The sequence below is a fragment of the Pseudomonas sp. FP2300 genome, assembly GCF_030687595.1.
GTDB classification, from domain to species: Bacteria; Pseudomonadota; Gammaproteobacteria; order Pseudomonadales; family Pseudomonadaceae; genus Aquipseudomonas; species Aquipseudomonas bijieensis.
In genome coordinates this window covers 3,159,580-3,274,922 of record NZ_CP117440.1, presented here as the reverse complement: position 1 = coordinate 3,274,922, position 115,343 = coordinate 3,159,580, and the positions used below count along the sequence as shown (strand labels likewise).

At 62.3% G+C, this 115,343-nt stretch carries 100 protein-coding genes and 3 pseudogenes (2 of these 103 only partly in view); 47 read left to right on the top strand and 56 right to left on the bottom strand.

The window, feature by feature from the left end; all coding sequences use genetic code 11:
• Window positions 1-937 carry the beginning of a TonB-dependent siderophore receptor gene (locus tag PSH86_RS14625; protein ID WP_176687945.1) on the bottom strand. It extends 1,178 nt beyond the left edge of the window, so only the first 937 of its 2,115 coding nucleotides appear in the window; the start codon lies at window positions 935-937; its stop codon lies off the left edge, out of view.
• Between the two features lie 210 nt (window positions 938-1,147).
• On the opposite strand from PSH86_RS14625, the gene PSH86_RS14620 reads away from it, so the two are divergent.
• Window positions 1,148-2,944, top strand: a complete 1,797-nt coding sequence (locus tag PSH86_RS14620) for a methyl-accepting chemotaxis protein (protein ID WP_305490308.1) — start codon at window positions 1,148-1,150, stop codon at window positions 2,942-2,944.
• A gap of 194 nt (window positions 2,945-3,138) precedes the next feature.
• Here PSH86_RS14620 and PSH86_RS14615 read toward each other — a convergent pair whose 3' ends face one another.
• Together PSH86_RS14615 and PSH86_RS14610 are read right to left on the bottom strand one after the other, a co-directional pair.
• Window positions 3,139-3,336: a YbdD/YjiX family protein gene (locus PSH86_RS14615; protein WP_003201656.1), complete on the bottom strand. Its 198-nt coding sequence runs from the start codon at window positions 3,334-3,336 to the stop codon at window positions 3,139-3,141.
• Window positions 3,337-3,349: 13 nt separating this feature from the next.
• Window positions 3,350-5,410 carry a carbon starvation CstA family protein gene (locus PSH86_RS14610; RefSeq protein WP_305490307.1) on the bottom strand — a complete coding sequence of 687 codons (2,061 nt, stop codon included), beginning with the start codon at window positions 5,408-5,410 and terminating at the stop codon, window positions 3,350-3,352.
• Window positions 5,411-5,724: 314 nt separating this feature from the next.
• Between PSH86_RS14610 and PSH86_RS14605 the strand changes: the two genes are divergently transcribed.
• Both PSH86_RS14605 and PSH86_RS14600 read left to right on the top strand, forming a co-directional pair.
• Window positions 5,725-7,086 carry a cache domain-containing protein gene (locus tag PSH86_RS14605; RefSeq protein ID WP_116832320.1) on the top strand — a complete coding sequence of 454 codons (1,362 nt, stop codon included), beginning with the start codon at window positions 5,725-5,727 and terminating at the stop codon, window positions 7,084-7,086.
• Between the two features lie 31 nt (window positions 7,087-7,117).
• On the top strand, window positions 7,118-7,750 hold the full coding sequence (locus PSH86_RS14600; RefSeq protein WP_109756583.1) for a response regulator transcription factor: 633 nt from the start codon (window positions 7,118-7,120) through the stop codon (window positions 7,748-7,750).
• A 114-nt stretch (window positions 7,751-7,864) separates the two neighbouring features.
• Here the strand turns inward: PSH86_RS14600 and PSH86_RS14595 are convergent, their stop codons facing one another.
• The gene (locus tag PSH86_RS14595; protein ID WP_305490306.1) at window positions 7,865-8,734 is read right to left on the bottom strand and encodes an SDR family oxidoreductase; all 870 of its coding nucleotides are present in this window, start codon (window positions 8,732-8,734) and stop codon (window positions 7,865-7,867) included.
• A 56-nt stretch (window positions 8,735-8,790) separates the two neighbouring features.
• Window positions 8,791-10,020, bottom strand: coding sequence for an arabinose transporter (locus PSH86_RS14590; RefSeq protein ID WP_305490305.1), 1,230 nt, complete (start codon window positions 10,018-10,020; stop codon window positions 8,791-8,793).
• A 141-nt stretch (window positions 10,021-10,161) separates the two neighbouring features.
• Between PSH86_RS14590 and PSH86_RS14585 the strand changes: the two genes are divergently transcribed.
• On the top strand, window positions 10,162-10,800 hold the full coding sequence (locus PSH86_RS14585; protein ID WP_109756586.1) for a TetR family transcriptional regulator: 639 nt from the start codon (window positions 10,162-10,164) through the stop codon (window positions 10,798-10,800).
• A 108-nt stretch (window positions 10,801-10,908) separates the two neighbouring features.
• Entirely contained in the window at window positions 10,909-11,700 is a 792-nt protein-coding gene (locus tag PSH86_RS14580) for a transporter substrate-binding domain-containing protein (protein ID WP_305490304.1), read from the top strand.
• Between the two features lie 159 nt (window positions 11,701-11,859).
• Here PSH86_RS14580 and PSH86_RS14575 read toward each other — a convergent pair whose 3' ends face one another.
• The 3 genes from PSH86_RS14575 to PSH86_RS14565 are packed head-to-tail and all read right to left on the bottom strand — an operon-like array spanning window position 11,860 to window position 14,768.
• On the bottom strand, window positions 11,860-12,879 hold the full coding sequence (locus tag PSH86_RS14575; protein ID WP_305490303.1) for a TRAP transporter substrate-binding protein: 1,020 nt from the start codon (window positions 12,877-12,879) through the stop codon (window positions 11,860-11,862).
• Window positions 12,880-12,930: 51 nt separating this feature from the next.
• Entirely contained in the window at window positions 12,931-14,211 is a 1,281-nt protein-coding gene (locus tag PSH86_RS14570) for a TRAP transporter large permease subunit (protein ID WP_109756589.1), read from the bottom strand.
• Window positions 14,208-14,768, bottom strand: a complete 561-nt coding sequence (locus tag PSH86_RS14565) for a TRAP transporter small permease (protein ID WP_163853806.1) — start codon at window positions 14,766-14,768, stop codon at window positions 14,208-14,210. Before PSH86_RS14565 ends, PSH86_RS14570 begins: the two co-directional genes overlap by 4 nt.
• Before the next feature lie 933 nt (window positions 14,769-15,701).
• Here PSH86_RS14565 and wecB point away from each other — a divergent pair.
• The 6 genes from wecB to PSH86_RS14535 all read left to right on the top strand — a co-directional run bounded on the left by wecB (window position 15,702) and on the right by PSH86_RS14535 (window position 24,719).
• On the top strand, window positions 15,702-16,928 hold the full coding sequence (wecB, locus tag PSH86_RS14560) for a non-hydrolyzing UDP-N-acetylglucosamine 2-epimerase (protein ID WP_109756616.1): 1,227 nt from the start codon (window positions 15,702-15,704) through the stop codon (window positions 16,926-16,928).
• 38 nt (window positions 16,929-16,966) lie between these two features.
• Window positions 16,967-19,180, top strand: coding sequence for a hypothetical protein (locus PSH86_RS14555; protein ID WP_305490302.1), 2,214 nt, complete (start codon window positions 16,967-16,969; stop codon window positions 19,178-19,180).
• Between the two features lie 12 nt (window positions 19,181-19,192).
• Window positions 19,193-21,307: a glycosyl transferase family protein gene (locus tag PSH86_RS14550; RefSeq protein ID WP_116832313.1), complete on the top strand. Its 2,115-nt coding sequence runs from the start codon at window positions 19,193-19,195 to the stop codon at window positions 21,305-21,307.
• Entirely contained in the window at window positions 21,304-23,307 is a 2,004-nt protein-coding gene (locus PSH86_RS14545; protein WP_305490301.1) for a bacteriophage N4 adsorption protein A, read from the top strand. Before PSH86_RS14550 ends, PSH86_RS14545 begins: the two co-directional genes overlap by 4 nt.
• Before the next feature lie 87 nt (window positions 23,308-23,394).
• Window positions 23,395-24,270: a hypothetical protein gene (locus PSH86_RS14540; RefSeq protein WP_116832311.1), complete on the top strand. Its 876-nt coding sequence runs from the start codon at window positions 23,395-23,397 to the stop codon at window positions 24,268-24,270.
• 200 nt (window positions 24,271-24,470) lie between these two features.
• The gene (locus PSH86_RS14535; protein WP_109756595.1) at window positions 24,471-24,719 is read left to right on the top strand and encodes a phage infection protein; all 249 of its coding nucleotides are present in this window, start codon (window positions 24,471-24,473) and stop codon (window positions 24,717-24,719) included.
• A gap of 52 nt (window positions 24,720-24,771) precedes the next feature.
• Here PSH86_RS14535 and hpaR (PSH86_RS14530) read toward each other — a convergent pair whose 3' ends face one another.
• Together hpaR (PSH86_RS14530) and hpaA are read right to left on the bottom strand one after the other, a co-directional pair.
• Window positions 24,772-25,194 (bottom strand): homoprotocatechuate degradation operon regulator HpaR, encoded by a 423-nt coding sequence (gene hpaR / locus PSH86_RS14530; RefSeq protein WP_116832310.1) that lies wholly within the window; start codon window positions 25,192-25,194, stop codon window positions 24,772-24,774.
• Window positions 25,195-25,407: 213 nt separating this feature from the next.
• Window positions 25,408-26,313, bottom strand: coding sequence for a 4-hydroxyphenylacetate catabolism regulatory protein HpaA (hpaA, locus tag PSH86_RS14525; RefSeq protein WP_109756598.1), 906 nt, complete (start codon window positions 26,311-26,313; stop codon window positions 25,408-25,410).
• A gap of 186 nt (window positions 26,314-26,499) precedes the next feature.
• On the opposite strand from hpaA, the gene PSH86_RS14520 reads away from it, so the two are divergent.
• From PSH86_RS14520 to hpaI, 8 genes are all read left to right on the top strand, one after another.
• Entirely contained in the window at window positions 26,500-27,177 is a 678-nt protein-coding gene (locus PSH86_RS14520; RefSeq protein WP_109756599.1) for a fumarylacetoacetate hydrolase family protein, read from the top strand.
• The gene (locus PSH86_RS14515) at window positions 27,174-27,944 is read left to right on the top strand and encodes a fumarylacetoacetate hydrolase family protein (protein WP_109756600.1); all 771 of its coding nucleotides are present in this window, start codon (window positions 27,174-27,176) and stop codon (window positions 27,942-27,944) included. The genes PSH86_RS14520 and PSH86_RS14515 overlap by 4 nt, the downstream gene beginning before the upstream one ends.
• Before the next feature lie 5 nt (window positions 27,945-27,949).
• Entirely contained in the window at window positions 27,950-29,410 is a 1,461-nt protein-coding gene (hpaE, locus tag PSH86_RS14510) for a 5-carboxymethyl-2-hydroxymuconate semialdehyde dehydrogenase (protein WP_109756601.1), read from the top strand.
• Between the two features lie 225 nt (window positions 29,411-29,635).
• Window positions 29,636-30,493, top strand: coding sequence for a 3,4-dihydroxyphenylacetate 2,3-dioxygenase (hpaD, locus tag PSH86_RS14505; RefSeq protein ID WP_109756602.1), 858 nt, complete (start codon window positions 29,636-29,638; stop codon window positions 30,491-30,493).
• A 45-nt stretch (window positions 30,494-30,538) separates the two neighbouring features.
• Window positions 30,539-30,931, top strand: a complete 393-nt coding sequence (locus PSH86_RS14500) for a 5-carboxymethyl-2-hydroxymuconate Delta-isomerase (protein ID WP_046065466.1) — start codon at window positions 30,539-30,541, stop codon at window positions 30,929-30,931.
• A gap of 48 nt (window positions 30,932-30,979) precedes the next feature.
• A complete protein-coding gene (locus PSH86_RS14495; protein ID WP_116832308.1) occupies window positions 30,980-32,284 on the top strand; it encodes an MFS transporter in 1,305 nt (434 codons plus the stop codon).
• Window positions 32,285-32,296: 12 nt separating this feature from the next.
• Window positions 32,297-33,100, top strand: a complete 804-nt coding sequence (gene hpaH, locus PSH86_RS14490; RefSeq protein ID WP_116832307.1) for a 2-oxo-hept-4-ene-1,7-dioate hydratase — start codon at window positions 32,297-32,299, stop codon at window positions 33,098-33,100.
• Between the two features lie 14 nt (window positions 33,101-33,114).
• Window positions 33,115-33,912 (top strand): 4-hydroxy-2-oxoheptanedioate aldolase, encoded by a 798-nt coding sequence (hpaI, locus tag PSH86_RS14485; protein WP_116832306.1) that lies wholly within the window; start codon window positions 33,115-33,117, stop codon window positions 33,910-33,912.
• Between the two features lie 171 nt (window positions 33,913-34,083).
• Here hpaI and hpaR (PSH86_RS14480) read toward each other — a convergent pair whose 3' ends face one another.
• The 3 genes from hpaR (PSH86_RS14480) to PSH86_RS14470 all read right to left on the bottom strand — a co-directional run bounded on the left by hpaR (PSH86_RS14480) (window position 34,084) and on the right by PSH86_RS14470 (window position 36,808).
• Entirely contained in the window at window positions 34,084-34,506 is a 423-nt protein-coding gene (gene hpaR, locus PSH86_RS14480; protein ID WP_116832305.1) for a homoprotocatechuate degradation operon regulator HpaR, read from the bottom strand.
• Window positions 34,507-34,638: 132 nt separating this feature from the next.
• Window positions 34,639-35,580 (bottom strand): p-hydroxyphenylacetate 3-hydroxylase reductase component, encoded by a 942-nt coding sequence (locus tag PSH86_RS14475; RefSeq protein ID WP_109756607.1) that lies wholly within the window; start codon window positions 35,578-35,580, stop codon window positions 34,639-34,641.
• Window positions 35,581-35,638: 58 nt separating this feature from the next.
• On the bottom strand, window positions 35,639-36,808 hold the full coding sequence (locus tag PSH86_RS14470; protein WP_109756608.1) for a p-hydroxyphenylacetate 3-hydroxylase oxygenase component: 1,170 nt from the start codon (window positions 36,806-36,808) through the stop codon (window positions 35,639-35,641).
• Between the two features lie 312 nt (window positions 36,809-37,120).
• Between PSH86_RS14470 and PSH86_RS14465 the strand changes: the two genes are divergently transcribed.
• The 6 genes from PSH86_RS14465 (at window position 37,121) to PSH86_RS14440 (ending at window position 42,062) form a co-directional block, all read left to right on the top strand.
• Window positions 37,121-38,419, top strand: a complete 1,299-nt coding sequence (locus PSH86_RS14465) for an FAD-binding oxidoreductase (RefSeq protein WP_305490300.1) — start codon at window positions 37,121-37,123, stop codon at window positions 38,417-38,419.
• A gap of 107 nt (window positions 38,420-38,526) precedes the next feature.
• Window positions 38,527-38,892, top strand: coding sequence for a cupin domain-containing protein (locus tag PSH86_RS14460; RefSeq protein WP_109756611.1), 366 nt, complete (start codon window positions 38,527-38,529; stop codon window positions 38,890-38,892).
• Between the two features lie 51 nt (window positions 38,893-38,943).
• Window positions 38,944-39,603, top strand: coding sequence for a helix-turn-helix transcriptional regulator (locus PSH86_RS14455; protein ID WP_109756612.1), 660 nt, complete (start codon window positions 38,944-38,946; stop codon window positions 39,601-39,603).
• Window positions 39,604-39,681: 78 nt separating this feature from the next.
• Window positions 39,682-40,503 carry a molybdenum cofactor biosynthesis F family protein gene (locus PSH86_RS14450; RefSeq protein ID WP_305490299.1) on the top strand — a complete coding sequence of 274 codons (822 nt, stop codon included), beginning with the start codon at window positions 39,682-39,684 and terminating at the stop codon, window positions 40,501-40,503.
• On the top strand, window positions 40,496-41,296 hold the full coding sequence (locus PSH86_RS14445) for an SDR family NAD(P)-dependent oxidoreductase (protein ID WP_109756614.1): 801 nt from the start codon (window positions 40,496-40,498) through the stop codon (window positions 41,294-41,296). Before PSH86_RS14450 ends, PSH86_RS14445 begins: the two co-directional genes overlap by 8 nt.
• Window positions 41,289-42,062, top strand: coding sequence for an SDR family oxidoreductase (locus tag PSH86_RS14440; RefSeq protein ID WP_176687959.1), 774 nt, complete (start codon window positions 41,289-41,291; stop codon window positions 42,060-42,062). Before PSH86_RS14445 ends, PSH86_RS14440 begins: the two co-directional genes overlap by 8 nt.
• A gap of 134 nt (window positions 42,063-42,196) precedes the next feature.
• Here PSH86_RS14440 and feaR read toward each other — a convergent pair whose 3' ends face one another.
• The 3 genes from feaR to PSH86_RS14425 all read right to left on the bottom strand — a co-directional run bounded on the left by feaR (window position 42,197) and on the right by PSH86_RS14425 (window position 45,346).
• Window positions 42,197-43,159, bottom strand: coding sequence for a transcriptional regulator FeaR (gene feaR, locus PSH86_RS14435; RefSeq protein ID WP_163853821.1), 963 nt, complete (start codon window positions 43,157-43,159; stop codon window positions 42,197-42,199).
• Window positions 43,160-43,281: 122 nt separating this feature from the next.
• Entirely contained in the window at window positions 43,282-43,902 is a 621-nt protein-coding gene (locus PSH86_RS14430) for a DUF3156 family protein (protein ID WP_162893824.1), read from the bottom strand.
• A complete protein-coding gene (locus PSH86_RS14425; RefSeq protein ID WP_116832298.1) occupies window positions 43,847-45,346 on the bottom strand; it encodes an APC family permease in 1,500 nt (499 codons plus the stop codon). Before PSH86_RS14425 ends, PSH86_RS14430 begins: the two co-directional genes overlap by 56 nt.
• Before the next feature lie 291 nt (window positions 45,347-45,637).
• Here PSH86_RS14425 and PSH86_RS14420 point away from each other — a divergent pair, with 291 nt between their 5' ends.
• Entirely contained in the window at window positions 45,638-46,966 is a 1,329-nt protein-coding gene (locus PSH86_RS14420) for an alginate export family protein (protein WP_109756219.1), read from the top strand.
• A 42-nt stretch (window positions 46,967-47,008) separates the two neighbouring features.
• On the opposite strand, the pseudogene PSH86_RS30585 reads toward PSH86_RS14420, so the two are convergent.
• Together PSH86_RS30585 and PSH86_RS30580 are read right to left on the bottom strand one after the other, a co-directional pair.
• Window positions 47,009-47,209 (bottom strand): annotated as a pseudogene (locus PSH86_RS30585) (methyl-accepting chemotaxis protein); the annotation flags it as partial.
• Window positions 47,210-47,314: 105 nt separating this feature from the next.
• Window positions 47,315-47,557 (bottom strand): annotated as a pseudogene (locus PSH86_RS30580) (PAS domain-containing protein); the annotation flags it as partial.
• 628 nt (window positions 47,558-48,185) lie between these two features.
• Between PSH86_RS30580 and PSH86_RS14410 the strand changes: the two are divergent.
• Window positions 48,186-49,673, top strand: a complete 1,488-nt coding sequence (locus PSH86_RS14410; protein ID WP_305490298.1) for an aldehyde dehydrogenase family protein — start codon at window positions 48,186-48,188, stop codon at window positions 49,671-49,673.
• Between the two features lie 147 nt (window positions 49,674-49,820).
• On the opposite strand, the gene PSH86_RS14405 is transcribed toward PSH86_RS14410, so the two are convergent.
• The 5 genes from PSH86_RS14405 to PSH86_RS14385 form a co-directional block, all read right to left on the bottom strand.
• Window positions 49,821-51,278, bottom strand: coding sequence for an amidase (locus tag PSH86_RS14405; protein WP_305490297.1), 1,458 nt, complete (start codon window positions 51,276-51,278; stop codon window positions 49,821-49,823).
• Window positions 51,279-51,295: 17 nt separating this feature from the next.
• Window positions 51,296-52,552: an MFS transporter gene (locus tag PSH86_RS14400; RefSeq protein ID WP_116832293.1), complete on the bottom strand. Its 1,257-nt coding sequence runs from the start codon at window positions 52,550-52,552 to the stop codon at window positions 51,296-51,298.
• A gap of 12 nt (window positions 52,553-52,564) precedes the next feature.
• Window positions 52,565-53,497 (bottom strand): transporter, encoded by a 933-nt coding sequence (locus tag PSH86_RS14395; protein ID WP_116832292.1) that lies wholly within the window; start codon window positions 53,495-53,497, stop codon window positions 52,565-52,567.
• 69 nt (window positions 53,498-53,566) lie between these two features.
• Window positions 53,567-54,559, bottom strand: coding sequence for a helix-turn-helix domain-containing protein (locus PSH86_RS14390; RefSeq protein WP_109756096.1), 993 nt, complete (start codon window positions 54,557-54,559; stop codon window positions 53,567-53,569).
• 111 nt (window positions 54,560-54,670) lie between these two features.
• On the bottom strand, window positions 54,671-55,678 hold the full coding sequence (locus tag PSH86_RS14385; protein WP_109756097.1) for an ABC transporter substrate-binding protein: 1,008 nt from the start codon (window positions 55,676-55,678) through the stop codon (window positions 54,671-54,673).
• Between the two features lie 250 nt (window positions 55,679-55,928).
• Between PSH86_RS14385 and PSH86_RS14380 the strand changes: the two are divergent.
• Window positions 55,929-56,507 (top strand): annotated as a pseudogene (locus PSH86_RS14380) (AraC family transcriptional regulator); the annotation flags it as partial.
• A gap of 241 nt (window positions 56,508-56,748) precedes the next feature.
• Here PSH86_RS14380 and PSH86_RS14375 read toward each other — a convergent pair.
• Entirely contained in the window at window positions 56,749-57,366 is a 618-nt protein-coding gene (locus PSH86_RS14375; RefSeq protein WP_109756098.1) for a hypothetical protein, read from the bottom strand.
• A 448-nt stretch (window positions 57,367-57,814) separates the two neighbouring features.
• Here PSH86_RS14375 and PSH86_RS14370 point away from each other — a divergent pair, with 448 nt between their 5' ends.
• Window positions 57,815-58,726: a LysR substrate-binding domain-containing protein gene (locus PSH86_RS14370; RefSeq protein WP_003201562.1), complete on the top strand. Its 912-nt coding sequence runs from the start codon at window positions 57,815-57,817 to the stop codon at window positions 58,724-58,726.
• A gap of 186 nt (window positions 58,727-58,912) precedes the next feature.
• On the opposite strand, the gene PSH86_RS14365 is transcribed toward PSH86_RS14370, so the two are convergent.
• The 6 genes from PSH86_RS14365 to PSH86_RS14340 all read right to left on the bottom strand — a co-directional run bounded on the left by PSH86_RS14365 (window position 58,913) and on the right by PSH86_RS14340 (window position 64,917).
• Window positions 58,913-59,893: an ABC transporter substrate-binding protein gene (locus tag PSH86_RS14365; RefSeq protein WP_233459564.1), complete on the bottom strand. Its 981-nt coding sequence runs from the start codon at window positions 59,891-59,893 to the stop codon at window positions 58,913-58,915.
• A gap of 238 nt (window positions 59,894-60,131) precedes the next feature.
• Complete coding sequence (gene argE, locus PSH86_RS14360) at window positions 60,132-61,301, bottom strand: acetylornithine deacetylase (protein WP_249016427.1); 1,170 nt, start codon at window positions 61,299-61,301, stop codon at window positions 60,132-60,134.
• Complete coding sequence (locus PSH86_RS14355; RefSeq protein ID WP_305490296.1) at window positions 61,294-61,968, bottom strand: DUF1028 domain-containing protein; 675 nt, start codon at window positions 61,966-61,968, stop codon at window positions 61,294-61,296. Before PSH86_RS14355 ends, argE begins: the two co-directional genes overlap by 8 nt.
• A gap of 11 nt (window positions 61,969-61,979) precedes the next feature.
• Window positions 61,980-62,390 (bottom strand): RidA family protein, encoded by a 411-nt coding sequence (locus tag PSH86_RS14350; RefSeq protein WP_003201555.1) that lies wholly within the window; start codon window positions 62,388-62,390, stop codon window positions 61,980-61,982.
• Window positions 62,390-63,715, bottom strand: a complete 1,326-nt coding sequence (locus PSH86_RS14345) for an NAD(P)/FAD-dependent oxidoreductase (RefSeq protein WP_305490295.1) — start codon at window positions 63,713-63,715, stop codon at window positions 62,390-62,392. Before PSH86_RS14345 ends, PSH86_RS14350 begins: the two co-directional genes overlap by 1 nt.
• A gap of 287 nt (window positions 63,716-64,002) precedes the next feature.
• Window positions 64,003-64,917, bottom strand: a complete 915-nt coding sequence (locus PSH86_RS14340; protein WP_109756103.1) for a LysR family transcriptional regulator — start codon at window positions 64,915-64,917, stop codon at window positions 64,003-64,005.
• 122 nt (window positions 64,918-65,039) lie between these two features.
• On the opposite strand from PSH86_RS14340, the gene PSH86_RS14335 reads away from it, so the two are divergent.
• Both PSH86_RS14335 and PSH86_RS14330 read left to right on the top strand, forming a co-directional pair.
• A complete protein-coding gene (locus PSH86_RS14335) occupies window positions 65,040-65,879 on the top strand; it encodes a pirin family protein (protein ID WP_163853837.1) in 840 nt (279 codons plus the stop codon).
• A gap of 50 nt (window positions 65,880-65,929) precedes the next feature.
• Window positions 65,930-67,006, top strand: a complete 1,077-nt coding sequence (locus tag PSH86_RS14330; protein WP_305490294.1) for an alkene reductase — start codon at window positions 65,930-65,932, stop codon at window positions 67,004-67,006.
• A gap of 237 nt (window positions 67,007-67,243) precedes the next feature.
• Here PSH86_RS14330 and PSH86_RS14325 read toward each other — a convergent pair whose 3' ends face one another.
• Window positions 67,244-68,299: a LacI family DNA-binding transcriptional regulator gene (locus PSH86_RS14325; protein ID WP_176687969.1), complete on the bottom strand. Its 1,056-nt coding sequence runs from the start codon at window positions 68,297-68,299 to the stop codon at window positions 67,244-67,246.
• 127 nt (window positions 68,300-68,426) lie between these two features.
• Between PSH86_RS14325 and PSH86_RS14320 the strand changes: the two genes are divergently transcribed.
• From PSH86_RS14320 to PSH86_RS14310, 3 genes are all read left to right on the top strand, one after another.
• A complete protein-coding gene (locus tag PSH86_RS14320) occupies window positions 68,427-69,350 on the top strand; it encodes a TIM barrel protein (protein ID WP_163853841.1) in 924 nt (307 codons plus the stop codon).
• A 20-nt stretch (window positions 69,351-69,370) separates the two neighbouring features.
• Window positions 69,371-70,540 carry a Gfo/Idh/MocA family protein gene (locus tag PSH86_RS14315; RefSeq protein WP_305490293.1) on the top strand — a complete coding sequence of 390 codons (1,170 nt, stop codon included), beginning with the start codon at window positions 69,371-69,373 and terminating at the stop codon, window positions 70,538-70,540.
• 177 nt (window positions 70,541-70,717) lie between these two features.
• Complete coding sequence (locus PSH86_RS14310) at window positions 70,718-71,620, top strand: sugar phosphate isomerase/epimerase family protein (RefSeq protein WP_116832281.1); 903 nt, start codon at window positions 70,718-70,720, stop codon at window positions 71,618-71,620.
• Between the two features lie 6 nt (window positions 71,621-71,626).
• On the opposite strand, the gene PSH86_RS14305 is transcribed toward PSH86_RS14310, so the two are convergent.
• Window positions 71,627-72,085 carry a metallophosphoesterase family protein gene (locus PSH86_RS14305; RefSeq protein WP_109756110.1) on the bottom strand — a complete coding sequence of 153 codons (459 nt, stop codon included), beginning with the start codon at window positions 72,083-72,085 and terminating at the stop codon, window positions 71,627-71,629.
• A gap of 127 nt (window positions 72,086-72,212) precedes the next feature.
• On the opposite strand from PSH86_RS14305, the gene PSH86_RS14300 reads away from it, so the two are divergent.
• The 3 genes from PSH86_RS14300 (at window position 72,213) to PSH86_RS14290 (ending at window position 77,979) form a co-directional block, all read left to right on the top strand.
• Complete coding sequence (locus PSH86_RS14300; RefSeq protein WP_109756111.1) at window positions 72,213-73,781, top strand: sensor domain-containing diguanylate cyclase; 1,569 nt, start codon at window positions 72,213-72,215, stop codon at window positions 73,779-73,781.
• Window positions 73,782-73,899: 118 nt separating this feature from the next.
• Window positions 73,900-75,900: a U32 family peptidase gene (locus PSH86_RS14295; protein ID WP_305490292.1), complete on the top strand. Its 2,001-nt coding sequence runs from the start codon at window positions 73,900-73,902 to the stop codon at window positions 75,898-75,900.
• A 339-nt stretch (window positions 75,901-76,239) separates the two neighbouring features.
• Window positions 76,240-77,979 (top strand): dipeptidase, encoded by a 1,740-nt coding sequence (locus tag PSH86_RS14290; RefSeq protein WP_305490291.1) that lies wholly within the window; start codon window positions 76,240-76,242, stop codon window positions 77,977-77,979.
• Between the two features lie 145 nt (window positions 77,980-78,124).
• Here the strand turns inward: PSH86_RS14290 and PSH86_RS14285 are convergent, their stop codons facing one another.
• Window positions 78,125-78,352 (bottom strand): DUF3079 domain-containing protein, encoded by a 228-nt coding sequence (locus PSH86_RS14285; protein ID WP_028237016.1) that lies wholly within the window; start codon window positions 78,350-78,352, stop codon window positions 78,125-78,127.
• Between the two features lie 203 nt (window positions 78,353-78,555).
• Between PSH86_RS14285 and PSH86_RS14280 the strand changes: the two genes are divergently transcribed.
• The 4 genes from PSH86_RS14280 to PSH86_RS14265 are packed head-to-tail and all read left to right on the top strand — an operon-like array spanning window position 78,556 to window position 81,683.
• The gene (locus tag PSH86_RS14280) at window positions 78,556-79,086 is read left to right on the top strand and encodes an iron transporter (RefSeq protein WP_163853848.1); all 531 of its coding nucleotides are present in this window, start codon (window positions 78,556-78,558) and stop codon (window positions 79,084-79,086) included.
• Between the two features lie 2 nt (window positions 79,087-79,088).
• Window positions 79,089-79,451 (top strand): cupredoxin domain-containing protein, encoded by a 363-nt coding sequence (locus PSH86_RS14275; protein ID WP_163853850.1) that lies wholly within the window; start codon window positions 79,089-79,091, stop codon window positions 79,449-79,451.
• A gap of 22 nt (window positions 79,452-79,473) precedes the next feature.
• Entirely contained in the window at window positions 79,474-80,328 is an 855-nt protein-coding gene (locus PSH86_RS14270) for an FTR1 family protein (protein WP_163853852.1), read from the top strand.
• Window positions 80,316-81,683 carry a 4Fe-4S binding protein gene (locus PSH86_RS14265; protein WP_163853854.1) on the top strand — a complete coding sequence of 456 codons (1,368 nt, stop codon included), beginning with the start codon at window positions 80,316-80,318 and terminating at the stop codon, window positions 81,681-81,683. Before PSH86_RS14270 ends, PSH86_RS14265 begins: the two co-directional genes overlap by 13 nt.
• Before the next feature lie 165 nt (window positions 81,684-81,848).
• Here the strand turns inward: PSH86_RS14265 and PSH86_RS14260 are convergent, their stop codons facing one another.
• The 12 genes from PSH86_RS14260 to PSH86_RS14205 all read right to left on the bottom strand — a co-directional run bounded on the left by PSH86_RS14260 (window position 81,849) and on the right by PSH86_RS14205 (window position 98,317).
• Window positions 81,849-83,468, bottom strand: a complete 1,620-nt coding sequence (locus tag PSH86_RS14260) for a methyl-accepting chemotaxis protein (protein ID WP_305490290.1) — start codon at window positions 83,466-83,468, stop codon at window positions 81,849-81,851.
• A gap of 114 nt (window positions 83,469-83,582) precedes the next feature.
• Window positions 83,583-84,278 (bottom strand): anaerobic ribonucleoside-triphosphate reductase activating protein, encoded by a 696-nt coding sequence (locus tag PSH86_RS14255; RefSeq protein ID WP_232199924.1) that lies wholly within the window; start codon window positions 84,276-84,278, stop codon window positions 83,583-83,585.
• Complete coding sequence (gene nrdD / locus PSH86_RS14250; protein WP_109756121.1) at window positions 84,275-84,436, bottom strand: anaerobic ribonucleoside-triphosphate reductase; 162 nt, start codon at window positions 84,434-84,436, stop codon at window positions 84,275-84,277. Before nrdD ends, PSH86_RS14255 begins: the two co-directional genes overlap by 4 nt.
• 31 nt (window positions 84,437-84,467) lie before the next feature.
• The gene (locus PSH86_RS14245) at window positions 84,468-86,483 is read right to left on the bottom strand and encodes a ribonucleoside triphosphate reductase (protein WP_109756122.1); all 2,016 of its coding nucleotides are present in this window, start codon (window positions 86,481-86,483) and stop codon (window positions 84,468-84,470) included.
• 351 nt (window positions 86,484-86,834) lie between these two features.
• On the bottom strand, window positions 86,835-87,827 hold the full coding sequence (gene moaA / locus PSH86_RS14240) for a GTP 3',8-cyclase MoaA (RefSeq protein WP_163853860.1): 993 nt from the start codon (window positions 87,825-87,827) through the stop codon (window positions 86,835-86,837).
• 25 nt (window positions 87,828-87,852) lie between these two features.
• Window positions 87,853-88,821, bottom strand: a complete 969-nt coding sequence (locus PSH86_RS14235; protein ID WP_305490289.1) for a peptidylprolyl isomerase — start codon at window positions 88,819-88,821, stop codon at window positions 87,853-87,855.
• Between the two features lie 10 nt (window positions 88,822-88,831).
• Entirely contained in the window at window positions 88,832-89,512 is a 681-nt protein-coding gene (gene narI / locus PSH86_RS14230) for a respiratory nitrate reductase subunit gamma (protein WP_163853865.1), read from the bottom strand.
• Entirely contained in the window at window positions 89,505-90,260 is a 756-nt protein-coding gene (gene narJ, locus PSH86_RS14225) for a nitrate reductase molybdenum cofactor assembly chaperone (RefSeq protein WP_109756126.1), read from the bottom strand. The genes narI and narJ overlap by 8 nt, the downstream gene beginning before the upstream one ends.
• Window positions 90,261-90,262: 2 nt before the next feature.
• Entirely contained in the window at window positions 90,263-91,801 is a 1,539-nt protein-coding gene (narH, locus tag PSH86_RS14220; protein ID WP_116832270.1) for a nitrate reductase subunit beta, read from the bottom strand.
• Window position 91,802: 1 nt separating this feature from the next.
• A complete protein-coding gene (locus tag PSH86_RS14215; RefSeq protein ID WP_305490288.1) occupies window positions 91,803-95,576 on the bottom strand; it encodes a nitrate reductase subunit alpha in 3,774 nt (1,257 codons plus the stop codon).
• A gap of 64 nt (window positions 95,577-95,640) precedes the next feature.
• Window positions 95,641-97,038, bottom strand: coding sequence for a NarK family nitrate/nitrite MFS transporter (locus PSH86_RS14210; RefSeq protein WP_109756128.1), 1,398 nt, complete (start codon window positions 97,036-97,038; stop codon window positions 95,641-95,643).
• Complete coding sequence (locus PSH86_RS14205) at window positions 97,016-98,317, bottom strand: nitrate/nitrite transporter (RefSeq protein WP_370873810.1); 1,302 nt, start codon at window positions 98,315-98,317, stop codon at window positions 97,016-97,018. Before PSH86_RS14205 ends, PSH86_RS14210 begins: the two co-directional genes overlap by 23 nt.
• Window positions 98,318-98,626: 309 nt before the next feature.
• Between PSH86_RS14205 and PSH86_RS14200 the strand changes: the two genes are divergently transcribed.
• From PSH86_RS14200 to PSH86_RS14190, 3 genes are all read left to right on the top strand, one after another.
• Window positions 98,627-100,426: a HAMP domain-containing protein gene (locus PSH86_RS14200; protein ID WP_163853869.1), complete on the top strand. Its 1,800-nt coding sequence runs from the start codon at window positions 98,627-98,629 to the stop codon at window positions 100,424-100,426.
• Window positions 100,423-101,070: a two-component system response regulator NarL gene (narL, locus tag PSH86_RS14195; protein WP_109756131.1), complete on the top strand. Its 648-nt coding sequence runs from the start codon at window positions 100,423-100,425 to the stop codon at window positions 101,068-101,070. Before PSH86_RS14200 ends, narL begins: the two co-directional genes overlap by 4 nt.
• 263 nt (window positions 101,071-101,333) lie before the next feature.
• Complete coding sequence (locus PSH86_RS14190; RefSeq protein WP_109756132.1) at window positions 101,334-102,011, top strand: Crp/Fnr family transcriptional regulator; 678 nt, start codon at window positions 101,334-101,336, stop codon at window positions 102,009-102,011.
• 152 nt (window positions 102,012-102,163) lie between these two features.
• On the opposite strand, the gene PSH86_RS14185 is transcribed toward PSH86_RS14190, so the two are convergent.
• The 7 genes from PSH86_RS14185 to norR all read right to left on the bottom strand — a co-directional run bounded on the left by PSH86_RS14185 (window position 102,164) and on the right by norR (window position 108,880).
• Window positions 102,164-102,634 carry an SCP2 domain-containing protein gene (locus PSH86_RS14185; RefSeq protein ID WP_116832266.1) on the bottom strand — a complete coding sequence of 157 codons (471 nt, stop codon included), beginning with the start codon at window positions 102,632-102,634 and terminating at the stop codon, window positions 102,164-102,166.
• Window positions 102,628-103,518 (bottom strand): U32 family peptidase, encoded by an 891-nt coding sequence (locus PSH86_RS14180; protein ID WP_109756134.1) that lies wholly within the window; start codon window positions 103,516-103,518, stop codon window positions 102,628-102,630. The genes PSH86_RS14185 and PSH86_RS14180 overlap by 7 nt, the downstream gene beginning before the upstream one ends.
• A gap of 11 nt (window positions 103,519-103,529) precedes the next feature.
• Window positions 103,530-104,525 carry a peptidase U32 family protein gene (locus tag PSH86_RS14175; RefSeq protein WP_109756135.1) on the bottom strand — a complete coding sequence of 332 codons (996 nt, stop codon included), beginning with the start codon at window positions 104,523-104,525 and terminating at the stop codon, window positions 103,530-103,532.
• 81 nt (window positions 104,526-104,606) lie between these two features.
• The gene (gene glp / locus PSH86_RS14170; protein ID WP_176687982.1) at window positions 104,607-105,854 is read right to left on the bottom strand and encodes a gephyrin-like molybdotransferase Glp; all 1,248 of its coding nucleotides are present in this window, start codon (window positions 105,852-105,854) and stop codon (window positions 104,607-104,609) included.
• Window positions 105,851-106,405 carry a molybdenum cofactor biosynthesis protein B gene (gene moaB / locus PSH86_RS14165; protein WP_109756137.1) on the bottom strand — a complete coding sequence of 185 codons (555 nt, stop codon included), beginning with the start codon at window positions 106,403-106,405 and terminating at the stop codon, window positions 105,851-105,853. The genes glp and moaB overlap by 4 nt, the downstream gene beginning before the upstream one ends.
• Window positions 106,406-106,493: 88 nt before the next feature.
• Window positions 106,494-107,141: a pyridoxamine 5'-phosphate oxidase gene (gene pdxH, locus PSH86_RS14160; protein ID WP_163853876.1), complete on the bottom strand. Its 648-nt coding sequence runs from the start codon at window positions 107,139-107,141 to the stop codon at window positions 106,494-106,496.
• A 206-nt stretch (window positions 107,142-107,347) separates the two neighbouring features.
• On the bottom strand, window positions 107,348-108,880 hold the full coding sequence (norR, locus tag PSH86_RS14155; RefSeq protein ID WP_163853878.1) for a nitric oxide reductase transcriptional regulator NorR: 1,533 nt from the start codon (window positions 108,878-108,880) through the stop codon (window positions 107,348-107,350).
• Window positions 108,881-109,040: 160 nt separating this feature from the next.
• Between norR and ytfE the strand changes: the two genes are divergently transcribed.
• Window positions 109,041-109,715 (top strand): iron-sulfur cluster repair protein YtfE, encoded by a 675-nt coding sequence (ytfE, locus tag PSH86_RS14150; RefSeq protein WP_109756140.1) that lies wholly within the window; start codon window positions 109,041-109,043, stop codon window positions 109,713-109,715.
• Between the two features lie 169 nt (window positions 109,716-109,884).
• Here ytfE and PSH86_RS14145 read toward each other — a convergent pair whose 3' ends face one another.
• Both PSH86_RS14145 and PSH86_RS14140 read right to left on the bottom strand, forming a co-directional pair.
• The gene (locus PSH86_RS14145) at window positions 109,885-110,322 is read right to left on the bottom strand and encodes a hypothetical protein (RefSeq protein ID WP_370873809.1); all 438 of its coding nucleotides are present in this window, start codon (window positions 110,320-110,322) and stop codon (window positions 109,885-109,887) included.
• A gap of 16 nt (window positions 110,323-110,338) precedes the next feature.
• The gene (locus PSH86_RS14140) at window positions 110,339-111,529 is read right to left on the bottom strand and encodes an NnrS family protein (protein WP_163853880.1); all 1,191 of its coding nucleotides are present in this window, start codon (window positions 111,527-111,529) and stop codon (window positions 110,339-110,341) included.
• Between the two features lie 665 nt (window positions 111,530-112,194).
• On the opposite strand from PSH86_RS14140, the gene PSH86_RS14135 reads away from it, so the two are divergent.
• The gene (locus PSH86_RS14135) at window positions 112,195-112,878 is read left to right on the top strand and encodes a Crp/Fnr family transcriptional regulator (RefSeq protein WP_109756143.1); all 684 of its coding nucleotides are present in this window, start codon (window positions 112,195-112,197) and stop codon (window positions 112,876-112,878) included.
• Window positions 112,875-113,075, top strand: coding sequence for a protein DnrP (locus PSH86_RS14130; protein ID WP_305490286.1), 201 nt, complete (start codon window positions 112,875-112,877; stop codon window positions 113,073-113,075). The genes PSH86_RS14135 and PSH86_RS14130 overlap by 4 nt, the downstream gene beginning before the upstream one ends.
• Window positions 113,076-113,079: 4 nt before the next feature.
• Here the strand turns inward: PSH86_RS14130 and PSH86_RS14125 are convergent, their stop codons facing one another.
• Window positions 113,080-114,918 carry a nitric oxide reductase activation protein NorD gene (locus tag PSH86_RS14125; RefSeq protein ID WP_305490285.1) on the bottom strand — a complete coding sequence of 613 codons (1,839 nt, stop codon included), beginning with the start codon at window positions 114,916-114,918 and terminating at the stop codon, window positions 113,080-113,082.
• 177 nt (window positions 114,919-115,095) lie between these two features.
• Window positions 115,096-115,343: the final stretch of a cbb3-type cytochrome c oxidase subunit I gene (locus tag PSH86_RS14120; RefSeq protein ID WP_109756146.1), read on the bottom strand. It continues 1,180 nt past the right edge of the window; only the last 248 of its 1,428 coding nucleotides appear in the window; its start codon lies off the right edge, out of view; its stop codon occupies window positions 115,096-115,098.

Genomic DNA, 115,343 nt, shown 5'->3' with positions numbered 1-115,343 from the left:
AACCATAAGTCACACGGGTCTTCCACGCCTCACTCAACTCATATTCGAACCGCGCCGTAGCCGTTTCGCGAATACCGACACTTTTGGCCCAAGGCTCATCCATGCGCTTGTCGTAGTCGATATCCACCGGATGCCCATTCCTGAACACCGTACCCCGGTCAAACGGATTGGAATATTCGTTGTATTCATAACTCAAATTCAACGAAGCCCGCTCCCCCGTCCAAGCCAAGGACGGCGCCACCAGCGTGCTCTCATTGACGCCATAGTTGCGCCAGTAGTCCTCATGCCCCCGCTCGGCAATCAAGCGATACGCCAGGCCGGTATCGCCCAACGGCCCGGTGGTATCCAGGGCCATGGTGCCGCCACCTTCGCTATAGGCCGAACCGCTCAAGGTGGTGCTCTGGGTGTACTCCGGCTTTTTGCTGATGACGTTGACCAAGCCACCGGGTTCCAGCGCGCCGTACAGCATCGAGGCCGGGCCCTTGAGCACTTCGACCCGCTCGGTGGTGGCACTGAAGTTGTGCCCCAGGTTCGAACGCACGCCGTCGCGCAGGATCGAGCCATCGTCATTGGTACCGAAACCACGCTTGACCAGCGAGTCCCGCGAACCGCCCAGGGTATTGCCCTGGCTGACACCGCTGACGAACTTCATCGCGTCGTTCAGCGAGCGCACCTGGTAGTCCGCCAAGGTCTGCTGGGTTACCACATTGATCGACTGCGCTTCTTCCTTGATCGGTACATCGCTCTTGCTCGCCGTACTGGCTTGCGACGTCGTATAGCCCTCGTCCTGAGTGACGCGACTGCCCTGGATGTCCGTGGCGGGCAGCTCGAGAGAGTCCTGCGCCCACAATGGGCTTGCAATGAAGCAGCAGGACAAGGTTGGCAATACACACTTGATGAAGACATTGCGATTTGCGAGGGGGGTGGAACGATTCAAGACGCGCACTCTGGAAGGGACGTTAATGAGAGCAAATATACTTTGAGAATCATTCCCAGTAAATCTTTTGTATCAAATGTAATTCCCCAAACCCTGTGTGAACGGGCTTGACCTCACAGGGTGATATCAAATAGCCCTATTGTCCTAAAGCTTTTGCGCTCGCGGTCGAATGTATTCCATTGAGAGATTTTTTTGCCCAGGAGCGGTGGCATGCAGACGTTGAAGGCCTTGTACGAGTCTATCGAGATGCAGTTTTTCGATACGCTCACCAAAAAGCTGTCGAGCCTTTTCCTGCTGGTGCTGGTCAGTGGCTTGCTCTATTGGGTAGCCCTCAGCGCCCGCGCCGAGATCCTGCTGTTGTTGCGCAACGCGCAACTGGACGGTGCCTTGCTCGGGCAGATCGAAGGCCGGCTCGATAGCCTGACCCATGCCCTGCTCTTCGGCGCGGTCCTGACGCTGGGCATGATCAGCTTCATGGTCTGGTATTTCCACCACCTCATCGTGCGCCCTGTCACCGCCATGACCAAGGCCCTGGAAGAGATCGCCAACGGCGAAGGCGACTTGTCCAAGGACCTGCCGCTGGTGACCCACGACGAGATCCGCGTGCTGGCCGGCACCTGCAACCGTTTCCTGGCCAAGCAGCGAGAGATCATCAGCAACGTCCAGGCGCTGACCGTGCACATCGCCGTCGAGTCGGCCCGCTCGTTGAAGAACATCAGCGACTCCAGCGACAGTGCCACCCACCAGGCCCGCTTCGCCAAGGAAGTGATGGACCAGAGCAACACCGCCGTGGGCCGCATCGAAGAAGTCTCGCGCCAGACCCAGGGCATCTCCAGCACCACCGCCCAGAACCTGAGCATGGCCCGCGACTCTTACGCCGAGCTGCTGGAAGTGACCGGCAACATCAGTGAAATCTCCAACAGCCTCGGTGAATTCGCCACCCTGGTGAGCGCCCTGAACCAGCGTTCCTCGAGCATCAAGTCGATTGTCGGGTTGATCCAGCAGATCTCCGCCCAGACCAACCTGCTGGCCCTCAATGCCGCCATCGAAGCGGCCCGGGCCGGCGAAAGCGGTCGTGGCTTCGCGGTGGTGGCCGATGAAGTGCGCACCTTGGCCCAGAACGTCAGTCGGGCCACCGACGATATCTCGCGCAACATCGACGCCATGCTCGAGGAAGTCAGCTCCACCCACGAGCAAACCACGCAGATCAGCCACAGCGCCCGGGAAACCCAGAAAGTGGTGGAACGCGCCTCCGGCCATTTCGAAAGCATGATCGGCGATTTCGAATCCACCAACGGCAAGCTGGCGGACATCGCCACCCATATCCAAGAGTTCGCCGACAGCAACACGGGGATCAACGACCGGGTCACCCAGATCCACGCCGACAGCCAGTTGATCGACCAGCGCATGCAGCATTCGGCGACGGCCACCCGCGACCTGTCCGGCGTGGCCGAAAAGGTCCAGGCGTTGCTAGGTCGCTTCGTGCTCGGCCACGGCAAGCTGGACGCTGCCATTACCCGCGCCAGCGAGTGCCGCGATAACTTGCAGGTTCGTCTGGAAGCCCTGCAAGGCGAAGGCCTGAACCTGTTCGATCAGAATTACCAGCTGATACCCGGCACCGATCCCAAGCAGTACATGGCCAGCTATACCGAACGCTTTGCCCAGGTCTGCCAGGAAGAATGCGACAAACTCACCCGCAGCACGCCGGGTGGCAAGGTTTCGTTCATTGTCGACAGCAAGGGCTATTGCCCGGTGAACAACAGCTGGGTCTCGAAGCCGCCGACCGGCGACCGGACGGTGGATTTGCCGGTGTGCCGCAACAAGCGGATCTTCAACGACCCGATCGGCCTGCGCGCGGCGGGCAACGTCCAGCGCTTCCTGCTACAGACCTACCTGCGCGATACCGGGGAAATCATGACCGAGATCGACGTCCCGTTCTTCTTCGGCGGCCGCCATTGGGGCAATCTGCGAGTGGGGTTCGATGCGGCGGTGTTGCTGGCGGAGTGATGGTGCGGTAGCACGACTCCTGCTCCGCCCACAAGGGTTCTGTGGTGTATGCAAATCCTGAGACCACCTCAAACAACTGTGGGAGCGAGCCTGCTCGCGATCGCGGTGGGTCAGCCACATTATCTGTTAACTGACACTACGCCTTCGCGAGCAAGCCCGCTCCCACAAGGAGTTATCTCAACCCAAGCGATGCTTCAACAGCACTTGGGCCCACCCTTGCCGCCGTAACGGGCCTCCTGGCGTTCGCGAAAGAACGCCTCGTAGTCCATCAACGGCTTGTCCGGGTGTTTGGTCTGCATGTGCTCGACGTAGTTGTCGTAGTCGGGCATGCCGACCATCAGGCGGGCGGCCTGACCGAGGTATTTACCCAGGCGACTCAAGTCATTGAACATCGTTGCAATCCTCTCAAGCGTCCGGCAGTGCCTGGAATGGCGCTTCTTTGTCCGTGCGTTCCTTGGTGCCCCAGGCGGCGATGCCGACCTTGAGCGCGTAGAACAGGATGCTGAAGACCACGAACAGGAACAACACCGTCAGCGTCGCGTTGGTGTAGGCGTTGAACACCACGTGCTGCATCTGCTCGATGCTCTTGGCCGGGGCCAGGATCTGACCGGCGGCCAGGGCATCGTTGTATTTGCGTGCCAGGGCCAGGAAGCCGATCGCCGGGTTGGCGTCGAACAGCTTGATCAGGCCCGCGGTGGTGGTGCAGATCAGCAGCCAGGACGCCGGCAGCAGCGTGACCCAGACGTAGCGCTGGCGCTTCATCTTGATCAGCACCACGGTGGCGAGCATCAGCGCGATACCGGCCAGCATCTGGTTGGAGATGCCGAACAACGGCCACAAGGTGTTGATGCCGCCCAGCGGATCGATCACGCCCTGGTACAGCAGGTAGCCCCACAGCGCCACGCAACCGGCGGTGGCGATCAGGTTGGCCGGCCAGGATTCGGTACGTTTGAGCGAAGGCACGAACGAGCCGAGCAGATCCTGCAGCATGAACCGCCCGGCACGGGTGCCGGCGTCCACCGCCGTGAGGATGAACAGCGCCTCGAACAGGATCGCGAAGTGGTACCAGAACGCCATGGTGTTTTCACCCGGCAGCACCGAGTGCAGGATCTGTGCGATCCCCACCGCCAGGGTCGGCGCACCGCCGGCACGGGCCAGGATGGTGGTCTCGCCGATGTCCTTGGCCACCGCTTGCAGCGCCTCTGGCGTGATGGCGAAGCCCCAACTGCTGACAGTCTGGGCCACGGCCACCACGTCACCGCCGACGATCGCCGCCGGGCTGTTCATGGCGAAGTACACGCCTGGCTCGATCACCGAAGCGGCGACCATGGCCATGATCGCCACGAAGGATTCCATCAGCATGCCGCCGTAACCGATGTAGCGGGCGTTGGTTTCGTTATCCAGCAGCTTGGGCGTGGTGCCCGAGGAGATCAGCGCATGGAAGCCCGAGACCGCGCCGCAGGCGATGGTGATGAACAGGAACGGGAACAGCCCGCCCTTCCACACCGGCCCGGTGCCGTCGGTGAACTGGGTCAGCGCCGGCATTTTCAGCTCGGGCATGGTCACCAGGATACCGATGGCCAGGGCGACGATGGTGCCGATCTTGAGGAAGGTCGACAGGTAGTCCCGCGGCGCCAGGATCAGCCACACCGGCAGTACCGCCGCGACAAAACCGTAGCCGATCAGCATCCAGGTGATCTGGATCCCGGTGAAGGTGAAGGCCTTGGCCCAGACCGGGTCGGCGGCGATCTGCCCGCCCAGCCAGATCGAGCCCAGCAGCAACAGCACGCCGATGAGCGAGATCTCACCGATGCGGCCCGGGCGGATGTAGCGCATGTAGAGGCCCATGAACATCGCGATCGGGATGGTCGCCATCACCGTGAAGATCCCCCACGGGCTCTCGGCCAGGGCCTTGACCACGATCAGCGCCAGCACCGCGAGGATGATGATCATGATCAGGAAGCAGCCGAACAGCGCGATGGTGCCGGGGATGCGGCCCATTTCCTCGCGGACCATGTCGCCCAGGGAGCGCCCGTTGCGGCGGGTGGACAGGAACAGGACCATGAAGTCCTGCACCGCACCGGCCAGCACCACGCCGGCGATCAGCCAGAGCGTACCGGGCAGGTAGCCCATCTGCGCCGCCAGCACCGGCCCGACCAGCGGCCCCGCGCCGGCAATGGCCGCGAAGTGGTGGCCGAAGAGAATGTGTTTGTTGGTCGGGACATAGTCCAGCCCATCGTTGTTGAGCACGGCGGGGGTGGCCCGGCGCGCATCGAGTTGCATCACGTTGTTGGCGATGAAGAGGCTGTAGTAGCGGTAGGCGACCAGGTAGATGGCCACGGCTGCGACGACGATCCAGAGGGCGTTGATCGGTTCGCCGCGGCGCAAGGCCACGACACTCAACGCACAGGCTCCTAGAACAGCCACGGCAAACCAGGCGAGGTGTTTAACCAGACGGGTTGTCATTGCGTGTCTCCTGCCGATATCCAGTGGATTGCGGCGATTGTTTTTATAGTGTGCCCCGGCTATTCGGAGCCGGCCCAATATCCCTGCAATGGGTCAATAAATAAATCCGTAGTACTACGTAGAACCCCAATTTCCCCTGTGGGAGCAAGGCTTGCCCGCGATAGAGTCAATTCGGTCTTTCATACACCGCGGCGCCTGCATCGCGAGCAAGCTTTGCTCCCACATGTCTTGCGCCACAGGTTTTATGCCTCACCCATGGGTTTGGCATATGATGCCGCCATTGGCCTCCCCGCCGAGCCCGGACAGGAGTACAGATGCTGCTCAAACACAAAATCGTCGCCCTCGGGATTCTGCCGCTGGTCCTGGCCATCGCCGTCATCTGCGCCCTGGTGATCTCGCTCAACCGCCAGTTGGGCGACCAGCAGGCGCAACTGATCGAAGACAGCATCCTGGCGAGCAAGCGCGCCGAGCTGAAGAACTATGTCGAAATGGCGCAGAGCCTGATCGCTCCGCTGTATGACAACGGCCAGGGCGACGAGCGCGCGCAACAGCAGGTACTGGAAGAACTGCGCAAGCTCAGCTTCGGCATCAACGGCTATTTTTTCGTGTATGACCGCCAGGGCCGCAGCCTGATGCATGCCCGCCAATCGGAGCTGGTGGGGCAATACCTCTGGGACATGAAGGATCCCCACGGCCTGCCGGTCATCCAGGCATTGCTCAAAAGCGCCGAGTCAGGCGAAGGGTTCCAGCGCTATGCCTGGAACAAACCCTCCTCCGGCCAGGTGACCGACAAGCTGGCCTATGTCGTAATGCTGGATAAATGGGGCTGGATGCTCGGCACCGGGATTTACCTGGAGGACGTCGAACGCGCCACCCAGCAAGCCCGCGACGAAGTTGCCCAGGGCATCCACAGCACCATGCAAGCCATCGCCGCGATCGCGTTGGTGGCGGTCCTGCTGGTATTTGCCGGCGGCATGACCCTCAACGTCAGCGAACATCGCCTGGCCGACAAAAAGCTGCAGCGCCTGAACCAGCGCATCGTCAGCTTGCAGGAAGAGGAACGCTCGCGGGTTTCTCGCGAACTGCATGACGGCATCAGCCAACTGCTGGTATCGATAAAATTCCAGTTCGAACTGGCCAGCCATGTGTTGGAGAACGGCCAGGAAAACGGCCTGGGCATTCTGAAAAATGCCACCGAGCGGCTGGGCGAAGCCATCGGCGAGATCCGTAGCATCTCCCACGACTTGCGCTCGTCACTGCTCGACACCCTGGGCCTGCCCGCCGCCATCGGCCAGCTCGCCACCGAATTCCAACAACGCAGCGGGCTGGAAGTGTCCTACCGAAGCAACGAATTCGATTGCCGCCTCGAAAATGGCGCCCCTGTCTCGCTGTTTCGTATTGCCCAGGAAGCCCTGACCAATATCGAGCGCCATGCCGGGGCGAAAAGTGTCGGCATCACCCTGTTCGGCTCCAGCCAGTCCTTGCGCCTGACGGTGGTCGACGATGGGATGGGGTTCAACGTCCCGCAAGTGGAACGCGGCCATGCCGGCATCGGCCTGCGTAACATCCGCGAACGGGTCGAGCATTTCGGCGGACGCCTGGAAGTGACCTCGGTGCCGGGCCGCAGCGAGCTGGACATCCTGCTGCCCATGAACCTCTCGGTCACGGAAAGCTGATGCGCCCCCATTCCAACAAGAGCACCTGCCGATGAACCTGCCCCCCGTGATTCGCGTTGCGCTGGTCGACGACCACTCTCTGGTTCGCGACGGCATCAGGGCCCTGCTCTCGGTGATGCCGCAGCTGGATGTGGTGGGCGAAGCCGAGAACGGCGCGCAGGCGATCGAAATGGTCGGTCGCTGCCAGCCGGATCTGCTGCTGATGGACATCGGCCTCAAGGACAAGAACGGCCTCGAGCTGACCCGGCTGCTGGGCAAGCAATACCCCAGCCTCAAGATCCTGATCCTCAGCATGTACGACAATTACGAGTACGTGAGTGAGTCCGTGCGTTCCGGTGCCAGCGGCTATGTGCTCAAGAATGCGCCGTCGCGGGAGATCATCGCGGCCATCGAAGCCATCATCAGCGGCGGCACTTTCTACAGTGCCGAGATTGCCCAGCGACTCGCCACCGACCCAAACACCGATAACGAGCTGACGCCGCGCGAAAGCCAGGTGTTGTACAAAATGGTCCAGGGCCTGAACAACAAGGAAATGGCCCGCGAACTGGACATCAGCGTACGGACCGTTGAAACCCATCGCCTGAGCATCCGCCGCAAGCTGAACATCGACAAGCCCGCAGCCCTGGTGAAATACGCGATCGATCACGGGATCATTTCCCGCTAGAAAAACCGTTGTGGCGAGGGAGCTTGCTCCCGCTCGGTTGCGCAGCGACCGTAAAATATTGGGGTCGCTGCGCAACCCAGCGGGAGCAAGCTCCCTCACCACAGGTTATTCATTTCAATCGGCGTGGTAATAGCCCGGCAACTCAAGATCATCCAACAGGCCTGGACCGCTTGGCGTCCAGCCCAGCAAGGCACGGGTGTACTGGCTGGACACCGCCATGTTCGCGCCCGCCATGTGGGCGAACCAACCGAAGTGCTCGCGCTCCCGGGACTCGACCGGCAACCCCAGACCACGACCGATTGCCAGGGCAATGTCCTTGAACGACACCGCCTCGTCGGCGACGGCGTGGTAGACGGACTGCGTCACGCCCTGTTCCAGCGCCAGCCGATAGACCCGTGCGGCGTCCAGCCGATGCACACCCGACCAGCAGTGACTGCCATCCCCGAGGTAGGCCGAGACGCCCGTCTCCCGGGCCAGGCGAATCAGGATAGGAACGAACCCATGGTCGCCGAGGCCATGGACCGAAGGGGCCAGCCGTACTGTCGCGACCCGCACCCCGCGCTCGACCAGCGCCCGGGCCGCCGTTTCGGATTTACGTGGCGAGGCCGGGCTGGGAACCTCCAGCTCGCTCGCCCCCCGCGTCAGACCCAACAGGCCGGACGTCACCAGCAAAGGTCGCTCGGATCCTTGCAGCGCGCTGCCCAAGGTTTCGATCACATGGCGATCCTGCTCAGCGTTCTCGACAAACCGCGAGAAATCATGATTGAACGCCGTGTGAATCACCGCATCCGCCGCCGAGGCGGCCTGGTGCAGCACGTCGAGGTCATCCAGCGTCCCACGGATCACCTTAGCGCCGGTCCCGGCCAGTGCTGCTGCCTTGTCATCGGAACGGGCCAGGCCCGTGACCTGATGGCCGGCATCGATCAATTCCTGGACCACGGCAGATCCAACCCAGCCCGTGGCACCGGTAACGAATACGTGCATGTGCAATGCTCCTGTTCTAAAAAGCGAGATCGAAAATCTTATAACCCATCGAAAGCTCAGGATTTGTATAGAACTTGTGCTTCCCGCCCTCTGAGCAGCATCAAGGCCACTGCGAAGGACAGTGCAACGGCGATGGCGCCACCCAGGTAAACCGCACCGATCCCCCAGCCACTCGCCAACAACCCGGCCAGCGGGCTGGTGATACCCAGGGAAATATCCAGGAACGCGACGTAGGCGCCCATGGCAAGACCGCGTGCCTGCGGCGGTGCTCGCCGTACCGCTTCCACGCCGAAGCCGGGAAACGCCAGGGAATAACCGAAACCGGTGAATGCCGCGCCCAAATAGGCAATGGTCGCGGTGTCGGCACCCCAGATCAGCAGCAGCCCAACGGTTTCGATCAATACGCAGACCAGCGCGACCAGGGCGCCACCGATCTTGTCCGGAAGGTGCCCGAAAAGCAGGCGCGCCGCGATGAACGCCACACCGAACGCCGTGAACGCCAAGGATGAATTGCCCCAATCCCTGGCCGCGAACAACAGCGCGATAAAGGCCGTAACGACACCGAAGCCCACGCTGCAAAACGCCAACCCCAGGCCTGGCACCCACACGGCGCCCATCACTTTGTAGAACGGTGCTCGCCGGGTCGCCGTGGGCGCCACAGCCCGGACACCCGTGACAATCGCCAGCGCCAGCAGCGGGATAAAAATCGTCGCGACGGCAATGCCCGTGAACCCCCAGCCGGTATTCAGCGCCACGCCGAGCGGAGCGCCCAGGGCATACGCGCCGTACATGGCGATACCATTCCATGCCATGACCTTGCCGGCATGCTGCGCACCGACCAGGCCGATGCCCCAGCCCAACGCGCCAGTGACGATCAGGCTTTCACCCAGCGCCAGCAGGACACGTCCGCCCAGCAGCAGCCAGACCGAAGTGACAGGCGCGGCAACGAACGCCAGGGAAACCAGATAAATCAACCCGGAAACCGCCGCAGTCACCAGGCCAACCATGACAGCGCGCTTGCCGCCGCGCATGTCGGCGAAGTTACCGGCCCAGGCGCGGGACAACAGCGCCGCGGCGAATTGCGCGCCGACCACCAGGCCGATGACCAGCGTACCCATGCCCAGCGTGTCATGCAGGTGAAGGGGCAAGACCGGCAATTGCATGCCCAGGGTGAGAAAACCGATGAATACCGTCAGTGTGAGTGGCAACAGCTTGAGCACCGGCTTGGCGTCAGCGGTTGCCTGAGGCGCCAAGGAGGCGCCCTGATGAACGTTTTTTTGAGTCATAACCCTGCTCACAGAAAGGATGCGATGTGACGTTGAACGTTGTTCGTGGAGCCGACTAGAATGCGATCAATTCGTCGCATTCAAGATACGAATAATCCGTCGCATTTCCTATTCGCATTCCCTTCCGAGGCTCATGCCTGTATGTCCGAACGCTCAAGCCCGCAGATTTCCTCGCGTAAACAACCGAAACAGGCACGCTCCACCGAGCTCGTCGCCGCCGTTCTGGAGGCGGCTGTTCAGGTTTTGGCGACCCAGGGCGCGGCCCGTTTCACCGTGGCCCGGGTTGCCGAGCGAGCGGGCGTCAGCGTCGGCTCGGTGTACCAGTACTTCCCGAACAAAGCGGCGATCCTGTTTCGGCTGCAAAGTGATGAATGGCGGCAAACCAGCGATATGCTGCGCGAGATTCTTGAAGACAACCGCAATCCGCCCTTCGAGCGGCTACGTACCCTCGTGCGGGCGTTCATCCAGTCCGAATGCGACGAGGCCCAGATACGCGTCGCGCTCAACGACGCCGCACCGCTCTACCGCGACGCCCCCGAGCACCACGCGGCGCGAATGTCGGTGCAGCAGTCGGTGGACGCTTTCATGCTGCAGGCACTGCCAACCGTCCCGACACAAACCCGTGCCCTGGCAGGAGACCTGGTAATCACGACGCTCAGCACCGTGGGCAAGCGATTTTCATCAGCGCCCCGCTCCCCCGTGGAAGTTGCCACCTATAGCGACGCCATGGCCGATATGTTCTGCGCCTACCTGGAAAGCTTGCAGCGATGCCCGCTTTGAGACTGCTCTGTGTCGATTGTTCGTCAGCAATGCTCCAGTGACAGCCCGTCGACACTTTTACTACACTCCCCGATCTTGTTCCCCTGCGCTGTGAGACGTCCCATCACTATGAAAACCATAACAAGCTCGATGACGCTCTGTGGCCTGTTGGCGCTTTCTTGCGCTGCTCTCGCCGAGCCGGCCCCCTCGCTCCTGGACCAGGTCCTGCAACGCGGCGAACTGAAGGTGTGCACCACCGGCGACTACAAGCCCTATACCTTTAAAACCACAACCGGCGAATACGAAGGCATCGACATCGACATGGCCCGCTCGCTGGCCGCCAGCCTGGGCGTCAAGGTGCAATGGGTGCAGACCACCTGGAAAACCCTGATGCCGGACATGGTTGCAGGTCAATGCGACATCGGCATGGGTGGGATTTCGGTGACGCTGGAGCGCCAGAAGAAAGCCTATTTCAGTACCACCCTGGACGTGGATGGCAAGATCCCGCTGGTGCGTTGCGAAGACCAGGAGCGTTACCAGACTATCGAGCAGATGAACCAGCCTTCGGTTCGCCTGGTCGAGCCAGCTGGCGGCACCAACGAAGCCTTCGTACGGGCGTTCCTGCCCAACGGCCAGCTCAGCTTCCACGACAACGTGACCATCTTCCAGCAACTGCTGGACAAGAAAGCCGACGTGATGATTACCGACGCTTCGGAAGCGCTCTACCAGCAGAAACTCAAGCCCGGCCTGTGCGCTGTCAACCCGACCCGCTACCTGCAATATGGCGAGAAGGCCTACCTGCTGCCACGGGACGACACCACCTGGAAGATGTACGTCGATCAGTGGCTGCACCTGAGCAAGGCCAATGGCAGTTACCAGAAAGTGATTGGGCAGTGGCTGGCCGTTCCAGCCGCCCAATGACCGTTCGCTGACGAAACAAAAAACCAGTGGGAGCGAGCTTGCTCGCGATGGCGTCAGGTCAGTCACATTGATCTTGGCTGACACTCGGCTATCGCGAGCAGGCTCGCTCCCACAGGACTGGATCGATCAAGCCTGATTTTGACGTCAGGCCCATTCACCTCACTGCGCCGACCGCACCTTGGCGATCTCCTCGTACATCGTCTTCACCAGGTCGCCATCCAGGGATTTAGCGAACTTGTCGACCACCGGTTTCACCCGCTCGCGCAAGCGATCTTTCTCGGCTGGGCTGATTTCATTGACGGTCATCGCAGCGGCCAACGTGGCCTTGGCCTTGTCCATGCTCGCCGCCGTGACTTCACGCTGGAATGTTTGCGCCTCGGCCGCGGCCGCGCGAATCATTGCCTTTTCATCATCGTTGAGACGGCTCCAGGTTTTCTGGCTGATGATCAACGACTGCGGGTTAAAGATGTGGCCCGTCACGGAAAGGTACTTCTGCACCTCGTAGAACTTGTTGCCCTCGATCACCGTGAAAGGGTTTTCCTGGCCGTCGATGGTGTGCTGCTCAAGGCCGGTGTAGACCTCGGGGAACGCCATCGGCACGGGGTTGGCACCCAGAGCAGAGAAGGTTTCCAGATAGATCGGCGACTGGATGACTCGGATCTTCAGGCCCTGCATGTCCTCGAGCCGGGTCACCGGGTGCTTGCTGTTGGTCAGGTTACGAAAACCCAGGTCCCAGTAACCCAGCCCTACCAGCCCCTTGCTGTCCAGTTGCGCCGCCAGTTTCTGCCCGACCGGCCCATCGATGACCGCATGGGCCTCCTCGACGTTATTGAACAGGAACGGGAAATCGAGCATGGCGTAATCCGGTGCCTGGGCGGCCAGGATGCCGGAGTTGAGCACGGTGATGTCCAGCGTGCCGCCCTGCAACGCCGACACGGTTTGCACGTCGCCGCCCAACGTACCGCCGGGGAACAGGCGGACCTTGATCTTGCCGCCGCTCTTTTCGCCGAGCAGGTCTGCGAACTTCTGCGCGCCCTGGCCCTGGGGGTGTTCCTTGACGTTCTGGAAAGCGAATCGCAAGGTCCGCTCGCGGATCTCGTCCGCGTGGCTGGCCACACCGGTCAACAGCAAGCCCGTCGCGCACGCCCCGGCCAGCAGGGTTTTCATCAGTTTTCCCATGTCACTCTCCGATCATTATTGTTTTTAAGGTCGAGCCAGACGGCACCGCTGTCATCCGGTGAAGAACTTCAACGGCCCCAGGACCAGCTGCGGAAACAGGACCAACAGGAACAGCACCACAAACTGCGCAAACATGAACGGCCACACCCCGCGGACGATTTCCTCGAAGTCCAGCTTGGCCACCCCGCACACCACGTTGAGCACCGTGCCCACGGGCGGCGTGATCAGGCCGATGGCGGTGTTGATCAGGAACAGCACACCGAAGTACACCGGGTCGATCCCCGCCTGGATGACGGCAGGCATCAGCACCGGGGTAAGAATGAGAATGGTCGGGGTCATGTCCATCACCGTCCCCACCAGGATGATCAGCACCATCATCACCAGCAGCAGAAGGGTCTGGTTGTCCATGAAGGGCGCCAGCAGTTCCGCCAACTGCCCCGGCAGATCGGCGATGGTCACCAGCCACGATGAAACCATCGCCGCGGCCACCAGCAGCATCACCACCGAGGTGGTCTTGGCCGAGGACAGGATCACTTCGTACAACTGGCTGACTTTCATTTCCCGGTAGATCACCAGGGACACGAACAGCGAATAGACCGCCGCGACCACGGCTGCTTCCGTGGGGGTGAAGATGCCGAACTTGAGGCCCAGGATGATGATCAAGGGCAGGCCCATTGCCCAACTGCCGTCGAGCAACGTGCGCAGCACTTCGGCACGGGAACGCTTGGGCGGCGTCTCGACATTCTCGCGGCGGGAAATGAACCACCAGGCAACAGCCAGCGAAGCCCCGAGCAGCAGGCCCGGCACAATACCGGCCAGGAACAGCTTGGAAATCGACACCCCCGACGCCACGCCAAAGACGATAAAGCCAATACTCGGCGGAATGACCGGCGCGATGATGCTACCGGCGGCGATCAGGCCGGCCGAGCGCCCTCGGTTGTGTCCGGCCAGCACCATCATCGGCACCAGCAACGCCGCCAGTGCCGCCGCATCGGCCACTGCCGAACCGGAGAGTGACGCCAGCAGGCAGGAAGCGATGATCGCCACGTAACCAAGGCCACCGCGCTTATGCCCCACCAGCGCCATGGCAATGTTGACGATGCGTTTGGACAGGCCTCCGACGTTCATGATTTCACCGGCCAACATGAAGAACGGCACGGCCATCAGCGGGAAGCTATCCGCGCCATTGAGCAGGTTCTGGGCAATGATTTGCGCGTCGAACAGATCCAGGTAAACCATCAACGCCACGCTGACCACCAGCAAGGCAAACGCGATGGGCATTCCCAGCGCCATGCTACCCATCAGAGACCCGAGGAAAATAACCAGCGTCATGGGCGGGCACTCTTTGTAGGGTCAGGGGTAATGGGGTTATGTGTGATCACCTCGGCATCGTTGTCCTTGACCATCACCAGCTCGTCATCCCCGAGTTTGCCGAACAGCGCCAGGTAGAGTTCATAGAGCAGGATCGGTGCGGCACTGGCGCCAAACACCAGGCCAGCACCGTAGAACAGTGCCATGGACAACCCCGACGCCGGGGCGACGACATGCAGGTTGATCGCTGCCTGTTGCCAGCTACCACTGAAGATCAGCCAGCAGATGTACAACATCAGCAGATGGCCGATGACCAGGCAGATGCGCTTGCCTGTTGGCGGCAAGCGCTTGACCAGGCTGTCCATGCCCAGGTGAGCACGGTCCTTGAGCGCCACCAGGGCACCGAGAAAAATCATCCAGACGAAGAACCAGCGCGACAGCTCCTCCGACACACTGATGCCCGAGTTGAAGGCGTAGCGCAGCACCACATTGCCGAACACCAGCACGATCATTGCGATCATGCACAACACGATCAGCAGCTTGAGCAGCTTGAAATACAGATCCACGACTTTTGTCATCCTGAAGACCTCCGAGACTTGCCGAGCGCCGACATCTCAATGGCGCGATAAGACCGCAACAGCGTGGGCCGCTAACGGATCGAACCTGAGAGGTTGGAAGGTGTTCCTGGACTGGAACAACGGATCGAGGGGAAGACGTGCGGCGCTCGCGGACGGATAGGCATGGGGTATTCCTGTTTTTTTATTATGGTCTTGGCCACGTCAGGCAAGACAGGTTGCCGCTAAAATGTACCACCCGGTTAGTTTGGTCAATAACCTAGATAGGTGTAGATCACAAAGCGTGCGATTATCGGTCGCAATGGAGAACACCTGAACGGCACTTGGATTTGGATGGGCCGCCCCATGCAACTTTCTTATCGTAATTAATAACTCTACCTGGGAGCGTGATGACAGCAACGTGCCTTTGGACCATTAGTATAAAAGCTCAAAATAAATTGAACTTTCACCCAACAGCCAACTTCACCTCCCAGTAACTAACCAATTTAATAACTCCATCACGACGACTTACAGGCGTCATTCCAATGACACGTCGCGCCGCGACTAAGCGTGGAATTAGGCGCCAAAAAAACCACGGCGCCGCCCTCCTCAACCGCAACAGGACATTAAACCGGCGCTTAACAATTTAAAAACCCTTCAATATCAATAGGTAATTTAACTTAGAACAACCACGCAAGGCTCCCCTGCCCGACCAATAAAAAGCCCTCTAAAAAATTATTAATAACCCCCCGCATATAAACCTTTGCGCCCGCGATCTTTAATGCTATTAATCTGCCGCCCCGACCTGCAAGATGCCACTACGTCACTTCCTGTGTACGTTAAACCGCTGTCTGACAACGGGCTGTTACTCAACTTAAATCGCTTGCTTGCTCGAACGCCTCATCGCGTCCGGGCGAGCTGTTGTGCGGCGCAGCAAACTGCGCGAGGAAGGGCGTCATCGCAACTAATCATCCCCGAATCAAGGTCCTCTCGATCTTCGGTACCCGTCCGGAAGCCATCAAGATGGCGCCCCTGGTCAAGGCCCTCGCCGCCGAACCGGGCATTGAGTCGCTGATCTGCGTCACCGGCCAGCATCAGAGCATGCTCAAGCAAGTGCTGGATCTGTTCGATCTCAAGGCCGATTTCACTCTCGACGTGATGACGCCCCACCAGACGCTCAACTCCTTGACCGCCGCGTTGTACGCGGCCATCGACCCGGTACTGGAGCAGACCCGCCCCGATCGGGTGCTGGTCCACGGCGACACCACTTCGGCCATGGTGGCTTCAATGGCCGCCTTCCACCGACGCATCCCTGTAGGCCACGTGGAAGCCGGGCTGCGCACCGGAGACATCTATAGCCCTTGGCCGGAAGAAATGAACCGCCGGTGCATCGACCTCAGCGCCGACCTGCTGTTTGCCCCCACCGGACAATCACGCGACAACCTGCTGGGCGAACGCCTGCAAGGCCGTTGCCTGGTGACCGGCAACACAGTGATCGACGCGCTGCAACTGACTGCCCGGCGCATCGATGAGGATGCCCGGTTGCGTGCCGAACTGGACCAACAGTTCCCGTTCCTGCAAACCCGACGCAAGTTGCTGCTGGTGACCGGCCACCGCCGGGAAAACTTCGGCGAGGGTTTCCTGGACATCTGCAAGGCCTTGCGTCACCTGGCCCAGCGGCCGGATATCCAGATCGTCTACCCAGTGCATCTCAATCCCAACGTACTGGGTCCAGTGACCGAACAACTGGGCGAATTGCTCAATGTGCATTTGATCAAGCCGCTGGACTACCTGGCGTTCGTGCGCCTGATGCAACACGCCCATGTCATCCTCACCGACTCCGGTGGCGTGCAGGAAGAAGCCCCGTCCCTGGGCAAACCGGTGCTGGTGATGCGCGACGTTACCGAACGCCCTGAAGCGGTGGCGGCGGGCACGGTACGCCTGGTCGGCACCTCGCCGGCCTCGATCATCGCCGGCGTGGACGCACTGTTCGACGATGACACGTTGTGGCGCCGCGCCTCACAGGCGGCCAACCCTTATGGCGATGGCAAGGCCAGCCAACGCATTGTCGATACCCTGATGGGACGCCCGGTCGACGACTTCGTCGTCACCCCGCTGCCTGCACAGCGGTCAGTCGATACGTCACTGTCCGAGCCACGCGAATTGCTCGCCGATTTCAACTGACCACTGCTATTTCCCTTATCAGATCGAGACTTGCCTGAATGAAGCCTTCCGTTGCCATCCCTACGGGTGCGCTCAGCGCCCTTGCCTGTGGCTTGAGCCTGCTCGCGCTCATGCCGACTTTTGCCCTGGCCGCGGACAGCCCGCTGACCCAGGCCATTCATCGACTCAACGCCGATACTCGGCAGACGCGTGAGGTGCGCTTGAGCGACCTGGGCATTACGGCTCCGATCCTCTTGGGCGCCAGCGACGCACGTCGCGAGCTCTATCTGCCGGTACCTGCGGGAGTTATCCTCGATGACGCGACGCTGCAACTGGACGCCAGCTACCTCAATGGCGAAGGTGGTCGCAACACCCTGCTGCTGTCCCTCGACGGCTACCCGGTGCGCGCTGAAGGGCTCAGCGAGGCACAAGGCGATGCCAGCGCCACACTTGGCGTCGACAAGGCCGCGCGTGACAACGGCCTGGTGCGCCTGGGCATTGCCTGGTCCTCGGTGGTGTCTCGGCCATTGTGCGAAGACGACCGGGTCATCGGCAATGTGCTGCGCATCCAACCCGAGACGCGCCTGAACTACAGCTATGACGCCAGCCAGTTGCGCGATGTCGGTGCGGCTTGGGCGGCCCTGCCCGGCGAACCCGGCATCCTCGTCGCCCCCGGCTCGTTGTCCGCCGCCAGCTACGATTCGGCCTGGCGCCTGGGCGTGGCGCTGGAGCGCATCGGCAAACACAGCCGCATCCTGCCTTTCCCTGCGGTGCAGGACAGCGTCGACCTGGGCAGCCTGCGCATCCCTGCCGAGCTATTGGTCATTCCAGCCTTCGCCAGCCTCAACGGCAAAGGCCCGCACACCTTGGCCAACCCGGCCGAGATCGGCGCACTGCTGGTGTTGGGCCAGACCCCGAACGTACAGGCCGACCTGGCGATCAACGACCCGCAACTGCTCAAGGCCATCAACCAATCCCTGGACGCCTTGCAAAGCCAGGTCCAAGGCCTCGACACGACGGCAGCCAGTGCCCTGACTCAATGGCGCGAACAGCACGTCAACGCAGCACTGGCGAGCGCCGGCACCGACAATGTAAGCCTGGCCCTGCTGGGTACCCGCCCGGTACTGATGATCGCCCCGCAATCCACCGACAAGGCCTTGTCGCTGCTCGGTTCGGCCTGGAGCAAACTGGCACGAAGTCGCCAACTGACCGTCAGCGAAGCGCAAACGCCGTTGAGCGACGATGGCCGTGTGGCCCTGTCGCGACTGGGCGGCGCCCCCGGCAACTTCGACGTGGCCTCGCGATTCGATTGGAGCACCTCGTTCCCCTTGGGCAGCGTGGCTTATGACGGTCGCCTGCCCGTCACCGCCGTGGTGGACGTCTCCGCGGCCCCGGGAGCTTCCGCTACAGCGCCGGTGGCGTCGCTGTTTTTCAATGACTTCCTGATCGGTGCGCAGCAACTGACCACCGACGGTGCGTCGCAGCGCATCCAGGCGCATATCCCGCGCTACGCCCTGGGCTCGAAAAACACCTTGCGCGTATCGTTCCAACGCCAGCCGGTCAGCGATCGCTGCCTGGAAACGCCGCAAGCCTTCCCGGTGTCGGTCCTGCCGACCAGCCATATCATCCTGGAAAAAACCTCGCTGGACGACGACTTCTCCGGCATGGCCGCGCGCTTCGCCGTGGACACTCAGATCCTGGTGCCCCAGGCCTACCTTGACCATCCGGCCAGCAGCCTGGCGCGGGTCATTTCGGTGGCCGATAGCAGCGGTGTCTCGCCACTGCGCGCGCAGCTCAAGGTCAGCACTGACCCCAAAGCCGTCGTCAGCCCGGACAAGCCCTTCCTGGCCTTCGAGTTGCCGCTCAAGGACAGCCAGGAATCGGTCCTGGTCGACGAGCAAGGTCGCCTGCGCATCAACCACAAGGACCAAGTGCTGCTGGACGTCCAGCCCCTCAACCAATTGGCCTCGCTGCAAGTGGTGCAGACCGCGGGCCAGCACGGCCTGGTCTACCGGGCCCTGGGCAACCAGCCGCCAAGCCTGGCCAAACCGATTGTGCTGACCCGTGGCGACGTGGCGATCCTGGGCAACAACGGCGCCGTGGCGACCTTCGATACCCAGGACCCGAGCGGTAGCCTGTTGATCGGCCGCGAGGAACCCAAGGGGCTGGATGCCTGGCGTAAACCTTCGCTGCTCTGGCTGATCCCGGGCGGCATTATCCTGTTCCTCCTCTTGTTGCTGGCCGGCCGTAGCGCCCGTCGCAATCGCCAGTAACGGTACCCTTCGATGACGTCGCTTTATTGGCCCTATTGGCTGGCCCATTACTACAACTACCTGGAGATCGCGACTATCGTGGTCGCGGTACTGATCCTGATCTCCAGCCTGGACGATCTGATCATTGACCTGTGGTACTGGTCTCGTCGCCTGTACCGCAAGTTCACCGTGGACCGCAAATACCGGCCGTTGACCGCCGAACAACTGTTGGCCCGGGACGAACAGCCCCTGGCGATCATGGTCCCGGCCTGGCTGGAATATGACGTCATCGCGCCGATGATCGAGAACATGGTGTCCACGCTCGACTACCAGAACTACGTGGTCTTCGTCGGCACGTACATCAACGACCAACGCACCATCGACGAAGTCGAGCGGATGCGCAGGCGCTACAAACAACTGCATCGGGTGGAAGTGCCCCATGCCGGGCCGACCTGCAAGGCCGACTGTTTGAACTGGGTGATCCAGGCGATTTTCCTGCATGAGAAAACCCATGGCATGACCTTCGCCGGCGTCGTTTTGCACGACAGCGAAGACGTGCTGCATCCATTGGAACTGCGACTGTTCAACTACCTGCTGCCGCGCAAGGACATGATCCAGTTGCCGGTGGTTTCGCTGGAGCGCAACTGGTACGAATGGGTCGCGGGTGTCTACATGGACGAATTCGCCGAATGGCATGGCAAGGACCTGGTAGTGCGTGAAAGCATGACCGACACCGTGCCCTCGGCCGGCGTCGGCACCTGTTTTTCCCACCGTGCCTTGCGGGTGCTGGCCGGTGAAACCGAAAACCAGCCGTTCAACACCGACAGCCTCACCGAGGACTACGACGTTGGCGCGCGCTTGGCCAAGGTGGGCATGAATGCGATCTTCGTCCGTTTCCCGGTGCAGTTCCGGGTGCTGCGCAAATCCTGGTTCCGCAAACCCTACGAATCGACCCTGACGATGCCGCTGTGCGTGCGCGAGTTTTTCCCCGACACGTTCCGCACTGCCTTCCGGCAGAAGGCCCGCTGGACCCTGGGCATCGGCTTGCAAGGCTGGGAGCAGATGGGCTGGAACGGCTCGCTGGCCAACCGATACCTGCTGTTTCGCGACCGCAAGGGGGTGGTGACGGCATTCGTGAGCATCATTGCCTACGTCATCCTGGTACAGCTGCTGGGCTTGATCATCCTGCGCAACAGCGGCTTGTGGGATATCACCTTCCCTACGCCGTTTGAAAGCAACAGTCTGGTCAAATACCTGCTGTTGGCCAACGGCGTCGCCTTGGCCTGGCGCATCGCGCACCGCTATTACTTCACCACCGTGTTGTACGGCTGGCAGCATGGCTTGCTGTCCATGCCCCGCATGCTGGTCGGCAACTTCGTCAACTTCATGGCCGCCTCCCGGGCCTGGCGCATGTTCCTGGTGGGCAAGGTGATGAATCGCAAGCTGGTCTGGGACAAGACCATGCACGACTTCCCTTCCACCGACCTGGTGGCCATTGCGCCGCGCCGCCTGGGCAGCGTGTTGCTGTCCTGGCAAGCCATCACCGACACGGACCTGCAAAGCGCCCTCGACGAACAACAGTCGCGCAACGTACCGCTGGGACGAATTCTGCTCAATAACGGCTGGCTGGACGATGAAACCCTGGCTGAAGCCATCGCGTTCCAGAATGACCTGCCCCGGGTCTTTGACGTCGCCGAAAAAGCCGCTGCCTCGGCATCCACCTTGAGCGCCGAGTTTGCCTTGCGCTGGCGAGCCGTGTCCCTGGGACGCAACGGCGAAGGCCGCGAACAGATCGCCGTCGCCAATCCCTTGCCCGACGAAGGCCTGCAACAGGTCAGCGCCGAACTGGGCAGCGAACCTGTGCAATTGATCGCGCGCGAAAGTGAAATTCTCGCGCTGTTGCGCAAGTTGCCTGCGGACAACGGTCATGCCGTACCCGATGCCCGGGCGCCGCTGCTGGGCGACCTGCTGATCGAAATGGGGCTGCTCGATCGCGACGAATTCAGTCGCGTGATGCTCCAGTACCGGCCCCAACACCACGGCCGCATCGGCGATTACCTGGTCGACAGCGGCGTGCTGCCACGCACGACGATCGAACAGGCCGTGGCCCGCCAGCACAATCTCTACCCGACGGAGCTCCCGGCATGAACCGCCCCTTCCTGACCCTTTTGGCCACGGGGCTGAGCCTGATACCTGCGTTTGCTCCTGCCGAAACGTTGCCGTTGCCATTGTCCGGCCCGGCCTATACCGCCGCCAACGACGCCTACAGCGCCTACGAACGCAAGGATTACGACCTGGCCATCGCCAAGGCACGCGAGGCCCTGCGCCTGCGTGCCGATGTGACACGCCTGAACACCCTGATCGAGTTGGCCGAGCGGGACAAGAAACGGCGCGACCACCCCCAGCCCCTGGCAGCCTCTCGTCCCGCTCGCGCGGCGCCGGGTTTCATCGCCGCATCCCAGGGATTCAAAGCCTATGACCGCGGACAATTCGGCCTGGCCGCGCAATCGGCCCGCAAGGCCGTCGCCCAGGCCCCCCGACGCCGTGACTATCGCCTGTTGCTGATCGATTCCCTGGAACGCCAACAACACCTGGAAGAAGCCGACCGCGCCACCAGCGATGCCCTTGGTGTCTTTGCCAACGACAACACGTTGTTGATGCGCCGCAAAGCCATTCGCCGTCAACTGGCCGTCCCGCTGGCGACCCAGGGTTATCGCGCCCTGGAACAAGGCAACACAGCCCTGGCCGTGGACCAGGCGCGCAAAGCGGTGGCCTGGGCCCCGGAAATCGCCGCCAACCAACAATTGCTCATCAGCGCATTGTTGGCGGCGAAGGATTACGTCTCCGCCGAACAGGCCGCTTCTGCCGCGCTGGCGGTGGACGACCGCCAAGCCGCCCCTTGGGTCTTGCGCAGCTATGCCCGTAACCGCCAGGGCAAGACGCAGGCGGCCCAGGACGATCTGAACCAAGCCCAGAGCCTTGCGGGTCTGTCGGCAAGGGAGGCTCGTGACATCCGCTCCGCCCAGGCCCAATCCACACCACCGGTCCTGCTATGTCAGGAAAGCACCTACGGTCTGACCTGCGCCATCTCGCCGGGAAACACCAACGAACAGGCTCCGCTGAGTGACCTGCAGCTTGCTTACAATTTGGTTCGGGCCGGCGACGACGAAGCAGCCCATACGGCGTTCCGCAAGGCGGACGCCACCTCTCGACTGGCACCGGCACCCGCCCAGGACGCCGCCTACAACGCCATGCGGGTCCATGAAGACGACGAGGCCGTGGCGTACTTCAAGCGCGTCATCGATGGGCAAAAAACCGCAGAGTCGCCGCTCTCCGCGCAACAGCTGTTCGATACCCGCCGCACCGTGGGTGACGTTTCGCGCACTATCGGTCTGACCAGCACCACCAGCTATCGCGGCAACAGTTCCAGTGGCCTGAGCGCCGCCCCGGGTTCCAGCAGCAGCGGCAGTCAAAGCAATGACTTGCTGCAAAACAGCACCGAGCTGTCGTGGCGTCCGCTGGGCTATCGCAATGGCCGCTTTGTCGAACTCTACGGACGCATCACCGACACTCTCTGGAGCAAGAACAGCGATTCGGACACGGGCGCGGATGCCTTGCAAGGCGCCCTCGGCGTACGGGTCAAGCCTTTCAGTTCGGTCAACATCATGGCGGCCCTTGAACGGACCTTCCCGCTCGGTTCTTCCAATGTCGACGGCGATTGGTTGGTGCGACTCGGTTACGGTTCGAGCATCGGTACCGATCTGCGGGTCGATGTGCCGAGCTGGTGGACCTCCCAGCTGTATGCCGAGGTCGGTCACTACATCGAAGACTCGCGGGATTACTTCAACAGCGAATGGCAAGTGGGCCGCAGTTATGCCATCGGCGGGACCGGTTCGCGCTGGGTGACCTTCCCCCATGTCGTCGCGGCGATCGACTACGATTCCAAGATGAAGAGCGAAGCCGGCGGTGGTTTTTCTTCCGGCGACGCGGGGGGTATCGGGATAGGAAACAACGTACGCTATTGGTTCCGGGAAGACGCCTACAACGCGCCACGTTCCTATGTGGACTTTTCCCTGCAATACCGAGCCAGGGTGTTTGGCGAGGATCGCGCCAAAGGCGTGTTCGCGCGCCTGACCTACTCCTATTGAGGACGTTGGTGTGATGCCCGGTCCATTGGTACGAAAAGCGGTTCGCCTTGCCGAGCCGCGACTACACTGCCTCCAGAAGGGACTTGTTTGAAAAGCTTCGCAACGCTCGTCAACCGCAAGACCGTCGCGGCGCTGTTACTGGCCGTGCTCCTCGGCGCAGGTACAGGGACGTACTACATGAGCACTATCACTGCGAAACCGAACATCGTCGGTATCGTCTGGCAGCCGGACAACCAGACCGTCGGCATCAGCGGCAATTGGGAAAGACTGGGGGTACACGAGCTACTGGTGCAATGGACAGTAGTGGACGACCAGGCCTTCGTGCCCGGCACCGGCCTGCCCAGCGTACCGGTACTGCCGGACTGGGCGCGCATCGCCAAGACGCCCTGGGCCCAGGATGTCATCCTCGGGCTGGCTGGCTACTTCAGTGAGAACCGCTCACGGGACGACATCGAGCAACTGGCAGCGCTGTCGGAGCGTATTGCCGGGTTGCCGACACCATTGCATGTCACCGGCTGGTACTTTCCGGCCGAAGTCGACCCCAGTTGGGCGGCTGCCAAGGAGTTGCCGGCCTTGCTGGCCAAACTGCCGCGCCCGCTGTGGATCAGCGTCTACGATGGCGCCAACATCGGCCCCGCCGCTACCGCAGACTGGCTCAAGCAGTGGTTGCCGAACGACATCGGCGTGTTTTTCCAGGACGGCGTCGGCGTCTACGCCCGCACCGCCCCGGTGGCCCGGAACTATGCAGATGCCCTGCGTGATCGACTTGGCAAGGATCGCGTGCGGATCATCGTCGAAGCCTTCCGTCCCCAATACGGCGGTGGCTTCCGCTCCGCCACAGTCGCCGAACTCACACCCCAACTGGCGGCCTATGCAGGCTACCCGCTCTACTTGTTCGACGGGCCGCACTACATGACGCCGACCTTGGTGGACCAACTGAAACAAGCCCTGGCCCAGCCCTGATCAGGCCTTCAAGCCATCCGCTTGCCCTCGCTTTACTGAGTTTGTATCAGTCTGTATATGAAGCGCGGACTGATACGAAACAATGGATTTCGCCCTCTCCCGACACACACCATCGATACATCCGCGCGTTTAACTTTGATCACCGGACAGCAACACATTCGCTGCCACGGCCCACTCAATCAAGCGCAAGGAGAGTCATCATGTTCAATTTCTCGAAAGTATCGTCCCTGGCTATCGCCCTGACATTGGTGGGCGGTGTCGGCCTGTCGAACGCGGCCTCGGCAAAGAACGCCCCGGCCCAGGCTGCGCATCAACTGGCTGAAGGCGGCTCCGATCGTTTGATCCAGAATCGCGTGGCCGAGGGCGGCTCTGATCGCTTGATCGAGAATCGCGTGGCGGAAGGTGGCGCTGATCGGTTGCAGGAATTGCGTGAACGCAGTGCGGTGTGAAGCGATTTTGTGGCGTGGGAGCTTGCTCCTTCGCCACAAAAGCCAATAAGGCTCAAGGCTTGATGTTCTTCAGCTCATTGAGCAACGCAAGCAGTTGCTGCATCTTTTCCTCACCGAACTGTTCTTCGATCCGCCGATAGTTGCTTTCCATGCCTTCGCTCATGGACACGAAGCACTGCTGGCCAAGCTCGGTCAGCCCGACAAAGACCCGCCGCTGATCCTGGCTGGACTTCTGCCGACGCACCAGGCCATCACGCTCCAGGCGACTGAGCACACCGGTCATGCTCGGCTTGAGGATACAGGCCTGATGAGCGAGCTGATGGCTTTCCAGCTCCCCTTGCTGGTGCAGGATGCGAATCACCCGCCATTGCTGTTCCGTGAGGTCATGCTGGTTCAGCGCCGGTCGAAAAAAAGCCATGGCGGCTTCGCGGGCTTGCAACAGCGTCAGGGTCAATGAAGGTCTGGGGTTGGCCATGTTCGGATTGATTTGAATGGGCGAGTCGGCAGCTTAGTGTCGCCACCACACCGCTGCAAGAGCAGCCGTGGCGAGGGGATTTATCCCCGCTCGGGCGCGAAGCGGCCCTCAGATGAGACTCTGCGGCGCATCGACTCATTGGGTCTGCTTCGCAGCCCAACGGGGATAAATCCCTCGCCACAAATAAGTATTGGTCTCCATCATTAGTGGTGCTCAACGCAACCCCGATTGCCGCTGGCGATACTCCCCCGGAGTAAGCTGCGCGTAACGCTGGAAAAACCGGCTGAAATACGCCGGATCCTTGAACCCGAGCTGGTAGCAGATTTCATTGGCCGAGCTGCCGGTGAACAACAACAGGCGCTTGGCCTCTTGCATCAGCCGCTCCATGATCAGGCGCTTGGAAGGCAGGTCGGCGATACGTCGGCACACGTCGTTAAGGCGCGCCTCGGTCACGCCGATGCCTTCGGCATAGCGCGACAGCGGCCAGTGCTGCAGGTAGTGGGCCTCGATCAGCTCGTTGAAGCGATGAAAGATCTTCAGGTCCTCATGCCGCGCCGGCCTGGCCTCCAGGGAGTTCGAACACAAGCGCAATAGACTGATCATGATCAGCCGCGTCAACCCGTCCAGCGCTGCGCTGCGTCCCGGACGCCCCGCCACCACCTCCTCGCTCAGCTCCTCGAACAGGTACTCCAGCCGTCGCACCTCCCCCGCCTGCTCAAGCCCCAGTTGCGCCAGCGCCACACAGGCGGCCGGCATTTGCACGCCTGCCGGCGCCAGGCTCGGGTCGGCGTCGATCAGCTGCCATACCAATTGCTGGCGCACCGTCAGAACATGCCCGTCACTGTCAGCCTCGGTCACGAAGGAATGGGGGATGGTCGGCGGGGTGAGAAAAAACATCGGGCCGGACTCGACGTACTGCTGGTCATCGAGATACACGCGCACGGTGCCGCTCTTGACGTAGTGCACCTGAAAGAAACGATCGTGGCGGTGGACCGGCATGTTGCGGCCGAAAAAGTCGGCCAGGTTGGCGAGCCGGTCGTAATGCACTTCGGCGTCGCTGTAACGCTGGTCGTACACCTGACCGATGTTGATGTTCGGGATCGGCTGGCGGTCAGTCATCACGCAGTACTCGTTTTTATTCTGGTTCAGGTGCCTGTCGTACTCATCCTGCCTCGAATCCGACAAGGCAACCAGTGCCCGGTCATTCTGTCACGCTTGACGATAGTTAACATCTTAATTATAACTGTTAACACATTAACAATAACCGCAGAGCCCTCATCCCTCTGCCATCGCCAGGAGACAAGCATGAGCCGTGCCCTGCATGACGTCGCGACCGGCACCCTGTTCGGGGTCGCGCTGAACTACCAGGGGCTGCTGAAGCAGCGCCTCGCCGAGTTCGAGCAACCGCCCTATCAGAAGCCGCCGCTCAAGCCTGTGCTATTCATCAAGACGCCCAATACCCGCAACCGGCACGACGCCGATGTGGTTCATCCCGGTCACGGCGAAATACTGCAACCAGGGCCGGCGCTTGGCGTGGTGATGGGCAAGTCGGCCAGTCGCGTCAGCGCCGCCCAAGCCTTGGACTACGTGGCCGGCTACACCGTCGTCAATGAATTCAGCCTGCCGGAAGACAGCTACTACCGCCCCGCCGTCAAGGCCAAGTGCCGGGACGGCTTCTGTGCCGTCGGCCCGGAACTGGTGCCGACCGCCCAGGTGACCGACCCTCACAGCCTGGCGATCACCCTGTATGTCAACGGCGAGGTACGCCAGCAAAACAGCACGGCGAACTTCGTCCGCAATATTCCCCAATTGATCGCCGAGATCAGCGAATTCATGACCCTGCATGCCGGCGACGTGCTGATCACCGGCACACCTGAAGGTCGGGTCGATGTCCAGCCCGGCGATCGTGTCGAAGTGGAGATCAGCGGCCTGGGCCGTCTCGTCAATACCGTCGTGGCCGAGGAAACAGGAGCAGGTTCATGAAACACGCGCGCATTCGTTTTGACGGCCAGATCCACGCCGTTACCGTTGAAGCCGACAACGCCGTGCGCCTGGCCGACGGTCGCCTGTTGGCCGAGGATCAGGTCCAGTGGCTGCCACCGGCGGAAGGCAGCATGTTCGCCCTGGGCCTGAACTACGCCGATCACGCCGCCGAACTGGCGTTCAAACCGCCGACCGAACCCCTGGCGTTCATCAAGTCACCCGGCACCTACACCGGCCACAACCAGGTGACCTGGCGCCCCGACAACGTCGCCTACATGCATTACGAGTGCGAACTGGTGGCGGTCATCGGCAAGGAGGCACGCAACGTCAAGCGCGAGGATGCATTGGACTACCTGGCCGGCTACACCGTGTGCAACGACTACGCGATTCGCGACTACCTGGAAAACTACTACCGCCCCAACCTGCGGGTGAAGAACCGCGACGCCACCACGCCTGTCGGCCCATGGATCGTCGATGTGGCCGATGTGCCGGACCCGAGCAACCTGACGCTGCGCACCTGGATCAACGGTGAACTGCGCCAGGAAGGCAGCACGAAGGACATGATTTTCGACATCCCCTACCTGATCGAATACCTGTCCGGCTTCATGACCTTGCAACCCGGCGACATGATCGCCACCGGCACGCCGGAAGGCCTGGCGGACGTGGTGCCCGGCGATGAAGTGATCGTGGAAGTGCAAGGCGTCGGTCGCCTGGTCAACCACATTGTCAGCGAAGCCGAGTTCTTCGCATCCCGTAAAGAGGCTTGAGCAGCATGATCAAACACTGGATCAACGGCCGTGAGGTCGAAAGCAAAGACGTCTTCGTCAACTACAACCCGGCCACTGGCGAAGCCATCGGCGAAGTTGCCAGCGGCGGTGCCGAGGAAGTGGCCCAAGCAGTCGCAGCAGCCAAGGAAGCGTTTCCGAAATGGGCCAACACCCCGGCCAAGGAACGCGCCCGACTGATGCGCAAACTCGGTGAGCTGATCGAGCAAAACGTGCCTAAGCTGGCCGAACTGGAAACCCTCGACACCGGTTTGCCGATCCACCAGACCAAGAACGTGCTGATCCCTCGGGCCTCCCACAACTTCGACTTCTTTGCCGAAGTCTGCACGCGGATGGACGGTCATACCTATCCGGTCGACGACCAGATGCTCAACTACACCCTGTACCAGCCGGTGGGGGTCTGTGGACTGGTATCGCCGTGGAACGTGCCGTTCATGACCGCGACCTGGAAGACCGCGCCATGCCTGGCATTGGGCAATACTGCCGTGCTGAAAATGTCCGAGCTGTCGCCGCTGACCGCCAACGAGCTGGGTCGCCTGGCGGTCGAGGCTGGCCTGCCCAATGGCGTGCTGAACGTGATCCAGGGCTATGGCGCAACCGCTGGCGATGCGTTGGTGCGCCACCCGGATGTGCGAGCGATTTCCTTCACCGGCGGCACTGCCACCGGCAAGAAAATCATGCAGACAGCCGGTTTGAAAAAGTATTCGATGGAACTGGGCGGCAAGTCGCCGGTACTGATTTTCGAAGACGCCGACCTTGAGCGGGCCCTTGATGCGGCGCTGTTCACCATTTTTTCCCTCAATGGCGAACGCTGCACCGCCGGCAGCCGGATCTTCATCCAGGAAAGCGTCTACCCGCAGTTCGTGGCCGAGTTCGCCGCCCGGGCCAAGCGCCTGATCGTCGGCGATCCGCAGGATCCGAAAACCCAGGTCGGCTCGATGATCACCCAGGCCCACTACGACAAGGTCACCGGCTACATCAAGATCGGTCTCGAAGAAGGTGCCACCCTCCTGGCCGGTGGCCTGGAACGTCCGGCCAATTTGCCGGCCCACTTGAGCCGCGGCCAGTTCATCCAGCCGACAGTGTTCGCCGACGTGAACAACAACATGCGTATCGCCCAGGAAGAAATCTTCGGGCCGGTGGTGTGCCTGATCCCGTTCAAGGACGAGGCCCAAGCCCTGCAATTGGCCAACGACACCGAATACGGCCTGGCCTCGTATATCTGGACCCAGGACATCGGCAAGGCCCATCGCCTGGCCCATGGCATCGAGGCCGGCATGGTGTTCATCAACAGCCAGAACGTACGTGACCTGCGCCAGCCTTTCGGCGGCGTAAAGGGTTCCGGAACCGGCCGCGAAGGTGGACAGTACAGCTTTGAAGTGTTCGCCGAGATCAAGAACGTCTGCATTTCCATGGGCAGTCATCACATACCGCGGTGGGGGGTGTAAACCCAACCAAGCCTGATGATAAACCCTGCGGCGAGGGGATTTATCCCTGTTCCTGTGGGAGCAAGGCTTGCCCGCGATGAAGGCGATGCGGTTTTTTCAGAAATCGGGGCGCCTGTTTCGCGAGCAAGCTTTGCTCCCACATAGAGGGGATATCCCTCACCACAGGTGCTGTGACTCACCGATTACTCGAAGCTCAACAAGAACAATTTTTTCAGGAGAATCATCATGGGCGAAGTCGTCCTGGCTGCGAAAATCTGCCACGTTCCCTCGATGTACCTGTCCGAGCTGCCCGGCAAGCACCACGGCTGCCGCGCGGCGGCGATTGCCGGCCACAAGGAGATCGGCCGCCGCGCCCGCGAACTGGGCGCCGACACTGCCGTGGTGTTCGACGTGCACTGGCTGGTCAACAGTGCCTATCACGTCAACAGTGGCGAACAATTCAAAGGCATCTACACCAGCAACGAACTGCCGCACTTCATCAAGAACATGGAGTACGAGTACTCGGGGGCCCCGGAACTGGGCGAATTGATCGCCGCCGAGGCCAATGCCGCCGACGTGCGCACCCTGGCCCACAACATCCCAAGCCTGGAGCTGGAATACGGCACGCTGGTGCCCATGCGCTACATGCACATGGATGTCCCGCAGGCACAGAAATTCAACGTCGTGTCGATTGCCGCCTGGTGCGCCTGGCACCGTCTGCAAGACAGCTTCACCTTTGGCGCCGCCGTGCGCCGGGCCATCGAGAAAAGCGATCGCAAGGTACTGGTGCTGGCTTCCGGCTCGCTGTCGCACCGTTTTTCCGATGATCGCGACGCCGAAGCCAACATCCACAACTGGACCCGCGAGTTCGATAAACAAGTCGACCTGCACGTCGTCGAACTGTGGCGCCAGGGCCGCTGGAAAGAGTTCTGCGCCATGCTTCCGGACTACGCCGAACACTGCTTTGGCGAAGGCAAGATGCATGACACGGCGATGCTGCTGGGGCTGCTCGGCGGACCGGACTACGACAAGCCCGCCGAGATCATCACCGAACCTTTCGGCAGCTCCGGCACCGGCCAGATCAACGCTGTCTTCCCTGTTTGACACTGCGGCCGTACGGCATCCCCGTGCGGCCTGAAGGAGCCGTTCATGCCGCATTTCATCGCTGAATACACCGACAACATCGAACAGCAGGCCGACCTGCCCGGCCTGTTTGAAAAGGTCCACGCCTTGCTGGGCGACAGCGGCGTGTTTCCCCTGGGCGGCATCCGCAGCCGCGGCGTGCGCCTGGATACCTGGCGCATGGCCGACGGCAAGCACGACTACGCCTTCGTGCACATGACCTTGAAAGTCGGCCATGGCCGTGACCTCGCCACGCGCCAGAAAGTCGCGGAAAAACTCTTCGAGGTGATCACCGCGCATTTCGCCGAACTCCAGGCCCAACGCCTGCTGGCCCTGTCCTTCGAGATGATCGAGCTGCACGAACAGCTCAATTTCAAGGCCAACAACGTCCACGCCTTCCTCAAGGGCCAGGCCAGCTGAATCTGCCCCGCGCTCCCCATCGGCCTCTCTGACAAAAAGTACAAGATAATGAGCACAGCCAATACCGCCGACACTGCCGGCACTGTCGCGCACGACCGCACCCATGCCACCATCACCTGGCGGCTGATGCCGCTGCTGCTGGTCTGTTACCTCTTCGCCCACCTGGATCGCATCAACATCGGTTTCGCGAAGATGCAGATGAGCGCCGACCTGCAGTTCAGCGACACGGTCTACGGTTTTGGCGCCGGGCTGTTCTTCATCGCCTATGCGCTGTTTGGCGTACCCAGCAACATGGCCCTGGACCGCGTCGGTCCGCGACGCTGGATCGCCACGCTGATGGTGGTCTGGGGCGCCTTGTCCACCGGCATGTTCCTCATCGAAAGCGCCGCCGGTTTCTACGTATTGCGCTTTCTGCTCGGCGTGGCCGAGGCCGGTTTCTTTCCCGGCATCCTGGTTTTCCTCAACCGTTGGTATCCGGCCCGGCGCCGGGCCCAGGTGACCGCGTTGTTCGCCATCGCCGTGCCGATGGCCGGGGTGATTGGCGGGCCATTGTCCGGCGGCATTCTCGAGCATTTCCATGACCTTGGCGGCCTGCGCGGCTGGCAATGGATGTTTGTCATTGAAGGGCTGCCGGTGATCCTCCTGGGCCTCGTCGTGCTCAAGTGCCTGCCGGACAGTTTCGAGGCGGTCAAGTGGCTCACACCACAAGCCAAGCAGCAACTGCGCGAACAACTGAGTCTTGAAGAACAGCGCAAATCCATCACCTCGTTCTCGGCGATCCTCAACAACCCGCAGGTCTGGTTGCTGGTAGCGGTGTACTTCGCCGTGATGCTGGCGGTGAACACCCTGGCCTTCTGGATGCCCACCCTGATCCACGGCGCCGGCATCGGCAGCGACGGCAAGGTCGGGCTACTCAGCGCCGTGCCCTATCTGGCCGGCTGCTTCTTCATGATCGGTTGCGGGCGTTCCTCTGACCGCAATCGCGAACGCCGCTGGCACCTGTGTGTGCCGCTGTTGATGGCAGCGCTGGGCATTGCGCTCGCCGGGCTTTCACCCGGCAACCCGACCCTGGTGCTGGCTGGCCTGATCGTCGCCGGCATGGGCGCCAGCGCGGCGTTGCCGATGTTCTGGCAATTGCCGCCGGCGTTCCTGTCCAACGGTACCCAAGCCGCCGGGATCGCGCTGATCAGCTCCTTCGGCAGCATCGCCTCATTCTTCGCGCCCTACCTGATCGGCTGGATGCGCGACACCACCCAGAGCGCCAGCCTCGCCCTGTATGTGCTGGCCCTGCTCATCGCCCTTGGCGGCTTGCTGGTGCTGCGCACCCGGGCCGCCATCGTCAATCCTCACTAAGAGACCCTTGCCATGCTCGACCAGAACTTCATCCAGCAAGCCGCCGCCCGCCTCGACCAAGCCGAGCGCTGCCGCGAGCAGGTGCGGCAGTTTTCCCTCGACCACCCGGACATCACCATCGAGGATGCCTACGCCATCCAGCGTGCGTGGGTGGCACAAAAGATCAAGGACGGGCGCAAGCTGGTCGGCCACAAGATCGGCCTGACCTCCCGGGCCATGCAGGTATCGTCGAACATCACCGAGCCGGACTACGGCGCGCTGCTCGACGACATGTTTTTCGACGAAGGCACCGACATCCCGTTCGAGCGCTTCATCGTGCCACGGGTGGAAGTGGAGCTGGCGTTCATTCTCGGCAAGCCGTTGAAAGGCCCGAACGTGACGGTGTTCGACGTGCTCGACGCCACCGAATGGGTGATCCCGGCGCTGGAAATCATCGATGCGCGTATCCAGCAGATCGATCCGCAGACCAAGGCAACCCGCAAGGTCTTCGACACCATCTCCGACAACGCCGCCAATGCCGGCGTGGTCATGGGCGGTCGCGCCGTACGCCCGACCGAGATTGACCTGCGCAAAGTGCCGGCGGTGCTCTACCGCAACGGCGTGATCGAAGAATCCGGCGTCTCGGCGGCGGTGCTCAATCACCCGGCCAAAGGCGTGGCCTGGCTGGCGAACAAGCTGGCGGCTTATGACGTTACGCTGCAACCAGGACAGATCATCCTCGGTGGTTCCTTCACCCGCCCCGTGGCCGCCAACCCCGGCGATACCTTCCATGTCGACTACGACATGCTCGGTTCCATCGCCTGCCGTTTCGTCTGATCGGAGACCGCCTCATGGACATGCCCGTCAATACCTTCAAGCAACGCCTGCGCAGCGGCGAGGCGCAGATCGGCCTGTGGCTGGGGTTGGCCGATGCCTACTGTGCGGAACTGGCGGCCAATGCCGGCTTCGACTGGCTGCTGATCGACGGTGAACACGCGCCCAACGACTTGCGCACCCTGCTCGGCCAACTCCAGGCCGTGGCCCCCTACCCCAGCCAGCCGGTGATACGTCCAGTGATCGGTGACACGGCACTGATCAAGCAAGTGCTCGACATCGGCGTGCAGACCTTGCTGGTGCCGATGGTGGAAAGTGCCGGGCAGGCGCGCGAACTGGTGCGCGCCATCCACTACCCGCCCCACGGTGTACGTGGTGTAGGCAGCGCACTGGCCCGGGCGTCACGCTGGAACAGCATCCCCGGCTATCTCGATAAAGCCGATGAACAGATGTGCCTGCTGGTGCAGATCGAAAGCCGCGAAGGCCTGGCCAACCTGGATGCCATTGCGGCGGTGGAAGGCGTGGATGGGGTCTTTATCGGCCCGGCGGACTTGAGCGCGTCCATGGGCTTTCGTGGCAATCCAGGGCACCCGGATGTGCAAGCGGCCATCGAAGACGCCATCGCCCGCATCCGCAAGGCTGGTAAAGCGGCCGGGATTCTCAGCGCCGATGAGAAACTGGCCCGCCGCTACATCGAACTCGGCGCGGCATTTGTCGCGGTGGGCGTGGATACGACGGTGTTGATGCGGGGTTTGCAGACGCTGGCGGCGATGTTCAAAGACACACCAAAACCTGCGGCTGGCGGCGTGTACTGAGTTTGCCGCATCCCATGTGGCGAGGGGATTTATCCCCGCTGGACTGCGCAGCAGGCCCTATATCTGCCGACTCGGTGTTTCGGGTCCATCAAGGTGGCTTTTCCAGGGGCTGCTGCGCAGCCCAACGGGGATAAATCCCCTCGCCACAAAAGCTGACCTCTCTTGGCGATCTCAACGCCTGATCGTCTTCAGGTCATTGAGCAACCCCAGCAACGTCTGCAATTTTTCCTCCCCTAACTTGTCCTGCAGACGCTGGTAATTCTCTTCCATGCTCTGGCTCATCGAATCGAAGCTCGCTTGCCCTTGCGGCGCCAGGCGCACCAGCACCCGGCGCTGATCCTGTTCGGCCTTGCGCCGCTCCACCATGCCCGCCGCTTCCATGCGCACCAGCACACCGGTCATGCTGGGCTTGAGGATACAGGCCAGCTCGGCCAGGCGATTGATCTCCAGCTCGTCGTGCTGGCTGAGAATACGGATGACCCGCCATTGCTGCTCGGTCAAGCCATGTTGATTGAGGGAAGGTCGGAAAAACCCCATGGCCGCTTCACGGGCCTGTAGCAGGGTGAGGGTCAAGGATTGGCGCGGTTTGGGCATGGAGAGTAGTCGCGAGGAGGATTAGTTAACGAGTTAACTAAATCCTAACAGCTTCGGCGCCGAGTTACCTGTGGCAAGAGGATTATTCCCCTGCCACAAGGATTGGACTCGCGCCTGAACGCCTGTAACAGCTCAAGCGCCCTTGATCACGCCCTTGAGCACCTCTTTGAAATGCTCGACCTGTTCCTCGCTGAACTGGCCGAACACCTTGTCCTGCTGCTCCTTGGCGATGGCCCAGAGCCCTTCGGTCTCATCGATGCCTTTGACAGTCAGGCGTACCCGCTCGCCCTCATCGCTCACCAGCCCCTTGCGCTTGAGGTTGGCCACGGCTTCTTCGATCTCGCGCACCGGCATCGCCACTTCCCGCTGCAGGTCGCACAGGTTCAGCCCGGCGTCGTTCTCCAGCACCATCAACATCCGCGCTTCGCTGGTGCGTAACCCCGTGGACAACTGACGTGGCTGGTAGCTGGCCTGGTAGGCCCGCAGTGCCTGGGTCATCAGGTAATACAGGTTGTGGCTCAAGCGCCCCTGGAAGTGGCTGCTGGGGGACTGGCCCTCTTCCCGCCTGGTCATGCGAGTGTGGGGCAAGACCATCGAGTAAGCGCCCTGGTGGTAGAGCAGCGGTGAGCGGCCGAAGTCATCAAAAGCCACGACCTTGCCGATCATGATCCAATGATCGCCGCCATCGACCTGCTGGAATTTTTCACAGTGAAAACGCGCCGAGCAGTCCACAAATACCGGAGCACCGCCTTCGCCGATGTCGAATTGGATTTCAGCGAAACGGTCCTCCTTGGGCCGGGCGAAGTTGTTCGACAGGTCTATCTGGTCGGCGGCCAGCACGTTCACCGCAAAATGGCTGGCGGCTTCGAACACCTCGTGACTGCTGGAGCGCTTGTCGATGCTCCACAGGATCAGTGGCGGGTCCAGGGACACCGAGTTGAAACTGTTGGCCGTCACACCGACCTTGCGGCCATCTTCAGTGGCAGCCGTGACCACGGTCACGCCGGTGGCAAAGTTACCCAGGGCCCGGCGGAACGCACGGGTGTCGAAAGCGGTATTACAAAGACTGGACATGCAAGACTCCCGGCCGCCTCAAGCGACGGCCTCGATTATTGTTCTGGAGGACAGGCGGTCAAACCATGGAAGGGTCAGGCTCAAGGCCCATCAACTCACGACCGAGGATCTGCGCGCAGACGTCGTAGTCGGTGTAGGCATGGGCGCCGGTCAGGTGGGCGTCGCGGAACAATCGCTGCAATTCATTGTTTTCGAACCAGGCGCCGCCACCGGCCGCCTCCATCAAACGGTCGACGGCCTGGATGCACATCTTGGTGGCGTAGCCCTGGTTGGTCCGCCAGAACGCCAGGGTTTCCCGGCTTGGGTATTCGTGGCGCTCGCCGTACTCGGCGTGCTCCTGCCAGGTTTTTTCCAGGAAGGCACGGGCTGCCGCCACCTGATGGGTAGACTCGGCCAGGCGCATCAACGCCGGGGTGGCGGCACCGACGGCCGCACCGGTATAGGCCCGTACGCGGTTCCTGGTTTTCTCGCGAAAGACCTCCAGCATGCGTTCGGCCACGCCCAGGCTGACCGTGGAGAAACCGCTGGCGAAGTACGGCCGGTACGGTGAGTAGAAAATCTTGCTGTCAGGGTACAGACCGAACCCGCCGGACTTGCCTTCCATCATGTCCTTGGCTTTCTGGATCCGATGTTCCGGCACGAAAGCGTTGTCAATGATCAAGGTCTTGCTGCCACTGCCACGCATGCCCACCGCGAACCAGTCATCGCGAATTTCATAGTCACTGCGCGGCAGCACCGCAAAGCAATAATCCTGGGTGCCTTCGGCGTTTTTACGGCGAAACCCCACGATCGCCCATTCGGCATGATCGCAGCCGCTGCTCCAGCCCATTTCACCGCTGAACATCACACCGCCCTCGACTTCCTCGGTGCGACCAAACGGTGCGATGCTGCTGCTAGCGGTGGCATCGGGGTCATCGCCCCAGATGTCCTGCTGGGCCTTGGCCGGGAACATTGCCAACTGATGGCTGTGGGTGCACAACAGGCTCATGGCCCAGGCCGTGCTGGCACAGGCACCGGCCAGCAGCGCGATGCAGTCGGCGAACTGCGGCAGGGAAATCTCCAGGCCACCGTATGGTTTTGGCTGGAAAGCCCGGTGCATGCCAATGCTTTTGAGCAAGGCGATATTCTCGGCAGGCACGCTACGGTCTTTCTCCGCCTGGAAGGCATTGGCGGCAATGACCGGCAGGAGGGGCTTGAGGTCTTCGAGCAGCGGATTTGGCTTTTTCATGGACGGGCTCTTTTATTATTGGCATCTGCCGATCCCGCCTTTGCCCGACAACCCAAGGTTGCACAAGCAAAGGGATCAGCGATTAAGGCCGGTCCAGTATGGGCAATCGCAAGCAGGTGAAAAATGCACCTTCCAGATCCAAGATTGTACTTTTCATGGGGCAGGTTTCGGTCCCATGGCGCGCTCGGTCAAATACCCCGGCACGGATGATCAAGACAGGCGCCCTCATCAGGGCCCTTAATAGAGCCATCCCCTGCAATGCCTTGTGTAGGCGTTGCAACGGAGTTTCCTTTCACTTTGTCAGGTTGCGTCATGATCAATATCGAAACGCCCACCTATTACACGGCCACCAAGAAATACAACCTCAGCTTCCCCACCCTGGAACAGGACGTAGAAGCCGATGTCGTGGTGATTGGCGGCGGTTTCTCCGGCATCAATACCGCGCTGGAGCTCGCCGAAAAAGGCATCACCAACATCGTGGTGCTGGAGGCGCGTTACCTTGGGTTCGGCGGCACCGGGCGCAATGGCGGACAGATCATGGCCGGCATCGGTCACGACCTGGAAAAGATCAAGAAGGACGTAGGTGAAGACGGCCTGCGCCAGGTCTTCGAGATCAGCGACCTGGGCGCCGACATCATCAAGGACCGTATCGCCAAATACGATATCGACGCCGATTTCTGCCACGGCTACGGCTACATGGGTTTCAACGCCCGCCAGGAAAAGACCCTGCGGGCCTGGGAAAAAGACTTCAAGTCGATCAACAGCAAGCACGAGATCCGCTTTCTCGGCGGCTCCGACGTGCAGCAGATCATCGGCTCCAAGGCCTACGGCAGCGCATTGCTGCACATGGGCGGCGGGCATGTGCACTCGCTGAACCTGTTGCTGGGTGAAGCCAAGGCCCTGGTCAGCCACGGTGTGCGGATTTTCGAGAACAGCCCGGCCCTGGAAGTCAGCTATGGCGAACGCATCACCGTGCGCACCGGACGCGGCTCGGTGAAGGCCTGCAAGCTGCTTTGGGCCTGCGACAGTTTCCTCAACAAGCTGGAGCCGGAACTGCACCGTTCGACCATCAACACCTACGCCTTCCAGATGATGACCGAGCCGTTGTCGGACGAACTGATCCAGCGCATCAGCCCGATTCGCGGCGCCTACAGCGACATTCGTCCGGTGATCGACTATTACCGCGTCACCAACGAAAACCGCCTGCTGTTCGGCGCCGCCACGCCATTGGTTGAGCATATCCCCCAGGATCTCAAGGCCTGGAACCGGCGCCTGATGCTGAAAATTTTCCCGTACCTCAAGGACGTGAAGATCGACCTGGCCTGGGGCGGCCCGATGGCGTGCAGCCCGAACCTGTTTCCGCAGATCGGCACCCTGCCCGGTCGCAGCAACGCGTTTTTCGTCCAGGGCTACTCAGGTTTTGGCGTCACCCCAAGCCACATTATCTGCAAGGTGCTGGCCGAGGGCATGAGCGAAGGCTCGGCGCGCTACGACCTGGTCAGCTCGATCCACCGCCCGACCATCATCGGCAAAGACGCCATTCGCCCATTGCTGCTGACCGCCGGCAAGTCCTGGCATCAGCTGTCGGGCTACTGGAACGGCCGCCGCTGACGGTCATGATGCCAGTCAGTTAAGCGAATCCCCTGTGGGAGCGAGGTTTAACTGATTGGCACTGGACACACCCCACCTTTGTTTTTCACTCACCAGGAGTCACTGCCATGCCCCTCATCACCCTCGAAAAAGACATCCAGCTGTCCGACCTGGACGCCTGGGGCACCGTCGCCGATCTCGGTTCGCAGATTCTCGAAGGCGAAGTCAAGGCCTTCGGCAAGATGACCTTCGGCGCCCCCACCGACCCGGTCAGCAGCGCCTACTTCGGCACCACCCAAGGCAAGTTCCGGATGGTCTACCCGTTCGCCGAACAAGCCACCGTGGTCACCGGTGAAGTGGTCCTCACCGACGAGGCCACCGGCCAGAGCACCCGCTACACGGCCGGCGACAGCTGGTTCGTGACCAAGGGCACGCCGGTGCTGTGGGAAGTGGTCAGCGAAAGTTTCGTCAAGCACTACTTCGCGGTAGTCTGACCGGACAGGGCTGCCGGCACTACCGGCGGCCCGCTTGCGAAGGTTGCGACCATGAACGTCATCCCTACCCAGGACATCGCCGGTCAGTGCCTGCACGCCTTCACCCAACTGGTTCCTGTCAGTCGGGCGGCGTTCTACTGCGTGGATCGACACCTGCAAGTCCACGACTTCAGCCTCCATGGGATGAGCGGCGAGATGCACCGCGACTACCTGGACAACTACCGCCAGTTCGACCCACTGCATCCGCGCCGCTGTGCGTCCAGCGAGCTGGCCGTGGTGCCGTTGGGGCTGGCGATGGCTCGCCAACCGCTGCGTGACAACCATCGTTATCGCGACTTTCTGCAACGCTACGGCGTGGTCGACGTGGTGGAAGTCTTCGCCCATCGAGACGGCCAGCCCCAAGCCGCGATTTCGTTGCTGCGCACCGCCGAGCAAGGTGTCTTCACCTCTCAGCAGTTGAGCCAACTGAACGCGTTGCAGGCCTTGCTGCAACTGGCCGTGGCCCATCTACCGGCCCATGAAGATGCACTGGCCGACCTGACGCCCAAGGAGCGCCAGATCGCCTGGCTACTGCGCCAAGGCGTCAGCAACAAACAATTGGCCCGGGAACTGGACGTCGGCTTGCCGACCATCAAGACTCACCTGATCCACCTGTTCCGCAAAGTCGGTGTGAGCAGTCGCACCGAGTTGGTCAGCGCACTGTTCCTCTGATCAACCATTTGGTTGATAGGCCGTCGTTGCCCGGCGCTCCATGATCCGAGTGGCTACTTCAACCACCGGAGCCTTGCAATGAGCACATCTTCAGACTGGATCACCGTCGGCGCCCTGGCCGATGGCTTTGCCCCCGAAGCCTTCATCCTGCCAAACCTGGCTGACCTGGACGGCAAGACCTTCACCCTGCATTTCGCCAACGGCTGGCAGATCGAGCACCGCTTCGAACAGGACACCCTGACCTGGAGCGCCGCCGATGGGCATTCCAGCGGCACCGCGACCTACCGGGCCACATCCGTACGCCCGGGCCTGTACCTGGTGGACTTCATCAAGCGCGAAGGCGAGCTGACGTCGTCGGTAAGCCTGGTGCTCGATACCGCCAGCGCCGCCTTCACCGCCGTGATCGGCCGCATGCCGAGCCACCAAGAAACCGGTGAAGGTCTCTACAGCCGCGCGTTGACCGGCAAGCCCCTGACCTCGGTTCAAACGCAATTCCTGCACGGCAGTCTCGACCGTCCCTGGCAGCCTGGCCTGTGCCCGCACGCACCGACCAACGAGCTGGTGGGGCTGCGCAACCTGTATCGCTACAGCCCGAGCGAAGTCTACGAACACATTTACCTCAACGACCAGTTCTACTCCTGGCAGTGCCTCAAGGGCGTTGAGCAAGGCCTGTGCGACACCGATCGCTGCGACACCTACAGGATCGCCGATCAGTTGTACCTGTTCGTGTGGCGAGAAAAGATCATCCCGACCCTGGGCCTGGTGCTGATCGACCTGCAACAGCACCGCAGCGACGGCAAAATCTTCGGCTACGCCGGTGAATCCTTCGATGAGTTTTCCAACTTCCCGGTCAGTTCCTACTGCCAGGTGCTCAATCAGACGGAGTACCCCGATGCCTGAATCACGCACCGTGGTGATCACCGGTGCCGGCACCGGCATCGGTGCGGCCTGCGCCCGCCTGCATGCCGCCGAAGGCGCCAACCTGGTACTGATCGGCCGCCGTCGCGAGCCCCTGGAAGCGCTCGCCGAGGACATCGGCGGCCTGGTGCTGGTGGGCGACGCAGCCTGCCCCAACACCTGGGACGGCTTCGTCGAGCAGATTCGCACGCGTTTTGGCCGACTCGATGTGCTGCTGGCCTGTGCCGGAGGCATGGGATTGGGCAGCGCCACCGAAACCGCCCCGTCGTCCTGGGAGGCAGCCATGCGCAGCAATCTCGACAGCGCCTTCTACAGCGCCCGGGCTTGCCTGCCACTGCTGCGGGAAAGCGCCGGCAACATTGTGCTGATCGCCTCCATTGCTTCATTGGCGGCGGGCCCGCACGTGTGCGGCTACACCACCGCCAAGCATGCTCTGCTGGGTCTCAACCGCTCCCTGGCCAGGGACTATGGGCCTCACGGCGTGCGGGTCAATGCGGTTTGCCCTGGCTGGGTGCGCACGCCCATGGCCGATGAAGAGATGCAGGTATTGATGCAATTCCATGGCGAAACCTTGCAGCAGGCCTATGACCGGGTCTGCGCCGACGTGCCGTTGCGCAGGCCGGCCAGCGCGACGGAAATCGCCAACGTCTGCCGTTTCCTGGCCTCGCCTGAAGCGTCCATCATCACCGGGGCGACGCTGGTGGCCGATGGCGGCTCCAGCATCGTCGACGTGCCGACGCTGGCCTTCAGCCGGATGGAGGCCAGCGATGTCTGACGATCTGGATTTCAGCGGCCAGACCGTACTGGTCACGGGCGGTGCACAAGGTATTGGCCGGGCCATCGTCGAAGCGTTTGCCCTGCGCGGGGCCCAGGTGGTCATCGCCGACCTGGGCCTGGCCCGGGCCGAGGCAGTGGCCGACGAATTGACCGCCGTGGGCTGTCAGGTGCAAGCCGTGGGCGTCGACCTGGCCGACGCGACGGCGATATTCGGGATGATGACCGCGCTGGAGCAACGCTTGGGCCGGCTGGATATCCTGGTGCACAACGCCGGGTATTTTCCACTGACGCCATTCGCCGAGATCACCCCGTCGATACTTGAACGAACGCTGGCGGTGAACCTGTCGGCGCTGTTCTGGCTGACCCAGGCCGCACTGCCGATGTTCCGGCGCCAGGGCCGAGGCTGCGTGCTGGTGACCTCCTCGGTCACCGGGCCGCGGGTAGCGTATCCGGGGCTCAGCCACTACGCGGCCTCCAAGGCCGGGGTCAATGGTTTCATTCGCAACGCCGCGCTGGAACTGGCGGCCGAGAATGTCCGCGTCAACGGGGTCGAACCGGGCATGATCGCCACACCGGCCATGGCCAACCTGGGCGACGATGAGGTCAATCAGGACATCGCCCGCCGGGTGCCGCTGGGTCGACTGGGCCAACCGAACGACATCGCAGGCGCCATGCTGTTCCTGGCATCGAGCCTGGCCGGCTATGTGACCGGGCAGACCTTGGTGGTCGATGGCGGTTCGACCTTGCCGGAGGTTTTAACCTGAATGGGGGTGAGTCTGCTTGCGGTGGGGGTGGCTGGACCACCGTCATCGCGAGCGGGCTCGCTCCCACATTTTATCCAGCCATCAACTCCCTCTGTGGGAGCGAGCTGGCTCGCGATAGCGATCGTCCACCTCGCTCAAGCCACCCCCTGCCCCACCTGCAAACGGCTGGAGCGAAACTCCTTGGGCGACAGCTCGAACTGCTTCTTGAATGAACGGCTGAAATGCGCCGAATCGGTGAAGCCCCACTTGTAGGCGATCGAGGTAATGGACTCGTCCCGCAGGAACGGGTTGGTCAGGTCATCGGCACTGCGCTTGAGCCGGGCCCGCTGGATGTAGCGGCAAACGCTGTCATCCTGCTCTTCGAACAAACGATACAGATGCCGCACCGAAATATTCAGCCGATTGGCCAGGCCCACCGGGGTGAGGCCGGGCTGACTGAGTGATTCGTCGATGACCTTCTGCACATAGCTGCGCAAGTGGCTGCCCTGTAACGCAACGCCCTCGTCACGGGCATCGCTGCCCTGTTCCAGGGCCGAGCCCAACAGCGAAACGAAGGCACTCTGCAAGGCTTCACCCTCGCCCGCCGCGCCATCACCGTCCGGTGTGTCCTTGCACAACTGGTCCATCAACACATGCAGCATCCGCCCGCACGCCTTGCTGGACGACACCTTGCCGAAGGTCTTGGTTTCCCCGCCCAGTTGCCGCGACACTTTCTGGCGAGACAAGGACAGCACCGCGTGCTCGATCAGGCCGAACGGGCTGATCTCAAGCGCCCCTACGGAATCCATCAACAACAATTCACCGGGCGCCAATTGAATACTCCGGCCATTCTGAGTAATGCGGCAGTAGCCGCTGCGCTGGCTGACCAGGAGGCAATCCTGGTCATCATCGTGATCGGCGTTGGATGAGTGACGCTTGATGCTACCGGCATTGGTCCGCAGGTTCGCGAGGGCAAGGCCACCGCGATGGACATTCGATACTTCACCAATGAACAACGCACGATTGAAGGCCAGCTCGGTATCGAAGTGGCCGCAAGTCGCCCGCAGATCCCGGTTCCAGGCGTCCAGACCGTCTTGTCCAACCTGTTGCATGCTCATGGCGTTCTCCGCAGTGGCTTATTGTTTTTGTACGGCAATAGTTAACATGTTATCTATATGCACGCAACAAGTACCTGATCGCCAGAGCAGTAGCAGGAATGATGCCAGGGCAGAGAATCGAATCAGAGCGTTGCCAGCACTCGTTGCAGGCCGCTCAAGGTCGCCAGCAAGACGCTGCGCTGCTCGCGGCTCAACGGGATATAGCGACGAAAGGCCGGCATGCGATTGACCACTTCGCTACCGCCCATGTGTTCCAGGCGCACGCACCACTGGTGTCCCTGCAGGTCAATGCGCAGCCGTTTGAAATCCAGCGGCATAAGGGCTTGATACAGCACAGGGTCCTTCTCCACAGCCGTCTGCACTCTGGTCGCCAGGTCACTGTGCCCGTCCCGCTGCCGACAACGAATACCACTGCGCCGGACAGCCCCGCCGTGGTGCAATTCCAGGCGTGCCGTGCCCTCTCGGGAAGCAGGCACGCGCAGCACGAACTCGGTCATCACCAGGTGCATCAGCAACTGCGATTCGGTGCGTTCGACAACCTCCAGTTGCAGGTTGCCATCGTCGCTGACAGCCGTCGCCATCGCCGGGCCGGTGACTTCGAATCGCGCCAGTGCGATGTTGCGTCGCAGGTGCTCCAGGGTTACCCCGGGCCGATAACCGGCCGGGGGGCGCTGGGGGCTGAACAACTCAGACAGTTTTTGCAGCAGGCTCGATAAACTCGTCCGCAGGTTGCCCTGGCTCATGGGAAAACTCCTTGGCCAGTACGTCTTCCACCGACGCTGGCTTGAATGGATTGACCTTCTGCACCACCAGGGTCCAGAACAAGGCATACGCTGCGGTGCCGCCGAGCATCACCGCGAATGGAATGTAGATGTCCGCCGGGTTCATGCCAGGCGGTGTGATGAACCACATGCCCAGGACAATGCCGACACTGGACACGATTTGTGGCAACGGGAACCACGGCGAGCGATAGGCCCTCGGCAGATCAGGGCGACGAATGCGCAGGCTGACCACCGACACGGTCACCAGCAGGTAGGCAAAGCTCCAGGCACACACCGCAGCCAGCACCAGGTGCATGATGTTGTCGGTATTGCCACCCAGCCACAACGCATGCAGGCAGGGAATCAGCATCGCCACCAGGATGCACAGCAGCGGCGTCTTGAAGCGCGGGTGCAGATACGTGAAAACCTTCGGCAAGGCGCCATCCACCGCCATGCCATAGAGAATCCGCGGCACGCCAGCCATCAGGGTGTTGATGGTCGCCGCACCGGCAAACAGAAAGCCGATCCCCAGCCACATCGGGCCGATATCGCCCATGACCTGTTCGGCGAACCGTGGAATCGCCATGGGGGTGTCCAGCAGATGCACACCGCTGGTGGCATCGAGCAGCACGTTTTCCACCTGGCGCTTCATCGCCGCACCGTAGATGAACATGCAGGTGGCGACGCTGAACAAGCCCAGCATCATGGCCCGGGGCATGGTCCGGGCGGAGTGACGCAGGTCCGGGGCCAGCGGCGTGACGAATTCACAGCCGACGAACATGAACATGGCCATGCCCACCAACGACAACACCGTGACCAGATCGGTGCCCACCACGGACGCACCGAACCAGCCCTCCAGCTCCACCGCTGGTGCGGCGATCAGGCCCAACACGCCGAACACCATCAGGGTGGTCCACATGCCGAACGTCAGGATGATTTCGGCCCGGCCAAAGGCGCTGACGCCAAACGCATTGAGCACGCCAAAGACCACCACGAACCCCACGCCCAGCAACCAGGAGCCGCCTGCCGATTCGGCCAGGGTGTTGAGGTGTTCGAAATTCACCAGGGCCATGACACCGGCCAGGATGGTCTCGGCGGTGCCGGCGAACACATGGACAATCAGATAGGCCGACAAGGTACCGGTAATCGCGAAGAAGCGTCCCATGCCACAGTTGATGTAGTCATAGACCGAGCCGGTGGTGGGCAGAATCGACGCCGCCTCGGCAAACGTCGTCGCCTGGGCCAGCATCATTATCACGGCGATCAGCATCGCCACGGCAAAGGCGCTGCCGCCGATGCCAAAGCCCATGGTCGCGGTGAGAATCACGGGGCTCGCCATGATCAGGCCAATGGTGCTGGCCAACGCAGTGGGAAAACCCACCGAACCCCGGTTCAAGTGCTCGGAGAGCCTGTCATTGATCGACATGGTGCAAGATCCTCGAAAGCGGATTTTTAGTATGGATGCCACAGCCGTCCAGGAACCGGCGATCATGCCTTCCCCAACCGGTCCCTGATCGAAACGGCGTTGCGTGCAGCATTACTCTGCGCCCCCCCGTCCTGGGCGTCTTGCCCATGTCTGCCGCCGGTTTTGTTGCTGCCTGCCAACACCGCACGCTGGCGGCCTGGGTCAATTCCCTGGCAGGCAGGTGAAAGACTTCCCCAGGTGTCACTCCCCTTAATGCCCTCTCTGCTGTCCTATCACACTGGGGAATCCATCATGGAGCACACACGTCGTCCGCCTTTGCTGCGCAACGCCATCGGCCTGGGCATCGCCCTGCTGGTCGCTGATTCATCGGCCCAGGCCTATGAGCTTTACACCGACGAAGACACCACCGTCACCGGTAACTTCCTGGCGGTCTACGGGCTGTTCAACAGCCGCAAGAACTATGACGGCACCGCCGGCGGTTCGAGCTGGCGCGAAGGCTTCATCAAGTATGGCCTGAGTATCGACCAGACACTCGGCGACCTGGGTAGCGTCTATGGCACGGCCAATCTGGTCAGCTCCGGCACTTGGGGCGATGGCGATGCGGCCGGCCTGAGCGACGGCTCCGAGCGCACCACCAAGTTCGATGAAGCCTTTGCCGGCTGGCGTTCGGGGGATCTGTTCCCGGCATTGGGCAAGGACGGTATGGACCTGTCCTACGGTCGCCAAGTGATCACCCTGGGCGACGGTTTCATCATCAACGACGATGGCCTGAACCTGGGCAAAGGTGTGGCCGATGGCGAGCTCAACCGCGGCGGCGCCTACTACCTGGCAGCCCGTCATGCCTTCGACAAGACCGCTGTCGTACGCCTGGGTGGCAAGGACGGCGTGCATGGCAGCCTGATGTGGATCAAGTCCGACAACCCTGCCCAGGCCAATACCGAGATGACCGCCAGCACCCTGGAATACACCGCCGCGCCTGGCACCCTGGGGCTGACCTATATCCATGGCATCGATGTCGATGACCGTTATGCCAGCGACTTCCAGAAACAGCGCGAAGGCATGGACATCTACAGCCTGCGCGGCGCCGGGAATGCCGGCATCGAAAATGCCCACTTCTCCTTCGAGTACGCCTGGCAGGACAAGGATGCGGGCCCGGAAAAAGCCTGGTATGCCGAAGCCGGCTACACCTTCGCCGACCTGCCCTGGACGCCGGACCTGACTTATCGCTACAGCCGCTACTCCAAGGACTGGGACTCGATGTTCAACGGGCAGAACCGTGGCTATGGCACCTGGTTCCAGGGTGAAGTGGCGGGCAACTATGCTGGCCCGTTCAACAGCAACACTGCCATCCAGCACATCGGCCTCAAACTCAAGCCAGCAGAAACCGTGACCATTGGCGCGCTGTTCTTCGACTACCAGACCCTGCACACCCGCCAAGCGCTGAACCTCGACGCGCAGGAGCTGGACCTGTACGTGGAATGGGCGGTGAATGAACACCTGATCGTCACGCCGCTGCTGGGCCTGTACAAGCCTGAAAAGGATGAGGGCAGCGGTGGCAATCAGGTAGGCGGCAACGGCACCAACGTCTACAGCCAGTTGGTGGTGGCGGTTCCGTTCTGAACGTGTCGGGAACTGCCCCAGCGGCAGTTCCCGGTCGGTCTACTGTCTGTGCTGATGCAACATGGTCTGGATCTGATGGGTTGCCTGCCGGGTACTTTGCGCCAGCTTGCGCACCTCATCGGCCACCACCGAAAAACCGCGCCCGACTTCACCGGCCCTGGCGGCTTCAATCGCGGCATTCAAGGCGAGCAGATTGGTCTGGTCGGCGATGCCCTTGATTACCCCCACGACCGTGGCAATCTGAGCGTAGGTCACCTGGTTCTGTTCGAGCATGCGCTGATGGGTGGACTGGGCCGAGCGCTCGTCACTGATATCACGTACCGCACCAATGACCCGGACCAGTTGCCCGTGTGGGTCGCGTACCGCCCGACCCCGCTCACGGCACCAGATGTAATCGCGGCTCTTGTGGCGCATGCGGTATTCGAAAACGTATTCGCCGCTGCCCTGGGGACCGAGGATTTCCCGGTCGAAGACAGCCATGATCTTCGGCAGGTCGTCCGGGTGGGTGATGCCAACCTGGGCATCCCAGCCGTCGTGCAAATCGTCAGGCCCGTAACCCAGCAGTGAACGGAACTGACTGGAAAAACGCATGCCACTGGCCGGGTGCTGGAGATCACCGTTGACGACCGTGATATCCCAGCAGCCTTCAGTCAGGGTCGATTGCAGCAACTCCCAGATCTGCGCGTCCTGGCGTTGTCGCTGCACCTGCTGGCCGAGTTCGTCCAAGCGAATTTCAAGCGCCTGCTCGCGCTCACAGGCTTGCTCCAGCTGCTGGCGCACTAAGTGCAGTTCGTGCTCACTTTGCTGCCATCGCAGGGTTTGCGCCTCCACCTGCGCTTCGGCCTGACGCAGGTGCGCAGCGACGTTCTCCATCTGCCGCGCGTGCTGCTCAAGGAGGTTCCGCAGTTGCGGATATGCATCGAGCATCGGCGTGCCTTCCATTTCGCCGGCCAGCACGCGCTGCACCTGTACGGTCAACGCCAGTTTCTGTTTGTTGGTCTGGAGAAACATCGCCTGCCCCTATGCCATCAAGTCGAAACCTGGATCTGATCGCAAACCGGCCAGGCTGGCTTGTCCCTGCCTGCACAGGGCCTTGCTCCTGGCTGCCAACGCGCAGACTGGCAGCCACAGACATACGACGCGGCAGGCACAGTCAAGCTGGACAGCCCTGCCGGTATTACTCTCGGGGCTTTCCCTTGTTCGCGATCAGGAAACCCTCATGAGCGATATTGCCCTGCTGCCTCAGGTTCAAGCCTTCCTCGATAGACATCACGCCCTGTTCATCGACGGTGGCTACGTCGAAAGCCAGGGCAGCCAGACACTGAACGTCGTCAACCCTGCCACCGGCCAGGTCATCGCCCAGGTCAGCGACGCCACTGCCAGCGATATCGATGTGGCGGTGCAATCGTCCCGCCGCGGCTTCGAGCAGTGGTCTCAAACCGCGCCGGCGGTCCGCGGCCATGTGCTGCTCAAGCTGGCGGACCTGTTGGAGCGCAACCGCGAAGAGCTGGCGCAGATCGAAACCTGCCAGTCGGGGAAGATCATCCACATCTCCCGTGCCTTCGAAGTCGACCAGGCCGCCCACTTCCTGCGCTATTACGCTGGCTGGGCGACCAAGATCAACGGCGAGACGATCACCCCATCGTTGCCCTCCTTCACAGGCGAACGCTACACCGCGTTCACCTTGCGCGAACCAGTCGGGGTGGTGGTCGGTATCGTGCCGTGGAATTTCTCCACCATGATCGCCATCTGGAAACTGGCTTCAGCCCTGGTGACCGGTTGCAGTGTCATCATCAAGCCCAGCGAGTTCACCCCGCTGACCATCCTGCGCATCGCGGAACTGGCCATCGAGGCTGGCCTGCCGGCCGGTGCCCTGAATGTGCTGACCGGCGGCGGCCAGGTGGGCAAGGGGCTAATCGAGCATCCGGGCACCAACAAGGTTTCATTCACCGGCTCCATACCCACCGGCCTGGCGGTGGGCCAGGCGGCCATGGGCGCCGGGTTGACCCGTACGACCCTGGAACTGGGTGGGAAGAATGCAGCGGGGTTCCTGCCTGATATCGACCCCGAGGTCGCGGTCAACGGCATCATCGAGGCGGGATTTCTGCATTCGGGACAGATCTGCGCGGCGGCGGAACGGTTCTTTGTCCATCGCTCGCAGATCGAGTCGATCATGGACAAACTAGCCCAGCGCCTGGGCAAACTCACTATCGGCTCACCCCTGGACGAACGCACCGAATTCGGTCCGGTGACCAACCGTCAGCACCAACGCAAGCTCGAGGAATTCTTCGCCAAGGCCCGCGCGCAGAACAACACCATCGTCCACGGCGGCAAGCTGATCGATGGGCCGGGTTGCTACGTCGAGCCAACCATCATCCTCGCCAATCGCCGCGACGACAGCCTGCTCCACGAAGAAACCTTCGGCCCGATCGCCACGTTCTTCCCTTACGACACAGAGGAGGAGTTGCTGGAGCTGATGAACGACACGCCCTACGGCCTGAGCGCCAGCCTCTGGACCAACGACCTGGGCAAGGCCCTGCGCATGGTCCCCGCCATCGAAGCCGGCACGGTGTGGGTAAACATGCACACCCTGCTCGACCCAGCCGTGCCTTTTGGCGGCAACAAGTGTTCCGGGATAGGCCGTGAATTCGGCAGCGCATTCATCGACGACTACACCGAACTGAAATCGGTGATGATCCGCTACTGAACAACAAAGGGCCCTGGAGCCACACGCCAGGGCCCTACCCACCCCAAATCCCTCTGTGGGAGCGAGCCTGCTCGCGATAGCGGAGCATCAGTCAATGTTAATGCCGACTGACACAACACTATCGCGAGCAGGCTCGCTCCCACACTTTTACCGCCGGCAGGCGTTGACCGTTGGGATTCGGCCGCGCCATGGTTGGGCGCGCTCCAGTTGCGCGGCCAGCGCCAGCAGCGTGTGTTCCTCGCCGAAACGACCGGCAACATGCGCGCCCATCGGCAGGCCATTGGCGCTCCAGGACAACGGCACTGACATCGCCGGCTGGCCGCTGGCATTGAACAGCGCGGTGAACGGCGAATAACTGTGGTAGCGCTCGATCAGTTGATCCAGGCTCATGCACACGTCCTGCAGATCCAGCTCGCCAATTGGCACCGGCTCACGAGTCAGGACCGGGGTCAGGATCACGTCGTAATCCTGCATGAACACCGCCAACTGCCGGCCGAGGGCATGAATCCACTCCACCGCCGCGGCATACTGGGCGCCGCTGACGTTGCCCTTGTCCCGCAAGATGATCCGCGTGCGTACCTCCAGCTCTTCGGCTTGCACGGCAAACCCACGCATCTGGCCCAGCAGGTCGACATAGTGACGAGAGCTGGCGCCGATGATGGTGAACACGTGATCGAGAAATTCCAGCAGCCCCACCGGCAGGCTCACCGATTCGACGCGATGCCCCAACGACTCGCACAACCGCGCGGCCTCGCCCACCGCCTGAAGGCTCTGTGGTGACGTAGGCCAAGGACCGAGCTGCTCGACCAGGGCTATGCGTAGCGGCTTGGGATCGGCCTGCACTGCCATCGCATACGGCAACGCCTGGATCGGCGCGGCGTAAGGCGCGCCCAGGTCCATCCCAGCAGTGGCATCCAGCAACGCCGCACTGTCGCGCACCGACAGGGTGATGGCATGAGGTGTGCCCATCCCCGCCCAGCCCTCGCCCACTATTGGTCCTGACGGCAGCAAGCCACGGCTGGGCTTGAACCCGAACACACCGCAGCAGGACGCCGGCACGCGCAATGAACCGCCACCGTCGTTGCCGTGGGCGAACGGCACCACCCGGGCCGCCACCAGTGCCGCCGCGCCACCGCTGGAACCACCGGCGCTGTGGTCGGTGCTCCAAGGGTTGCGTGTGGCACCAAAACGCGCAGACTCGGTGGAGTATGAAGTGCCAAACTCAGGCGAAGTACTGGTGCCCATCACCTGACATCCGGCACGCCGCAAACGCGTCACGATTTCCGATTCGAAATCCGCACGAAAGTCGCCCAGTGCGCGAGAACCGTTGGTCATCGCCGCACCATGAACTGGTGAAAACAGGTCTTTGATCAAGGTCGGCACACCGGCCAGCAGGCCTTGACCGACCTGTGGCGTGCGCGCCGTCTGCCGGGCCGAATCGTACAAGCGCTCGGCCACCGCATTGAGCTGCGGCTCGACTCGCTCCAGACGCTCGATGGCAGTCTCCAGCAGTTCGCCTGGCCGGACCTCGCCACGCCTGACCCATTCGGCCAGCGCCGTGGCATCTTCACTGTCCATCAAGTGGTGAATGTCTTGCGTACCCATGTTTCAGGTTCCTTATGTCACGACGATTGATGTGATCCGACGGTGCTCGCTTGCCCTTGGCCGCGTGTGCGCAGGCCGGCAACGACCCAGAGCAGCGCCAAGGCAAAACTGGTCAGGGCCAGCCACTGGATGGCGTGACGCAGGTCACCGGCGAACACAATCACCAAGGCCACCACCAGCGGACTGACGAACTGGCCGATATACAGGCACGAGGTAAACCCGCCCAGGCCCCGGCCGCGGGTGCTGGCGGTCAACGCATTCATCACCGGCGCCATCACGTTGGGCACCAACAGCCCGGCCCCCAGGCCTTGGATGAACACCGCCACCAGCACTTCGTTATAGCTTTGCCCGCGCATCAACAGCCACAGCCCCAGGCCCATCAGGCCAAGCAACAACGCATTGCAACCGGCGATGCCGAAGCGACGGCGCAGCAACGGCCACGTCAGCGAACCGACCAAGGTCGCCAACAGGCTCAGCCCCGCCGCCAGGCCGATCATCGTGCTGGAGGTGATGCCGAGGCTGACCAACAGCGTCGGCGCCTGGATCGGCATGATGAACGTCAGGACCATGCCACCGAGGATCATCAGGTAGCCGACCAGCAGTTGAGGCAAGGCGACCTTGGCCGGCCCCGACGCCTCGACGTGCGGCTCGCCCCCCTGCGGCTTCAAAACCGGCGGTTCCCAAAGCACCTTCATCATTGCCGGCACCAGCAACAATGGCAGCAAGTACAGGAGGAACGGCGCACGCCACGAGTGTTCTCCAAGCGCACCTCCCACTACGAAAAACAGCGCTCCCACCAGGCCGATGGTCACCACTTGCCGGTTGACGTAGCGCAGTCGCTCCTCACCGTGCCAATAGTCCGCTATCAGCGTCGCGCAACAGGTCATCACCGCCGCCTCCGTACAACCGAACAACAGCCGCACACCGACAATCGAGGGCAGGCTATCGAGCATGGCCGGCAACGCGCCGAGCAAGGCGTAGAGAATCGTCGCAAGCACCAGCAAGGCCTTGCGCCCGACCCTGTCGGCCAGCCAGCCGGCCAATGGCGCGCACAGGGCAATCGCCAGGGCCGGCCCGGTGACCGCCAACGGCACCAACAGATCGGCGCGTGGCTCCAGGGGCCCGAATTCTGCGCCCAACCTGGGCAAGACGGGCGCGACCATCACCGAACCCATGATTGTCAGACTGCTGCCTAGCATCAGCACCAGTCCTTCACGCCAACTGGCCTGGCGAGACAGGATGGTCGCCGTTGAAACGGAACTTGATTGGTTCATGGCGAGCCCCTTTTAGAAACTGTGAGAAATACGCAGCGCCGTGGTGTAACCCTCGGCGCGGTTTCGCGCGTCGAGCTCCTTGTAGACATGCAGCCACACTGGGGGCATACCTGGCTTGAAGTAGCTCACCGCCGGCCCGACAGCCAGCACTCGGGCGCGATTGCCTGTTTCCAGGCCCGGGGCATCGTCGTCGGTGAATTGCCGGTAGTAATAGCCACCCATGCCCACGGTCCATGGGCCGACGTGCTGGCCCACGGCGAACTCGTGGCGGTACTCGACACCGTTCTTGTAGTCGGTGGCGTGGTTGCGCGTGTTGATGTCGGCCTCAAAGCTTGAGGACACTTCGAAGCCGCTGTCGGAGATATAAGTGGCGTTGAGGATCGGCGAGAAGGTCCAGTGGTTCAGACCCGGCGAGATCAAGCGATTCTTGTCGTAGTCGCCTGTGGGAGCCTGGATCTGGAACTGGGCGTTGACGAACAGGTTCGGCGACAGTGTCCACTGCAGGATCACCGGCAGCACCTGCATGTCGGCCATGCGAAACGGATCGGCCTCCAGGTTCAGTGGGCCGACAGGCGTCTGCACCTGTAGCGAAGCGTCCATCTGGAAGAACGGCACGACGGCGCCGAAGCCATACTTGGCGCCCAGCACGGTGTAATCGGTCATGCGCATGTAGGCGACGCCGATGGACAAGACATCCAGGGAGAAATTGTTGTCCACGGACTTGCCGTGGCGATCCTTCTGCACGTTGGCCGAATAGAACGCGGTGCGCAGGCCGACGGTGCCAAAGGGCGTGGCCGGCGGCATCATGCCCGCGCCGAAATCGTAGACCCCGACCGCCGTGGTCGGCGCGCCGTTTTCGGTGCCATGGGCAGCACCGCATGCACCGATCAGCCCCAGGGTTAACCACGTACAGTGCCAGACGTTTGTTTTTTTATTTTGGTACATCGAATGCCCCTCCAACCATGTGGTGTCGGGGTCATCCTAGGGAGGCGGCCGGTCAGCCGTTATCCGTTTTCAGCACAGATGCGTGCGGCGCAGGGTTTGGGAAGGTGTCTCGCCGAACAGCACCCGATAGTCGCTGGAAAACCGGCTCAAGTGCCAGAACCCCCAGCGTGCCGCCACCTCCTGTACACCCTGGGCGTGGCGGCCGCTGCGCAGTTCGCGGCGCACGGCATTGAGGCGCAACGCCCGCAAATAGGCCACCGGATTGATACCCAGGGTTTCCTGGAAGCAATACTGCAATTTGCGCCGGCTGGCACCGATGTGATTGCACAGGTCGAGGATCGACAGTGGCTCATCGACATGGGCCAAGGCGTACTCCCGGGCACGGTCGACCATGCGCTTGCGCGCCGTGGGGTTGAGCGGCGGTGCCTCGTCCGGTGCCACCAGTTCCAGTATGTGCAACATCACCGTGTCACGCAGGCCACGGCGAATCGACTCGTACCCCAGCAATGAGTCTCGCCCCTGCTCGCCCCCTTCAAGCTCATCGAACAACGCCGCGAGCTCGGCCGGCAGCGTCGAGTTGCCAAGACGGTAACACTTGGGAAGATCGGTAATTCGAAAGTGACTGCCTTGACACGCCAGCACATGCTCCAACGCCTGCTCGTCGACGGTGACACCGAGCAGATCCAGATGCTGGGGCGTGCGCAGCTCGGGCAGGTTATGGCCGCGAGCGACCAACAGGCTGGGCTCGATAATCGGGTGCCCGGAGCAAAAGAGCGGCCCGTCCGCACTCAGCGGCACGCTGAAAGTGATGGCGCCTTCCCAGGCCATGCCCCGCTTGGTCAGGGCTTGATTAGAGCGGTCGCGCACCAGTTGCATCCAGTCCGAGCGGAACTCGATCAACTCACCGTCGAAGCGTCCGGGGGTCAATTGGTCATAGCAGACCTGCCAGCCTCCCATGTTCCGGGCGTGCTCGTCGATGTCTGTGGTGCGGAACCGATTGATCGGCAGCGTCGGCAACAGGTCCGACGAAACCGCTGGCAGCGCCATGTTGGAGTTGTTCATTGACCCGACCTTTGATGATTCCAGGGCTTACGGGTCAAAGCTCAGGCAAGTTCCATTCCGCCCCGTGGACCGGTCGTTCAATTGTGCCGAAAACGGATAACCGGCCAGGGTTCAGCTACCGGCGCCGGCATGGGCCTCTTCAAAGAAATAATCCTTCCAGCTGTCGGCCTTGTTTTTCAACACGCCCAGTTCGTGCAGTTTCTCGGCATAAATGTAGGTACGTTGCGGAACGACGGTGAAGTCGATTTCAGGGTCGGTGACAATTTTTTCCACCAGCGACAGCGGCAACTTGGACTGTTCCACACGAATGTAGGTCTGGGCAGCCGCCGGCTTGTCGGCCTGGATAATGCCTTGTGCCTCCACCAGGGCGTCGTAGAACGCCTTGTAGGTCTTGGGATTTTCGTCGTGGAATTTTTCCGTAGTGTAGAGCACGTTGAACGTCGCCGGCCCACCCAGCACATCATAGGAACTGAGCACCTTGTGTACGTTGGGGCTTTGCAGTGCCTGATACTGGAACGGTGGACTGGAGAAGTGCGAATTGATTTCCGACTGGCCGGCAATCAGCGCCGCCGTCGCATCCGGGTGCGGGAGGCTGACCGAGATGTCGTCGAACTTCTTGAAGTGGTCGTTCCCGAACACCTTGGCGGTTTCGATCTGCAACGTGCGCGACTGGAAGCCGACACCCGCCGCCGGAACGGCGATCCGGTCCTTGTCGGTGAAATCCTTGAGGCTCTTCACGTTCGGGTTGTTGGTCAGCAGATAATTGGGCATCGACCCCAGCGAGGCGATGGCCTTCACATTCTGCTTGCCGCGAGTCCGATCCCAGATTGTCAGCATCGGCGGAACTCCCGCCGACACCACATCCAAGGCACCGGTCAGCAAGGCCTCGTTCATCGCCGTAGCACCGGAAATGCTGTTCCAATCCACCTTGATATCCAGGCCCTGGGCCTTGCCATGCTTCTCGATGAGCTGCTGGTCGCGCACCACATCGAGGATCAGGTAGCCGATACCGAATTGCTGGGCGATGCTGATCTTGCCTTCGGCGTGGGCCAAGGGATTGAGCAGCGCAGTGGCCGCCAGGGAAACCAACAAGGTGAGCGCAGAACGCTTGAAAGCCATGGTCTGGTGAACCTCACAGTAAGTTGAAAAGACTGAAGGCCACGACTTTAAAGCTATAAGAAAATTAATTTAAATACCTAGATAGCATAACAATAGCACCTAAATGTTCGCACCAGAGCCCATGAGTCTCGCACTCACCGGCGCGATCGCTTGATAATCTTTGGAGACCTGCATCAAAGCGATACAGTAGCGGTGCCTGCTCCCCCAATCGTCCCCGACGAATACCAAGCGCGAAGCAATCATGAACGAGATGACCCTGGATGTGGGGATCGCCGCCGAGTCCATTTCCAAGCCGCGCACACTGGTGTTCCTGGCTTACCCGCAGATGGGCCTGTTGGACCTCGCCGGTGCCCAGACCGTTTTCTGGGCCGCCACCAAAGCCATGACCAAACGTGGCCTGCCCGGCTATGCAATGCACACCGCGAGCCTGGAAGGTGGGTTGATGCGAACTGCCGAAGGTTTGGTGGTAGATACCCGGGCCCTGCATGAGCTCGACGGAACGCTCATCGACACGCTGATCGTTCCCGGCGCCCCGGACATACAACAGGCGATGATCGACTGTGTCGACCTTGTGCAGTGGCTACGCAGGGCCTCGGTCAAGGCCAGGCGCACCGCATCGGTATGCAGCGGCACCTTTCTCATGGCCCAGGCCGGCTTGCTGGACGGACGTCGGGCCGCCACCCACTGGGCCATGTGCGAGATGCTCAAGAGCGGTTTCCCATCGATTGAAGTGGACCTCGACGCGATCTTCATCCAGCAGGACAGCGTATGGACCTCGGCCGGTGTCAGCGCCGGCATCGACATGGCCTTGGCATTGGTCGAAGCCGACCCGCTGATCCCGGTAGCCTGAGCCCGTTTCCTCCCCCGGCCAGTCCCTCCTTTCTGCGCCGGTCTTTCCCAGACGCCTGCCAATGATGCTTGGGCAGGCGTTCTTTTATGAAAACCAGAACAAAACCGATAGGAGCAACGCTACTGGCGATAACTGTATGTCAGTCAACATTGATGTGGCTGGTCCGCTGTCATCGCGAGCAGGCTCTCCCCCACAAGTGTTTCTTCGATCGCCGGGCTGTTTACCAGGTATTGATCTGTGCGAGCTTGGTCGCCAACGGCAAACCGTTCCAGGTGTCCTTGGCAGCACAACCGACCGGATTATGTGCCCAGCGATACCAGACATGAAGGTTCTGGGCCCCGGCGATCAACCCCGCAAAAGGATTAAGAAGCCCCCCACCTCCGACGCCTTGCAGCCATGGCAAGCAGTACACGCAGGGATGCAATTGCACATACATCACCCAATCACCGGCATTCGGCGCGACAAGGCCATAGGGCACCAAGCCATTGCCGCCCGCCACCACCAAGGCGTTACGCTCCGCATGACCGGAAAACCCGACCGCAGGCGCGCCGGGCACTACAGCCAAGGCGCCAACGATTGAAAAGCGTGAATTTCCAAAGACCACGCCATACGGCAAGGCCGCCCCGCCCGCTACGGCATTCCCCAAGGGAAAACCTGCGCCCGGATTGGGCACGGTTGCCAATGCGGCCCAACAAGAGCCGTGGGCAATACCAGCACCCGGTAGGGCCTGGGTATGGGCATGGGTCGCGCACTGTCGGGCCAGTTCCAACGCCTCGAGATAACCTGGATTCATGACGCCGCCGACGGCCACGGTGAACTGATGCAAAACAACCGGCATAAGATTATCCCTATCTTGATCGGGTTGACATCGGGCCGCGGTTGAACTCGTCCAGAATTTCAAGGCCCCTCCAGAGCACGCCAACTGAGACTAGTCGCCGAGATAAAAAATGCAAAATGGAGCGCCACGGCTCATCTACCCCATCCGCACCGCAAACGCCTGGAGCTCCCACACCATCTCGATATGTATCTATCCGCCTGGTGGCTGATCGCGCGACCTCCCCGCCGATTCCGGTGGACTGAGCCTCGTATCCGGCCAGTCCGTCCTGTCTGCGCGGGTCTTTCCCAGACGCCCGCCAACGATACGTGGGCAGGCGTTTTTTTCAGGCGCTCATCCCCAAGCCAGCCTGAATATCGTCACTGCCCAGAAAAATCCGTATCAATGCCCGCCCCTTACTCCTTGTGCACAAGGTAAGGTAGGCAGTAATCATCCGTATCGAGGTGTGCCCGTGGCGTCCTATTCCTTGCGTCAGCTGAAGTACTTCGTCACCACCGTCGAATGTGGCAGCGTCGCTGAAGCGTCCCGCAAGCTGTACATCGCCCAACCGTCGATCGCCACCGCCATCAAGGGTTTGGAAGACAGTTTCGGCGTGCAGTTGCTCATTCGTCATCACGCCCAGGGGGTATCGTTGACGCCCGGTGGCGCGCGCTTCTATCGCAAGGCCCAGGAGCTGTTGCGCATGGCCCGGGAGTTCGAGCAGAACGCGCTGGCCGACAATGATGTGGTCAGCGGGCAGATCGACATCGGCTGCTTCGAAACCGTCGCCCCGCTCTACCTGCCACGACTGATCGCCGGCTTTCGCCAGCGCTTTCCCGGGGTGGAAATCCGCGTGCAGGATGGCGAGCAACAGGAGTTGGTACAAGGTCTCACCGGTGGTCGTTTCGATTTGGCGATTTTCTATGAACACGACCTCGACAGTACCATCGAGACCGAAGCACTCACGGCACCGCAACGCCCCTATGCGCTTCTGCCGGCGGGCCATCGCTTCGCCGATCAGGCCCAGGTGTCGCTGCGCGACCTGGCCCTCGAACCGATGATCCTGCTGGACGTACAACCCAGTCGCACCTATTTCGTGAGCATCTTCGAGGAGCTGGGCCTGACGCCCAACATCGTCTTCAGCTCGCCGTCCATCGAGATGGTGCGTGGCATGGTCGGCCAGTCCTTCGGTTTTGCCGTGCTGGTGACCCGCCCGCACTCCACCTGCACCTACGATGGGCAACACCTGGTGTGCGTCGACATCGCCGAGGACGTGACAGGCTCGGCGTTGGTGGCAGGCTGGCTCAAACGCACCCACCTCACCAAGCCGGCCCAGTTGTTCGTCGACTACTGCAAGGAACAGTTCAGGCAATGGTTGGCCTGACGCCCAGCCAAACACCAAACCCGTGGCGAGGGAGCTTGCTCCCGCTGGGGTGCGAAGCGCCCCCAAACCCAACCAACTGGTTCAATCTGGCACACTGCGATAACAGTGTTGGGGCTGCTGCGCAGCCCAGCGGGAGCAAGCTCCCTCGCCACAAAAAAACACGGGGGGCGCCGCAGGGTTCGGTGTCTAGCGAGCTGCCCAGGCGTTGAAACGTTGCTCCAGCTCTTCGCCATGGTCGACCCAGAACTCGGCATCCACGGCCCGGGCTTCAGCCAGGTTGGCCTCGGCGGTGGGCAACTGTTCCTGTACCGCCGCCGGCAACAACGCGAGTGTCTTGCGATGCACCGGCCCATAAGGGATGTTTTCCGAGAACACCTTCTGGGTCTGCGGCTGGCTGGCAAAGGCAATGAACTGCTCGGCCAAGGCCTTGTTCGGCGTGCCCTTGACCACGGCCCAGTACTCCGGGTCGTACAGGCTCTGTGGCCAGACAATACTCAGCTTCATGCCTTCCTTTTGTGCCGACGCGATGCGCCCGTTATAGGCCGCACTCATCGCCACATCCCCCGCCACCAGCCATTGCGCCGGTTGGGCGCCGGCTTCCCACCATTGGATGTTCGGCTTGATCTGGTCCAGCTTGGCGAAGGCCCGGGACACGCCTTCCGGTGTGTTCAACACCTTGTACAAGTCCTGGGACTTGACCCCATCGGCCAGCAAGGCGATTTCCAGGGTGTACTTGGCCCCTTTGCGCAAACCGCGTTTGCCCGGGTAATCGGCCACATTCCAGAAGTCCGCCCAGGATTTCGGCGCCTTGGCGAGCTTGCTCTGGTCATAAGCCAGGACCATCGACCAGACATAGGTGGCCACGCCACATTCGGTGAGTGCCCCCGGGACAAAATTCGCCGGGTCGCCCAGGGCCGTCTGGTCGAGCTTTTCAAACAAGCCCTCCTCACAACCACGCAGCAACTCGGGGCTTTCCACTTCGACCACATCCCAACTGGTGTGGCCGGCCGCGACCATGGCCTTGATCTTCGACAGTTCGCCGTTGTATTCGCCGGCCACGATGCTTCCCGCACCGCTGGCGTTGAAGGGTTGGAAGTAGGCCTTGTCCTGGGCCTGCTTGGTGGCGCCGCCAAAGGAAATCACGGTCAAGCTCTGGGGCGCGGCCATGACGCTGGTACTCAACAACGCCAGTGCACACGCAATATTGCAACGCAAGGATCTGGACATGAAGCGGTTCCTCGAAATGCCGGCTCGCCCGCACGAGCCGGTGACGGGACTCAAAGGTGACCGTAAACACGGGCGGTATGGTCTACAGCAAAGGCTCTTGTCGGCCTGTTCGTTGTCGCCTGGCTGACCACCAGGAATCTCCGTCCATTGAAATCGTTCTCCTCAGGCACCCTGGCGGTCAGCAATCAATGGGTTCACAGAGATAGCTCGCCAGCCGATCCATCAAGCGATCGCAGGCGGCCATTTGCTCAATGCTCACGTATTCGTCGGGCTTGTGCCCCTGGTCCATGCTGCCGGGGCCACAGACCACCGTTGGCACGCCGGCCTGGTGAAACAGGCCGCCTTCGGTGCCGAAAGCGACGGTGCCGAAAGCCTCGCTGCCGCATAGTCGCGCGACCAGTTGGGCGGCGGCGCTGTCAGGCGCGGTCGCCAGGCCCGGGTAGGCGGACAGCGCTTCAAAACGGATCGCCGTGTCGCTCGCTACCGCCTGCATCGCCGGCAGCAGGGTTTGTTCGGCATACCCCTGCAATTGCTCGGCCACCACCTGCGGATCGAAACCCGGCAAGGCGCGCACTTCGAAATCGAAGCGGCAATCGGCTGGGACGATGTTCAACGCCGTACCGCCCTGGATCACGCCGACCTGTACCGTCGAATAAGCCGGATCGAAGCGCGCGTCATGCAACGAGGGATCGGCCAGCGCTGCGCCGATCTCCCCCAACCGGCCGATCAGGCGCGCCGCCTGCTCGATGGCATTTACGCCGTAAGGTGCGTAGGCCGAATGACAGGCCGCCCCCTTGATGTGGCAACGCATCGCCAACTTGCCTTTATGCCCCAGTACCGGTTGAAGTTGGGTGGGTTCGCCAATCAGGCACAAGGCTGGTGGGGGAACTCGCCGAACCAACACGTCCAACAGGCTGTGAACGCCCAGGCAACCCACCTCTTCGTCATAGGAGAACGCCAGATGCACCGGTCGCCGAAGCGCGCTGGCGAGAAACATTGGCACCGCTGCCAGAACCGAAGCCAGATACCCCTTCATGTCCGCCGTACCCCGCCCGAACCATTTGCCGTCCATCTCGCTCAGGCAGAACGGCTCGACCGTCCAGGCTTGTCCGTCCACCGGCACTACATCGGTGTGTCCGGACAACACCACGCCACCGGGCGCCGCGGGGCCGATGCTCGCCAGCAGGTTGGCCTTGGTGCGCTCGGCGTTATAGATCAGCTCGCTGTCCACACCCAGCCCTTGCAAGTAGTCGCGCACGAACTCGATCAAGGCCAGGTTCGACTCGCGGCTGACCGTGGCAAAACCCACCAACCGTTCGAGCAACACGCGGCTGCGCAGCTCACTCATCGCCCGGCACTCCATAACTTGGCGCCTGGGTCGGATCGAGTGCGCGGATCAGGTAATCCTGCAGTTGCGGCTGATAGGCGAGCCAGAGTCTTTCCAGTTCGTCGATGGGATTTTCCTCGGCCCAATCCACCCGCAGATCGACGATGGGCCAGGTCAGGTCGTCAACCACCGACAGCGCCGCCGAATGCACCGGCCCGGCTTCACCGCCCGCCGCCTGCCCGGCCTGCAACGCATTCATCAAGCGTGCGGCAAGACAACCACCGCTGCGCTCGAAGGCCGCGACCATGGCCTCGATCCCCGCACCATTGGCCAATAGATTGCCGGCCGCCACGCATTGCTCTCCGGCCACTGCGTTGTGGGTGCCCAGGGTGTGTTCGCCGCTGAACATCGCCGTGCGCCCCTCGGCATCGATCACCGCCACCTGGCGGTATTGGCTGTAGCCATTGCGTGCCAGGGTCCGCTCCAGCGCCGCCTGCGCCACCAGGCCGCCAGCCAGCTCATCAAGAATCTGTGGTCCCAGGGCCGGCAGGGTGATGTTCTGGCTCGACACCGCACCGACGCCCGCCCGCAACCACGGGCAACGGGCGCCGACGGCAATGCTCGAGGAGCTGATGGCGATACCCAACTGGCCGGTTTCGGCACAGCGTCCAACGATGGAAAAGGTCATGTTCCGTTCCTTTATTCAGGGATCACCGCGATCACGTCGATTTCCATCAGCCACTGCGGTTGGCCGAGGGCACTGACCACCAGCCCGGTGGAGATCGGAAACACACCCTTGAGCCACTTGCCGACCTCCTGGTACACCGGCTCGCGGTAACGCGGGTCGATCAGGTAAGTCGTGGTCTTGACGATATGGCTCAAGTCGCTGCCGGCTTCTTCCAGCAACTGCTTGACGTTGCGCATGGCTTGCTCGGCCTGGGCGCGTGGATCGCCAAGCCCCACCAGTTGGCCGTTGAAGTCCGTGCCGACCTGGCCGCGCACATAAACGGTGTTGCCGGCGCGCACGGCCTGGCACAGGTCGTTGTCCAGCGTCTGGTTCGGGTAGGTGTCCTTGGTGTTGAACATGCGAATACGTGTGTGAGTAGGCATCAGCGGACTCCCGAGAGACTGGTTTTCGAACGGTGTGAATCGCTGTCGAGCGCCGAAGCCTGGCGCTGGGCAGCATCTTGATAAGCGAGGTAAATGCGTTGCTTCACGATGTGGTCGGCAATATGCCGGGCGTCATGCCAGACGCCCCAGATGAACGCCGAGCCCCGACGTGACAACCACGGCAAGCCGACGAAGTACAGGCCCGGCTCGCTGGACACACCGCGCTGATGCCGAGGCTTGCCATTGGCGCCGAGGGCGTCGACCTTCAACCAGCTGTAATCCACCGAGTAGCCGGTGGCCCAGATAACGCTGGTCACACCGGCGGCGACCAGGTCCAGCGCCAGGATCGGCTGGGTCAGGCACTGCGGGTCGGGCGGCAGGTTGCGGGCTTCAGGTTCAAGGGGCAGATCCAGGCCATTGCGGGCAATGTAGGCATCGGCAGCATCCAGCAGCGCCAGGTAGTTTTCGTCGCCGCGGGCAATGTTTTCGGCAAGATTCGATTCAAAGGTCACCACACTGCCGTTGAACGATTTCGTCAGCCCCACCAGGGTGATGCCCTCGTGGGCCAAGCGGCGGAAATCCACGGTATGGCCGCCACGGGCACCGCTCACCGCGATGGTGACGTGTTCCTTGCCTGGCTGGACCGCCTCGGCGTCCCACTCGCCCAGCACCCCCAGCCACCAGCAGAAATCGCGGTTGCGATAGGCCCGTGGCGGGCGATCATGGGCACCCACCGAAAGATAGACCTGCCTGCCGGCGCGCTGCAGTTCATCGGCGATCTGCACCCCCGACGACCCGGCACCCACCACCAGCACCGCCCCCTCGAGCAACTGCTGCGGATTGCGATACTGCGCAGAGTGAATCTGGGTGACCGTCGCCATCTCAGGTGCGATGGGCGGAATCACCGGTCGCTGGAATGGCCCGGTGGCAACGACCACGTGGATGGCTTCGATCAGGCCCTCGGACGTTTCAATGGTGAACCCCGGGCGGCCGACATTGCGCTCGACTTTCCTGACCTCCACGCCGGTACGGATCGGCGCATTGAACTTGCGCGCATAGGCCTCGAAGTAATCGGCCACTTGATCCTTGGCGGCGAAAGCATCGGGGTCGAGTCCCTCGAATTCCAACCCAGGAAAACGGTCATGCCAGGCCGGGCCGTTGGCCACCAGCGAATCCCAGCGCGCCGTGCGCCAGGCCTCGGCAATCCGATTGCGCTCCACGACCAGGTGAGGCACACCTTGTCTGCTCAAGTGTTCACTCATGGCCACGCCGGCCTGGCCGGCGCCTATAACAAGCGTATCGATGCGTAGGGTTTCAACGGGCATGTCTGTGCACTTCCGGCAGAGGTGGTTCAGGCCGGCATGGCGCCGCCTCGGGTTCTGATTTTTTGTTCTGCGATTGCGACTATCGAAATGAGGTGTCGAGGCGATTGTGTTGGCAGGCGCGGATTTGCGAAACGAGGGTTTTTGTCGTTGCTAGGAAGGAAAAAAATGGGCTATTGCCCGAGCGTGATGATCACGGCAACAAAGCACATCTTATTAGACTTGGAGCACATCGCTCCCGTGGCGAGGGAGCTTGCTCCCGCTGGGCTGCGCAGATCGCATTGGCCAATTCACTGCATCAGTGCCGGAAACGCCTTGAGTTCCAGCTTCTGCATCACCAACCCGATGAACGCCGAAACCGCCAGCGGCAACTGCCGTCGGCTCGGATACAGCACATTCAGGCCGAAGCCGCTGCGTTGGTACTGCGGCAACACGCGCACCAACCTGCCGGCTTCCAGGTCGAGGGCGCTCAGTGCCCCCGGCAGCACGGCGATGCCCAGGCCGGCGACGGTCGCCCTGCGCAACGCTTGGGCGGTGTTGGCGTGGAAGCGGCTGGCGATCTGCACGTGCTCCTCGATGCCGTCCGGGCCGACGAGTCGCCAGTCGGTCAAGCCGCTGGGGTGGGCGAAACTCACGCCGTCGTGGTGAGCCAGGTCCTGCAGCGCAAGCGGTGCGCCGCGTGCGGCAATGTACGCGGGGCTGGCAACCATGCCGTCACCGTCGTTCTGGAGCAGTTGGCGACCGACATACCCCGAGTCCTGCAACGGACCGCCGCGAAAGGCCACGTCGATGCGGTCGGCAATCAGGTCGACACGGGCATCGCTGAGCACGAAATCGAGTTGCACACGCGGGTGCGCGGCTAAAAAGTCGGCCACCCATTCCATCGGGAAAAAATCGAAAAAATCCGCCGGCGCCGCGATGCGCACCAGGCCGCTGGGCTCTTCGCTGCCCATCATCAGTTCCTGCCCTGCCTCCATCAGACCATCCACCGCCTCCACGCAGCGCTCATAAAACCCCTGGCCTACCTGGGTCAACGTGAGTTTGCGGGTCGAGCGCTGCAGAAGTCTCGACTCCAACTGCGCCTCCAACTGTTGGACCCGGCGACTGACGGTGTTGGCAGGCATGCCCAAGCGCCTGGCGGCTTCGGCGAAGCTGCCGCTGCGGACCACCTGGACAAACAGCGCGACATCGTTGAGATCGAGCATGGCGCTCAGATTCCTTCGTTTTATGGATGAGTTCAATCCGATTGTATCGGCTAATCAATCTATTGGCAGGCCCTTATCCTTCTCGCATCGAGGCCCAGCGCCCAAGACTTGGAGGCAACCCCATGAACAGCATCGCCGCAGCACCGCCGCGCGCCATCGTCCATCGCACCACCGGCAGCAGCCACGGGCCGATCACCCGGCTCATGAGCCCCGGCGACCTGGGCCAGCTCTGCAAGCCCTTCGTATTTCTCGATCTCTTCGGGTTCAAGGCCGACGCCATGCAGAGGGGGTTCGGCATGCACCCTCATTCCGGGATCGCCACGCTGACCTACATGATCGAAGGCCAGGTGATCTACGAAGACACCACGGGCCAGTCCGGCACGCTGCCTAGCGGCGGCATGGAGTGGATGCAAGCCGGCAACGGCGTATGGCACACCGCCCGGCCGGTCGATGGCACGCCGATCCAAGGTTTCCAACTCTGGGTGGCGCTGCCGGCGGCAGAAGAAAATGCCCCGGCCCACAGCCTCTACCTGGCGCCCGCCGAGATCCCCCGGGAAGGACCGGCGCGGGTATTGCTCGGCCAATACGGCGCAGCCCGCAGCCGCGTCTCCTCCCCGGCGGACATGAATTACCTCGCCGTGCAGTTGCAGGACAACGAGCGCTGGCGCTACACGCCACCGGCCGGGCATACCGTCGCCTGGCTGGCGGTCAACGGCGGCAGCCTCGACGCTGGCGGCAACGTCAATACCGGAGAAATGGTGGTGTTCGAAGAGTCCGTCGCGGCCATCGACATCGTTGCCCGGGGCGCGACGTCCTTCGTGCTGGGCTCGGCAGTCAAGCACCCCCACGACCTGGTGATGGGCTATTACTCCGTGCACACCAGCCAGGCCGCCCTGGAAAAGGGTGAGAAGGAAATCCAGCGCATCGGCGCCCAGTTGCAACAAGAGGGTCGGTTGGCCTGACCGCCCCTCGACTCAATCCCTGTTCATACCCGCTCCCTTAGAGGTGAATCATGACTGACATCGGTCTCGATCTTCTGTTGTCCCGTACTCAAGTCGGCAAGCTGTCCCTGAAAAACCGCATGGTCATGGCGCCGATGACCCGCAGCCGCGCAGGAGCAGGCGATGCAGCCACGCCCCTGATGGCCGAGTACTACAGCCAACGCGCCAGCGCCGGCCTGATCATCAGCGAAGGCTCCCAGGTGTCGGCCCAGGGCAAGGGTTACCTGCGTACGCCAGGGATCTTCACCCGCGAACAAATCGCCGGCTGGAAACAAGTGACCGACGCAGTGCATGCCCAGGGCGGTCAGATCTTCCTGCAGCTCTGGCACGTAGGCCGTCTTTCTCATCCGCTGGTGCAGGTCAACGGCGCCCAGCCCGTGGCCCCTTCGGCGATCAAGGCCGATGGCGAGATCTACACGCCCGAAGGCCTCAAACCCTACGAACTGCCACGGGCATTGGAGCTCGATGAAATGCCAGGCGTGGTCGCCGACTTCCGCCAGGCTGCGGCCAACGCGAAACTGGCCGGGTTCGACGGCGTGGAGATTCATGGCGCCAACGGTTACTTGATCGACCAGTTCCTGCGTGACGGCACCAACCAACGTACCGATGCCTATGGCGGCTCGATCGAGAACCGTGCGCGTTTGCTCAAGGAAGTGGTCGAGTCGGTGATCGAAGTCTTCGGTGCCAGCCGAGTCGGCGTTCGCCTGTCGCCGATCTTCAGTTACTTCTCGATGAGCGACAGCAACCCGCAGGCGACTTTCGACTACACGGCCCGGATGCTCAGCCGTTATGGCCTGGCTTACCTGCACATCGTGGAACTGGGCGAAGGCCCGTTCGACTTCCTGGAACTCAAACGCCGCTTCGGCGGGCCCTACATTGCCAACGGCGGCTACAGCGCCGAACGTGCAGCCGCGGCCATCAGCCGTGGTGAAGCAGACCTGGTAGCGTTCGGCACGCCGTTTCTGGCGAACCCGGACCTGGTGGAACGATTCAAACGGGGCCAAGCGCTGAACGCTCCTGACGCGTCGACGTTCTACCAGGGCGACGAACGTGGTTATACCGATTATCCGACCCTGACTAAAGCCTAAGCAGACCAGCAGGCTTAACGCCCGAGACCTGTGGGAGCGAGCCTGCTCGCGAAAGCGATGTGTCAGTCACCCTCCATACCGACTGCCCCCGCGCCATCGCGAGCAGGCCTTGCTCCCACAGCTCCTGCTCAAACAAATCTGATGGGTGTACCTCCGCAAGAGCCAGGCCGGCTGTCAGGCCGCCATCGCGAGCAGGCTCGCTCCCACACGCTTTTGCATGGGCACCCCCTGGCGGGGTCAGATGCTCTCAGACACATCGATCTGCAGCGGCACCACCCGCTTCGGCGCCGGTCCGGGTGGCGAGGCTGTCGCGGCCTCGACCAGGGCGTCGACGGCCTGCTCCGCCAGCGCCACGACCGGATGCGACAGCACGGCCTGAACCAGCCCCGCCTTCAACGCGTCACGCGTCAGAGGCGTCAGGTCATGACACACCACGATGGGCAAGCGAAGCTGTTGCTCCTTGAAGCCCCGCAATGCCCGCAACACCCCCGCAATGCCGCCTCCGGCCACGTAAAGCCCGACAAGATCAGGTTCCGCCGTGAGCAAGTCCAACGTGTTGCCATAGGCGAATTCATCGTCCTCCAGCGTCAGGCGCGAGGCGAGCAGTTCCCATTCACTGGAGTGATCCGCCAGATAACTGCGAAAGCTCAGCTCACACAACTCCTGGCACTGGAAACGCTGGCTGCTGAGCATGACGGCCACCGGCCCGGGTTGGCCGGCAAGGCGACTGACGAACCAGCCCGCCGTGCGCCCGGTCAGGCGATTGTCCAGGCCTGCGTAACCGGTACCGGCGGCGCTGGACAGCTCCGACAGCAGCGCCACCACCGCAACACCGGTCTCGCGCAATTGCGCAACCGCCTCCCGGACCCGGGGATGATCCACCGCCACCACGCCCAGGCCGTCCACTTGGTCGCGCAAGGCCAGGATGCGTTGCGCCACCGTGACCGGGTCGAGATCGTCCAGATAACCGATGACCACACGAATCCGCGCGCGGGTGCAGGTCGCGGCGGCGTTCGACAACGCGTGGGCGAGCCCCTGGTAAAAAGGCACGCCGCTTTTCTGCAACAGGAAGCCAAGCCGCAAGGTCGGGCGGTCGTTGAGCACTCGCTGCTCGATAACGCCCTTGGCATGGAACCCCAACCGCGCGGCCGCCGCGGCGATGCGCTGGGCGGTGTCGGCGCGCACGTCGGCACGCAGGTTCAGCACCCGGTCGACGGTGGACAGGCTGACTCCGGCTTCTCGAGCGACATCGGCCATCGTGGGACGCAGTTTACGACGTGGTTTTTCTGACATGTCTTGACACCTCTTCGAGGCATCATGAGGGGTTTTGACAGATTAAGCCATCACCCCATGGCCCCCTCTGCGGCAACCCAATAGCATCAGGCCAAGCACATAAAAACAAACACAGCCGGAGTCCCCCATGACGATCCACATTTGCACCGCGCCTTGCTGCTGGGGCGTCGACGACGTCAAGAACCCTTTCCTGCCTCCGTGGCGCCGAGTGCTTGGCGAAGCGGCCGAGGCCGGCTACCGCGGCATCGAGCTGGGGCCGTACGGTTACCTGCCGTTAGACGTCGGAACCGTCAGCCCAGCCTTGTCCGAACTTGATCTGCATGTGGTCGCCGGGACGATCTTCGACGACTTGGTAAGCCCCGCCAACCTGCCTGAACTGCTGCGCCAGACCCACGACATCTGCACGCTGCTCAAACAACTGCCGCCCATGGAACGGCAAGCCGGGCAGCGTCATGCCGGGCCCTACCTGGTGATCATCGACTGGGGCCACGAGGAACGTGACTACGCGGCCGGCCACTCCGACCGCGCCCCGCGCCTGGACGATGCACGCTGGAACACCATGATGACGCACATCCGCGCCATCGCCGACCTCGCCTGGCACACCTACGGCATCCGCGCCGTCATCCATCCTCACGCCGGTGGCTACATCGAGTTCGCCGATGAATTGGCGCGCCTGATGGACGAGATTCCCGATGAAGTCGCCGGGCTGTGCCTGGACACCGGGCACCTCTACTACGCCGGCATGGACCCGGTCGCCTCGTTGCGCACCTACGCCCATCGCCTAGACTACCTGCACTTCAAGGACATCGACCCGGTGGTTTTCGACCAGGTGCTGAACGAACACATCCGTTTCTTCGCCGCTTGCGCCCGGGGCGTGATGTGCCCCATCGGGCGTGGTGTCATCGACTACCCAGCGCTGCACAGCCTCGTGCATGAATTGGGTTACCAGGGCTGCATCACCGTCGAACAGGAACGCGACCCGCGCAACGCCGGGACCAGCCTGGACGACGTAGCGGCCAGCCGCGCCTACCTGGCCCGAATCGGTTTCTGATCAGCACAAGGACAAACCCCATGATCAACGGCAGCAAAACCCTTACGCGTCCCATCCGCTGGGCCATGGTCGGTGGCGGTGAACACAGCCAGATCGGCTACATCCACCGCTCGGCCGCCCTGCGCGACCGGAACTTCGAATTGCTCGCCGCGGCGCTGGATATCGATCCCGCCCGCGGCCAGGCCTTTGGCGAGCAACTGGGTATCGACCCTGCGCGCTGCTATCCGGACTACCTGAGCCTGTTCGAGCTGGAGGCACAACGTCCCGATGGGATCGAGGCGGTGTCGATCGCCACGCCCAACGGCACCCACTACGCCATCACCCGCGCCGCTCTGGAAGCCGGGCTGCATGTGGTCTGCGAAAAGCCGCTGTGCTTTACCCTCGAACAGGCCGAGGCACTGCGCACCCTGGCGCAATCCAAGGGGCGCATCGTTGGCTTGACCTACGGCTACGCCGGGCACCAGTTGATCGAACAGGCCCGGGAGATGATCGCGGCGCAGGCATTGGGCGAGATCCGCATGGTGCACATGCAGTTTGCCCATGGTTTTCACAGTGCGCCGGTGGAGGCGCAGAACCAGGCCACCCAGTGGCGCGTCGACCCGCGCCAGGCCGGGCCCAGCTACGTGCTGGGGGATGTCGGCACCCACCCGTTGTACCTGGCCAAAGTGATGCTGCCCGACCTCAAGATCAAACGCTTGATGTGCAGCCGGCAAAGCTTCGTCGCCAGCCGCGCCCCGTTGGAGGACAACGCCTACACCTTGATGGAATACGAAGGCGGCGCCATGGGCATGGTCTGGTCCAGCGCGGTGAATGCCGGTTCCATGCATGGGCAGAAAATCCGCGTGATCGGCTCCCGTGCCAGCCTTGAATGGTGGGACGAACGGCCCAACCAACTGAGCTTCGAGATCCAGGGCCAACCCGTGCAGATCCTGGAGCGCGGCATGGGCTACCTGCACCCCGACGCGCTGCAGGACGACCGCATCGGTGGCGGCCATCCCGAAGGGTTGTTCGAAGCCTGGTCCAATCTCTATCGCCGCTTCGCCTTGGCCATGGATGCGGCCAACCATGGCGACAGCGCGACGCTGGCCGCCCTGCGCTACCCCGACATCAACGCCGGCGTGGAAGGCGTACGCTGGGTCGAACGCTGCGTTGAATCAGCCAACCGGGATTCAACCTGGGTCGCCTATTGACCCCTGTGGCGAGAGGATTTATCCCCGCCGGGGCGCGAAGCGGCCCCCGACATTCCATTCTGATACACCGCAGTAGCAGATCCATTTGGGACCGTTTCGCGGTCCAGCGGGGATAAATCCCCTCGCCACAGCAAGCTCCCTCGCCACGGTAATGAGCGTTTCCTAAGGAGAACAACAATGAAAATCGCCCTCGACCCCTACATGCACCGCCACCTGAGCCTGCCGGACCTGTGCCGCAAGACCGCCGAGCTCGGCTACGAATACCTGGAGCTGTCACCACGGGAAGACTTCCTGCCCTGGTGGGTACGCCCCCGCGCCCACAAGGAGCGCATCGCCGAGTTCAAGAAAGCCCTGCGCGACCATAACCTGCAACTGGCCTCGCTGTTACCGATGTATCGTTGGGCCAGCCCCCATGAAGACGAACGCCGGGCAGCGGTGAATTACTGGAAGGAAGCCATCCAGGTCGCCGTGGAGATGGGCTGCACGACCATGAATTCAGAGTTCGGTCGCGGGCCTTCACCGGATCGCGGGCATAAAGTCAGCTGCTGCGGTGGCGTGCACAGCCATGAGTCCAGCGAAGCGGCCTGGTGGCGCTCGATGGAGGAACTGGTGCCGATCCTGGAAAGCGAGGGCGTCACGCTGAACGTCGAACCGCATCCGGAAGACTGGTGCGAAACCCTGCACCCGGCCCTCGACATGCTCAAGACCATCGGCTCGGACAACGTCAAGTTCCTTTACTGCACGCCGCACACCTTCTACTTCGGCGATGACATGAAGGCCATGATCGCCGAGGCCGGGTCGATGATCGCCCATGTCCACATCGCCGATACCTACAACCACAAGGCCTCCTCCGGCCTGCGCTACATCGTCAACCCACCTGGCGCCAAAGTCACCGTCCACCAACACATGGACATGCACCAGGGCGAGATCGACTGGGACCTGTTCTTCAGCGAACTGGCCAAGACCGGCTTCGACGGCATCGTCACCGCCTGCGTGTTCGGCTGGGAAGAACGGGCGGATGACTCCGGGCGCTTCATGCGCAAGGAAATCCAGGCCTACATCGACAAGTACTTCAGGTAGACGGGTTCATTCCAACAACCCGACCAGCCGCGGCTCGATCGCCTGTTCACTCACCTCAAGCAGCGCCAGCGTCACCGGTAACTTGAACCGCCGCCGGCCGGCGCTGCCAGGGTTGAGATAAAGCCGCTCGCCACGCCATTCGATCAGCGGTTTATGGGAATGGCCGGTGATCACCAGCCTCACGCCCGGGTCGAGTGCTGCCGGCACATCCGCGAGGTCATGGACCAATAGGACCTGCCACCCCCCCAGGTCGAATTGCAGGCAATCGGCAAGGTGCCCTGCCCACTCGGCCTCCAGGTCGTTGTTTCCGCGCACCACGTGCAGCTCGCCGATGGCAGCCAGGGCGTCGAGGATTTCCGGGCTGCCGATATCGCCGGCATGAATGATCCGCTCACAGCCTTGCAGCGCGGCAAGCGCTTCGGGGCGCAGCAGGCCGTGGGTATCGGAAATGACGCCAACTTTCATGAAACCTTTCTCCCCAATCGTGTGTCGCCGGTTATACCTGCCTCGTCGCAGCTAGCTAACGTGCTGAAATCGAATAAGATAGGCTTCGCATCAATAGTGCGCAGACCCGTCGTAAAAGGAAATGTTGATGCTCGGACGCAAACGGCCAGAGCCAAAGATCGAAAGCTCTGATGAAGCCTTTTCCCCCCAAGCAGTCCGGGCCGGAGCGGCATTGCGCCTGACCGTGAGCTTCATGCTGGTAGTCATCATCGCCTTCCTGGCCGTCGAAGGCTGGCGGACCTGGCGCGACTACCGCGCCGCTTTTGCGTCTGCCCGGGATTCAGTGACGAACCTGGCACGGGCGACGGCCCAGCACGCCGAAGATACCATTCGACAAGTGGATGTGGTCACCGCTGCCCTCGCCGAACGCGTGGAGGGCGACGGCCTGCAGAACCTGGACGTGCCGCGCATCCATAAGCTATTGGTGCAGCAGGCCGCGATCATGCCGCAACTGCACGGGTTGTTTATCTATGGCCCGGACGGTCAGTGGCTGGTAACGGACAAGGAAAACATTCCGGAGCCGGCGAACAATGCCGACCGCGACTACTTCCAGTATCACCGTACTCACGAGGACCGAAGCGTGCGCATCGGCACAGTGATCAAGAGCCGATCCACCAACGACCTGATCATCCCTGTCTCCCGGCGCTTGAACAATCCCGACGGCTCATTCGCCGGTGTGCTGCTCGGAACGGTCAAGGTCAGCTATTTCGTCGATTACTACGGTGACTTCAAGATCGATGACAAAGGGGCGCTGGTCCTGGCGACACGCAGCGGAACGATTCTGGTGCGCCGTCCTTTCGTCGCCTCGGTGATTGGCAAGAGCCTGGTCAATAGCGTGATCTTCAGGAACTACTTGCCCACGTCGAATCAGGGCGTCGCGGAGGCCAGGGCCGTCGTCGACGATACCGAGCGGCTGTATGGCTATCGCGCCTTGACCACCTATCCGCTGGTGGTGGAAGCCGGCTTGTCCCGCGAATCGATCATCGCGCCCTGGCGCCGCGATTTGCTCAAGACCGGTCTGGTGCTGATTTTCCTGATCGCGGTACTGGTGGGCTTCGGGCTCATCGTATTGAGCCAACTGCGCTACCGCATGACCATGGAGAAGCAGATTCGCAGCGCCCACCAGGCCATGCGCGACATGGCGCTGACCGACAGCCTGACCGGGCTGGGCAACCGCAGGCGACTGGACATCGCCCTGGCCGATGAACTACGCCTGGCCAGGCGCCAGGGTTCGTCCCTGGCCCTGATCATGCTCGACGTCGATTACTTCAAACGTTTCAACGACCGGTACGGCCATGCCGCCGGCGATGATTGCCTGCGGGCGATTGCCGCCGCGATCGGGCAGACCATCAAAAGGCCGGCCGATCTGGCGGTCCGCTATGGCGGTGAAGAGTTCACCGTGTTGCTGCCAAACACCGACAGCGCCGGTGCCGCCAAGGTCGCCCAGCAAATCCTCGAAGCCGTCAGGGCCTTGAACATTGAACACGGCGATCATCCGTTGGGCCTGGTGACTGTCAGCGCGGGCGTCACCACCAGCCAGCCGAGCGGCGAGGACGTCACCCCGGCCATGCTGATCAAGGCTGCCGACGCCTTCCTGTACCTGGCCAAGAACACCGGGCGAAACCGCTGGTGCAGCGCCGGCTCGACGCCGGAGTGAGCCCCGCGGGAGCGCCGCGCATCGGTCAGGATCGCGCAAACCCAAGGCCACAGGTGCCGACCAGGCGCCTGGCGGCTACAATGCTCGCTTCGTCCGTGACCAGCCTGATAAAAAATACATGTCCTTGCCCAAACATCATCTGGAATTGCTCAGCCCCGCCCGCGACGTGACCATCGCCCGCGAGGCCATCCTGCATGGCGCCGACGCCGTGTACATCGGTGGCCCGAGTTTCGGCGCGCGTCATAACGCCTGCAACGAGGTGGGCGATATCGCCCGGCTGGTGGAGTTCGCCCATCGCTACCACGCCCGGGTGTTCACCACGATCAATACCATCCTGCACGACAATGAACTGGAGCCGGCCCGCCAGCTGATCCACCAACTGTACGACGCCGGCGTCGACGCACTGATCGTCCAGGACCTGGGGGTGATGGAGCTGGATATCCCGCCCATCGAGCTGCACGCCAGCACCCAGACCGACATCCGCACCCTGGCGCGGGCCAAGTTCCTCGACCAGGCCGGTTTCTCGCAACTGGTCCTGGCCCGTGAGCTGAACCTGCAGGAAATCCGTGCCATCGCCGACGAAACCGAAGCGGCCATCGAGTTCTTCATCCACGGCGCGCTGTGCGTGGCCTTTTCCGGCCAGTGCAACATCTCCCATGCCCAGAACGGCCGCAGCGCCAACCGTGGCGACTGCTCCCAGGCCTGTCGCCTGCCCTACACCTTGAAGGACGACCAGGGCCGGGTCGTCGCCTATGAAAAACACCTGCTGTCGATGAAAGACAACAACCAGAGCGCCAACATCCGCGATCTGGTCGACGCCGGCGTGCGCTCATTCAAGATCGAAGGGCGCTACAAGGACACGGGCTATGTGAAGAACATCACCGCCTATTACCGCCAGCGCCTGGACAATGTCCTCGAAGACCGCCCGGACCTGGCCCGCGCGTCCAGCGGCCGTACCGCGCACTTCTTCGTCCCCGATCCGGACAAGACCTTCCACCGTGGCAGCACCGACTATTTCGTCAGCGAGCGCAAGATCGACATCGGCGCCTTCGATTCGCCAACGTTCACTGGCGTGCCGGTGGGCGTGGTGGAGAAAGTCGGCAAGCGCGACCTGCAAGTGGTGACCTTCGATCCGCTGTCCAACGGCGATGGGCTCAACGTGCTGGTCAAGCGCGAAGTCGTCGGTTTCCGCGCCAACATCGCCGAGCCCAAGGGTGAATTCGAAGAGGACGGCCAGAAGCGTTACCGCTACCGCGTCGAACCCAACGAGATGCCGGCGGGCATGTACCAGTTGCGCCCCAACCATCCGTTGAGCCGCAACCTGGATCACAACTGGCAGCAAGCCTTGCTCAAGACCTCCTCCGAGCGCCGGGTCGGCCTGGCCTGGGTTGCGCGCCTGAGTGAAGCGCGCCTGGAACTGACCGCTACCAGCGAGGAAGACATCAGCGCCAGCGTCACCCTGGACGGGCCGTTCGGCCTGGCCAACAAGCCGGAACAAGCCCTGGAACAATTGCATGACCTGCTTGGTCAGCTGGGCACCACCGAGTACCACGCCACCGCAATCGAGCTGGATGCGCCCCAGGCGTTCTTCATCCCCAACTCGCAGCTCAAGGCGTTGCGCCGTGAAGCCATCGAAGCCCTCACCGCCGCCCGCATCGAGGCCCACCCACGCGGTGGCCGCAAGGCCGAGACCAGCCCGCCGCCGGTGTACCCGGAGTCGCACCTGTCGTTCCTGGCCAACGTCTACAACCAGAAGGCCCGGGATTTCTATCACCGCCACGGGGTCAAGTTGATCGACGCCGCGTTCGAGGCCCACGAGGAAACCGGCGAAGTGCCGGTGATGATCACCAAGCACTGCCTGCGCTTCTCGTTCAACCTCTGCCCCAAGCAGGCCAAGGGCGTCACCGGCGTGCGCACCAAGGTCGCGCCGATGCAACTGATCCACGGGGATGAAGTGCTGACGCTGAAGTTCGACTGCAAACCCTGCGAGATGCACGTGGTCGGCAAGATCAAGGGGCACATCCTTGACCTGCCATTGCCCGGTAGCACGGCGCAGCCCGTGGTCGGCTACATCAGCCCTGAAGACCTGCTCAAGACGATCCCCCGCGCACCGCATTAAGCATGAGCAATGTGGGAGCTTGCTCCCACATTGGGCTGAGGGTGTTCACTACACTTATGAACAGATCCCTTGTGGGAGCGAGCCTGCTCGCGATAGCGGTGGGCCAGCTTGTAGAGAGACTGACCGGACCACCGTCATCGCGAGCAGGTCAACATTCAACTCAGACCAGATGGGTGCCAGCTCTCCCACACTGTTTTTCATTTCTGCGCCGTTTTTGCCTCACTGTGCGACAGATTCCCCCGCAAGACTCCCCTACCCCGCACTCGCCTGTTAGGTTGTAAATGTTTGTGTCACAAATCAGACACTTAACCCCTACAGCCTGCAAAGGAATGCCCAGCAATGGACTTCTCGCTCAAACACCTGGCCATGGCCACCCTGATGCTGTCCAGCCTCGCATCGATGACCACGCCGGCCTTCGCCAACATCACCGCCCAACAAAGCGCGGCCATCGTCAAAACCTTCTCTGACACCTCAGTCACGGATTTCCGGCAGTTCCTGGCAAGCGTGGCCAAGAGCGACCTGGCCAAGACCGCCAACCTCGGCCCGGCCATCGATGCCTTCGTCGCTAACAAAACCCTTTCGGCTGAACAGCAGAACGAAATCCATCGCCTGCTGGGCCTCTATGCCCGAGTGAAGTACGGCAACGCAGCCACCGAGACGCTGAAGGAACTGGTCGCCATCCCGACCTTTCGCAAGGACGGCGTAGCCCAGCACGAGAACCCGGAGTTCCTCAAGATCGCCGCCAAGATCAAAAGCCTGGCCGAGTCTTTCAACCTGAACTTCCGCAACGTCGACAACCGCGTCTATGAGATTTCCCTCGACGGCAGCGGCGACGAAGTCGTGGGCATTCACGCCCATGCCGATGTGGTGCCGGTGACGCCGGAAAACTGGGTGCTCAAGGACGGCACCCGTCTCGATCCGTTCAAGGTCACCCTGGTGGGCGACCGCATGTATGGCCGCGGCACCGAGGATGACAAGAACGGTATCGTCGTGGCGCTCTACGCCATGAAAATCATCAAGGAAGAGAAACTGCCGCTGGCGCGCAATTTCAAGCTGCTGGTCGACACCACCGAGGAAACCACTGGCGACGCGATCCCCTATTACTTCGAACGCAACCCGACGCCCAGCTACAACCTGGCGCTGGATGGCGGCTACCCCGTGATCATTGCCGAGAAAGGCTACGGTACCGTCATGGCGAACTTCACCCGGCGTGCCGCACAGGGCAAGGGAGCAGAAATTACCGCGCTGACGGGCGGTCTGGCGACCAATCAGATTCCGTCGACCTCCGTTGCCACCTTCGCCAGCGACAAGCCCGCCGAACTGGCCGCCAGCCTGCTCAAAGCCGCGACCGACTATGCCAAGCGTAACGGTGGCAACTTCGAAGTGAGCACCCAGGTCGTCGGCAAGGACGTCAAGCTGACCTTCACCGGCGTTTCCGCGCACTCCTCCGAACCCGAATCCGGCGTCAACCCGGTGGCGAGGATGCTGGACTTCATCAACAGCCTCGACGGCAAGGTCGCACTCAAGCACAACCACATCACCGACGCCGCTCGCTACGCCGCCGACAACTGGGGCCTGGACTACCTGGGTAGCAAACTGGGGATTGGCTTTTCCGATGCCTTCATGGGCCCGCTGACCGCGTCCCTGACCTACGTTGGCATGGATGAAAAAACCTTCAAGCTGGCGGTCAACCTGCGAGTGCCAGTCGGCAAGACCCCCGAGGCCCTCAAGACTGAAATTGCCGACAAGCTGACCGCCTGGAGCAAGAAGTCCCACGTTGCGGTGGCCTTCGACTGTTCCGTTGACGCGCCGATGTACCGCAACCCCGAGGGTGAATGGGTCAAGGCCCTGTTGGCCGTCGCCACTGAGAATCTCGGCATGGAACACAAATACGGCACCTCCGCTGGCGCCACATCGGTCCACGACTTGCCCAACGGCGTGCAGTTCGGCCTGGCGATGCCCGACGTCAAGTACACCGGCCACAACGACAACGAGTTCAAGACGGTCGAGCAGTTCCTGTTGGACTTGCAGATCGTGACGGAAATGATGGGACGGATCGGGCAGTTGCCGAAGCTCTGATCGGCCCAGCACGGGACCGTTATCAAGGTCTGTTGGTTTTCATTGTGGCGAGGGGATTTATCCCCGTTGGGCTGTGCAGCAGCCCCAGGATGTTGCGGTCGCTGCGCAACCGAGCGGGGATAAATCCCCTCGCCACAGGTTTATTTCATTCCTTCAGGTGGGTTGCGCTTGGGTCAATGACCTTGGCGGTAATGTCCACCAGCTCCAACCCCCAATCACCGTGCAGGTACCAGTCCTCCCCGATCATCTCGGCCGGGTGCATCGTGCGATCGGCACCGTTGCCACAGGCCAGCGCACTGGTCGGACAGTAACGATCACAGCCCCAACAAATGCGCTCGGGATGTTTGGGACTGATGGGAAAAGGCTTTGCCATGACGACCCCTTTTGACCGATGGGTGTACCCGCACCCTAGCGCGTCGGGGCCCTGCCTCCCTTGATCCCGATCAAGAACAGCCGCACGGCAGCGAACCGACGTTCGCCGATCAAAAATTCGCGCTGAAAATTGACAAGAATCATTATTATTCGCAGCAAAGCTTCCTAGACTCGGCCATCTCTAACGTCGTCCAGGAAGTCACCATGCGTACCCTTGCTCCGCTGTCCCTCGCCCTGCTGTTTCTCGCACCGCTGGCCCAGGCCAAGGAATACCCCATCGGCGAACCGCAAATATGCCCGGGGCTGGAGGTCGGTGCGGTGTATCTGCAGCCGATTGAAATGGCACCGGCCGGGATGATGCGGGCCACGGCCGATTCCGACGTCCACCTGGAAGCCGACATCCGCGCCACGGCGGACAACAAGCAGGGCTTCCAGGAAGGCAGTTTCGTGCCCTATCTCAATGTGTCGTTCCAACTGAAGAAACAAGGCAACGACACCGAGCTCAAGGGTGACTTCCACGCCATGGTCGCCAACGACGGGCCGCACTATGGCGACAACGTCAAGCTGCTCGGCCCTGGCAAATATCAACTGACCTTCACCGTCCTGCCACCTGGCGGCCACGGCTCCCTCGGTCGTCATACCGACAAGGAAACCGGCGTGGCACCCTGGTTCGACCGCTGCGAACTGCATTACGAATTCGTCTACGCCGGGATCGGTAAAAAAGGCGGGTACTGAGCATGGGCCGCTCCTCCTGCCGCCGGCACATCGCGGCTCATCGACGCCTGGCCTGGTTGACGCTGGCCGGCTTGATGCTGCCCTCGATCGCCCATGCCGAACTGCCGACCTACGAGTTGAGCATCCGCGACGGGCATTTCACGCCGCCGCAACTGGAAGTGCCAGCCGGGCAACGCTTCAAGATCGTGCTGAAGAACGTCGGCCAGGGCCCGGCGGAGTTCGAAAGCACGCCATTGCGCGTAGAGAAAGTGCTCTCGCCCGGCGTCACCACCTTCGTGGTGATCCACCCGTTGCGCCCGGGGCACTATCCGTTTTTCGATGAATTCAATCCGCAACTGCCCGAGGGCGGGATTCTCGCCCGGTAATCGGCCAGCAAGAGGCATTTGCATGACTCAATCGATGTTTATTGTCTGGCGCGAAAGCGTCGAGGCGTTGTTGGTGATCGGGATTCTCCAGGCCTGGGTCAGCCGGCAGCAACAAGCCAGCCAACTGCTGCGCTACGTATGGGCCGGCGCGGCGCTGGGCTTGCTGCTTTCCGGCGTGCTGGCCGGGCTGATCCTGCTGGCCGGCGAAGCCATGAGCGGTACCGCCAATGAATGGTTCCAGGCGTCGTTGGCCCTGGTCGCCAGCCTGCTGATCGTGCAGATGGTAGGCTGGATGCACCGGAACGCGCGGACGCTCAAGCATGACTTGACGCGCCACGCCGACCAGCGCCTGAGCCGCCAGGGCGGCCTCGGGCTGTTGCTGCTGGCGTTACTCGCCGTGAGCCGCGAAGGCAGTGAAACCGTGGTTTTCCTGTACGGTGCCGGCGCGCGCCTGCAAGGGCCGCAACTGGGCCTGTTCGCCGTCGGTGCGCTGGCCGGGCTGGTACTGTCGTTGCTGACCGTCTCCTTGTTGCACAGCAGTCGCCGGTTCATCTCATGGCCGCGGTTCTTTGCCATCAGCGAAGCGATCCTGCTGCTGTTGGGCGCGGCGTTGCTGGTCAGTGGTATCGAGCGGGTCGGCGGGCAACTGCTTGCGATGGATTGGCCCGAGGCGGTGTATCGCGGCATTGGCGACGCATTGTGGGACAGCAGCGCGATACTCGACGACGGTCATGGTTTCGGTGGGTTCCTGGCGGATTTCACCGGCTATCGAGCCAGCCCGAGCGCGATGACACTGCTGGTGTGGCTGGGCTATTGGGGCTTAGTCGCGGGCTGGCTGCGCCCACGCAAGGCGGAAAACCTGCCATGCCCGACCTGAACCCCTGGCTCCAGCGCCTGGGCGACGGCATGCGGCGCCACGGTGCAACCATTCGTGCCGTGCAATGGGCGGTGGTGCTGTTCTACGCGGTGCTGCTGGTGGTGCCGGCCCTGTCGGCGCTGCCCAGCAGCCAGGCGCGTCTGTTCGACAACCTCACGCTGCTGGCGCAGTTTCTGTTCTGGGGCCTGTGGTGGCCGTTCGTGCTGCTGTCGATCGTGCTGTTCGGTCGCCTCTGGTGTGGCGTGTTGTGCCCGGAAGGCGCCCTGAGCGAATGGGCCAGCCATTACGGCAAGGGCCTCGGGGTGCCGCGCGGGTTACGCTGGGCCGGCTGGCCGACCCTGGCGTTCTGCCTGACCACGGTCTACGGCCAGTTGATCAGCGTGTACGACTATGCCCAGGCGGCGCTGCTGATCCTGGGTGGCTCGACCGTTGCCGCGGTGATCGTCGGCCTGTTGTTCGCCCGGGGCAAGCGGGTGTGGTGCCGTTACTTGTGCCCGGTCAGCGGTGTCTTTTCCCTGCTGGCTCGCTTGGCGCCGGTGCACTTCCAGGTGGACGAACAACGCTGGCTGGAGAACCCGCCGCCGCGTCGCCCTCCTCCCAATTGCGCACCGCTGCTGGACATCCGTCGCCTGCGCGGCGCCGCCGATTGCCACGCCTGTGGTCGCTGCAGCGGCCAGCGCGACGCGGTGCGGCTGATTGCCCGCTCCAGCAGCGAGGAAATCCTTCATTCGACGGCTAACACGCTTTCAGCCTGGGATGCTCGCTTGCTGCTGTTCGGTGTGATCGGCCTGGCCATGGGCGCTTTCCAGTGGACCGTCAGCCCTTGGTTCATTGACTTCAAGCAGAGCCTGGCCCAGTGGCTGGTCAGTCACGATTGGCTGTGGGCACTCCAGGACAACGCACCTTGGTGGCTGCTGACGCACTATCCGCAGCTCAATGACAGCTTCAGCTGGCTCGATGGTTTTTGCATTGTTGCGTACCTGGGCACGAGTGCGCTGCTGATAGGCACTTCGCTGATGCTGCTGATGCGTCTGGCGGCGCGACTCACGGGTGACAGCGCACAATATTGGCCCTTGGCCATCACCCTGACGCCCCTCGGCGGTGCAGGGTTGTTCCTCGGTTTGTCGGCCACCACGGTCAAACTGCTGCGCTATGAAGGACTGCTGCTGGAGTGGGTACAACCGGCACGGGCCGGGTTGCTGGTAGCGGCCATAGCCTGGAGTTTGTGGCTGGGCTATAGGCGTCTGGAACAAACAACCGCATCACCCGTCCGGCGACTGCTCGCCATGGCCTGCCTGGTATCGGCCAGCGGCCTGGTGGGCTATGGCTGGTGGCTGCAATTCTGGGGATGGTGATCACGGCTCCAACATCTGGATTTCTGTGGAGCGAGCCTGCTCGCGATGATGCCGGCACATCCAACATCACCACAAGCTGACCCAACGCCATCGCGAGCAGGCTCGTTCCCACAGGGGATATCAGGTGTACGCGATTGCCGCGCACACCTGCCCCGCGATGGTCACCTACACCTTGAACCGCGCCACCGTCTCATGCAGTGACCCGGCCATCTGCGCCAAGTCCTGGCCCGCCGTATCGGTATGCCGGGCGCCCAGCATGACCTGCTCGGACAGGTTGCGAATACCCACCAGGTTACGATCCACCTCTCGCGCCACCAGGGCCTGCTGTTCGGTGGCACTGGCGATCATCAGGTTGCGCTCGTTGATCTGCGAGATCGAGCGGGCGATTTCGTCCAGGGCATCGCCGGAACGCTGGGCGACTTGCAGCGTGACCTGCACCAGCTCGCTGTTGCTTTGCATGGAGCTCACCGCGTGCCCGCTGTCCAGGCGGATGTTGCCGATCATGCCCTCGATTTCCCGGGTCGAATCCTGGGTCCGATGAGCCAACGCGCGGACTTCATCGGCCACCACCGCAAAGCCACGCCCGGCATCGCCGGCACGGGCCGCTTCGATGGCGGCGTTCAGGGCCAGAAGATTGGTCTGCTCGGCGATGCTGCGGATCACATCCAGCACCGAACTGATGTCCTGGACCCGTCCGGCCAGTTGCTGGATTCGCCCGGAACTGGCCGTGACACCTTCGGCCAGCGCGGTAATGGAAACGACCGTTTCCTGGACCTGTTCACGACCGCGCTGGGCAGTTTGCTCGGATACTCGCGAAGCTTCACTGGTGCTCACGGCATTGCGCGCCACTTCATCCACCGCCGCGGTCATCTGGTTCACGGCCGCGGCAGCCTGTTCGATTTCCTGGCCTTGCAACTGCAAGGTGCTGCTGGTCTGGCTGCTCACGGCGCTCAGCTCCTCGGAGGAACTGGCCACTCGATCCACCGAGGCCGCGATATGCCGGACCATGCTGTTGAGACTCTGCTGCATGTCGTGCATGTTGCTCATCACGCTGTCATTGGCGCCGACACCCACGGGTACGCGGATCGTCAGGTCACCCTGGGCGATATGGCTGAGCACCCGCGCCGCGTCATCGGGCTCACCGCCCAGGGGACGGGTCACGCTGCGGGTCACCAGGATCGCGACAGTACTCACCAGGGCCAGGCAAGCCAGCACCATCGCCAGCATGTTGCGTCGCGCATCGTTGTAGCGCGCCTGTGCCTGGTGCTCACGCTCGACGAAGAGCTTGCCCTGCATCGCCATGATCCCTTCGAGACTCTTGTACACCTCGCGCTCCGCCGGGATCACTCCTTGCTTGAGCTGCGTCATCGCCTCCTCCGTCGCGCCCTGGCGGATCAACGCCTGCACCTGGACGAACGCCGCCACATAGGCCTCGCGACGTTTCTTCAGTTCGGCATACGCGGCCTTGCCTTCGGGCTGATCGAACAGCGGCTCCAGCGTGGCGAAGGCCTGGGTAATCCGTTGCCGGGTGGCGTCGATGGATTGCTGGACCTGCGCATTGTTCTTGTCGATCAGCAAGTCCCGGGTATTCCTGGCGTTATCGCGCACGCCCGTGGCGATCACCATGATCGGATCGATCTTCGGCCAATCCTGCCTGACGACCTGCTCGGCCTGGTCGCGCAACATCGCCAGGTCGCTCAAGGCGTAGAACGTCAAGGCGATCAAGGCCAGCGGTGCGATGGCGAAACCGAGCACGATACGTCGGGCGGTGGTGAGTCTGGTCATGTCAAATGCTCCCTGTTCAACTACCTGCCGGCTGGCAGCGCATTTGAAAACCTTGAAAAAAAAGAAGGGCCCGGTCACCCCGGGCCGCTGTCGGTCGCTCATTCCCGCGCTCGGTCAACTGCGCAACACGAACGAAGGAAACATCTCGCGCAGCGCGGCCCACAGTTCAGGTTGCAAGCGGTGTGCCGAGACGCTGGAAAGATGCGGATCGAGCATCCGCGCGGTACGTACCAGTTGCACGGCAAACCGTGTGACGCCCCGTTCGCTCAAGCGCCGGGCGAGGGTCAACAGGCGCTCGGGGTCGAACAGGTGCCAGTGCACGGTGGTGCGACATTCGTAATCCACGCCGCTGGCCAGCAGATGGTCAAGGCTGCGCCAGTTGGCGGCGCCGCTGCCTTCGACCCGGGTCACGTCCAGGGCATCTTCGGGCAAGGCCTTGATGTCGAACCCCACCCAATCGGCTTGCCCGACCACTTTGGCGAAGGCCGCTGGCTTGATGCCGGCGCTGTGCAGGCCGATGCGAAAGCCCATCTGCCGCACTTCCTCCATGGCTGGCGCCAAGCCGTCCTGCAAGGTCGGCTCGCCACCGCTGAACACCACGGCGTCGAGCAGATCCTGACGGCGTTGCAGGAACGCCAGCACCCGGCACCAATCCACCTCCTCGCTGCCGCGCGGCGGGATCAGTTGCGGGTTATGGCAGTAACGACAACGCCAGGCACAGCCCTGGCAAAACAGGACGCACGCCAGTTGGCCCGGATAATCGAGGGTGGTCAGGGGCACCATGCCCCCGACCCGTAGCACTCGACTCATGGACGCCCGGCCGCGCGTTCGGTGAAGTGCACCCGCTCGCGGTGCTCGGATTGCTTGCCCGGGTTGAAGGCCGCCACCGGGCGGTGATAACCCATCACTCGGGTCCAGACTTCGCAACGTTGACGCTGTGCCTGCGGAAGAGATTGTGATGCGCTCATGGATGAAGCTCCTTGCGGTCGATGGATCGGGTCAGTGAACGCTGCCCTGGCGCTGTTGTTGCAGCAGCAAGGCCTCGTCGCATTTGGGGCAAAACTCGTGTTCGCCGGCCAGGTAGCCGTGCACCGGGCAGATGGAAAAGGTCGGCGTGATGGTCAGGTACGGCAGGCGGAAGCGCCCCAGGGCCTTGCGCACCAATTGCTTGCAGGCCTGCGTGGAGGAAATCTGCTCGGCCATGTACAGGTGCAACACGGTGCCGCCGGTGTATTTGCATTGCAGTTCGTCCTGCAGCTCCAGGGCTTCGAACGGATCCTCGGTGAAGCCCACCGGCAGTTGCGATGAGTTGGTGTAGTACGGTGCGAGCGGGCTGCCGGCCTGCAGGATGTCGGGGTAGCGCTTGAGGTCTTCCTTGGCGAAGCGGTACGTGGTGCCCTCGGCAGGCGTGGCTTCCAGGTTGTAGAGGTGGCCGGTTTCTTCCTGGAAACGCAGCAGCGTGGCCCGTACGTGATCCAGCAGTTTCAGGGCGAATTCCCGGCCTTGTTCGGTGTGCAGGCCTTGCTGGTCATCGGTGAAATTGCGCAGCATTTCGTGCAGGCCATTCACACCGATGGTGGAGAAGTGATTGCGCAACGTGCCCAGGTAACGCTTGGTGTAGGGGTACAAACCGGCATCCATGTGATGCTGGATAACCTTGCGCTTGACCTCCAGGCTCTCTTTCGCCAATTCCATCAGGGCATCGATGCGTTGCAGCAATGCGCTGGTATTGCCTTTGTACAGGTAGCCCAGACGGGCACAGTTGATCGTCACCACGCCCAGGGAACCGGTCTGTTCCGCCGAACCGAACAGGCCGCCACCGCGCTTGAGCAGCTCGCGCACGTCCAGTTGCAAGCGACAGCACATCGAGCGCACCTGGTTGGGTTGCATGTCCGAGTTGAGGAAGTTCTGGAAATACGGCAGGCCGTAGCGGGCGGTCATTTCGAACAGGCGGTCGGCGTTCTCGCTGTCCCAGGGGAAGTCATGGGTGATGTTGTAGGTCGGGATCGGGAAAGTGAACACCCGGCCTTTCGCATCGCCGGCCTGCATCACTTCGATGTAGGCGCGGTTGATCAGCTCCATTTCCGCTTGCAAGTCACCGTAGGCGAACGGCATTTCTTCGCCGCCAATCACCGGGATCTGTTCGCGCAGGTCCTGTGGGCAGACCCAGTCGAACGTGAGGTTGGTGAACGGGGTTTGCGTGCCCCAGCGCGACGGCACGTTGAGGTTGTAGATGAACTCCTGCAGCGATTGGCGGACCTCGTCGTAGCTGAGTTGGTCCTTGCGCACATAGGGCGCCAGGTAGGTGTCGAATGAGCTGAACGCCTGGGCGCCGGCCCATTCGTTTTGCAGGGTGCCGAGGAAATTCACCATCTGCCCCAGGGCACTGCTCAGATGCTTGGGCGGCCCGGCCTCGACCCGCCCTGGCACGCCGTTGAGGCCTTCGTGCAACAGGGTGCGCAACGACCAGCCGGCACAGTAGCCGGCGAGCATGTCCAGGTCGTGGATATGCAGGTCAGCCTCGCGATGCGCCTCACCGATGGCTTGGCTATAAACTTCGTCGAGCCAGTAGTTGGCGGTGACCTTGCCCGATACGTTGAGGATCAGCCCGCCGAGGGAATAGCCCTGGTTGGCGTTGGCCTGAACGCGCCAGTCTTCGCGATCCAGGTATTCGTTCATCGACGTGGCGACTTCCACCAACGTACGGCGATCCCGACGCAGGCGTCCGTGTTGCTCGCGATAGACGATGTAGGCCCGCATGGAGAGAAAGTAACCGGCGTCCATCAGCACTCGCTCGACCCGGTCCTGGATCTGCTCGACGTTCAACCGCGCCTGCCCTTCCAACCGCGCCAACACCGCCTTGAGCAACCCCTCGGCTTCGGCTTCGGCGTACTCGCCCGTGGCCTTGCCCGCAGCGATCAGCGCCTGGCGGATCTTGTCCGCGTCAAAGGCAACCACACTGCCATCGCGCTTATGCAAGCGGTTACATCCTACTGTGATCAACGTGCTCTGCATTTTGGCTCCAGACACTACATATAGGCTTTTTTAATTAAACAAACACAATATGCAGTGGAGAGTACGGGCAAAAGCCAGGGTTGCAATTGATCGACATCAAGAATCGAGGGCGACTGTCCATCAGCCTTGAAAGGTCATTTGGCAGCACCTCGCTCCCACACAGGTTTCGAAGTGACCGTTGGATTTGGATTCACCACAGATCCCTGTGGGAGCGGGCTTGCTCGCGAAGGGGCCAGCACATTCAACATTAATGCAAGCTGACCCACCGCCTTCGCGAGCAAGCCCGCTCCCACATGAGTTTCGGGGTGACTGCAAAATTTGTATCCACTACAAACCCCTTATGGGACTTGCTCAGCCCCCACTCATGTTCATGAACCGCACGATCTGCACTTCCCCACCCGGATTGAAGTCATGGCGCAGTGGCTTGCCGCGCAGCGCCTGCTGCACCGCCTGGATCACCGGTTGGTCTTCCAGCGGATAACGCCGCAGCAAGCCGCGCAGGTCGAGGGAATCCTCTTGTCCCAGGCACAACAGCAAGCGCCCTTCGACAGTCATGCGGACACGGTTGCAACTGGCACAGAAGTTATGGGTGTTGGGTGAAATGAACCCGATCCGAGTATCCGGATGACGCTCCAGGCGCACATAGCGCGCCGGTCCGCCACTGCTCTCGGCGCTGTCGAGCAGGCGATGATGCCGGGCAATCTCGGCCCGGACCTCATCGCTGGAACAGAACGACTCGCCCCGGGAACGCCCGACCTCTCCCAAGGGCATTTCCTCGATGAAGCTGATGTCGATGCGTTGATCGATGGCGTACTGCACCAGCGCCGGGACTTCATCGAAGTTGCGCCCTTTCATCACCACGCAGTTGAGTTTGATCCGTTCGAAACCGGCCACCTTCGCCGCTTCAATGCCAGCCAGCACCTGGTCCAGGTTGCCGTTGCGGGTGATCGCCCGAAAGCGTTCACCGTCCAGGCTGTCGAGGCTGATGTTCATGCGCTTGACCCCAGCCTCGACCAGCGGCTGGGCCAATCGCCCCAGCTGCGAGCCGTTGCTGGTCATCACCAGTTCCCGCAGGCCGGGCAATGCCGCAATGTCGCGACACAGCCCGACGATGCCTGGACGAATCAGCGGCTCGCCACCGGTCAGGCGGATTTTCTTCACCCCCAGGCCGACGAACAGCCGCGCCAGGCGCTGCAACTCCTCCAGGGTCAACACTTGCTGACGCGGCAGGAAGGTCATGTTTTTCGCCATGCAATACACACAACGAAAATCACAACGATCGGTCACCGACATCCGCAAATAATCGATCTGGCGCCCAAATCCGTCCTGCAACACCGCGTTCATGAAGATCTCCCGATTGAGCCAGTGCTCACTGCACCAGCGGCGAGTCGGCACCCTGAAGGTGAATGCCGCGGATGTCCGCCGCACCGATCAGGGTTTGCAGATACTGCACCAGCGCCTTTTGCCAAACCCCCTGCTGCAACTGGGTACGAATCGCCGTCGCCACCGCCTCATAGGGCAACGGCTGGCCATCGATGCGCTGGTCGATGCTGATCACGTGCCAGCCGTAGCGACTTTCCAGCGGTTTGCTGGCCAGGCCCGCCGGCAGGGTGAACAACTGCCGCTCCAGCTCAGGCACGGTCTGGCCCTTGCTGATCTGCCCCAGCGAGCCACCCTGCTCCTTGGACGGACACGCCGAATACTTCAGCGCCAGCTCGGCGAAACTGCCGGGGAACTGGTCCAGCCGTTCCAGCAGCAACTCGGCCTGCACATGAGCCAGACTGCGCGCCTCGGCATCGTCCGGCGCGCATTCGAGCAGGATGTGCCGCACCGCCAGCAGCGGTGCGCTGTGAAAACGCGCCCGATTGCTTTCGTAATAACGCAGACAGGTGGCCTCGTCGCACTGCGGCACCTGCACCTCACGTTCGAGCAGCAACCGCGTCGCCGCTTCCTCTTCGTTTTCTCCGGCACCGACCTGCAGCGCCAGGCCCAACTCGGCGATACGTTGCTGGAGCAATTCGCGGATCACCAGGGCCCGTGCCGCCTGGTAGACCGCCTCTTCGCGACTGTCAGCCGGGTGATATTGCAGCTCCTGGGCCATCGCCTGCGGGGTGATCGAGACCCCGTTGACGCTGATGATTGGCCATTCCTGCTCGCTGCTGGCAATCAACTGCGGCGCTTGATCCTCCGCCACCGGGCCGGCCTGGGCCGGCTCGAACTGCACCGTCCCCGCCGGTTCGGTATCGACAACCGGCGCGATCACCGCTGCCGCTTTTGCCGAGGAACCGCAGCCACCACTACCGCCGCCACCACCGCCACATCCGCATCCACTCGCCATGATCTTCTCCTCAAAACTTCTGCCGAACGATTTGATAACGACGCCCCAGGTACCAGACCGGCGCGCTGACGACATGGACCAGACGGGTGAACGGGAACAACACGAACAAGGTCAGACCCAGCACTACGTGGAGCTTGTAGACCAGGCCCACCGGTGCGATCGAGGTAGCGGCTTCAACCGGACGCAACAGCACGGTGTTCTGGGCCCAGTCGGCCAGCATCACCATCACCGAACCGTCCATGTGTGCGGTCGAGGCGACGATGGTCATCAGCCCCAGCACCAGTTGCACCAGCAATACCACCAACACCAGGATGTCCGAGGCATTGGACGTGGCACGCACCCGTGGGTCGGTCAAGCGACGGTTGAGCAGCATCACCAGGCCGATCAGGCCCAGCACGCCGAAGAAACCGCCGGAGACCATCGCCAACAACTGCTTGTTCTCGGTGCTCAGCACATGGTGGTAAATCGCCGATGGCGTCAGCAGCCCGACAAAGTGCCCGGCCAGCACGAACAGCACGCCGATGTGGAACAGGTTGCTGGCTACGCGCATGCCGCGCTTGTTGAGCATCTGGCTCGAACCGGCCTTCCAGGTGTACTGGGACAGGTCGAACCGCGCCCAGCTACCGATCAGGCAAATCGCCAGGGCGATATAGGGGTAGACCCCGAACAACAACAGATCCCATTTAGACATTGCCCACCTCCCCGGCTGGCGCTGCGGCCAGCCCTTCATGCTGAAAATCCACCCAGTGCAGCGGTACCGCACTTTCGTCCCGCGCCTTGCCCGGCGCGCTTGGCATCGAGCTGCAACGGTCTTGCTGCTCGGCCTTCATGAAATCCACTGCCTCTTCTTCCCAGACCCTGTCCAGGGCTTCGAGGGAGTCGTCCCGTGGCTCGGCCTTGACCTGCTCACGCAGTTCGGCGACCGCGCCCTGGGGTTCGGCCCCGGAGATCTGCAACAAGGCCCGGAAGCAACTGGCGTAGGCGCTTTCACGCTCTTCCAGGCGCGCCGCGAGCAAGGCCAGCAGGTGTGCTACATCGGCCAGGCCCTCGCGGGCCTCGATGTCTTCGCGGGTGGAGAGATACTCCAGGTACAGCGGGATGTAGTCGGGCAGTTCCTTGACGCCGATGGCGAAACCGGCTTCTTCGTACTGGGCCATCATGTCGACCATGGCCTGGCCGCGGTCGCGGGACTCGCCGTGCACGTGTTCGAACAGCAGCAGCGAGAGCGAACGGCCGCGGCCGAACAGCGCACCGTAGTGCTCCTGGCCGTCCATCAGGTCCTTGCCGCAGATCACCTCGAGCAATTCGAACAACCCGGCGCGCTGGTTGGGACTGATTTCCCGTGCCTGGAGAATCGCTTGTTCCAGCTCATCCCGACCGGCCACCAGGGTCTCGGTCGGGTAATCGAGCAGCAACGAAATCACCTTGAGAATGCGCATGCTCATTCCTCCCACAACTGCACGGTTTTGATCACGTCGCGGCGGTTGGCCTTCTTGCCACCGAACATGTTGGTGTCGGAGCTGCCGCTGCAACCGCTGCCAAAGCTGAAACCGCAGCCGGAGCGCTCGGCGAACGCATCGCTCATGGCGTCTTCGCGGTGAGCGCTTGGCACGACGAAACGGTCTTCGTAGTTGGCAATCGCCAGGTAGCGGTACATCTCTTCCACCTGGTTCACGCTCAAGCCAACGTCGGCCAGCACTTGCAGATCCTGCACGCCGTCGACCTGCTCGGAACGCTTGTAGGCACGCATCGCCAGCAGGCGCTTGAGGGCATGCTTGACCGGTTTCTCATCACCGGCGGTGAGCATGTTCGCCAGGTAACGCAGCGGAATGCGCAGGCTGTCGACATCCGGGATCACCCCGTTCATGCCCACGGTGCCAGCCGCGGCGGCGTTCTGGATTGGCGAAAGTGGCGGCACGTACCAGACCATTGGCAAGGTGCGGTATTCCGGGTGCAGCGGCAGTGCGAGTTTCCAGTCCACGGCCATTTTGTAGACCGGCGAGCGTTGCGCCGAATCGATGACCGACTGCGGCACGCCATCGGCCAGGGCCTGGCGAATCACCGCCGGGTCGTTCGGGTCGAGGAAGATCTCCAGTTGTTTCTCGTACAAGTCCTGCTCATTGGCAGTGCTCGCCACTTCACTGATGCGATCGGCGTCATACAGCAGCACGCCGAGGTAACGGATGCGGCCAACGCAGGTTTCAGCGCAGACGGTCGGCATACCCGCTTCAATGCGCGGGTAGCAGAAGATGCATTTTTCCGACTTGCCGCTCTTCCAGTTGAAGTAGATCTTCTTGTACGGGCAGCCGCTGATGCACATGCGCCAGCCGCGGCATTTTTCCTGGTCGATCAGGACGATGCCGTCCTCCTCGCGCTTGTAGATCGCCCCGCTTGGGCAGGACGCCGCGCACGCCGGATTCAGGCAGTGCTCGCACAGGCGCGGCAGGTACATCATGAAGGTGTTTTCGTACTCGCCGTAAATGTCCGCCTGGATCCTGTCGAAGTTCTTGTCCTTGCGCCGCTTGGCGAATTCGGTGCCGAGGATTTCCTCCCAGTTCGGACCCCACTCGATCTTCTCCATGCGCTTGCCGGACACTACCGAACGTGGTCGCGCGGTAGGCTGGTGCTCGCCCAGCGGTGCGGTGTGCAGGTGCTGGTAGTCGAAGTCGAACGGTTCGTAGTAGTCGTCCAGGCTCGGCAGGTCCGGGTTGGCGAAGATGTTCGCCAGCACGCGGAACTTGCCGCCGATGCGCGGGTTGATCGAACCGTCCGCGTTACGGATCCAGCCGCCCTTCCACTTGTCCTGGTTTTCCCACTCCTTGGGATAGCCGATGCCCGGCTTGGATTCGACGTTGTTGAACCAGGCGTATTCCATGCCTTCGCGACTGGTCCAGACGTTCTTGCAGGTAATCGAGCAAGTGTGGCAGCCGATGCATTTGTCCAGGTTCAGGACCATGCCGATTTGTGAGCGAATCTTCATCTCAGTTCTCCTCGATATCAGTCGGCAGTGGACGCGGCAGATCATCGCCACTGGAACCGTCGAGCCAATCGACCTTGGCCATCTTGCGCACCACGACGAATTCGTCGCGGTTGCAACCGACCGTGCCGTAATAGTTGAAGCCGTAGGCCTGTTGGGCGTAGCCGCCAATCATGTGGGTGGGCTTGAGCACCACGCGGGTCACCGAGTTGTGGTGGCCGCCACGGGTCTTGGTGGTTTCCGAACCCGGCACGTTCACGATGCGTTCCTGGGCGTGATACATCATCACCATGCCTTCCTTGACCCGCTGGCTGACCACCGCCCGGGCGGTCAGCGCGCCGTTGACGTTGAAGCACTCGATCCAGTCGTTGTCCTCGATGCCGGCGTGCTTGGCGTCAATTTCCGAGAGCCAGACAATCGGGCCGCCACGGCTGAGGGTGAGCATCAGCAGGTTGTCGCTGTAGGTACTGTGGATACCCCACTTCTGGTGCGGAGTGATCCAGTTCAGGACGATCTCGGTCTGGCCATTGCTGCGCTTGCCTTTCACGCCAGCGATGGTGCGGGTGTTGACCGGCGGCCGATAACTCATCAGCTGCTCGCCGAACGCCTGCATCCACGGGTGATCCTGGTAGAACTGCTGGCGACCGGTGATAGTCCGCCATGGGATCGATTCATGGACGTTGGTGTAGCCGGCGTTGTAGCTCACGTGGTCGTCTTCCAGGCCGGACCAGGTCGGGCTGGAAATGATCTTGCGTGGCTGGGCCTGGATGTCACGGAAGCGAATCGCCTCGTGCTCCTTGGACACCGCCAGGTGGCTGTGGTCGATGCCGGTGAATTCCGACAGCGCCGCCCAGGCTTTCACCGCGACATGGCCGTTGGTTTCCGGGGCCAGGGACAGGATGACTTCGGCAGCGTCGATGGCACTGTCGATTTTTGGCCGCCCTTGGCTGATGCCCGCTTCAACTTCCTTGTGGTTCAGCTCACCGAGGAACTTCACTTCGGTGTCGGTGTTCCAGTTGATGCCCTTGCCGCCGTTGCCGAGTTTCTCCAGCATCGGGCCCAGGGAAGTGAACTGCTTGTAGATGTTCGGGTAGTCGCGCTCCACCACCTGCAGGTTCGGTGCGTTCTTGCCCGGTACCGGCGCCACACCGGCGCTTTTCCAGTCAGTGCCACCAAACGGCTGGGCCAGTTCGCCGACGCTGTCGTGCATCAACGGTACGGTGACCAGGTCTTTCTCGACACCCAGGTGGCCGACCGACATGGCGGAAAACGCCTTGGCGATGCCCTTGTAGATTTCCCAGTCCGAACGCGATTCCCAGGCCGGATCGATGGCGGCCGAGAGTGGGTGAATGAACGGGTGCATGTCCGAGGTGTTCATGTCGTCTTTTTCGTACCAGGTGGCGGTCGGCAAGACGATGTCGGAATACACGCAGGTCGAGGACATGCGGAAGTCCAGGGTGGTCACCAGGTCGAGCTTGCCAATGGCGCCCTCGTCGACCCATTCGGCTTCGGTAGGCTTGCAGTCGCCGACCTGGCCGATGTCTTCGTTCATCACGCCGTTTTTGGTGCCCAACAGGTACTTGAGCATGTACTCGTGGCCTTTGCCCGAGGAGCCCAGCAGGTTGGAGCGCCAGATGAACATGTTGCGCGGGAAATTCACCGGGCTGTCCGGTTGTTCGCAGGCAAAGCGCAGGGAGCCGTCCTGCAGCGACTTGACCACGTAGTCCTTGGGCTCCAGGCCCGCGGCGGCGGCATCACGGCAGATGTGCAGCGGGTTGGTGTTGAGTTGTGGTGCGCTCGGCAACCAGCCGGCGCGTTCGGCGCGGATGTTGTAGTCCAGGGCGTGCTCAGGGAACTGCGACTTGTCGGCCAGGGGCGAGAGCACATCGTGCATGCTCATCTTCTCGTGGCGCCATTGCGAACTGTGACCATAGAAGAAGCTGGTGCCGTTCATCTGCCGTGACGGACGGTTCCAGTCCAGGCCGAAGGCCAGGGGCAGCCAGCCGCATTGCGGACGGAGTTTTTCCTGGCCGACATAGTGGGCCCAGCCGCCGCCGGTCTGGCCGACGCAACCGCAGAGCATGAGCATGTTGATCAGCCCGCGGTAGTTCATGTCCATGTGGTACCAGTGGTTCATCGCCGCACCGACGATGATCATCGAGCGTCCACGGGTCTTGTCGGCGTTGTCGGCGAACTCACGGGCGATCTGGATCGCCTTCTCGCGGCTCACACCGGTGATCTGCTCCTGCCAGGCCGGAGTGCCGGGCACCGAGGCGTCGTTATAGTCCTTGGCAACGTTGGCGCCGCCCAGGCCACGGTCGATGGCCAGGTTGGCCGCCGAGAGGTCGAATACGGTGGCGACTTTCGCCACGCTGCCATCGGCCAGCACCACGCTGTGCACCGGCACCCGACGGAACTGCACCGCTTCACCGGCCACATGCTGGAAGTGCTCCTGGGCTTCACCGGCGAAGTATGGGAACGCCACCTCGGCGACGTCGCCGCCGATCAGGCTCAGCTTGAGGTCGATCTCACGCCCCTCGCCACCTTCACGGGGCAGGATGTTCCACTTGCCCTTCTCACCCCAGCGATAGCCGATGGAGCCTTGGGGCGAAACCAGTTCGCCGGCGGCATCCAGGGCGATGGTTTTCCATTCCGGGTTGTTTTCCTGGCCGAGGTTGTCGGTCAGGTCGCTGGCCCGCAGGAAACGGTCCGGCTGGTAACCGGCACCGGGCGCCCCGCCGAGCATCGGCTTGAGCATCACCAGCACCGGCAGGTCGGTGTAGCGCTTGGCGTATTCGGTGAAATAGGCGCTCGGCTTGTCCAGGTGGAATTCTTTGAAGATCACATGGTTGAAGGCCTGGGCCAGGGCGGCGTCGGTGCCCTGCTTGGGGTTGAGCCACAGGTCGGTGAGCTTGGCGACTTCCGAATAGTCCGGGGTGATCGCCACGGTCTTGGTGCCCTTGTAGCGCACCTCGGTGAAGAAGTGGGCGTCAGGGGTACGGGTTTGCGGGACGTTGGAGCCCCAGGCAATGATGTAGTTGGAGTTGTACCAGTCGGCCGATTCCGGCACGTCGGTCTGCTCGCCCCAGACCATGGGCGAGGCTGGTGGCAAGTCGCAATACCAGTCATAGAAGCTCAGGCACACGCCACCGATCAGCGACAGGTAACGCGAGCCGGCGGCATAGCTGACCATCGACATGGCCGGGATCGGCGAGAAGCCCACAACCCGGTCCGGGCCGTGCTCCTTGACGGTGTAGACGTTGGCGGCGGCGATGATCTCGTTGACTTCTTCCCAGTTGGAACGGATGAAGCCACCCATGCCGCGCTTGCTCTTGTACGAGTCGGCCTTGGCTTTGTTCTCGACGATGCTGGCCCAGGCTTCCACTGGCGCCAGGGTCTGCCGGGCTTCGCGCCACAACTTGAGCAGTGGCTTGCGGATCTTCGGGTACTTGAGCCGGTTGGCGCTGTAGATGTACCAGCTGTAGCTCGCGCCGCGAGGGCAACCGCGTGGCTCGTGGTTGGGCAGGTCGTTACGAGTGCGCGGGTAGTCGGTCTGCTGGGTTTCCCAAGTGATCAGGCCGTTCTTGACGTAGATCTTCCACGAGCACGAGCCGGTGCAGTTCACCCCGTGGGTGGAACGCACGATCTTGTCGTACTGCCAGCGGGAGCGGTAGACGTTCTCCCAGTCCCGGGACTCCTTGCGGGTCTCGCCGTGACCATCGGAAAACTCGCCTTGCTTGCGGTTGAAAAACCGCAGTTGATCCAATAAATGACTCACAGTGTGTTCCTCTCAGGCTTGCTCCGCGGGGTCTGCGCCCCGCCCACGCAGGTTTAGGTTCGGCTTAGCAAGGTGTTGCGGCGCCCTTGCGGGCGTACCACCACCAGGTCACCACGATGCAGCTCAGGTAGAAGCCGACGAACATGTAGAAGGCCATCTCCGGGCCGCCGGTCAGGGCCATCGAAGAGCCGAATGATTTAGGAATGAAGAACGCACCGAAGGCACCCATGGCCGAGCTGAAACCCAGCACCGCGGCCGATTCCTTGCCGGCGTTCTTGATCGCTTGCTCGCGCACCTCGGGCTTTTTCCCCAGGGCGGCTTTTTCATGCAGGGTGCGGAAGATCACCGGGATCATGCGGAAGGTCGAACCGTTGCCCACGCCAGTGGTGATGAACAGCAACATGAACATGCCCAGGAAGCCGTAGAAGTTGCCGCCCTGGCCGCCTTGAGGCAGGAAGTGCAGGACCCCGAACACCATGGCGATCATCAGGACGAAGTTCCACAAAGTGACTTTCGCGCCGCCGAGCTTGTCCGCCAGCCAACCGCCCAACGGCCGTACCAGCGCACCCACCAGTGGCCCGAGGAAGGCGAATTTCAAGGCAATGACGTCCGGGAACGAGGTCTTGATCAGCAGTGGAAAGGCGGCGGAGAAGCCGATGAACGAACCGAAGGTTGCCAGGTACAACCAGCACATCAGCCAGTTGTGCTTGCGCTTGAAGATCACCGCCTGCTCGCTGAACGAAGCACGGGCGCTGGACAAATCGTTCATGCCGAACCAGGCGATCAGGGTCACGGCAAGGATGAACGGCACCCAGATGAAACCGGCGTTCTGCAGCCACAGCGAACTGCCGTCAGCCAACACCTGCGGCTGGCCGCCCATGAAGCCGAACACACCGAAGGAAATCACCAGCGGTACACAGAACTGCATCACCGACACGCCCAGGTTACCCAGCCCGGCGTTCAGGCCCAGGGCCGTGCCCTGCTGGGACTTGGGGTAGAAGAAGCTGATGTTGGACATGCTCGAGGCGAAGTTGCCGCCACCAAAACCGCAGAGCAGCGCGATCAGCACGAACACGCTGTAGGGCGTGGTCGGATCCTGCACGGCGAAGCCCATCCACAGTGCAGGTGCCAACAGCGAAGCGGTGCTCAGGGCGGTCCAGCGCCGGCCACCGAAAATCGGCACCATGAACGAATAGAAGATGCGCAAGGTCGCACCCGACAGCCCCGGCAATGCCGCCAGCCAGAACAACTGGTCGGTGCTGAAGCTGAAGCCGATGGCGTTCAGGCGCACGATCACCGTGCTCCAGACCATCCACACGGCGAAGGCCAACAGCAGCGCCGGGATGGAAATCCACAGGTTGCGCCGGGCGGTCAGTTTGCCGCTGCGGCCCCAGAATGCGGGATCTTCCGGGCGCCAGTCATGAATGACCGGGCCTTTTTCAGGCGTTTGCAGAACGGACATGTTCTTCTCCTTGGGCAATGCTGGAAAACGGGGATTGGCTGGCCGACGACTGTTTACCCAGCAGCGGGCGCTTGCGCATTTCGCTGAAGTACATCCAGGTCAGGGAGACCCAGACCACGCCGTACATCAACATGAAGCAGGACGAGCGCACGCCGGTGAGGTCCACCAGGGCGCCGAACATGATCGGCAGCACGAACCCGCCCAAGCCGCCGGCCAGGCCGACGATGCCGGACACTGCGCCCATGTTTTTCGGGTAGTCGTTAGCGATGTACTTGAAAACCGAGGCCTTGCCGAACGCGAAAGCGATGCCCATCACGAACAGCAGTACGGTGAACAGCGTGGCGTTGAGGCCGATGTGAAAATCGACGATGCCGTTGACGGTCTGCACTTGCAGTTGAGTCTGGGGATAGGACAGCAGGAACAGGCAGATCCAGCTGACCCACAACACCCACCAGGTCACGCTCTGGGCGCCCCAGCGGTCGGACATCCAGCCACCGACGGCTCGCAGCACGCCACCGGGCAGGGAGAAACACGCCGCCAGCAACGCTGCGCTTTGCAGGCTGAAACCGTATTCCTGCACGTAGTATTTGGTCATCCACAGGGCCAGGGCCACGTAGCCGCCGAACACGATCGAGTAGTACTGGCAGTAGCGCCACACGGCCGGCTCTTTCAGGGTTTTCAATTGCTCGCGCAACGTCGCGCCGCCGGTGCCGCTGTGTTCCTTTTTCTCGCTGGTGAGGAACCAGAACAACAGTGCGGTGATGAACAGGATCGCGCTGAACACTTTTGGCACCAGGTGCCAGGAGCCGAAGGCGATCAGCGCCGGGGCGAGGAACTTGGTCACCGCCGCCCCCGCATTGCCGGCACCGAAGACGCCCATGGCAAACCCCTGGTTCTGCTTGTCGAACCACTTGGCGACGTAGGCGATGCCCACCGAGAACGAGCCACCGGCCAGGCCGACGAACAGGCCCAGCACCAGGAACTGCCAGAAGGCCGTGGCGAGGGTGATCAGGTACAGCGGCAACACGCAGGACAGCATCAGCAGGAAGAACACGATCCGTCCGCCAAAGCGGTCGGTCAGAAGCCCCAGGGGCAAACGCACCAGCGAACCGGTCAACACCGGCGTGGCGGCCAGCAGGCCAAACTGGGTTTCATTGAGGGCCAGCAGTTCCTTGATCGGAACGCCCAGCACGGCAAACATCATCCAGACCATGAAGCACACGGTGAAGGCCAGGGTACTCATCCCCAGTACCAGCCCTTGTTGCACTTGCGCTCGCATCACGATGCACTCCGTCAGTTCGATGAGCGCAGCCTAGTGATACGAACCCCGCAAAAACTTGACTTGGGTCAACGTGCCCCGGGGCGGTACAGGCCTATGCTTGGCCCGTCTACCTCCAAGGAGGTAGATTCCGATATCGATAAAACCCTTTATTTATCAATATCTTGAACAAGTCTGCCGAAGCTTTTATGGAAACGGAGCGGCCGACAACTCTTTAGAGGTAGTGCGCCCAGGATTGGCTGCTACACCCCCCAGGTCTAGGGCGCCTCCTATGCTCGGTTCACAGTTTTGCCCCACAGGCCCGCGTCAATGATGCGTTGGCTGCGCAGTTCCCTGCCCGCTCGCGCCGGGCTGGCGGTGATCCTGATCGCCATCCTGGCCCTGGCCAGTTCCTTGAGCGCCGGGTTGATCGCCTGGTTCAGCCAGGGCGACGCCGCCGCCATCAACACCGCCGGTTCCGTGCGCATGGAGACCTACCACCTGAGCTGGAAACTGGCGGCGGGAGCCACCGATGAAGTCCCGGCGATCATCGCCAGCCTGCAACAACGCCTCGACAGCCCGGCCCTGCGCGCCGTGCTGGAAGACGGGCCGACGACTTCCCTGCACCAGAGCTACCAGAACCTGGTGCAACGCTGGAACCAGACCCTGCGCCCGGCCATCGAGCGCGGCGATTCGGCGTTTTTCCAGAACAGCGCCAACTCTTTCGTTGAGCAGTTGGATCAGTTCGTCACCCTGCTGCAACGCCAGAGCGAGCACAAACAAGGCTGGCAGCAGACGATCCAGGGCATGGCGCTGTTCAGCACCATGATCATCCTGCTGATCGGCCTGTATGAATTGCAGTACGGTGTGGTCACGCCCTTGCAGGAACTGGTCGACGCCACCCAGCGCTTTCGCCGGGGCGAGTTCCAGGTGCGGGTCAATCATCAGTCCGAGGATGAGCTGGGCCAGTTGGCGACCAGTTTCAACACCATGGCCGAGACCATCGAACAATCCCACCGCACCCTGGAAAACCAGGTCCAGCAAAAGACCCTGAACCTGCAACACGCCAACGCCGCCCTGGAGCTGCTGTACCAGAGCAGTCGCAGCCTGGCGACGCGACAGGCCAATGCCGAAGGGTTGGACGAGTTGATCCGGCGCTTCCAAGAGCGCCTGCCGGGCCTGCGCCTGACGCTGTGCCTGCAAGGGCAATTGCAGGCCCCGGCCAGGCATCTACTGGCCCTGCACGGCGCCGCCAGCCGTCAGGTCTGCGCCAGCAGCGATTGCGCCAGTTGCCATAAACACAACGCTGCGCGCCCGCAGGCCTTCAGCATCAGTAACCAGGGCAATGAACTGGGTGAGCTCAAGGCGCATTTTGTCGACGGCCACACGGCGCAGCCTTGGGAAACCGCACTGATCCAAGCCTTGGCCAACCTGATCGGCACGTCGCTGTCCCTCAAACGCCAGCGCGAACAGGACCACCGCCTGCTGCTGCTCGACGAACGCACGATCATCGCCCGCGAACTCCACGACTCCCTGGCCCAGGCCTTGTCATACATGAAGCTGCAAGTCAGCCGCATGCAGACCCTGATGCGTCGAGGCGAGCCGGTGCAGACCCTGGAAACCGTCACCGGTGAGCTGCGCGAAGGGCTGAACAATGCCTATCGCCAATTGCGCGAACTGCTGACTACCTTCCGCTTGCAGATCCACGACGACGGTCTGGTGGAGGAGCTCAAGGACACCGCCGAAGAATTCTCCAACCGTGGGAATTTCAAGGTGCACCTGTTCGTCGACAGCCTGGCTTTCGAGCTGTCGGCCAGCGAGCAGATCCACATCCTGCAGATCACCCGCGAGGCGCTGTCCAACTGCCTGCGCCACGCCCATGCCGAAAACGCCTGGCTCGAACTGCGCCAGGAAGGCGAGACCGTACGGCTGTCGATCGAAGACGATGGCCGCGGCTTCAGTGGCGAAGTCGACCAGCGCGAGCACCATGGCCTGAACATCATGAACGAGCGGGCCCGCAGCCTGCGTGGCCAATTGCAGATTCTCTCCCGTACACCCCAGGGCACCCGTATCCAGGTGCATTTCCAACCGGAATTCCTGGGCCAACACACCGAAGGCCTCGCAACATGAACGCCCCCCTGCGCCACACCCTGCTACTGGTCGACGATCATCCGATGATGCGACGTGGCATCCGCCAGATGCTTGAGCTCGAAGACGACTTGCAGATTGTCGGTGAAGCCAACCACGGCGAAGAAGCCCTGGCCCTGATCGAGCCGCTCAAGCCCGACCTGGTATTGCTGGACAACAACATGCCGCAGATGAACGGCATCGAGACCCTGCGTCGGCTGCGTGCCATGAATTACACCGGCAAGGTGCTGCTGTTCACCGTATCCGACGCCGAGGACGACATCCGCGACGCCCTGCGCCTGGACGCCAATGGTTACCTGCTCAAGGACATGGAGCCCGAGTTGCTGATCCAGTACATCCGCGACGCCCTCAACGGCGCCCTGGTGATCAGCCCCGGCCTGACCCGCGTCATGGCCCAGGCCCTGCGCTCCCCGCCGCGCCAGGCCGATGTGGAACTGACCGAGCGCGAACGCCAGGTACTCAAGACCATCGCCGGTGGCTACAGCAACAAGGTCATCGGGCACAAGCTGGGCATCACCGAAGGTACGGTCAAGGTCCATGTGAAGAACCTGCTGCACAAGCTCGGCTTGCGTTCACGGGTCGAAGCCGCAGTGTGGGCGATGGAGCATTTGCGCGGGGTGGGCTAGCTCTGGTTGGGATCCATGAATAAACACACAACCTGTGGCGAGGGAGCTTGCTCCCGCTGGGGCGCGCAGCGGCCCTGTTTTTTTGGGGCTGCTGCGCAGCCCAGCGGGAGCAAGCTCCCTCGCCACAATATCTGTGTTCTGCAGGCATTGATTTGACTGACAGACTGGCATGGCCGCTTCCCATCCCTCTTCCGAGGTAGGCCTGCCGAGGCATAGGCCGACGGCGACTTGGGCCCTACCATGAGGGTACGCGGAGGTACGCCATGCTGACTCACCCTTCCATCGTTTTACTGTTGCGTCGTCACCACCTGTTCAGCCAATTGCCGGAGCGGATTTTCGAGGACGTGTGCAACCTCGCCGTCCTCAAGCGCCTGCCCTGCAACAGCACGCTCATGCACCAGGGCGACCCGGCCAAGCGGTTTTTCCTGCTGGTCAGTGGGCAGATCAAGTTGTATCGGGTGACCGGCGAGGGCCAGGAAAACCTGGTTGAAATCATCCAGCCCGGCCAGACCTTCGCCGAGGCCCTGTTGTTCAGCCAGGCCCGTTGCTACCCGGTCAGCGCGTCGGCAATCAAGGACAGCGTGCTAGTGAGTGTCGAAGGCAACCATTACCGGAACGCCCTGGAGGACCAACCGAAGGTCTGCCTGGCGATCCTGGCGAGCATGAGCATCCATCTGCACCAACGCCTGAAGGATATCGACAACCTGACCTTGGCCAGTGCCAGTCGGCGGGTGATCAATTTCCTGTTGCAGGAACGCGATCCGCGGGATGGTCAGGTGGTGTTGCAGGTGTCCAAGCGTCTGGTGGCTTCCAAGCTGGGGATCCAGCCGGAGACGTTTTCGCGGATTCTTCATCGGTTGGTGGATGGGGGGTTGATTGCCATGGAGCGGCGCAATATTCGCATCCTGGCCGAGGATGAGCTGGAGGCTTACCAGCAATAGTGGGCCCAGACCCAGTTCCCTTGTGGCGAGGGGATTTATCCCCGCTGGACTGCGAAGCAGTCCCAAGGCGATGTATCGGGCACATTGAATGGGGCCGCTTCGCGACCCAGCGGGGATAAATCCCCTCGCCACAAGAGCCAATGCAATCTGCCCTAACTTGCCGCCAACCCCTTGCCCGCCCGCTCCAGATTGCGCCATAGCCACGGCGGCAAGACCTCCGGGTCGAGGCTGTCGATCAAGTTCTTCAACGCCAACCCCAGCTCGGTATCCCCCTCGATGACCAAGCGGCGACGGAAAAACAACGTGTCCGGATCCTCCTGACGGCTGGCCAGCAACAGGAACTCACGCCAGTTGCCGCTGATGGTGACCTGGGCCTCGGCCCGTTCGGCGATGCGCAGTCCGTCCCGCGCCAGGGTCAGGTACCAGCACAGTTTCAGGTCGGGCACGCGCAGGCACAACCAACGCCCGCGCAGCACATCGAACCCGCCATCGCGCAGCGGCTCGGCCAGGCAACGGTTGAGCGCCTGCTGCAACGTCAGCCGTTGCACCACGAACGGCACCTTGCCCACCAGCGGCAGCAAGCGGTCGGCACCTTTGAGCAGCCACTTCTTCGGACTCAACACAGGCCCGCCTCCTCTACCTTCAACATGCCGGCGTGACCATGCCAATAGCCATTGCAACCGTCCACGAACAGCGGTGGTGCCTCGCCCTGACGCACCTTGTCGAAGGCCGTGACCACCTCGGCCATGCCCTGGGCGCGCGGGCTCAGGCGCAGCACGTCGGCACCGCAGGCCATCAGCGCGTTGTAATCGGCCAGCAGGTTCGTCACCTCGCCGGACATTGTCTGGATGCCGTTGAGGGTGAACAACTGCTGACCTTCCTGACTGCTCAACGCCAGCCCGTCGGGGTAGTTGATGCAACAGAACTGGCAGTCGTCCTTGGGCCGGTTTTCGGCCCGGGCGGTAAAGCAGCGCGCCGAGTACGCCAAGGGCAGATGGCCGTAGGCGAAGATCTCTACTTCGGGCACGTCGCGGTCCATGTCCCGCACCTGCTCCAGCACATCGCCGATCAGCGCCGCCGAGCACTCCACGGGCGGCACCCAGCGGATCATGCCGCTGTCTTGCAATTGCGCCAGAGCGTGGCCGTTGTACAGGTTCAGCGCCGGACCTGCGACAAAGGGCAGCTTGCGTTCGGCCATGAACTGCACCGCCCCCATGTCGTTGGCTTCCACCAGCAATTGACCGTTGTCACACAGGCGGCGCAGCGAAGAAAGCTCCGAGGCCGCTTCGATCAGCGTCAGGCTCGATAACACAATCTGTGCCTGGCTGCAGGTTTGCAGCTCGCGCCCCAGGCCCAGCCATTGATCCAGGGAGAACGCCCGGCGTTTCGAACACACGGTTTCCCCCAGGTAAATCACGTCCAGCGGCAATGCCGACATCTCGGCATAGAAATTCCCCAGTTGCGCTTTGTCCCAGTAAAACAGGACCGGTCCCAGGCTGAGTTTCATCTGGCCTCCCCTCATTGCCATGATCGATGGTAGGCACCCAGGGTGGTCTGGCTGCCTTCGGACAAACCCGCCAGCACCTGGCGCCATTCTTCCTGCACCCGGAACCGTTGCGGCGCGACCTGGTGGGCGTCCAGTGCGGCGCGCCAGACCCGGGTCACTTGTTCAACGTAGGCCGGGCTGCGTTGGCGCCCCTCGATCTTCACTGCTTCGACACCGATGGCCGCCAGTTCCGGCAGCAGGTCGAGGGTGTCGAGGCTGGTGGGTTCTTCCAACGCATGGAAGCGCTTGCCGCCTACCAGGAAGCGGCCTTTGCACAAGGTCGGATAACCGGCCGGTTCTTCGGGGGTGTAGCGGTCGATCAGCACCTCGCTCAGGCGTGCGCTGAGGCCTTGGGCGTCCTCGCTCCAGCGCACCGCCTTGGCCGGCGAACAGACTCCACACAGGTTCGGCGACTCGCCGGTGATATAGGAAGACAAGTGACAACGGCCTTCGGCCATGATGCACAAGCTGCCGAAACCAAAGACCTCGATCGGCACCGGACTGGCCGCCGCCACCTGCCGCACCTGGGCCAGGGACAGTACCCGTGGCAGCACGGCGCGGCGGATGTCATAGCGCTCGGCGTAAAAAGCCAGTGCCGCCGCGTGTGTCGCCGAGCCTTGTACCGACAGGTGCAGCGCCAACTGTGGATGGCGCTGGCGGGCGTAACCGAGCACACCGGGGTCGGCAGCGATCAACGCATCCACGCCAAAATCGGCGGCGCGGTCCACCGCCCGTTGCCAGCGCTCCCAGCCCTTGGGTTGCGGGTAGGTGTTGACCGCCACGTACAGTTTGCGTTGGTGTTGACGGATGTGCGCGACAGCCGCGTCGAACTGCTTGTCGTCCATGTTCAGCCCGGCGAAGTGCCGGGCATTGGTGTCATCGCGAAAGCCGACATAGACGGCATCGGCGCCTTGGCGCACCGCCGCTTTGAGGGCAGGCAGATTCCCTGCCGGGCAAACCAGTTGCATGGGGCATCCTCGTGAGAAAACTAAGGGCGCCGCCAGTCTAGCCAGCCCTCGGCCGGCCACCTTGACGGCAATCAATTGCCGTCAATGCATCAGGCTCGCGAACGGCAGATACATCACTTTGTCGTGCTTATGCACTTGCGCCTGGCACTCCACCACGGCCAAGCCATCAGCCCAGCAGGCGGCCGCCAACATGGCCGAACTCTGCTGGGGATGCAGCTCGACACACAGCGAGCCATCGGCGGCCGGGGTCAATTTCGCCCGCAGGTACTGCCGTCGCCGGTTGGGTTTCAACCAGTCGAACCCGGCCGGTAACTGCAACGCCGTGGGCAACACCTCATCCATGCCCTGGGCCCGGAACAGGAACGGCCGCACGACGATCAACGCGGTAATCAGTGCCGCCGAAGGGTTGCCCGGCAGCCCGATCCAGGGTTTGCCGGCCACCTCGCCAAAGGCCAGGGGTTTGCCCGGCTGGATCGCCAGGCGCCACAGGTCAACGCTACCCAGGGCTTCGATCGCTTGCTTGAGATGATCTTCCTCACCCACCGACACGCCGCCGGAGGTCAGCAGCAAGTCGCATTCGGTTGCCGCCAGGCTCAAGGCCTGACGACTGGCAAGCAGCTTGTCAGGCATGACGCCGTAGTCATGTACCTCAAGGCCCCAGCCGCGCAGCAGCGCCATGAGACTGTGGCGATTGCTGTTGTAGATCTGCCCTGGCGCCAGCGTTTGGCCGGGTTCGCGCAGTTCATCGCCACTGCTGAGCAGGCCCACCTGCAAGGGGCGATAGACCTCTACCCGGGCAATCCCGGCACCGGCCAGCAACCCCAGTTCCTGGGCGCGCAAGCGTTTTCCGGCCTGGAGCAAACGGTCCCCGCGCTGCATTTCCTCACCTTCCCTGCGCACATGCTCTGCGCCCTTGACTGGTGGCAGCCAGACCCGCTCACCTTCCACCCGGCAACTTTCCTGGGGCACCACCGTGTCAGCCCCGGGCGGCAGCGGCGCGCCGGTAAAAATGCGCACCACCTGCCCGGCCTGTAATGGTTGACCCGGTGCCTCCCCGGCGGCAATGCGCCCGGCCAAGGTCAGATAACCGCCATCGACCGGCAGGTCGGCGGCCCGCAGGGCATAACCGTCCATGGCGCTGTTGTCCCACGGCGGCAGGTTCATGGGACAGCGAACATCGGTCGCCAGCACGCGACCCAAGGCCTGGTCCAGCGCCACCCGCTGCACCGGAGGCGGCAGCGGCGCCTGATCCAGCAAATAGCGGATGGCTTCATCCACCGGCATCAGCGCACCACTGTCACAGACGCTGCCACACCCGCCGCGGCTCATGAACGTGCCTCACAAGGTTGCAGGGCAATGCCTGGCTGCGGCTTGAGGTGGGGGGTGAAATTGCACGGGCCGGTGCGGCTGTCCAGTTGCCCGGCCAGGATCTGTTCCCAACCAGTCCGACAAGCTCCCGGCGAACCCGGCAAGCAGCACACCAGGACACCGTTGCTCATGCCCGCCAACGCTCGCGATTGCAGGGTGGACATGCCGATCTCGGCCAGCGACACCTGGCGGAACAGCTCGCCGAAACCGTCGACCTGTTTGTCCAGCAACGGTGCCACCGCTTGGGGCGTGTTGTCGCGCGGGGTGAAACCGGTGCCGCCGGTCATCAACACCACCTGCACCTTGGGGTCGGCGATCCACTGTGAGACCTGGGCACGGATCTGGTAGATATCGTCCTTCACCAGGCCACGGTCGATGAGCACATGCCCGGCCGTTTGCAGCAGGTCCGCCAGGGTCTGCCCCGAGGTGTCGGTGTCGAAGGTGCGGGTGTCACTGATGGTGAGGACCGCGATGTTCAACGGTTGAAAGAGACGTTGCGTCAGATGGGCCATGATCAGCCGTCCTATCAGAAAAAGATGGCCCAGCCTGAACCGCAATCGTTGCCGGGCCTATTCCTCCTTGGAGGTACCTCCCTCGGCGTCAGGGCGCCAGACGCGTGCGCTGCCAGGCGCCGTCTTGCAGGCGATAGTCGAGACGATCATGCAAACGGTCGGCACGGCCCTGCCAGAACTCCAGTCGTTCCGGTCGCAGGCAATAACCGCCCCAATGCGCCGGACGCGGCACCGATTGGCCGGCGAAGCGTTGTTCGGTCTGCGTGAGCAAGGTTTCCAGCACGGCCCGATCCGCCAATGGTTGGCTTTGTGGCGACGCCCAGGCCCCCAGGCGACTGGCCACGGAGCGGGACTCGAAATAGGCATCCGACAACGCCGGGGCGAGTTTGTGGACCGGCCCTTCGATGCGCACTTGCCGTTCCAGCCCCGGCCAGAAAAACGTCATCGCGGCCCTGGGATTGACCGCCAGGTCCTGGCCCTTGAGGCTGTCGTAGTTGCCGAAAAACACAAAGCCGTCCGGACCGAACCCCTTGAGCAACAGCACCCGGCAATGAGGCTGGCCCTGCTCGTCCACCGTCGCCAGGGCCATGCTGTTGGCTTCCACCGGCGGGCTTTCGGTGTCGCGGGCCTGCTGCATCCACAACCCGAACAAAACCATCGGGTCGTCCGGCGCCTGGGCTTCATCCAGGCCATCGAGGGTGTACTGGCGGCGCATTTTGGCCAGGGAAAGGGGCATGGCGGTGATCTCCACTATGGGTTTTGGCCAGTGTGGATTCTGCGGCGTTGGCGGGCCTTGATCGTTGTCAATGCCGGCTCTTGTGGTGAATGTGCCGGCCTCTTTGCGAGCAAGCCCGCCCCCACAGTGGATCGACTGTGTTCACAAGCACCCTGTGGGAGCGAGCCTGCTCGCGATGAAGACGCCTCGGTGTAACAGGCAAACCACTATTTGAGCCCCAACCGCCGCGCCAGCTTATGCAGATTGCTCGGGTCAACCTCCAACAGCCGCGCCGCCCCGGCCCAGTTCTGCCCGCAACGCTCCAGGGCCTTGAGAATCGCCTGGCGCTGACAACCATCGACGGCTTCGCTCAAGGGTTGCATTGGTGCATCCAGAGCCTCCAGGGCTTGTTCAGGCAGCGCCTGGGCCGAGGCTGCGCTGGCATTGACGTCCAGATCCAGCACCTGCGGTTCCAAGGTCATGATCAAGCTGCGATTGGCGCCGTGGCTCAGTTGCTTCAACGCGGCGCGACTGATCACGTGTTCCAGCTCCCGCACGTTCCCCGGCCAGGAGTACGCCAGCAGTGCCTGTTCGGCCGCCGGCGACAGGCGCAAGCCGCGCAAACCCAGTCGCGTGCGGTTCAGTTCGAGAAAGTGCCCGGCCAGCATCAACACATCATGACCGCGCTCGCGCAGCGGTGGGATCGGCACCGGGTAGACCGAAAGCCGGTGATACAGATCGGCGCGAAACAGCCCGTCGCGAATACTGTCGGGCAAATGCCGGTTGGTGGCGGCGATGATCCGCACATCGACGTGCAGCGGCTTGTCCGCCCCCAGGCGCTGGATCTCACCGTTCTGCAAGGTGCGCAGCAATTTGGCCTGCACGCTCAACGGCAATTCACCGACCTCATCGAGAAACAACGTACCGCCATTGGCCGCATCGAAACGCCCGGCACGGTCGGTAGTCGCCCCGGAGAACGCACCTTTGACGTGGCCGAACAACTCGCTTTCAGCCAGGGACTCCGGCAACGCTGCGCAATTGACCTGGACCAACGGCTTGTGGCCGCGCCGGGACAGGCGATGCAGGCGGCGGGCGAACAACTCCTTGCCCACGCCGGTCTCCCCCAGCAACAGCACCGGCAGTTCCGAGTCGGCCAGCACATCCAACTCATTGAGCAATTGCTGCAAACCTTCACTGCGCCCGAGGATCTCGCCCTCTTCAGCCGGCAGGCGCAGGTCCGCCAGATCACTGCGCGATGCCCGCAGGCTACGGTTTTCCTGTTCCAGCCGAGTGACTCGCACCGCCGCCTCGATCTGCAACGTACAGCGCTTGAGTTCCTCCCGGGCGCGGCTGTCGAAGGTGCCGGCGTGCAACGCATCCAGGGTGATCGCGCCCCAGAGCCGGCCTTCCACGTACAGGCTCACGCCCATGCAGTCGTGCACCGGCAGCGGCTCGCCGACGTGGTTGTCGAGCAAGCCGTCATAAGGATCCGGCAAGCGACTGTCCGGCTCGAACCAGGTGGGTTCGCGCGACGCCATGATCGCCGCCAGGCGCGGGTGCTGGGCAATCACGAAGCGCCGACCCAACGCTTCGTGGACCAGCCCCACGGTGGCCACGGGCCTGAGGCTGTCATCGTCCAGGCGCAGCAGCCCCACGGCGCCACTGTTGAAGTATTCGCGCAGGGTCTGCACCAGGCGCTGCAATCGCACCGCATTGGGCAGCTCGACGATCAGGTCGGCGGCCAGGCTTTCACGCAGCATGGTAGTGATGACCCTCCAGGGTTCGTTTGACCCTTCACAATCAGGGTGACAATCACCCTGCAAAATATTTAATGCTTTATTTTCAATCGGTTGAATCTGGCACACCGACTGCAAACTCCGCTCATCTGTCCCTCCCCGGGATTCCACCCAAGGAAACATGATGAGCCTCGATCTGCTGGAACAAAGCCTTGGCCAACTGGCCTGCGACATTCCCGGTGCCACGCGCACCTTCCATCATTACAACCTCGACTTCTGCTGCGGCGGGCAAAAGTCCTTGCGCGAAGCCGCGCTGGGCAAGGGCCTGAACCCGTTGCTCATCGCCGATGCCTTGCGCACGCTGCAAGCCGCCGGCGAACTCGGCCATGACTGGCGCGACGAGCCCCAGGCCCTGCTGATCGCCCACATCCTGGAGCGCTACCATGCGCGCCATCGCGAACAACTGCCGGAACTGATCCGCCTGGCCCGGCGCGTCGAGCAGGTCCACGGTGCGCGCCCCAACTGCCCGAACGGCCTGGCCGATCACCTGCAGGACATATATCAGGAGCTCGAAGGCCACATGCTCAAGGAAGAACAGGTCCTGTTCCCGATGCTGCAACAGGGCCTCGGCGAACGAGCCTCGGCGCCGATCCAGGTCCTGCGCTACGAACATGACCAGCACGGTGAAGCCTTGGAAACCATGCTCGCCCTGACCGACCAGATCACCCCACCCGCCAACGCCTGCAACACCTGGCGCGCCCTGTATCGCGGGCTGGTGGAGTTTCGTGATGATCTGATGCAGCACATTCACCTGGAAAACAATGTGTTGTTCGTCAATGCGATGAAGCCTGCCCGCTGACTCTCAAGCATTGCATACCCCTTGTGGGAGCGAGCCTGCTCGCGATGGCGTCGGATCAGTCGGTACGAGGTGCCTCACACACCGCCATCGCGAGCAGGCTCGCTCCCACAGGGATTGATGTTGCTCACCCTATTTGCAATGACCTCAAAATTTTCTTTCACTCTCCCGCTCAAAACTGCCAATAGAACATCGCCTTGGCCAACACCACGATCAGCAGCATGTGCCCCAGGATACTGCGGCGCAGCCAGCAGGCTCGGCTGGGTGTCAGGCGACCGCTCTTGAGCCAGTACGCCAGCCACAAATAGTGACCGATGATACTCAGCGCCAGCAGGATCTTCAGGCTCAGCAGCAGGCCGAAGCTGCTGCTCAATGGCTGGCTCAATGCGCCGCGATGCTGCCAGGCCAGGGCCAGGCCAGCACCGTACAACACCAGCACAACGCCGTGCAGGACGTGCCGCGAGCGCTTGGCGATGGCCTGGTCGGCGGCGTCTTTGACGCCTTGGGCCAGGGGCCGGCGGGCGGCATGCCAGATAAAAACCTCGAAAAACAACGTGCCGATAAAAGCAATAGCCGCCAATAGATGAGTGATTAGCAAAACCCCATACATCATCGATCCCCTCGACTCATCCCGGATGCCCATCCACCCGGGCCTTCAACAGCATCGGCCCATAACGCCAGGCGTATAAACCGAACGCCAACGTCCAGCACACCCCCGCCAGCCACAACCCGGCCAACGGCAACAGCAGCACCAGCAGCACGCGGCTCAGGCACGCCAGGTTCAGCAGGATGAAGGCCAGGGTCATGCCCATCGGCGGCTCAAGGGGACGCCCGGTATGGCCCAGGCTGACCCGGGCAATCATCGCCAGGATCAACCCGGCCATGGCACCGATGGTCAGGCTGTGCACCGCCAGGCTCGGGTTCACCGGCACGCCGAAGTGCCACAGCGCCATGCCCAGGCAGGCCACCGCCAGCCAAGCGTAGGCCAGGTGCAACGACCACAGCAGCGGCACCCGCCACAAATCCCGATCATGCCAACGCACCAGTCGAATCCCGTGCCCCACCGCCAACGCCGCGAACAACAGGCCGACCCAGGTACTGGCCGCCAGCGCCGGGCCGAAGGCATACAACAACGCCACCAGTGCCGAACCGGCCAACAACAGGCGATCGAGCCACGGCCATGGCGCGACGCCCTCGACCCGCCCGAGGCCTCGCTGGGTAAAGAACGGAATCACCCGTCCGCCGATCAACCCCATCATCGCCGCCACCAGCCACAGGCCGGTGAGCACGCTCTGGCGCTGCAAGCCCTCGTTGTGCTGGAGCAGGCCATACACGGACAAGCCATCGGCGGCGGCCAACAGCAGCAATACCAGCACGATCGGGTAATTGCGCTTCTGCCGCACACGCCACAACGTCACGCCCATCAACACGGCGACCGCCAGGGCAAAACCCAGCTCCAGCAGCGCCAGCAACGGCCAGGGCGCATCGATCAGCCAGGCCAGCCGCGCGCCCAGCCACAACAACGCCAGCGTTGCCAAGCGCTTGCCGCTGAGCCCCGGGGTTCCGGTCCAGGTCTGCACCGCCGTCAGCAGGAACCCAGCGATGATCGCCAGGCCGAAACCGAACAACAGTTCATGCCGGTGCCAGGCCAACCAACCTCCGGCCGGTTGCCAGGCCGACAAGCGCCCGGTAAACGCCGCGAGCCAAAAGGGAATGGCCAGCAGCGCCAACACACAACCGGCCAAAAAAAACGGCCGAAACGCCAGGCGCCACAGCGGCGCGATGGCCATGGCCTTGCGACGGTCAAGCACTTGCATACACCACTCCTTTGCCTCGCTGAACCGTCAGCGAGGGACGACAAACCAGGGTTCGAATGATCGGCTATCGACACCGGCAGGCCTTGTCTCAGATCAAGCCAGCTCATCGGCAACCTCCCGCCTCGAACAGGCACTAGCAAGGGGCTTGCCGAACAGGGTCATTGTGGGAGCTCACTTAAGGCATTCGATAACCCCGTGGCGAGGGAGCTTGCTCCCGCTGGGCCGCGAAGCGGCCCCTACACCCGCCAAATGCGGAGCATCAGACACTCCGCACCCGCCGGTTTACGACTGCTTCGCAGCCGAGCGGGAGCAAGCTCCCTCGCCACAGGTCCATCACTTTTTTTGTGTACAGCATTGTGCTCCCACAGGGACTGTAGGCGAACGGGGGTATTTATGACCCTTTCATGGTTGCTTTAACCCTATTGCACCAGGGTCATTTCTACCCTCCCCAACCCCAACGCCCCGCCAATCAATGTCCTCAGGGTCTGGCCCGGCTCTTGCTCAGGCCTGGCATTACCTTCGTTGCCGGGGCTCTCCATGAAATCTGTCGTTCTGCCGCTTACCTGGTTCTTCGTGCTCTCCTGCGTCGTGGCGCTTGCCAGCGGCCTGTCCCTGAGCCTGGTCTGACCCCGGCCCCATCATTTGCCACAACAAGGATCCATGCCATGGTGCTCCACCGTGTCCATCACCAGATTCTGCGCAGCCATCACCTGTTCGAGCCGTTGAACGAAGAACAGCTCGACGAACTGATGAGTAACAGCCAACTGCTGAACATCGACAAGGGCGACCCGCTGTTCCGCCAGGGAGAGCCGGCGCAGGCGTTTTACTTCGTGATTTCCGGCGCCGTGAAAATCTACCGGCTGACCCCGGACGGCCAGGAAAAAGTCTTCGAGGTGATCGGTGAGCGCCAGACCTTCGCCGAAGCCATGATGCTGATGGACACGCCCAACTACGTCGCGTCCGCCGAAGCCGTCGGTCCGACCCAGGTGTACCGGCTGTCCAACGCCACCTACATGCGTTTGCTGCAAAGCAACAGCCGGCTGACCTTCGCCCTGCTCGGCAAGCTCTGCGTGCGCCTGCACCAACGGGTCAACGAGATTGAAACCCTGTCGCTGAAGAACGCCACTCACCGCGTGGTTCGCTACCTGCTGACACAACTGGTACGCCTGCAAACCGTGGACAGCCAGTTCGAACTGCCGATGGCCAAGCAGTTGATCGCCGGACACTTGTCGATCCAGCCGGAAACCTTTTCGCGGATCATCCGCCGCCTGATCGATGAAAAAATCATCACTCAGGACGGTCGCCAGATCGCCATTCTCGATCGCCTGCGCCTGGAACAATTCGAATGAGCGCACAGCCCACTTGCCTGTATTGCCAACAGGCCAACCCCGTCGATGAAACCGAGTGCCGCCAGTGCGGCATGCCCCTGCCAGCCGAAGCGGCGTTGGCCGGCGAGCGCCGGCTGCGGCGCTTCACCTGGTTTTGTGTCGGCTTGACGATCTTCTGCATCGTCATGTTCTTCTGGCTGCCTCGCCGCATCGCCTGAACCCTCAATCCTGAGTCAACTGCCGATACAACTGCGGTAAACGCAGCGGCAGTTGCTCGGGCTGGCGAATCAGGGTGTAGCCGTTGGCCCCGAACATGTAGGGCAGGTAATCCCCCGCTTCGCGATCGATGGTGATGCAGAACGGCGTCAGCCCTTGGCGCCGCGCCTCGAGCACCGCCTGGCGGGTGTCTTCCACGCCGTAGCGGCCTTCGTAAAGATCCAGGTCATTGGGCTTGCCGTCACTGAGCAGCAACAACAGTTTGCGCCGGCGCTTGCAGAGCGCCAGTTGTTGCGTGGCCTGGCGAATCGCCGCGCCCATGCGTGTGTAGTAACCCGGTTTCAGCCCCTGGATCCGTCCCCGGGTGTGATCGTCGTAACGCTGGTTGAAAGCCTTGAGCTCATGCAGGCGCACCTGCTGGCGACGCAGGGAAGAGAACCCGTACAAGGCAAAATCGTCCCCCAGCACCGACAGGGTTTCGCCGAACAGCAACAGGCTGTCACGAATCACATCGATCACCCGGTGCTCGTCATTGAGGTGGGCATCGGTGGACATCGACAGATCGGCCAGCAGCAGACAGGCCAGGTCACGGCGAGTCTGGCGCTGGTCCATGAACAACCCGCGCTCGCTGCACTGCCCGTGCTGGCGCTCGACATGAAAGTCCAGCCAGGCTTGCAGGTCCAGTTCCGAGCCTTGGGTTTGCTGGCGCAACCACTGGCGATCGTTGCGCAAGTGTTCGAACTGGCGACGCAGGTGCTGGGCCGAGCTTCGCAGGCGTGCGGGTAACGGCTGGGGCTGGCAATCGCGAGGGGTGAAGGTTTGCAGGCTGACGAAATCGTCCTGCAGTCGTTGCTTGCGGTAATCCCATTCCGGCAAGAGGATGCCTGCGCCCAACGGGAGGTCGTCCACATCGGCCGGGGGCAGGTCCAGGTGCAGTTTCAAGCCACCGCTCTTGCGCAAGCGGGTGCGCGACAAGGTCAATTGGTCCAGGTCCTCGGCGACGCGAGCGGCGTCCGGGTCTTCACTGTCATCCGCCCAGCGATCCAGGTCCACATGTTCGGTCCAACTGAACAGGTTCTCCAGGCGCACGATCAGCAGCCCACCGTCACGGCTGGTGTCGTCGATTCGCTCGGCGCGCTTGCGACCGCCCTGCTGTTCGCCGGGTGGTGTCGCCAGGTATTGCTCGGACTCCTCAAGGTCGGCGGCCTGGGGATTGCCCAGGTGTTGGGGTGGGTACAGCCACAGCGGCAACGGCCAGGCCGCCCGCTCGCTGCGTGGAAAATGTTCGACACTGCCCGGTTCGCGCAGGGCTTGGCACAACGCATGCTCCAGGGCGGCTTCGGCCGGGTTGAGCGTGGCCGGATCGGGGCGCAGGGACAGGTGTGCGTCCACCAAGCGCCGGTAGCGAGGCCGCAGTGCCGGGTAGCGCTGCAACACCGCCAGGGTCCAGCGCTGATTGTCCCGCCCCCAGTGCGTCATCGGTCCCGCCTGTGCGGCCAGCAAGGCAAGCCAGCGATACAATTCCTCGTTGAGCCCGACATCGGGGAACGCCGCCAGGCTCGCCGGCAGGCGCAGGTTATCGTTATCGCACCAGGCCAGGGGGACTTGCTTGCAGGTGCCGGCGATCTGCTGCAACAGGTTGCGGCGCAGCAACAGGTCGCGGTCGCTGACGGCCTCCACCCCCAAGTGAGACGCACCGCCGGTGGCCCGCAACAGTACCTGGAGTGCGCGTTGCCGGGGGATCAGCTCCACCCGCGCTTCGGGAAAATCCACACTGGCGCGGCGAGTGATGAAACGGTGCCAGACACTGCCGACCCACTCTTCCAGCTCTAGGGTGAATGCCATGGTTACTCTCCTATCGACCCGCTGCAGTGAAGGGACTGGCTCGCACTGCTTTTGTGGCGAGGGAGCTTGCTCCCGCTGGGCTGCGCAGCAGACCCATTTTGTGAGCGCTTCGCGCTCAAGCGGGAGCAAGCTCCCTCGCCACAAAGGCGCTCTCGCCACGGATTCAGTGGTGGCCTCTCAAGAAGGCACCACCGCCGCCGGTGCACGCAGGGCCGCACGACCACGTTGACGGAAGCTGAACAGGTAGCAGAGCAACCCGGCCAGGAAGCCGATACCGCTGACCAGTCGCGCCCAGAACAGCGGCTTCAAATGATCCATCGTGGCCATGAACGGCAAGGCACTGCCATCGGCCATCCAGCGCTGCAACCAGACCTGGACGACACCGGCCGCGGTGAGGAACAAGGTGATCATCACCATCGACAGGG

Coding starts and splice junctions, on each gene's coding strand:
- PSH86_RS14255 (WP_232199924.1), bottom strand. CDS start 84,278: ATGAGTCGAGTGCTACGGGTCGGGGGCATGGTGCCCCTGACCACCCTC.
- PSH86_RS14515 (WP_109756600.1), top strand. CDS start 27,174: ATGAAACACGCGCGCATTCGTTTTGACGGCCAGATCCACGCCGTTACC.
- argE (WP_249016427.1), bottom strand. CDS start 61,301: ATGAGTGAGCTGCGCAGCCGCGTGTTGCTCGAACGGTTGGTGGGTTTT.
- PSH86_RS14430 (WP_162893824.1), bottom strand. CDS start 43,902: ATGAGCCAGGGCAACCTGCGGACGAGTTTATCGAGCCTGCTGCAAAAA.
- nrdD (WP_109756121.1), bottom strand. CDS start 84,436: ATGAGCGCATCACAATCTCTTCCGCAGGCACAGCGTCAACGTTGCGAA.
- PSH86_RS14205 (WP_370873810.1), bottom strand. CDS start 98,317: ATGCGAGCGCAAGTGCAACAAGGGCTGGTACTGGGGATGAGTACCCTG.
- PSH86_RS14320 (WP_163853841.1), top strand. CDS start 68,427: ATGACGATCCACATTTGCACCGCGCCTTGCTGCTGGGGCGTCGACGAC.
- PSH86_RS14300 (WP_109756111.1), top strand. CDS start 72,213: ATGCTCGGACGCAAACGGCCAGAGCCAAAGATCGAAAGCTCTGATGAA.
- PSH86_RS14520 (WP_109756599.1), top strand. CDS start 26,500: ATGAGCCGTGCCCTGCATGACGTCGCGACCGGCACCCTGTTCGGGGTC.
- narL (WP_109756131.1), top strand. CDS start 100,423: ATGAACGCCCCCCTGCGCCACACCCTGCTACTGGTCGACGATCATCCG.
- PSH86_RS14175 (WP_109756135.1), bottom strand. CDS start 104,525: ATGCAACTGGTTTGCCCGGCAGGGAATCTGCCTGCCCTCAAAGCGGCG.
- PSH86_RS14465 (WP_305490300.1), top strand. CDS start 37,121: ATGATCAATATCGAAACGCCCACCTATTACACGGCCACCAAGAAATAC.
- PSH86_RS14135 (WP_109756143.1), top strand. CDS start 112,195: ATGGTGCTCCACCGTGTCCATCACCAGATTCTGCGCAGCCATCACCTG.
- PSH86_RS14245 (WP_109756122.1), bottom strand. CDS start 86,483: ATGCAGAGCACGTTGATCACAGTAGGATGTAACCGCTTGCATAAGCGC.
- PSH86_RS14395 (WP_116832292.1), bottom strand. CDS start 53,497: ATGTACCAAAATAAAAAAACAAACGTCTGGCACTGTACGTGGTTAACC.
- PSH86_RS14270 (WP_163853852.1), top strand. CDS start 79,474: ATGACTCAATCGATGTTTATTGTCTGGCGCGAAAGCGTCGAGGCGTTG.
- PSH86_RS14290 (WP_305490291.1), top strand. CDS start 76,240: ATGGACTTCTCGCTCAAACACCTGGCCATGGCCACCCTGATGCTGTCC.
- narI (WP_163853865.1), bottom strand. CDS start 89,512: ATGTCTAAATGGGATCTGTTGTTGTTCGGGGTCTACCCCTATATCGCC.
- hpaD (WP_109756602.1), top strand. CDS start 29,636: ATGGGCGAAGTCGTCCTGGCTGCGAAAATCTGCCACGTTCCCTCGATG.
- PSH86_RS14475 (WP_109756607.1), bottom strand. CDS start 35,580: ATGTCCAGTCTTTGTAATACCGCTTTCGACACCCGTGCGTTCCGCCGG.
- PSH86_RS14275 (WP_163853850.1), top strand. CDS start 79,089: ATGGGCCGCTCCTCCTGCCGCCGGCACATCGCGGCTCATCGACGCCTG.
- PSH86_RS14550 (WP_116832313.1), top strand. CDS start 19,193: ATGACGTCGCTTTATTGGCCCTATTGGCTGGCCCATTACTACAACTAC.
- hpaR (WP_116832305.1), bottom strand. CDS start 34,506: ATGCCCAAACCGCGCCAATCCTTGACCCTCACCCTGCTACAGGCCCGT.
- PSH86_RS14500 (WP_046065466.1), top strand. CDS start 30,539: ATGCCGCATTTCATCGCTGAATACACCGACAACATCGAACAGCAGGCC.
- PSH86_RS14335 (WP_163853837.1), top strand. CDS start 65,040: ATGAACAGCATCGCCGCAGCACCGCCGCGCGCCATCGTCCATCGCACC.
- norR (WP_163853878.1), bottom strand. CDS start 108,880: ATGCTGCGTGAAAGCCTGGCCGCCGACCTGATCGTCGAGCTGCCCAAT.
- PSH86_RS14235 (WP_305490289.1), bottom strand. CDS start 88,821: ATGGCGAGTGGATGCGGATGTGGCGGTGGTGGCGGCGGTAGTGGTGGC.
- ytfE (WP_109756140.1), top strand. CDS start 109,041: ATGAGCCTCGATCTGCTGGAACAAAGCCTTGGCCAACTGGCCTGCGAC.
- PSH86_RS14140 (WP_163853880.1), bottom strand. CDS start 111,529: ATGCAAGTGCTTGACCGTCGCAAGGCCATGGCCATCGCGCCGCTGTGG.
- PSH86_RS14575 (WP_305490303.1), bottom strand. CDS start 12,879: ATGGGAAAACTGATGAAAACCCTGCTGGCCGGGGCGTGCGCGACGGGC.
- PSH86_RS14390 (WP_109756096.1), bottom strand. CDS start 54,559: ATGAACAACTCCAACATGGCGCTGCCAGCGGTTTCGTCGGACCTGTTG.
- hpaA (WP_109756598.1), bottom strand. CDS start 26,313: ATGACTGACCGCCAGCCGATCCCGAACATCAACATCGGTCAGGTGTAC.
- PSH86_RS14305 (WP_109756110.1), bottom strand. CDS start 72,085: ATGAAAGTTGGCGTCATTTCCGATACCCACGGCCTGCTGCGCCCCGAA.
- PSH86_RS14445 (WP_109756614.1), top strand. CDS start 40,496: ATGCCTGAATCACGCACCGTGGTGATCACCGGTGCCGGCACCGGCATC.
- PSH86_RS14385 (WP_109756097.1), bottom strand. CDS start 55,678: ATGGCTTTCAAGCGTTCTGCGCTCACCTTGTTGGTTTCCCTGGCGGCC.
- PSH86_RS14495 (WP_116832308.1), top strand. CDS start 30,980: ATGAGCACAGCCAATACCGCCGACACTGCCGGCACTGTCGCGCACGAC.
- PSH86_RS14315 (WP_305490293.1), top strand. CDS start 69,371: ATGATCAACGGCAGCAAAACCCTTACGCGTCCCATCCGCTGGGCCATG.
- pdxH (WP_163853876.1), bottom strand. CDS start 107,141: ATGCCCCTTTCCCTGGCCAAAATGCGCCGCCAGTACACCCTCGATGGC.
- PSH86_RS14330 (WP_305490294.1), top strand. CDS start 65,930: ATGACTGACATCGGTCTCGATCTTCTGTTGTCCCGTACTCAAGTCGGC.
- PSH86_RS14280 (WP_163853848.1), top strand. CDS start 78,556: ATGCGTACCCTTGCTCCGCTGTCCCTCGCCCTGCTGTTTCTCGCACCG.
- PSH86_RS14365 (WP_233459564.1), bottom strand. CDS start 59,893: ATGGCCGCGCCCCAGAGCTTGACCGTGATTTCCTTTGGCGGCGCCACC.
- PSH86_RS14180 (WP_109756134.1), bottom strand. CDS start 103,518: ATGAAACTCAGCCTGGGACCGGTCCTGTTTTACTGGGACAAAGCGCAA.
- PSH86_RS14450 (WP_305490299.1), top strand. CDS start 39,682: ATGAGCACATCTTCAGACTGGATCACCGTCGGCGCCCTGGCCGATGGC.
- PSH86_RS14620 (WP_305490308.1), top strand. CDS start 1,148: ATGCAGACGTTGAAGGCCTTGTACGAGTCTATCGAGATGCAGTTTTTC.
- PSH86_RS14580 (WP_305490304.1), top strand. CDS start 10,909: ATGAAAACCATAACAAGCTCGATGACGCTCTGTGGCCTGTTGGCGCTT.
- PSH86_RS14310 (WP_116832281.1), top strand. CDS start 70,718: ATGAAAATCGCCCTCGACCCCTACATGCACCGCCACCTGAGCCTGCCG.
- PSH86_RS14325 (WP_176687969.1), bottom strand. CDS start 68,299: ATGTCAGAAAAACCACGTCGTAAACTGCGTCCCACGATGGCCGATGTC.
- hpaE (WP_109756601.1), top strand. CDS start 27,950: ATGATCAAACACTGGATCAACGGCCGTGAGGTCGAAAGCAAAGACGTC.
- glp (WP_176687982.1), bottom strand. CDS start 105,854: ATGAGCCGCGGCGGGTGTGGCAGCGTCTGTGACAGTGGTGCGCTGATG.
- hpaH (WP_116832307.1), top strand. CDS start 32,297: ATGCTCGACCAGAACTTCATCCAGCAAGCCGCCGCCCGCCTCGACCAA.
- PSH86_RS14610 (WP_305490307.1), bottom strand. CDS start 5,410: ATGACAACCCGTCTGGTTAAACACCTCGCCTGGTTTGCCGTGGCTGTT.
- PSH86_RS14545 (WP_305490301.1), top strand. CDS start 21,304: ATGAACCGCCCCTTCCTGACCCTTTTGGCCACGGGGCTGAGCCTGATA.
- PSH86_RS14295 (WP_305490292.1), top strand. CDS start 73,900: ATGTCCTTGCCCAAACATCATCTGGAATTGCTCAGCCCCGCCCGCGAC.
- PSH86_RS14605 (WP_116832320.1), top strand. CDS start 5,725: ATGCTGCTCAAACACAAAATCGTCGCCCTCGGGATTCTGCCGCTGGTC.
- PSH86_RS14595 (WP_305490306.1), bottom strand. CDS start 8,734: ATGCACGTATTCGTTACCGGTGCCACGGGCTGGGTTGGATCTGCCGTG.
- PSH86_RS14130 (WP_305490286.1), top strand. CDS start 112,875: ATGAGCGCACAGCCCACTTGCCTGTATTGCCAACAGGCCAACCCCGTC.
- PSH86_RS14555 (WP_305490302.1), top strand. CDS start 16,967: ATGAAGCCTTCCGTTGCCATCCCTACGGGTGCGCTCAGCGCCCTTGCC.
- PSH86_RS14455 (WP_109756612.1), top strand. CDS start 38,944: ATGAACGTCATCCCTACCCAGGACATCGCCGGTCAGTGCCTGCACGCC.
- PSH86_RS14125 (WP_305490285.1), bottom strand. CDS start 114,918: ATGGCATTCACCCTAGAGCTGGAAGAGTGGGTCGGCAGTGTCTGGCAC.
- PSH86_RS14405 (WP_305490297.1), bottom strand. CDS start 51,278: ATGGGTACGCAAGACATTCACCACTTGATGGACAGTGAAGATGCCACG.
- PSH86_RS14460 (WP_109756611.1), top strand. CDS start 38,527: ATGCCCCTCATCACCCTCGAAAAAGACATCCAGCTGTCCGACCTGGAC.
- PSH86_RS14400 (WP_116832293.1), bottom strand. CDS start 52,552: ATGAACCAATCAAGTTCCGTTTCAACGGCGACCATCCTGTCTCGCCAG.
- PSH86_RS14210 (WP_109756128.1), bottom strand. CDS start 97,038: ATGTCCGTTCTGCAAACGCCTGAAAAAGGCCCGGTCATTCATGACTGG.
- feaR (WP_163853821.1), bottom strand. CDS start 43,159: ATGAGCATGCAACAGGTTGGACAAGACGGTCTGGACGCCTGGAACCGG.
- PSH86_RS14570 (WP_109756589.1), bottom strand. CDS start 14,211: ATGACGCTGGTTATTTTCCTCGGGTCTCTGATGGGTAGCATGGCGCTG.
- PSH86_RS14425 (WP_116832298.1), bottom strand. CDS start 45,346: ATGTCGATCAATGACAGGCTCTCCGAGCACTTGAACCGGGGTTCGGTG.
- PSH86_RS14585 (WP_109756586.1), top strand. CDS start 10,162: ATGTCCGAACGCTCAAGCCCGCAGATTTCCTCGCGTAAACAACCGAAA.
- PSH86_RS14470 (WP_109756608.1), bottom strand. CDS start 36,808: ATGAAAAAGCCAAATCCGCTGCTCGAAGACCTCAAGCCCCTCCTGCCG.
- PSH86_RS14375 (WP_109756098.1), bottom strand. CDS start 57,366: ATGCCGGTTGTTTTGCATCAGTTCACCGTGGCCGTCGGCGGCGTCATG.
- PSH86_RS14350 (WP_003201555.1), bottom strand. CDS start 62,390: ATGCCTACTCACACACGTATTCGCATGTTCAACACCAAGGACACCTAC.
- PSH86_RS14535 (WP_109756595.1), top strand. CDS start 24,471: ATGTTCAATTTCTCGAAAGTATCGTCCCTGGCTATCGCCCTGACATTG.
- PSH86_RS14345 (WP_305490295.1), bottom strand. CDS start 63,715: ATGCCCGTTGAAACCCTACGCATCGATACGCTTGTTATAGGCGCCGGC.
- PSH86_RS14355 (WP_305490296.1), bottom strand. CDS start 61,968: ATGACCTTTTCCATCGTTGGACGCTGTGCCGAAACCGGCCAGTTGGGT.
- PSH86_RS14260 (WP_305490290.1), bottom strand. CDS start 83,468: ATGACCAGACTCACCACCGCCCGACGTATCGTGCTCGGTTTCGCCATC.
- PSH86_RS14410 (WP_305490298.1), top strand. CDS start 48,186: ATGAGCGATATTGCCCTGCTGCCTCAGGTTCAAGCCTTCCTCGATAGA.
- hpaI (WP_116832306.1), top strand. CDS start 33,115: ATGGACATGCCCGTCAATACCTTCAAGCAACGCCTGCGCAGCGGCGAG.
- PSH86_RS14420 (WP_109756219.1), top strand. CDS start 45,638: ATGGAGCACACACGTCGTCCGCCTTTGCTGCGCAACGCCATCGGCCTG.
- PSH86_RS14565 (WP_163853806.1), bottom strand. CDS start 14,768: ATGACAAAAGTCGTGGATCTGTATTTCAAGCTGCTCAAGCTGCTGATC.
- moaA (WP_163853860.1), bottom strand. CDS start 87,827: ATGAACGCGGTGTTGCAGGACGGATTTGGGCGCCAGATCGATTATTTG.
- narJ (WP_109756126.1), bottom strand. CDS start 90,260: ATGCGCATTCTCAAGGTGATTTCGTTGCTGCTCGATTACCCGACCGAG.
- PSH86_RS14285 (WP_028237016.1), bottom strand. CDS start 78,352: ATGGCAAAGCCTTTTCCCATCAGTCCCAAACATCCCGAGCGCATTTGT.
- PSH86_RS14440 (WP_176687959.1), top strand. CDS start 41,289: ATGTCTGACGATCTGGATTTCAGCGGCCAGACCGTACTGGTCACGGGC.
- PSH86_RS14590 (WP_305490305.1), bottom strand. CDS start 10,020: ATGACTCAAAAAAACGTTCATCAGGGCGCCTCCTTGGCGCCTCAGGCA.
- moaB (WP_109756137.1), bottom strand. CDS start 106,405: ATGGCCCATCTGACGCAACGTCTCTTTCAACCGTTGAACATCGCGGTC.
- PSH86_RS14615 (WP_003201656.1), bottom strand. CDS start 3,336: ATGTTCAATGACTTGAGTCGCCTGGGTAAATACCTCGGTCAGGCCGCC.
- PSH86_RS14340 (WP_109756103.1), bottom strand. CDS start 64,917: ATGCTCGATCTCAACGATGTCGCGCTGTTTGTCCAGGTGGTCCGCAGC.
- PSH86_RS14600 (WP_109756583.1), top strand. CDS start 7,118: ATGAACCTGCCCCCCGTGATTCGCGTTGCGCTGGTCGACGACCACTCT.
- hpaR (WP_116832310.1), bottom strand. CDS start 25,194: ATGGCCAACCCCAGACCTTCATTGACCCTGACGCTGTTGCAAGCCCGC.
- PSH86_RS14145 (WP_370873809.1), bottom strand. CDS start 110,322: ATGTATGGGGTTTTGCTAATCACTCATCTATTGGCGGCTATTGCTTTT.
- narH (WP_116832270.1), bottom strand. CDS start 91,801: ATGAAGATTCGCTCACAAATCGGCATGGTCCTGAACCTGGACAAATGC.
- PSH86_RS14190 (WP_109756132.1), top strand. CDS start 101,334: ATGCTGACTCACCCTTCCATCGTTTTACTGTTGCGTCGTCACCACCTG.
- PSH86_RS14200 (WP_163853869.1), top strand. CDS start 98,627: ATGATGCGTTGGCTGCGCAGTTCCCTGCCCGCTCGCGCCGGGCTGGCG.
- PSH86_RS14265 (WP_163853854.1), top strand. CDS start 80,316: ATGCCCGACCTGAACCCCTGGCTCCAGCGCCTGGGCGACGGCATGCGG.